This is a genomic window from Cupriavidus sp. Met-2 (assembly GCF_049843575.1).
GTDB lineage: Bacteria > Pseudomonadota > Gammaproteobacteria > Burkholderiales > Burkholderiaceae > Cupriavidus > Cupriavidus metallidurans.
Map to the genome: position 1 here is coordinate 114451 of NZ_JBBHZL010000012.1, position 111550 is coordinate 226000.

General features: G+C 64.0%; 99 protein-coding genes (1 of these 99 cut by a window edge). 49 read left to right on the forward strand and 50 right to left on the reverse strand.

The genetic code is table 11. The features are described 5' to 3' along the window. A protein-coding gene (locus tag WD006_RS23080) for a mannose-1-phosphate guanylyltransferase/mannose-6-phosphate isomerase (RefSeq protein WP_029308693.1) crosses the window boundary here: on the reverse strand, positions 1-837 show its 5' portion. Its footprint begins 660 nt before the window's first position; 837 of the gene's 1497 nt are visible here — the first part of the coding sequence; the start codon lies at positions 835-837; its stop codon lies off the left edge, out of view. Between the two features lie 374 nt (positions 838-1211). Here WD006_RS23080 and WD006_RS23085 point away from each other — a divergent pair, with 374 nt between their 5' ends. Continuing rightward, on the forward strand, positions 1212-2264 hold the full coding sequence (locus WD006_RS23085) for a DUF1839 family protein (RefSeq protein ID WP_029308694.1): 1053 nt from the start codon (positions 1212-1214) through the stop codon (positions 2262-2264). 80 nt (positions 2265-2344) lie between these two features. Here the strand turns inward: WD006_RS23085 and WD006_RS23090 are convergent, their stop codons facing one another. The 11 genes from WD006_RS23090 to WD006_RS23140 all read right to left on the reverse strand — a co-directional run bounded on the left by WD006_RS23090 (position 2345) and on the right by WD006_RS23140 (position 14083). Beyond that, complete coding sequence (locus tag WD006_RS23090) at positions 2345-3073, reverse strand: Crp/Fnr family transcriptional regulator (RefSeq protein ID WP_008650019.1); 729 nt, start codon at positions 3071-3073, stop codon at positions 2345-2347. Positions 3074-3471: 398 nt separating this feature from the next. After that, entirely contained in the window at positions 3472-6042 is a 2571-nt protein-coding gene (locus WD006_RS23095) for a glycosyl hydrolase 2 galactose-binding domain-containing protein (RefSeq protein WP_011518049.1), read from the reverse strand. Then, positions 6039-7022 (reverse strand): DUF1839 family protein, encoded by a 984-nt coding sequence (locus WD006_RS23100; protein ID WP_011518048.1) that lies wholly within the window; start codon positions 7020-7022, stop codon positions 6039-6041. Before WD006_RS23100 ends, WD006_RS23095 begins: the two co-directional genes overlap by 4 nt. Then, the gene (locus tag WD006_RS23105) at positions 7023-7988 is read right to left on the reverse strand and encodes an amino acid--[acyl-carrier-protein] ligase (RefSeq protein ID WP_011518047.1); all 966 of its coding nucleotides are present in this window, start codon (positions 7986-7988) and stop codon (positions 7023-7025) included. An 11-nt stretch (positions 7989-7999) separates the two neighbouring features. After that, the gene (locus WD006_RS23110) at positions 8000-9202 is read right to left on the reverse strand and encodes an acyl-CoA dehydrogenase family protein (RefSeq protein ID WP_011518046.1); all 1203 of its coding nucleotides are present in this window, start codon (positions 9200-9202) and stop codon (positions 8000-8002) included. After that, positions 9199-9450, reverse strand: a complete 252-nt coding sequence (locus WD006_RS23115; RefSeq protein ID WP_008650026.1) for an acyl carrier protein — start codon at positions 9448-9450, stop codon at positions 9199-9201. Before WD006_RS23115 ends, WD006_RS23110 begins: the two co-directional genes overlap by 4 nt. A gap of 125 nt (positions 9451-9575) precedes the next feature. Then, entirely contained in the window at positions 9576-10982 is a 1407-nt protein-coding gene (locus WD006_RS23120; RefSeq protein ID WP_011518045.1) for an undecaprenyl-phosphate glucose phosphotransferase, read from the reverse strand. 112 nt (positions 10983-11094) lie between these two features. Beyond that, positions 11095-11775, reverse strand: a complete 681-nt coding sequence (locus WD006_RS23125; RefSeq protein WP_011518043.1) for a phosphatase PAP2 family protein — start codon at positions 11773-11775, stop codon at positions 11095-11097. 353 nt (positions 11776-12128) lie between these two features. Next, entirely contained in the window at positions 12129-12407 is a 279-nt protein-coding gene (locus tag WD006_RS23130) for a hypothetical protein (RefSeq protein WP_011518042.1), read from the reverse strand. Positions 12408-12502: 95 nt separating this feature from the next. Next, positions 12503-13096, reverse strand: coding sequence for a response regulator transcription factor (locus WD006_RS23135; RefSeq protein WP_063834260.1), 594 nt, complete (start codon positions 13094-13096; stop codon positions 12503-12505). Positions 13097-13252: 156 nt separating this feature from the next. Beyond that, positions 13253-14083, reverse strand: coding sequence for a helix-turn-helix transcriptional regulator (locus WD006_RS23140; RefSeq protein WP_011518040.1), 831 nt, complete (start codon positions 14081-14083; stop codon positions 13253-13255). A 645-nt stretch (positions 14084-14728) separates the two neighbouring features. Between WD006_RS23140 and WD006_RS23145 the strand changes: the two genes are divergently transcribed. Beyond that, a complete protein-coding gene (locus WD006_RS23145) occupies positions 14729-15541 on the forward strand; it encodes a DUF1653 domain-containing protein (protein WP_035820294.1) in 813 nt (270 codons plus the stop codon). Positions 15542-15717: 176 nt separating this feature from the next. Next, positions 15718-16719, forward strand: coding sequence for a phosphate ABC transporter substrate-binding protein PstS (pstS, locus tag WD006_RS23150; protein ID WP_029308697.1), 1002 nt, complete (start codon positions 15718-15720; stop codon positions 16717-16719). 185 nt (positions 16720-16904) lie between these two features. Here the strand turns inward: pstS and WD006_RS23155 are convergent, their stop codons facing one another. Beyond that, positions 16905-17582 carry a hydrolase gene (locus WD006_RS23155; RefSeq protein ID WP_008646397.1) on the reverse strand — a complete coding sequence of 226 codons (678 nt, stop codon included), beginning with the start codon at positions 17580-17582 and terminating at the stop codon, positions 16905-16907. 422 nt (positions 17583-18004) lie between these two features. Between WD006_RS23155 and WD006_RS23160 the strand changes: the two genes are divergently transcribed. The 5 genes from WD006_RS23160 to WD006_RS23180 all read left to right on the forward strand — a co-directional run bounded on the left by WD006_RS23160 (position 18005) and on the right by WD006_RS23180 (position 23646). Further along, entirely contained in the window at positions 18005-19561 is a 1557-nt protein-coding gene (locus WD006_RS23160) for an acyl-CoA synthetase (protein ID WP_029308698.1), read from the forward strand. A gap of 67 nt (positions 19562-19628) precedes the next feature. After that, the gene (locus tag WD006_RS23165; protein WP_011518036.1) at positions 19629-20813 is read left to right on the forward strand and encodes a lipid-transfer protein; all 1185 of its coding nucleotides are present in this window, start codon (positions 19629-19631) and stop codon (positions 20811-20813) included. 63 nt (positions 20814-20876) lie between these two features. Then, positions 20877-21728 (forward strand): SDR family NAD(P)-dependent oxidoreductase, encoded by an 852-nt coding sequence (locus WD006_RS23170; protein WP_029308699.1) that lies wholly within the window; start codon positions 20877-20879, stop codon positions 21726-21728. Next, entirely contained in the window at positions 21721-22713 is a 993-nt protein-coding gene (locus tag WD006_RS23175) for a Bug family tripartite tricarboxylate transporter substrate binding protein (protein ID WP_029308700.1), read from the forward strand. Before WD006_RS23170 ends, WD006_RS23175 begins: the two co-directional genes overlap by 8 nt. A 45-nt stretch (positions 22714-22758) precedes the next feature. Continuing rightward, positions 22759-23646, forward strand: a complete 888-nt coding sequence (locus WD006_RS23180) for a TauD/TfdA dioxygenase family protein (RefSeq protein ID WP_029308701.1) — start codon at positions 22759-22761, stop codon at positions 23644-23646. Between the two features lie 62 nt (positions 23647-23708). Here the strand turns inward: WD006_RS23180 and WD006_RS23185 are convergent, their stop codons facing one another. Further along, positions 23709-26453: a LuxR C-terminal-related transcriptional regulator gene (locus WD006_RS23185; RefSeq protein WP_029308702.1), complete on the reverse strand. Its 2745-nt coding sequence runs from the start codon at positions 26451-26453 to the stop codon at positions 23709-23711. Positions 26454-27622: 1169 nt separating this feature from the next. Here WD006_RS23185 and WD006_RS23190 point away from each other — a divergent pair. After that, a complete protein-coding gene (locus WD006_RS23190; RefSeq protein WP_029308703.1) occupies positions 27623-29203 on the forward strand; it encodes a phage integrase family protein in 1581 nt (526 codons plus the stop codon). Positions 29204-29270: 67 nt separating this feature from the next. On the opposite strand, the gene WD006_RS23195 is transcribed toward WD006_RS23190, so the two are convergent. Beyond that, on the reverse strand, positions 29271-30287 hold the full coding sequence (locus WD006_RS23195) for a ParB/RepB/Spo0J family partition protein (protein WP_017511228.1): 1017 nt from the start codon (positions 30285-30287) through the stop codon (positions 29271-29273). A gap of 5 nt (positions 30288-30292) precedes the next feature. Continuing rightward, positions 30293-30949, reverse strand: coding sequence for an AAA family ATPase (locus WD006_RS23200; RefSeq protein WP_008646379.1), 657 nt, complete (start codon positions 30947-30949; stop codon positions 30293-30295). A 421-nt stretch (positions 30950-31370) separates the two neighbouring features. On the opposite strand from WD006_RS23200, the gene WD006_RS23205 reads away from it, so the two are divergent. Beyond that, a complete protein-coding gene (locus tag WD006_RS23205; RefSeq protein WP_006159056.1) occupies positions 31371-31574 on the forward strand; it encodes a cold-shock protein in 204 nt (67 codons plus the stop codon). Positions 31575-31676: 102 nt separating this feature from the next. On the opposite strand, the gene WD006_RS23210 is transcribed toward WD006_RS23205, so the two are convergent. Both WD006_RS23210 and WD006_RS23215 read right to left on the reverse strand, forming a co-directional pair. Then, a complete protein-coding gene (locus WD006_RS23210) occupies positions 31677-32771 on the reverse strand; it encodes a replication protein RepA (RefSeq protein WP_011518029.1) in 1095 nt (364 codons plus the stop codon). A 1499-nt stretch (positions 32772-34270) separates the two neighbouring features. Then, positions 34271-34474: a cold-shock protein gene (locus WD006_RS23215; protein WP_008646365.1), complete on the reverse strand. Its 204-nt coding sequence runs from the start codon at positions 34472-34474 to the stop codon at positions 34271-34273. Positions 34475-34799: 325 nt separating this feature from the next. On the opposite strand from WD006_RS23215, the gene WD006_RS23220 reads away from it, so the two are divergent. The 3 genes from WD006_RS23220 (at position 34800) to WD006_RS23230 (ending at position 38736) form a co-directional block, all read left to right on the forward strand. Further along, complete coding sequence (locus tag WD006_RS23220) at positions 34800-36161, forward strand: NCS2 family permease (protein WP_011520211.1); 1362 nt, start codon at positions 34800-34802, stop codon at positions 36159-36161. A 614-nt stretch (positions 36162-36775) separates the two neighbouring features. Further along, entirely contained in the window at positions 36776-37237 is a 462-nt protein-coding gene (locus tag WD006_RS23225; RefSeq protein ID WP_029308704.1) for a hypothetical protein, read from the forward strand. A gap of 125 nt (positions 37238-37362) precedes the next feature. Then, complete coding sequence (locus WD006_RS23230) at positions 37363-38736, forward strand: sigma-54-dependent transcriptional regulator (RefSeq protein ID WP_017514649.1); 1374 nt, start codon at positions 37363-37365, stop codon at positions 38734-38736. A 164-nt stretch (positions 38737-38900) separates the two neighbouring features. Here WD006_RS23230 and WD006_RS23235 read toward each other — a convergent pair whose 3' ends face one another. Together WD006_RS23235 and WD006_RS23240 are read right to left on the reverse strand one after the other, a co-directional pair. Beyond that, positions 38901-39221, reverse strand: a complete 321-nt coding sequence (locus tag WD006_RS23235) for a hypothetical protein (protein ID WP_011520208.1) — start codon at positions 39219-39221, stop codon at positions 38901-38903. 865 nt (positions 39222-40086) lie between these two features. After that, positions 40087-40281, reverse strand: coding sequence for a hypothetical protein (locus WD006_RS23240; RefSeq protein WP_029308706.1), 195 nt, complete (start codon positions 40279-40281; stop codon positions 40087-40089). A 221-nt stretch (positions 40282-40502) separates the two neighbouring features. Between WD006_RS23240 and WD006_RS23245 the strand changes: the two genes are divergently transcribed. Continuing rightward, positions 40503-41468 carry a YihY/virulence factor BrkB family protein gene (locus WD006_RS23245; RefSeq protein ID WP_011520204.1) on the forward strand — a complete coding sequence of 322 codons (966 nt, stop codon included), beginning with the start codon at positions 40503-40505 and terminating at the stop codon, positions 41466-41468. Between the two features lie 96 nt (positions 41469-41564). Then, positions 41565-43157: a peptide chain release factor 3 gene (locus tag WD006_RS23250; protein ID WP_011520203.1), complete on the forward strand. Its 1593-nt coding sequence runs from the start codon at positions 41565-41567 to the stop codon at positions 43155-43157. A gap of 74 nt (positions 43158-43231) precedes the next feature. Here the strand turns inward: WD006_RS23250 and WD006_RS23255 are convergent, their stop codons facing one another. Further along, positions 43232-45376, reverse strand: coding sequence for a TonB-dependent receptor family protein (locus tag WD006_RS23255; RefSeq protein ID WP_411500152.1), 2145 nt, complete (start codon positions 45374-45376; stop codon positions 43232-43234). 270 nt (positions 45377-45646) lie between these two features. Next, positions 45647-47800, reverse strand: coding sequence for a TonB-dependent receptor family protein (locus tag WD006_RS23260; protein WP_029308708.1), 2154 nt, complete (start codon positions 47798-47800; stop codon positions 45647-45649). Positions 47801-48117: 317 nt separating this feature from the next. On the opposite strand from WD006_RS23260, the gene WD006_RS23265 reads away from it, so the two are divergent. The 3 genes from WD006_RS23265 (at position 48118) to WD006_RS23275 (ending at position 51351) form a co-directional block, all read left to right on the forward strand. Beyond that, positions 48118-49377 (forward strand): MFS transporter, encoded by a 1260-nt coding sequence (locus WD006_RS23265; protein WP_011520200.1) that lies wholly within the window; start codon positions 48118-48120, stop codon positions 49375-49377. A gap of 71 nt (positions 49378-49448) precedes the next feature. Beyond that, positions 49449-50366 carry a helix-turn-helix domain-containing protein gene (locus WD006_RS23270; protein ID WP_029308709.1) on the forward strand — a complete coding sequence of 306 codons (918 nt, stop codon included), beginning with the start codon at positions 49449-49451 and terminating at the stop codon, positions 50364-50366. Between the two features lie 130 nt (positions 50367-50496). After that, positions 50497-51351 carry a mechanosensitive ion channel family protein gene (locus tag WD006_RS23275; protein WP_011520198.1) on the forward strand — a complete coding sequence of 285 codons (855 nt, stop codon included), beginning with the start codon at positions 50497-50499 and terminating at the stop codon, positions 51349-51351. 113 nt (positions 51352-51464) lie between these two features. On the opposite strand, the gene edd is transcribed toward WD006_RS23275, so the two are convergent. Further along, positions 51465-53291, reverse strand: a complete 1827-nt coding sequence (edd, locus tag WD006_RS23280; protein WP_029308710.1) for a phosphogluconate dehydratase — start codon at positions 53289-53291, stop codon at positions 51465-51467. 308 nt (positions 53292-53599) lie between these two features. On the opposite strand from edd, the gene zwf reads away from it, so the two are divergent. The 5 genes from zwf to WD006_RS23305 all read left to right on the forward strand — a co-directional run bounded on the left by zwf (position 53600) and on the right by WD006_RS23305 (position 58891). Further along, positions 53600-55048: a glucose-6-phosphate dehydrogenase gene (gene zwf / locus WD006_RS23285; RefSeq protein WP_029308711.1), complete on the forward strand. Its 1449-nt coding sequence runs from the start codon at positions 53600-53602 to the stop codon at positions 55046-55048. Between the two features lie 81 nt (positions 55049-55129). Next, positions 55130-55810 (forward strand): 6-phosphogluconolactonase, encoded by a 681-nt coding sequence (pgl, locus tag WD006_RS23290; RefSeq protein ID WP_011520195.1) that lies wholly within the window; start codon positions 55130-55132, stop codon positions 55808-55810. Between the two features lie 4 nt (positions 55811-55814). Continuing rightward, positions 55815-56825 carry a glucokinase gene (locus WD006_RS23295; protein WP_029308712.1) on the forward strand — a complete coding sequence of 337 codons (1011 nt, stop codon included), beginning with the start codon at positions 55815-55817 and terminating at the stop codon, positions 56823-56825. Between the two features lie 6 nt (positions 56826-56831). After that, positions 56832-57560, forward strand: a complete 729-nt coding sequence (locus WD006_RS23300; protein ID WP_029308713.1) for a response regulator transcription factor — start codon at positions 56832-56834, stop codon at positions 57558-57560. Then, a complete protein-coding gene (locus tag WD006_RS23305; RefSeq protein ID WP_011520193.1) occupies positions 57560-58891 on the forward strand; it encodes a HAMP domain-containing histidine kinase in 1332 nt (443 codons plus the stop codon). The genes WD006_RS23300 and WD006_RS23305 overlap by 1 nt, the downstream gene beginning before the upstream one ends. Before the next feature lie 12 nt (positions 58892-58903). Here WD006_RS23305 and WD006_RS23310 read toward each other — a convergent pair whose 3' ends face one another. Next, positions 58904-59839 (reverse strand): 2-hydroxyacid dehydrogenase, encoded by a 936-nt coding sequence (locus WD006_RS23310; protein ID WP_029308714.1) that lies wholly within the window; start codon positions 59837-59839, stop codon positions 58904-58906. A 226-nt stretch (positions 59840-60065) separates the two neighbouring features. Here WD006_RS23310 and WD006_RS23315 point away from each other — a divergent pair, with 226 nt between their 5' ends. Beyond that, a complete protein-coding gene (locus WD006_RS23315; RefSeq protein WP_029308715.1) occupies positions 60066-61826 on the forward strand; it encodes an OPT/YSL family transporter in 1761 nt (586 codons plus the stop codon). 9 nt (positions 61827-61835) lie between these two features. On the opposite strand, the gene WD006_RS23320 is transcribed toward WD006_RS23315, so the two are convergent. After that, positions 61836-63233 (reverse strand): PLP-dependent aminotransferase family protein, encoded by a 1398-nt coding sequence (locus WD006_RS23320; protein WP_011520190.1) that lies wholly within the window; start codon positions 63231-63233, stop codon positions 61836-61838. 111 nt (positions 63234-63344) lie between these two features. Here WD006_RS23320 and cyoA point away from each other — a divergent pair, with 111 nt between their 5' ends. Genes cyoA through cyoD form a run of 4 tightly spaced genes read left to right on the forward strand, consistent with a single transcriptional unit; the run spans position 63345 to position 67329 of the window. Continuing rightward, positions 63345-64304 (forward strand): ubiquinol oxidase subunit II, encoded by a 960-nt coding sequence (cyoA, locus tag WD006_RS23325; RefSeq protein ID WP_011520189.1) that lies wholly within the window; start codon positions 63345-63347, stop codon positions 64302-64304. 3 nt (positions 64305-64307) lie between these two features. Further along, complete coding sequence (gene cyoB, locus WD006_RS23330; protein ID WP_011520188.1) at positions 64308-66284, forward strand: cytochrome o ubiquinol oxidase subunit I; 1977 nt, start codon at positions 64308-64310, stop codon at positions 66282-66284. Between the two features lie 2 nt (positions 66285-66286). Then, positions 66287-66967, forward strand: coding sequence for a cytochrome o ubiquinol oxidase subunit III (cyoC, locus tag WD006_RS23335; RefSeq protein WP_011520187.1), 681 nt, complete (start codon positions 66287-66289; stop codon positions 66965-66967). Then, positions 66964-67329 carry a cytochrome o ubiquinol oxidase subunit IV gene (cyoD, locus tag WD006_RS23340; RefSeq protein WP_011520186.1) on the forward strand — a complete coding sequence of 122 codons (366 nt, stop codon included), beginning with the start codon at positions 66964-66966 and terminating at the stop codon, positions 67327-67329. The genes cyoC and cyoD overlap by 4 nt, the downstream gene beginning before the upstream one ends. Before the next feature lie 81 nt (positions 67330-67410). Here the strand turns inward: cyoD and WD006_RS23345 are convergent, their stop codons facing one another. After that, positions 67411-67605 (reverse strand): DUF1059 domain-containing protein, encoded by a 195-nt coding sequence (locus tag WD006_RS23345; RefSeq protein WP_008648807.1) that lies wholly within the window; start codon positions 67603-67605, stop codon positions 67411-67413. 238 nt (positions 67606-67843) lie between these two features. On the opposite strand from WD006_RS23345, the gene WD006_RS23350 reads away from it, so the two are divergent. Further along, positions 67844-68491, forward strand: coding sequence for a DsbA family oxidoreductase (locus tag WD006_RS23350; RefSeq protein WP_029308716.1), 648 nt, complete (start codon positions 67844-67846; stop codon positions 68489-68491). An 82-nt stretch (positions 68492-68573) separates the two neighbouring features. Here WD006_RS23350 and WD006_RS23355 read toward each other — a convergent pair whose 3' ends face one another. The 3 genes from WD006_RS23355 to WD006_RS23365 all read right to left on the reverse strand — a co-directional run bounded on the left by WD006_RS23355 (position 68574) and on the right by WD006_RS23365 (position 70418). After that, positions 68574-68822: a hypothetical protein gene (locus tag WD006_RS23355; RefSeq protein WP_011520185.1), complete on the reverse strand. Its 249-nt coding sequence runs from the start codon at positions 68820-68822 to the stop codon at positions 68574-68576. A gap of 62 nt (positions 68823-68884) precedes the next feature. Continuing rightward, positions 68885-70147 carry a serine hydrolase domain-containing protein gene (locus WD006_RS23360; RefSeq protein WP_011520184.1) on the reverse strand — a complete coding sequence of 421 codons (1263 nt, stop codon included), beginning with the start codon at positions 70145-70147 and terminating at the stop codon, positions 68885-68887. An 82-nt stretch (positions 70148-70229) separates the two neighbouring features. Next, positions 70230-70418 (reverse strand): hypothetical protein, encoded by a 189-nt coding sequence (locus tag WD006_RS23365; RefSeq protein ID WP_029308717.1) that lies wholly within the window; start codon positions 70416-70418, stop codon positions 70230-70232. 160 nt (positions 70419-70578) lie between these two features. Between WD006_RS23365 and WD006_RS23370 the strand changes: the two genes are divergently transcribed. Then, positions 70579-70857 carry a hypothetical protein gene (locus tag WD006_RS23370; RefSeq protein ID WP_011520182.1) on the forward strand — a complete coding sequence of 93 codons (279 nt, stop codon included), beginning with the start codon at positions 70579-70581 and terminating at the stop codon, positions 70855-70857. Between the two features lie 28 nt (positions 70858-70885). On the opposite strand, the gene WD006_RS23375 is transcribed toward WD006_RS23370, so the two are convergent. The 6 genes from WD006_RS23375 to WD006_RS23400 form a co-directional block, all read right to left on the reverse strand. Next, positions 70886-72547, reverse strand: coding sequence for a cation acetate symporter (locus tag WD006_RS23375; RefSeq protein ID WP_011520181.1), 1662 nt, complete (start codon positions 72545-72547; stop codon positions 70886-70888). Further along, the gene (locus WD006_RS23380; protein WP_011520180.1) at positions 72544-72849 is read right to left on the reverse strand and encodes a DUF485 domain-containing protein; all 306 of its coding nucleotides are present in this window, start codon (positions 72847-72849) and stop codon (positions 72544-72546) included. Before WD006_RS23380 ends, WD006_RS23375 begins: the two co-directional genes overlap by 4 nt. A gap of 228 nt (positions 72850-73077) precedes the next feature. Next, positions 73078-73725: a hypothetical protein gene (locus WD006_RS23385; RefSeq protein WP_029308718.1), complete on the reverse strand. Its 648-nt coding sequence runs from the start codon at positions 73723-73725 to the stop codon at positions 73078-73080. A gap of 1 nt (position 73726) precedes the next feature. Beyond that, positions 73727-74404, reverse strand: coding sequence for a membrane protein (locus tag WD006_RS23390; RefSeq protein WP_029308719.1), 678 nt, complete (start codon positions 74402-74404; stop codon positions 73727-73729). 105 nt (positions 74405-74509) lie between these two features. Next, positions 74510-74875: a hypothetical protein gene (locus tag WD006_RS23395; RefSeq protein WP_008652207.1), complete on the reverse strand. Its 366-nt coding sequence runs from the start codon at positions 74873-74875 to the stop codon at positions 74510-74512. 135 nt (positions 74876-75010) lie between these two features. Beyond that, positions 75011-76087: a porin gene (locus WD006_RS23400; protein ID WP_029308720.1), complete on the reverse strand. Its 1077-nt coding sequence runs from the start codon at positions 76085-76087 to the stop codon at positions 75011-75013. 509 nt (positions 76088-76596) lie between these two features. On the opposite strand from WD006_RS23400, the gene WD006_RS23405 reads away from it, so the two are divergent. After that, positions 76597-76932, forward strand: coding sequence for a cupin domain-containing protein (locus tag WD006_RS23405; protein ID WP_011520175.1), 336 nt, complete (start codon positions 76597-76599; stop codon positions 76930-76932). Positions 76933-76955: 23 nt separating this feature from the next. Continuing rightward, positions 76956-77981: a hypothetical protein gene (locus WD006_RS23410; RefSeq protein WP_011520174.1), complete on the forward strand. Its 1026-nt coding sequence runs from the start codon at positions 76956-76958 to the stop codon at positions 77979-77981. Positions 77982-78020: 39 nt separating this feature from the next. On the opposite strand, the gene WD006_RS23415 is transcribed toward WD006_RS23410, so the two are convergent. Then, the gene (locus tag WD006_RS23415; RefSeq protein WP_029308721.1) at positions 78021-78728 is read right to left on the reverse strand and encodes an HAD-IA family hydrolase; all 708 of its coding nucleotides are present in this window, start codon (positions 78726-78728) and stop codon (positions 78021-78023) included. A gap of 94 nt (positions 78729-78822) precedes the next feature. Beyond that, positions 78823-79659 (reverse strand): hypothetical protein, encoded by an 837-nt coding sequence (locus tag WD006_RS23420; RefSeq protein ID WP_227874014.1) that lies wholly within the window; start codon positions 79657-79659, stop codon positions 78823-78825. A gap of 572 nt (positions 79660-80231) precedes the next feature. On the opposite strand from WD006_RS23420, the gene WD006_RS23425 reads away from it, so the two are divergent. Continuing rightward, positions 80232-80561, forward strand: coding sequence for a calcium-binding EF-hand protein (locus WD006_RS23425; RefSeq protein WP_008652587.1), 330 nt, complete (start codon positions 80232-80234; stop codon positions 80559-80561). 157 nt (positions 80562-80718) lie between these two features. After that, a complete protein-coding gene (locus WD006_RS23430) occupies positions 80719-81147 on the forward strand; it encodes a MarR family winged helix-turn-helix transcriptional regulator (RefSeq protein WP_008652586.1) in 429 nt (142 codons plus the stop codon). Between the two features lie 66 nt (positions 81148-81213). On the opposite strand, the gene WD006_RS23435 is transcribed toward WD006_RS23430, so the two are convergent. Then, on the reverse strand, positions 81214-81990 hold the full coding sequence (locus tag WD006_RS23435) for an enoyl-CoA hydratase (RefSeq protein WP_029308723.1): 777 nt from the start codon (positions 81988-81990) through the stop codon (positions 81214-81216). Between the two features lie 567 nt (positions 81991-82557). Here WD006_RS23435 and panE point away from each other — a divergent pair. Next, positions 82558-83481: a 2-dehydropantoate 2-reductase gene (gene panE, locus WD006_RS23440; RefSeq protein ID WP_029308724.1), complete on the forward strand. Its 924-nt coding sequence runs from the start codon at positions 82558-82560 to the stop codon at positions 83479-83481. 169 nt (positions 83482-83650) lie between these two features. Next, complete coding sequence (locus tag WD006_RS23445) at positions 83651-85234, forward strand: alpha/beta hydrolase family protein (RefSeq protein ID WP_011520168.1); 1584 nt, start codon at positions 83651-83653, stop codon at positions 85232-85234. Between the two features lie 79 nt (positions 85235-85313). Here the strand turns inward: WD006_RS23445 and WD006_RS23450 are convergent, their stop codons facing one another. Then, positions 85314-86948, reverse strand: coding sequence for an acyl-CoA synthetase (locus tag WD006_RS23450; RefSeq protein WP_011520167.1), 1635 nt, complete (start codon positions 86946-86948; stop codon positions 85314-85316). A 155-nt stretch (positions 86949-87103) separates the two neighbouring features. Between WD006_RS23450 and WD006_RS23455 the strand changes: the two genes are divergently transcribed. Next, positions 87104-87799, forward strand: coding sequence for a Crp/Fnr family transcriptional regulator (locus WD006_RS23455; protein ID WP_029308725.1), 696 nt, complete (start codon positions 87104-87106; stop codon positions 87797-87799). A 206-nt stretch (positions 87800-88005) separates the two neighbouring features. Further along, a complete protein-coding gene (locus tag WD006_RS23460) occupies positions 88006-88224 on the forward strand; it encodes a hypothetical protein (RefSeq protein ID WP_011520164.1) in 219 nt (72 codons plus the stop codon). Between the two features lie 50 nt (positions 88225-88274). Here WD006_RS23460 and WD006_RS23465 read toward each other — a convergent pair whose 3' ends face one another. Then, positions 88275-88517, reverse strand: coding sequence for a hypothetical protein (locus WD006_RS23465; protein WP_008643961.1), 243 nt, complete (start codon positions 88515-88517; stop codon positions 88275-88277). Positions 88518-88989: 472 nt separating this feature from the next. On the opposite strand from WD006_RS23465, the gene WD006_RS23470 reads away from it, so the two are divergent. Next, positions 88990-89265, forward strand: a complete 276-nt coding sequence (locus WD006_RS23470) for a hypothetical protein (protein ID WP_224444705.1) — start codon at positions 88990-88992, stop codon at positions 89263-89265. Between the two features lie 31 nt (positions 89266-89296). Here the strand turns inward: WD006_RS23470 and WD006_RS23475 are convergent, their stop codons facing one another. From WD006_RS23475 to WD006_RS23485, 3 genes are all read right to left on the reverse strand, one after another. Continuing rightward, complete coding sequence (locus WD006_RS23475) at positions 89297-89776, reverse strand: hypothetical protein (RefSeq protein WP_231138540.1); 480 nt, start codon at positions 89774-89776, stop codon at positions 89297-89299. A gap of 23 nt (positions 89777-89799) precedes the next feature. Beyond that, positions 89800-90315, reverse strand: coding sequence for a hypothetical protein (locus tag WD006_RS23480; protein ID WP_029308727.1), 516 nt, complete (start codon positions 90313-90315; stop codon positions 89800-89802). A gap of 174 nt (positions 90316-90489) precedes the next feature. Further along, positions 90490-91437 (reverse strand): LysR family transcriptional regulator, encoded by a 948-nt coding sequence (locus WD006_RS23485; protein ID WP_029308728.1) that lies wholly within the window; start codon positions 91435-91437, stop codon positions 90490-90492. Positions 91438-91553: 116 nt separating this feature from the next. Here WD006_RS23485 and WD006_RS23490 point away from each other — a divergent pair, with 116 nt between their 5' ends. The 4 genes from WD006_RS23490 to WD006_RS23505 all read left to right on the forward strand — a co-directional run bounded on the left by WD006_RS23490 (position 91554) and on the right by WD006_RS23505 (position 96250). Further along, positions 91554-92357 carry a gamma-glutamyl-gamma-aminobutyrate hydrolase family protein gene (locus WD006_RS23490; RefSeq protein WP_029308729.1) on the forward strand — a complete coding sequence of 268 codons (804 nt, stop codon included), beginning with the start codon at positions 91554-91556 and terminating at the stop codon, positions 92355-92357. Between the two features lie 12 nt (positions 92358-92369). Continuing rightward, on the forward strand, positions 92370-93479 hold the full coding sequence (locus WD006_RS23495) for a M14 family metallopeptidase (protein ID WP_011520157.1): 1110 nt from the start codon (positions 92370-92372) through the stop codon (positions 93477-93479). Positions 93480-93528: 49 nt separating this feature from the next. After that, positions 93529-94860, forward strand: a complete 1332-nt coding sequence (locus WD006_RS23500) for an MFS transporter (RefSeq protein WP_011520156.1) — start codon at positions 93529-93531, stop codon at positions 94858-94860. Between the two features lie 226 nt (positions 94861-95086). Continuing rightward, positions 95087-96250, forward strand: coding sequence for a porin (locus WD006_RS23505; protein ID WP_011520155.1), 1164 nt, complete (start codon positions 95087-95089; stop codon positions 96248-96250). 115 nt (positions 96251-96365) lie between these two features. On the opposite strand, the gene fumC is transcribed toward WD006_RS23505, so the two are convergent. Together fumC and WD006_RS23515 are read right to left on the reverse strand one after the other, a co-directional pair. Next, positions 96366-97769, reverse strand: a complete 1404-nt coding sequence (gene fumC, locus WD006_RS23510) for a class II fumarate hydratase (RefSeq protein ID WP_029308730.1) — start codon at positions 97767-97769, stop codon at positions 96366-96368. A gap of 165 nt (positions 97770-97934) precedes the next feature. Further along, complete coding sequence (locus WD006_RS23515) at positions 97935-98285, reverse strand: four-helix bundle copper-binding protein (protein ID WP_011520154.1); 351 nt, start codon at positions 98283-98285, stop codon at positions 97935-97937. Between the two features lie 210 nt (positions 98286-98495). Here WD006_RS23515 and WD006_RS23520 point away from each other — a divergent pair, with 210 nt between their 5' ends. Further along, positions 98496-98867 carry a hypothetical protein gene (locus WD006_RS23520; RefSeq protein ID WP_017510601.1) on the forward strand — a complete coding sequence of 124 codons (372 nt, stop codon included), beginning with the start codon at positions 98496-98498 and terminating at the stop codon, positions 98865-98867. Between the two features lie 75 nt (positions 98868-98942). Here the strand turns inward: WD006_RS23520 and WD006_RS23525 are convergent, their stop codons facing one another. Continuing rightward, on the reverse strand, positions 98943-100931 hold the full coding sequence (locus WD006_RS23525) for a sensor domain-containing diguanylate cyclase (protein ID WP_029308731.1): 1989 nt from the start codon (positions 100929-100931) through the stop codon (positions 98943-98945). An 18-nt stretch (positions 100932-100949) separates the two neighbouring features. Here WD006_RS23525 and WD006_RS23530 point away from each other — a divergent pair, with 18 nt between their 5' ends. Then, positions 100950-102695 (forward strand): putative bifunctional diguanylate cyclase/phosphodiesterase, encoded by a 1746-nt coding sequence (locus tag WD006_RS23530; RefSeq protein WP_029308732.1) that lies wholly within the window; start codon positions 100950-100952, stop codon positions 102693-102695. A 180-nt stretch (positions 102696-102875) separates the two neighbouring features. Here WD006_RS23530 and WD006_RS23535 read toward each other — a convergent pair whose 3' ends face one another. Further along, positions 102876-103211, reverse strand: a complete 336-nt coding sequence (locus WD006_RS23535) for a PadR family transcriptional regulator (protein WP_008643977.1) — start codon at positions 103209-103211, stop codon at positions 102876-102878. Between the two features lie 536 nt (positions 103212-103747). Here WD006_RS23535 and WD006_RS23540 point away from each other — a divergent pair. Beyond that, positions 103748-104659, forward strand: a complete 912-nt coding sequence (locus WD006_RS23540; protein ID WP_029308733.1) for a DMT family transporter — start codon at positions 103748-103750, stop codon at positions 104657-104659. A gap of 13 nt (positions 104660-104672) precedes the next feature. Here the strand turns inward: WD006_RS23540 and WD006_RS23545 are convergent, their stop codons facing one another. Together WD006_RS23545 and fur are read right to left on the reverse strand one after the other, a co-directional pair. After that, entirely contained in the window at positions 104673-105029 is a 357-nt protein-coding gene (locus WD006_RS23545; protein ID WP_008643981.1) for a hypothetical protein, read from the reverse strand. Between the two features lie 120 nt (positions 105030-105149). Further along, a complete protein-coding gene (fur, locus tag WD006_RS23550) occupies positions 105150-105623 on the reverse strand; it encodes a ferric iron uptake transcriptional regulator (RefSeq protein WP_051723264.1) in 474 nt (157 codons plus the stop codon). 1204 nt (positions 105624-106827) lie between these two features. Here fur and WD006_RS23555 point away from each other — a divergent pair. Both WD006_RS23555 and WD006_RS23560 read left to right on the forward strand, forming a co-directional pair. Next, positions 106828-108531 (forward strand): AMP-binding protein, encoded by a 1704-nt coding sequence (locus WD006_RS23555; RefSeq protein WP_029308735.1) that lies wholly within the window; start codon positions 106828-106830, stop codon positions 108529-108531. A 189-nt stretch (positions 108532-108720) separates the two neighbouring features. After that, a complete protein-coding gene (locus WD006_RS23560; protein WP_029308736.1) occupies positions 108721-109458 on the forward strand; it encodes an IclR family transcriptional regulator in 738 nt (245 codons plus the stop codon). 28 nt (positions 109459-109486) lie between these two features. Here the strand turns inward: WD006_RS23560 and WD006_RS23565 are convergent, their stop codons facing one another. Continuing rightward, positions 109487-110389: an HpcH/HpaI aldolase/citrate lyase family protein gene (locus WD006_RS23565; protein ID WP_104669937.1), complete on the reverse strand. Its 903-nt coding sequence runs from the start codon at positions 110387-110389 to the stop codon at positions 109487-109489. Between the two features lie 243 nt (positions 110390-110632). On the opposite strand from WD006_RS23565, the gene WD006_RS23570 reads away from it, so the two are divergent. Next, a partial coding sequence (locus tag WD006_RS23570) for an MmgE/PrpD family protein (protein WP_231108942.1) occupies positions 110633-111550 on the forward strand: 918 nt, incomplete at its 3' end.

The following is a 111550-nucleotide window of genomic DNA, read 5'->3' on the forward strand; positions in this document are numbered from 1 at the left end:
CTTTTCCATCACCGCGTAGTCGATCGAATCCGACGGGCAAGTGTCGAACGCCTCTTGTCCGATCCGGAATACATCATCCTTGCCGCTTTCACTGGGCTGGCCCGTCTCGTAGGCCGCGCAGCAACGGGCGTGCATCTCTGGCTGGAGCTGCATCACGGCCTTGAGCCATACCGATGCCAGCACGACAAAGATGCCGCAGTTCCACCAGTACTCGCCCGAGTCGACGTAGTGCTGCGCAAGTTCCAGGTGTGGCTTCTCGACGAACCGCTCGATCAGGAACCCGCCCGGCGGCACCGGCACGGCGGCGCGGATGTAGCCGAAGCCTGTTTCCGGCGCGGTGGGACGCACGCCCAGCGTGACGATCGCGCCGCGCTCCGCGTGCAGTACAGCGGCGGCAATGGCATCACGGAAGGCATCGCTATCGGTCACGCTGTGATCAGCCGGCGTGGCCACCAGCACGGCATCGCCACCTTCGCCAGCCGAAGCCATCGCGTGCAGCGCAGCCATGGTCAGCGCGGGCGCGGTATTGCGGCCGCACGGCTCCGAAACGATACGCGCGCGCTTGCCCTTGCGCTTGAGCATGTCGGCGACCATGAAGCGATGCTCTTCGCCGCATACGACGATCTGCGGCGCCTCGACACCGGCCGGACGGCCAGTGCGCGCGGCAACGCCTTCCAGGCGGGCCGCCGTGGCTTCCAGCAACGTATCGTTGGCCACCAGGTTGAGCAGCTGTTTGGGATACTGCTCACGCGACAGCGGCCAGAGCCGCGTGCCGGCGCCGCCCGCAAGGATGACTGGCTGAATCACTGGCCGCTTCACAGGCTGGATCACAGGCATGGAGGTTGCCCGTCCCGGCGCCAACACCGCTGGCGCCTCTACCTGCGCCTGCACCATGACAGGTGGCAGGATCTTCCTCTCCCGGCTTCGCACTCTCATCATGCCCCCGCCTCTACGCAGAAATAGGTTCGCAAGATAGTTCCGGACCGCTGTCCGGACGGATGCCGCCAGTGTAGAAATTCAGCCCGCGCCATCTCTGTTCGATTCCGCACACGCTCGCCGGCGGGGCCGTGCGGCAAGACCGCGCATCTTGCCGTTCTGTGGCCCAGCGTACCGATGCGCGCGCGCGTTGTCGCTGCAATAGCGCTGATTGCGCCCTTGCCGGCCACGGCGGGCAAAGCACAACAGGCATTCGAACCTTGCGGAGAATCGACATGGAGCGCGGTACTGAAACTGTCCTGGGGACGCTCGCGGGTTGCGGCGGCGGAGCGGACTCTGCGGCAGCTATCGCCCCCGCGAACACGCGGCCGGGCGGCCTGCACGGCGAAGACGCGATCTGGCAGGAAACCAACTGCTACATGGACCTGTGGATCGAACTGCTCTACGGCTGGGGACTGGACCCGCGCGCCGCGCTGGCGTTCACGGTCACCCAGGACTTCGAAGGCGACCACTTCACGTTCTTCAAATATCCGCAGGCCGATATCGAGCAGCTTTACGGCACGGTCGTGCAGGAGATGGCCGTCTACGACACGCTGGAGGCACACGTCGCCGAACAGGTCGGACGCGGCCATACCGTGCTGGTCGAAGTCGACAGCTATTACCTGCCCGATACCCGCGCCACGGCGTACCGTCGCGGGCACGTGAAGACCACGATCGCCGTCGACCGCATCGACACGGCGGCCCAGCGGCTCTCGTACTACCACAGCGTGGGCTACTACACCGCCGAGAGCGAGGACTATCGCGGGTTGCTGCGGCTCGATCCTGCCCTGCGCGACAACGGGGACGTGCTGTTTCCGTACGCCGAATGCGCCAAGCGCGTGCGGACGCCGCTGCAGGGCGCGGCGTTGGCGAATGCCGTGGCCGTGCAGATGCGCCGGCATCTGGGCCGGCGTCCGGCGCACAACCCCGTATCGCGCTGGCGCGAGGCGTTCGGCGATCAGGTCGGCAACGTGCTGGCCCGTGGCGATGCGTACTTTCATCACTATGGATTCAACCTGCCGCGCCAACTCGGCGCGAACTTCGAGATGCTGGGCCACTGCCTGACCTGGCTCGGCGAACACGGCTATCGCGTGCCGGCATCTGCGATCCGTGGCGCGGCGACGATCGCGTCGGAGTGCAAGGTATTGCAGTTCCGGCTCGCGCGCGCCGTGGCGCGTGGCCGCCCAGACCTGTGCGCGGAGACACTGGACACGCTGGAGGCCGCCTACTCGGAGGTCATCGACGGGCTGCTGCAATCGTTCGGCAGCATCGATCCTGCGCATTCCTGAACCCCTTGTCGTGAAAGAGGGCCGACACGCCTGGCGCGCCGGCCCTCTCCCCTGCTCCATCCCCATCCCGAGGCGATGTATCAGGCGTGCACGTCGGCCAGCGCGGGCAGCAGGCGGTCGTACTCGCGCTTGACCAGCTTGTAGCACTCGCATGAGTGCTTCTCCAGGCCGCAGCGGTCCAGCACGGTGATATGGCCGCGGCTATGGTGGATCAGTCCAAGGTCCTCGAGCTTGCCGGCGGCTTCGGTCACACCTTCGCGGCGCACGCCGAGCATGTTGGCGATGACCTGCTGCGTGATCACCAGTTCATTGGTACTCATGCGGTCGATGGCCAGCAGCAACCAGCGGCAAAGCTGCTTGTTGAGCGAGTGGTGGCGGTTGCACGCTGCGGTCTGCGCAATCTGCGTCAACACAGCCTGCACATAGAGCAGCGTCACGCGCTGCAGCGCGGGCAGCTGGCCCAGTTCCGAACGCAGCACACGGGCCGGAATCCGGTACGCGAAACCCGGGCTGCGCACTTCCACGCGACTCGGCATCGTGTCGCCACCGGTCACCACTGGAATGCCCACCAGCCCCTCGTTGCCGACGGCCGCGAATTCGACGGTAGCGCCGTCTTCCAGCAGTGACAGCAGCGAGACCACCGACGTGGTCGGAAAATAGACGTGGACGATTCGCTGACCCGAGTCGGTCAGCAGTTCGCCGGCACGCAGGCGAACCAGCTCGAAGTGCCTCGACAACGCCTCCCATTCATGGCGCGGCAATGCGTTGAGCAAGTGATTGACATGCAAGTCCGACCGATGCGTGATCATTTCTAATTCCTCCTTCTGATCCCGAAGCGGCTTCGGAACGCATCCCGCGCCAATCCAAGCGCCCAGGATACGTGACCCGGTTTCGCCGCTCCACCCGTATTCGATTGATGGCGCAAGCCGGCAGCCCTGGGGCCGCCACCCGTTTTCTCCGCCGGGGTTCGACCCCGACTGGCTGTGTTGTTGCTGGCTCTATTAAGTGCTATGCCGCACAGAACCGACAGTAGGCGAACGGTTGGGTCGGCCAGTCATGCTTTGGTAGGTTGGATGGAGGAAAACGGTGGAGGTGCAAGGTGTACGCATAGGCATCACCCGCGCGGGGCGCAGCCGGTGCCAGATGCGCCCGCCGCGCCAGCGTTGGGCTGGCGGGAAAGGTTGAAGTGGGATGAAGGAGGTTGAGATCAGCCGTCGTAGCTGACCGGGCGGGAAGCATTGAGTGCCGAAACTTCGCCCGAAGGGATGGCGCTGGCGCCGCTGGTGACGCCAGCGTCATGCATCAGGCGGATGCGCCGCGTTTCACCCGGGCCAAGGTGGAACCAGTCGGTCTCAGGCTGCATGGCATGGTCCACGATATGAACCCATCGCGCGAAGCGCCGCGTGCCCACCGTGAGCCACCATTGGTCGCCTTCGCGCGCCACGCTGGCCTGCAGCCCCGGCTCGCGCAGCGCGGCGGCGCGGCGATCGGGGAGGTACACCGACTGACTGAGCGGCGGACCGGGTGGCTGATTGAGCAACCCGTTGTCCTCATCCATTGTGTGTAGCGTGGCAATGACCACGTCGTGCGCAGGCGGGCCAAACCGGTAGGCGTAGGTGAAATCGAAGAAATGATCGAACATCTCCGCCGCGCCCAGCCTGCGTGTCTCGCGTGGTGCCAATGTGAGCGTTTGCTCCGCCCGTGCCGCCACCGCCTCGCCATCGCGCAGGCAGCGCAGTGTCAAACATACGGTGCGAGGCGTGGCGGATTCGTTGATCACGTGCGCGTGCAGACCATTCAACCCTTCATCCGTCAGGATGACCTGCAGCGGCTGCCATACCTGGCGCAACGCATGCCATGCGGACTTCGGCCTCGCGCGCGCATCGACGATGCCCCATCCGGCGCCTGGCACCAGATCCTGCAACTGCCACACCAGTCCGCCCTGGCACGTGGACCCCGCACGGCGCCATTCGCCGAAGACCTCCGTCATGATCTCGGCCACTACCGCGCGCGACAGCGCCAGGTATCGTTCCGGTTGCTCGTAGCGCAGCCGGGGTGGATCGACATCGAACAGATCGCGCAGATAGAAATCGCGGATGTCCTCGAAGTCCCACGCCGCGCCCGCGTCGCGCGGTACACGTGCCTTCCAGCGGGGATCATGCAGCGGTTGGAACAGGCCCGCCTCGGAAAGCGTGCGCCCGCACGGCACGTTCGCAAAGGCCAGGCATTCCGAGGTGAAACGGACGTTGGCCATCCGCGCATCGGACAACGGGCGCTGATAGGCGCCCACGCCGTAGTAGTGACTGACACCCGTATCGGGCTGGAACGGCCACGCGCCCTCGCTCGGCGAATTACGCACGTAGATCACGTCGGGTCGATGCTCGCGTACGAGCGACGGAATCAGTTCGTCGAACAAGGGCTGGCGCCACACGTTGCGCGGCGTTCCCATCATCGCGGCCTGCTGTTCCGCCTCGCTGCCGCCGCACAGCACCGCCAGACTGGCGTGCGCCCGCGTGGACGTCAGCCACTGCGCCACTTCGCCCGCGGCATCGGCCATCAGCGCCGGGCTGGCGCTGGACTCGCTGCCATAGTCGAAGTTGGCGAACATGAAGTCCTGCCAGACCATCAGGCCGAGCGCATCGCACTGGCGATAGAACGCCTCTCCCGGATAGCAGGTGACGCCACTGACGCGAACCATATTGGCCCCGGCATCGCGCGCGAGTTGCAGCCAGCGTGCCACGGACGCGTCCGTATCCGCCAGCCCCGGAAGATCGTGACTCGACACACAGGCGCCACGGCAGAACACGCGCTCGCCATTGACGCGCAGCGCGAACGCGCCGTCGTCGCCGGAGCGGTCCTCGGTAATCGTGCGGAAGCCAGTATGCCCACACGCGATCCCAAGCGCGCCGATACTCGCCTCGACGCGGTACAGGGCGGGTTCACCATGCGTATGCGGCCACCAGCGCTGCGCCTGCGCCACGCGCAGCGTGCCCGCAAGCGTATGCCCGCCGACGCGGCGCAGTTCGCCTTGCCACACTGCGTGGTCGGGGCCGATGGCCGCGAACGTTCCCTGCTCTGGCGCCGGACCCGGAAAGTGCAACTGAAGCACCACGACGCCGTCATCACCATCCAGATGACTCGACAACTCGGCGCGCACGCCGTGTGTGACATCGGCGCCCATCGGGTCGAGCAGTTCGATGTCGCGCCATGGCCCCACCGCATGAACGGGCGGGCACCAGCCGGGCATATGACCAAGCAGCGTGGTGCGTACCGCACGCAGCGTCGGCGGCACGATCATGCGCGGCTTCCAACGCACCGGCCCGCGCTGCGTGCGTAGCCACGGGTGCATCGCGCGGAAGCAAAGGTGCAGCACGTTGTCGCCGGCCAGTTCCACTTCCACCTGGTGGGCGGTGAACATGTGCCGCACGGTCAGCACCTTCGTGCCGTTGAACCAGACCTCGGCCAATGTCGCCAGACCATTGAAGCGCAGCAGCCGGCGTCCGTCGCCCTGGAATCGAAGCTTGTACCAGTAGTCATGCTGATGCAGTGGCGGCGGCGCAGCCTCATCCCAGCGGCCTGCGGCACGCAAGGCGCTCGCGACGGTACCCGGCACCGGTGCCGGCAGCCAGTGACCGCCATCATCGAGCTCGCCCGGATGCGCGACCGCGTTCGCGAAGGTTTCCAGCAGGGTCCAGTCGCCTTCAAGCCGCGCATCGCCCACGGCTACACCCGGGCGCAATACCGGCAGCAGAGCCGGCTCCGGATCGCGCGCAGTCATGAGACGGTCTCCCCGAAGCACGCGGCCAATGCCGGCACGGTGCCCTGGTAAGCTGCCTCGAGCTGTGCCAGGCAATCCTGGCATCCGTCGGGCTTGTGGCTGATCACGGCGCGCATCAGGCGGAACTGCATCACCATAGCTTCCGACGCCATCGTGTAGCAGGCTTCGGCCACCGTATCTGGCACCACCTTTCCGTTCATCACGAGCCAGCGCACGTAGCGGCCCATCAGCTCGAAATTGGCGCCGAGCTGGCGCAGCACGCTCGCGGCGTAGATCTGGAAGTTGGGCTCGCCGCGCGACATCAGTTGCTCGAGGTGTGCCGGAAATGCCTCGCGGAAAGCCTTGATCGGGTTCTGGCGCGGACGGCGGGCCAGATGGCTGCGCAGCAGGTCCATCGACGCCCGCAGCAAGGCATCCTCCGCCTGTGCGGCAAAGCGGCGGCGCACAACCTCCGCCTGCGGAAACGACGCGGCGCCCCAGGAAGACTCACCATCAAGGCTGCGAAAGATCGACACGTAGTCGTCGCCGCTCGCGGTGTGATAGCCGTCGTGATGGTAGTAGCCCACGGCCGTGGCCTCGGGCACCAGCACGTCGATCGCAATGCAGGACCGCGCGTGCTGCCGACGATATGCGCCGGGCGACTGCGGCAGTTGATAGTTATCGACCTCGAGCAGCACCACGTTGCCGCGATTGGTCTGCGCGGCCACATGCGTTTCGAGTCTGCCGTAGGTCGACAATTCGTCCTTGACGATGCCGTAGAGCAGCTCGAGGTCCGCTGACGGAATATTCAGCGATGTGAACTGGTCACCCTCGAAATCGAGGGTGACCGTAAATGGCAATGCGGCGATGGGCTCCAGCTCCCATCCATGCAACAACTCGATCCAGAGATCGATATGGCGGTTGGCATGCGACCACACGGGGTTACCCCCGTGCAGCGCATAGGCTCCGCCGCGCGTGCGCACCTTGCCATCACCGTACATTTAGATGCCTCCCAGCGTTTCCCTTACTGCCTGAGGCCACCTGGCTGGGTCAAGTCCATGGTGCTTCAGGAGCGCCAGCACCAGCCGTTCGATACCGAAACCGACGCAGCCCGTGTGGGCGACGCCACCGTCGTGCAGTCCGATATGCCAGAGCGCACCGAAGTGATCCATGTGGTAGTTGAAGCTCATGCAGGCCGTCGGCGGCGCGCCGTCGTTCACCGGGATCAGCAGTTCGAACTTGAGCTTCAGCTCGCGCTGGCTATCTGCCACGATCTTGCCGCCGCGCCCGAAGAACGGGTCATTGGCCACGTCGACTTCCACCGGAAGCTGCAGGGCCCGACCGAACGCCAGCCCACGCTCCATCCACAACTCGCGGAACGCCACGATCCGCTCGGGGGACCCCAGGCAAACGTACTCGCGCTGCCGGAATAACTGCATCCGGGTAGGCTCCAGCGACGGTTCGTGCCGATAGCAGTACGACATCACGTCGACGATCTTGCCCTCGGCGGGCAGCGGGCCGCGCTTGCCGATGACGGGATAGATCGGGTAGCAGGCGGCGGGCGTCATCACCACGCCCGTGAACTGCTGCTGATCGGTCCAGTCCTGCTTGTCCTCGAGCCGCGCCAGCAGTTGTCGATGCCCGCGATCGTCGCCGCAGAAGCTGTGGATCGTGCCGGCAAGCTGCGGAAAGCTCTTGAGATACTCGCTGGTTTCGAAATCATCCTTGCCGATCGCTGGCGGGAAGCGCAGCACTTCGGCGTTCTGGTCCGCGCCGATCCGCGTGAACGCGGCATTCAGGCCGTCGGCGATGCCTTCGAACACGGCACTGCGGCCGTAGAGGCCACGCACGCCAGTCTGGATCAGCAGCCCCGCTGCCAGCAGCGATTCGAGGAACGTTGGCGGTTGCGCGGCCATTGGGTCCGCGCCACCTGCCGGACGTGCCTCGGTAAGAGTGTGTGCATCCATGGATGCCTCCTTCAGGAACGATCGGCCAGCAGCAGGTTCGCTGTATTGGTCTGAATGCGATCGTTGTTGATCATCAGCGGCGCCGACCACAGATCGCGCAGGTGGCGTCCCAGGCTGAATGGCGTGCCATGCTTGTAGCCCGCCATCCCGCACACCAGCAGCGCCTGCTGCACGACTTCCAGTGCCATCGTCGACATCGCCGTCTTCAGACCGTTCATCTCGGCCGCCAGCGCGAATGCGGCGGATACCGAAGCGCCCGCATGGCGGCTGCGCTGATGCGCCAGCGCCAGATCCACGCGGCCTTCCATCATCTGCAGCAGGCTGACGGCTTCGGACACACGCGATGCGGACGGCGGCAACTGGCCCGGACGCGCGCGTGCCTGTCCCTGGAAGAAGGTCTTGGCGCGCGATACGGCATCGCTGGCGATGCCGAGCCACAGCGAGCTCCAAAGAATGTGGGAGACCGGTGTCATGGTGGCGTCAGCGATCTCGCCGAACGGCACCGGCAGCACCTGATCCACCTGGCCGGTGGCTTCCAGCCGGAAGCCATTGCTGCAGGTGCCGCGCATGCCGAGCGTGTCCCACGCATTCAGGCCTTGCAGCGTGTAGTCGGACTTCAGCGCGCAGACCAGCACCTGATCGGACGGCGAGGCATCCGCATTGCGGCGCGCGGTAATCAGGATGCCGTCGGCGTGGGCGCCATAGGAAATCGTCGGCGCCATCTTCAGCAGGTGGAAGCGGTCGCCATCCACGTTGACGGCGCAGCCGCTGCTACGCAGCGCGCCACCGATCGCCTCTTCGGACGTGGCGGACGCCAGCAGCAATTGCTCGCTGGCGATGCGTGCCAGCAGGTGCTGATGCCACGGACTGCCGGTGCCGTGATCGAGCAGGCACGCCACCTGGATCTGGTGCATCGCATAGATCATGCCGGTGGACGCACAGGTCTCGCCCAGCACCTTGCAGATCGCGGCCACCGTGGCCAGCGATGCGCCGCTGCCGCCGAGCACGGCCGGCACCATCGCGCCGAGCAGACCCTGGTCGCGCAGGACTTCGAACGCTTCGTGCGGAAAACGCGCTTCCTGGTCCACGGCGTCGGCAAAGCGCTGCGCGACCATTGCGGCCTCGCGCGCGGCGGCCAGCAATGCATCGCTGGCCATCGCGCCGCCAGCGTCGGGGTTGGCGTGCGCCAGCGTAACCTTCGCTCCGGTGTTCATGCTGCCTCCTGCTGCTGGCGAATGGCTTCCACCGCGGCCGCCAGCGAGTCAACGCTGCGGAATAGCTGGCGCGTCAGCATCTGATCCGGGATCTCGATATCGAACGCGTTTTCCAGCGCCAACATCACATGCACGGTGGCCAGGGACGAGAGTCCCGCCGCGTAGAGATCGTCGTTGTCAGCCAGGGTGGCCAGCGGTACATCTAGCCGGGCCACTTCGCCCAGAATATTGCGGATGGTTGCTTTCATTCGTAGTCTCCGATTGCGTTGACGGGCTCCATTCCATGGGTTTTGCGTGGTCGTTTCGGTGCGATTTCGCACCAAACCGAGCGCGCGGCGGCGTCTACCCCTCAGTGGGTCTCTTTATTGTTGGTTCAGTAAGCCGTGGTGCCGGTCCAGCCATGCAGCGCGGTGCGCAGGATGATCCGAAGGTCGAGCTGGAACGACCAGTGCTGGATGTAGTAGATGTCGAACTCGATGCGCTTGCGCATCTTCTCGACCGTGTCCGTCTGGCCACGCAGACCGTTGATCTGGGCCCAGCCGGTGATGCCGGGCTTCACGCGGTGGCGCAGCATGTAGCGGTCGATCAGTTCCTTGTAGAGCTCGTTATGCTCCATCGCGTGCGGACGCGGGCCGACCACTGACATCTCGCCGCGCAGCACGTTGATGAACTGCGGCAACTCGTCGAGGCTGGTCCGGCGCAGGAACGCGCCGACGCGGGTCACGCGCGGATCACCGCGCACGGCCTGGGTCACGCCACCGCCGTCCTGGTGCTGGCGCATGGTGCGGAACTTGTACACGTTGAAAGGCTGGCCGTCGATGCCCAGGCGCTGCTGCCGGAACAGCACGGGACCGGGCGACGACAGCTTGACCATCGCGGCTATCAGCAACAGCAACGGGCTCAGGCAGACCAGCACACCGAGCGAGAACACGCGATCGAAGCTGGCCTTGACCACGCCCGTGATGCCCGAGACGGGCGGACTGTTCAGGTCGATGACGGGCAGACCCATGAACTCGCTGAAGCGGTGGCCCAGCAGCTCGACGGACGACACGTCGGGCACCCAGCGGATGTCGATCATCTCATTGCGGAACTGGCGCACCACGCCGGACAGATCGCGGCAAGCGGCCATCGGCAGCGTCAGCCAGATCTCGCGCACGCCATGGTCGCGCACGAAGCCGCTGACTTCCTCGATCTGGCGCAGCGGGGTCACGTCGTACGGAATCGCGTCGGACTCCTCGTCATACACGCCCACGACGCGATAGCCGGCATCGCGGAAGTGCTGCACGCGATCGTACATTTCTCGGCCCAGCGGGCCGTAGCCGAAGATCAGCACGCGCTTGGCGTTGATGCCCTGCTGGCGCACGTTGGCCAGCATCCGGAACATCACGACCCGCGACAGCGCCAGCATCACGCCCGTGCCAATGAACCAGCCCATCGACCAGACGCGTGAGACCGCCCCGATCTGGTGGATCAGGAACGCACCGAGCAGGCCGGAGATGAACACCAAGGTCCATGCGGCGGCAATGCGCAACCCCAGCACGGCGCGACTGCGGCCGCGCCATGATTCGTAGATGCCGAAGGCAGGAAAGATCAGCAGCGCGCCGAGCGCGCACAGCATCGTCAGGAACCCGTTGACGGGTGCCGCGCTCCTGATGCCGTCATGGAAATACAGCGCGCCCATGGCGATGCCGCATACCGCGATCAGTACCGCATCACCGAGTCGATAGAGATAGTGAAGTGCAGAGTGCCGCTCGGCGGCAACATTCCATTCCGACGCCATGACCGCCCCAAAGCCCTCGCGGGAAACCAAGTGCAGTCATGGTTGCGCACGTATGGCGCGTCGTCTGTTGGCAGGCGCACAAACCCCTCGAGCGCCTGCGACCTGGATGGCGTCAGCAGGCGCAACGCCGGGTCGCGCAATCCGGCCGTGCGGCGACGTTGATCTGGCAGACGCGGCAGTCCGCTTGCCAGGCCCACTCGCCACGCTCGTACGGGCGGTCACGGCCAGAAAGAAAGGTGGCGATGCCCTGCACCCAGATGTGCGTCACGCCCGCCACGCCACTCACCGGCAGCACGAGCACTGTGGCCAGCACACCGGATGCCAGCAGCATCGCAACCGGGCCGTGCGGCACCTCGTGACGCATGATGAATGGCAGGCTGACGCAGAAGCCGAGCGCCAGTCCGCTCACCACCTCGGACATCGAATGCGCGTGCAGCGCGAGCCGGGACATGCCGACGGCAAGTGCCAGCAACACGCCGGCCACGGCGGCCAGCAGGCTCAGGGTTCGATAGCGTGACGGCACGGCAAGGCATGCGAACACGGGCAGGATCGACGCAGCCATCATCGCGTGGCCGGAGAAGCCCGTGAAGTTGAGCGCGGCGCTGCCGATGCCCCAGCCCATGAAGGCGAGCTTCGACACCAGCACGAGGCAGGCCGTCAGCGAGAACGCGATCAGCCAGTGCCGCGCGACGGCGTTGGCGCCATGCCACCGCAGCCACGCATACAGGAAGACGGCGCACGGCAGCAGAAAGGCCGATTCACCGAAGAAGGAAACGAGTTGCCAACGACTCATGACACGCGGACCTCGTACGGTTCAACGTACGGATTGCCAATTGCTTGGGATGCCGCAGCGTAGCAGTCCATATCCATCCCCTCTGTGCGCAAGGGCACGCCAGGGTCTCCATCCCGAAGCATGAGATGGGCGACGCTCTCCGCCCCCGAGGATGAGATGCCGCGCAGGCGCGCGCGTCACCCTGAGTCTTCTGGTTGATGGAGTGTCGCCGCGCGATTCGATATGTTCGTAAGTAATGGGCGTTCGCGCACGCGAGCGTCCATTTCAAAGCCCGCATGGTCCCCCGGTCGGCGGGCTTCTTTTTTGGCGCGACGATCGGCGTGACCGTGGGGCGTAGCACCCCGCGACCGGGTTCAGGACATTTCGTGGTGAGCGCCGTCGGTGATGCGCGCCAGCGCGACGATCATGGCGCGTGCGGCATCGATGTGCCGGCCGGCCTCGCGCTCGCCGATCTCGACTGCCGCGATGATCGCAGCCTCCTCGGTGGCAAAGTTCCGTCCGTGCAGCTCTCCCCGATACAACAACGGCCCGCCTACGATGGCGAGCCGTATCTCATAGCAACATGCCCACTTGCCCCGGCCCTCGCGCACGGCGAAACCATGCACGGCCAGGATATCCAGACTGCGATCCATACGACCCCCTTCTTCCCCCGTGCGGCCGGCCTGTCATCTCACCGGCTTCTGATCACGAGCACATCCAGCATAGTCGCATCGACGCGCGCCTGCCTTCATCCGATCGCAGGAGATCCCTCTGGATATACCCTTGTGTGGGGTGGTAGTACCGGCGTGGACGAGATATCCGCCAGGGTTGCTGGCGGCGGCACGGGCCTCACGTGCGGCATCGCCAACGCTTCGCGGGGGAAGCATTGCCCGCCCGCCCATACCAGCGCGGCGGCAGCGCACACAAGGTCCACCGGCGCGGGCACAGCCTGGCAACCGCCGGCGCCGAGCTTCGCGGCGTGGCCGATCAGCGCGGCATCGAGCGCATCGGACAGGACAAGCCAGCGGCGCGGTGCCAGCTGCGCGTGCACGCGGTCGAGCAGTTCGTGGGGGTCATCCTCGGCGCTGCAATCGACCACGACCAGATCCACACCGCCGGGTGGCAAGGGTTCGGCTTCATCGGGATTGTCGATCGTGTGCTGCGACACGCGCGCTGTGGCGCCGTTGGGCAACCATTCCGGGCAATGCCATCGCACCGGCTGCGGTACGTCCTGCAACTCCATGCGCCGCGCGAGGATGCGGCACATCATTTCGTTTCTGGCGATCAGGTAGGTCGTCATCGAAGTACTAATGAGCATCTCGTCGGCATCGTCGCGCAGCATGTTGCGCTGGCGGGATGCCCGGTATGCGGTGGTCGGCTCATTTCAAGGTAGCAACGACCACCTGCGGCCGCCTCATGCTTTTGGATGAGGGCAGGCCGGCGAAAGGCGGAAACTGGACGATCCGAGGGCGCGCGCGCCCGGTGCGGCAACCGGTGCTCAGGCTGCCTCGCAAGCGTGCTGCGCGCTCAGGGATGACATCGGGATATGGGTCGGCCGGGCCGGCGTCGGGCCGGGCCAGTTCAACGATGCGCCGCGCTGGAGCGCGACGTACACGGCCTCGCCCTTGTTGCGCACATGCAGGCGCTGATAGAGCGTGCAGGCGTGGGTCTTCGCCGTGGCCACCGAGATATTGAGCAGGCGGCTGACCGTCTTGATCGGATAGCCACGCGCCAGCAGGGCCAGCACTTCGTACTGGCGCTCGGTGATGTTGAGCAGGTGCGCGCCAACTGCCGGCGTTTCGGTCGGCACCGCGTGGGTGTCCGCGTGCGCGGGCGCTGCGGCGTCGGCGCCGTGCAGCGGCACTACGACTGGCGTGGCAACGAGTCTCGACAACTCCGCGGGCACGGCGTCCGCGAGCGGTTCGTGGACACGATTGGCAGGTGCATGCGACGGGAAACACTCGCCGCCGGCCAGCACGAGCCGGATAGCGGCTTCCAGCGCCTCGGAAGAACAGGTCTTGGCCAGCAGACCGCGCACCTTCTCGGGCAGGCCGCCTTCCGGCATCGGCGCCGGCAGATGATCGGCAAGCACCAGCACGCGCAGCGGCTGCAGACGCAGACACAACTCGGCCAGTATCGGCCAGCCCGCGCCACTGTCGGCGGGCATCCCGATAATCAGCAGATCGGCATGATGCACCCACGGCTCGGGGGCGTGCAGCGTGGTGGGGTCGAGGTCGACGAGATCGCCGGGGACGTGCGCCTGAGACAAAAGGTGGTGCAGTCCGAGACGCAACAAGGGGTGTGGCTCGAACAAGAGGATGGTGGCCATGACTGCTCACTTCTTCTTGGCGCGCCGCACGAAGCGTTCGCTTCTGCAACGCGCTGATTGGAGGCGCTCCACTTGTAGCGTGGCTGCACTTCCATACGATCGGGTATAGCCTCCTGAGCCTACAGCAGCTTCCCGTCCTGGCCCGCCGCCGTCAAACTGGCCCTCCCTTGGAGGATGCCTGACCGCCCCGTTTGCGCATGTAGCGCATTAGATCCTTCTGAATACTGATTCAAACTAAATCTAATTCTGATGTTCAGCATAGGAAGGGCACTGAGTGAATGCAAGGTGATGGTGCGGCGCAGCGGGTTTCTCCGTAGGAGGACGCAGGGAGCCATTGCAGGATCTGTAGCGACGATTTGCGCACATAGCAATGGGCGTGTGAATCTCCGCTGTGCGGCGCACAAGAGCCCGCCTGCGACGACGGCAAGTGACGCTGCGGCAACGCCCGGATTCAAACCGGAGGCCCATAATGGCGGCCTCGATTCACGGACACGGTTCGCAGGCCACGCGCTGCGCTGCTCCGACTCAATAACTACAGGGGGCCCCTTGGCCGCTACCGAAAATACTGGCTCGCAATCACAGCCACAATCGCAATCGCCTGCCGACCTCACGGCTCTGCCCGACAACCCGGACCTGGTACCGGGCATGCCATATCGCCACTACAAGGGTGGCGCCTATCTCGTGACCGGGGTTGGCCGTTTCGAAGCCGACATGACACCGGTCGTGGTGTACGAATCCATGCGTGACCGCTCGCTGCTCTGGGTACGACACGCCGACGTGTTCACCGAGCCCGTCTCGACCGCGACGGGCGACGTCGCCAGATTCGCGCCGCACTGGGCACCGGCCTTGTCGTGTCTGGACTTCCTGCCACGCAAGACGGTCCTTCAGGTACTGGCCTTGTACGATGCGCCGTACCGCAAATACCATGACCGGCGACACGTGCTGGAGATGTTCGAGCAAGCCCACGCACTCGGCATCGCACTCAATCCTGCGCAAGCGCTGGCCGTCCTGTTTCATGACGCCGTGTACGTCCCGGGCTTCGAGCACAACGAAGCGGCCTCGGCGGCCTTGCTCGACACCATGGTCGAGGACGTGAACGCCGACGTGATTCACCTTGCAAGGCAGATCATTCTCGACACCCGCACGCATGAAGCAAGCGTGCCCGACGCCGCAACGGTCCTGGATCTCGATCTCCTCCGTCTGGCCGCCGACGATGATGTCTTCGACGCGCATGGGCTAGCCGTATTCGATGAGAACCGCGGCTTGCTGGCGAGCAGGGTCCAACTTTCCGGCGAGGCGCTGTATCACGCATTCATGGTTCGCCGCGCGGCATTCCTCGGGGCACTGGCGCAACGGCCGAAACTGTTTTTGACGACGGCATTCGCCGAATTCGAAGGTCCGGCTCGTCGCAATATCGCAAGAGTTCTTGCAAGCTTCGGGCAAGCGAAAGCCAACTGATGCAGGGCTGCGAAGACCATCTCCGGACCTGCCCCGGAGATGTGTCTGAAATATGACTGTCATCGAAATCGCACCAAAGTCGCCCCAAATGACAGATGTCATGCAAACGTCCGGCCATCTGCTAACCTGAATCTCCAGAAGCCGGTTTCGTGCAGCCTGAAGAAGGACCAATAATCATGGGCAGACACATCGCGGCGCTGGCGCTGCTATTCGCCGCGGTCAGTGCATTTGCCGGAGATGTCACTGGGGCTGGTTCCACATTCGTCTACCCGCTGATGGCGAAATGGGCGGCCACGTATTACGCCAGGACAGGCCGGCAGATCGATTACCAACCCATCGGCTCAGGCAACGGCATCCGGCAGATCAAGGCGGCCAGCATCACGTTCGGCACCACGGACATGCCGCTCAAACCCGAAGAACTCGAGCGCGCAGGACTGGCCCAGTTTCCCATCGCGGTAGGCGGCGTCGTGCCGGTGATCAACCTGCAGGGCATTGGCGCGGGGCAGATCCACATGACGGGCGCGCTGCTGGCCGATATCTATCGCGGCAAGATCGCCAACTGGAACGATGCGGCCATTGCGTCGGCCAATCCCGGCGTGCAGTTTCCCGACCTGAAGATCACGGTGGTCCATCGCGGCGACGGCTCGGGCACCACGTTCAACTGGACCGACTACCTTTCCAAGGTCAGCCCCGAATGGAAGGCGGCAGTCGGGGCAGGCACCACGGTGCGTTGGCCCATCGGGATGAACGCGAGCGGCAATGAGGGCGTATCGCTCTATATCCACAATATTCGCGGCGCGATCGGCTATGTGGAACTGACCTACGCGCTGCAGAAGAGCCTGCCCTATGCGTTGGTCCAGAACCGCGATGGTCTCTACGTGAAGCCTTCGCGCGAATCGTTCAGCGCCGCGGTGACGGCCGTGGAATGGAACCCGCGGCTCGACTTCTATCAGGTGCTGACCAATGCGCCGGGCCCGAACGCGTGGCCGATCACGGGCACGGTCTTCGTGCTGATGCAGCGTTCCGCCGCGCACCCGTCGAATACGAAGGATGCGCTGGCGTTCTTTCAGTGGGCGCTTGCCGAAGGGCAATCCGATGCGTCGGCCGAGCACTACGTGGCACTGCCGCCGGAACTGGTGAAGCAGGTGATCGCGTACTGGGCGGAGACCTTCAAGTAGCGTCGATCAGAACGCGTACGCGGCGCACAGATTTACGACGTTGGTCTCGTGGCTGCGCACCATGCCGAGCGCCTTTGCCACATCGACGTGCAGCACGCCCGGAACCTGCCTTGAACTTGCTTTGAAGTTACCTTGAGGCGCGATGCCGGCATGACCGCTATGGCCATGCCGTGCCGATCAACCGATCAACGCGAGGAATCGAGCGCCTCGCCGTTCTTCTGCACGTCCTGCGCCTTCAGGTAGCTCTCGATCAGCAGCTGATACGCGGGGAAGATCTTCGTGTAGATCTCGGCCCACTGCTGGGCGTCGTCACGGTTCCAGGTGCGCTGCAGTTCGGACGCCACCGCGGCGGTATCCATCGGCACCACGCCTGCCTGCACCACGCGGGCCAGCGTAATTTCCTGCGCCATCTTCGAGTACGTGCCCGAGGCATCGACCACGGCAAAGACCTTGTAGCCGTCGGCAACCGCGCTGATGGACGGGAACGCCATGCACACGCTGGTGATGGTGCCGGCGATGATCAGTGTCTTCTTGCCCGTGGCCTTCACGGCGGCGACGAACTCAGGGTTGTCCCACGCATTGATCTCGCCCTTGCGCGCAACGTACTTCGCGTGCGGCGCGTTCTCATGGATCTCGGGGATCAGCGGGCCGTTGGGGCCTTGCGGCACCGAAGCCGTGGTAATCACTGGCAGCTTGCTCAGCGTGGCCATTTTCGCCAGCGCGGCGGCACGTTGGCGCAGCTCGGGCATCGGCATGTCACCGACGGTCTGGAACAAACCGCTCTGGTGGTCGATCAGCAGCATGGCCGTATCAGCCGGATCGATCACGGGACGGGCGCCGTTGAAGTTGGCGGGTTGGGTCATGGTGAAGCTCCTTCTTCATAAGGTGGTGGCACGCCACCGTAAGGGGAGAGGGCCCGCCGCCGGGACGATGGCGGGTCGATGACGACAGCTTAGTTTTGGAACACTGATGGCGGTAGATTGCTAAGTTGCACATCAGAGTCCTATCTCATGAACAATGGTGCCCGGGACGCTTGTCCGCCTGCTTCGCCTGGTCCGCCTGATGCCGGGATCGAATATCTGGCCCAGCGCTTCGGCGCAATGCAGGAGGCGTAGACCCGGCATCGCGCCGGATCGCGTGTAGTTCGAACGAACTACACGCACGGGGGGACGAGATTCCTCCCTTCGACGGTCGCCCGTGGGCGACATGCTGTCTACAGTCGGTCTCATCAACAGGCGCGGCCATCGCCGCCCGATATCGAGACCGATTGCAAGCCGGAGACAGCATGTACCTGACCCAGGGCCTACACCGTCGTGTGCAGCAGACGCCCGACCACGTCGCCACAATATTCAGAAGCCGCCGGCGTACCTATCGTGAGTTCTCCGAGCGTGTCTCGCGCCTCGCCGGCGCCTTGCAGCAACTCGGCATGAACCCAGGCGACCGCGTCAGCATGCTGTCCCTGAACTCGGACCGCTATCTCGAATACGCAATGAGCGTGTGGTGGGGCGGTGGCGTCCTCAATCCAGTCAACACGCGCTGGAGCGTGCCGGAAATCGTCTATTCGCTCGATGACTGCGATACCGGCATCCTGATCGTCGACGACCATTTTCTGGCCATGGCCGAGCCGATTCGCGCCACGGCGAAGCGGGCACCGATTTTTATTCATGCGGGCGACGGCGCGCCGCCGGCAGGAATGCTGGGATTCGAGGCCCTGCTAGCAGACGCTGCCCCCGTACCGGATGCCATGCGTGGCGGCGAGGATCTGGCCTCGATCATGTACACGGGCGGCACCACCGGCAAGCCAAAGGGTGTCATGCAGTCGCACATGAACCTGTGGTCGTCGTCGATCTCGCGCCTCGCCCAGTTCCCGCTGGACGAAGCGACGATCACGCTCCACGCGGCACCGCTGTTCCATACGGCGGCGATGGCCAAGGCAGTGGGTGTGTTCGTCATCGGCGGCACGCACACGATGGTCCCGACGTTCGATCCGGCCGAGGTGCTGGAAACGCTCGAACGCGAGCGCGTCAACGACATCATGCTCGTGCCCACGATGCTGCAGGCGATCCTGGCGTGCCCGGACTTCGCCAGACGCGATGTCAGCAGCCTGAAGCGCATCAACTATGGCGCGTCACCGATCAACGGCGCGGTGCTCGATGCGGCGCTGGCCGCCATGCCGAATGTCGAGTTCTCGCACGCCTATGGGCTGACCGAAGCGTCGCCGGTGGTATCGGTCAATCCGCCTGCCAACCACGGCCCGGTGGGCCGCGCCAGCGGGCTGTACCGGTCGGCGGGCCGCCCCGGCTTCGGTGTGTTCGTCAAGGTCGTCGACCCGAACGGCGATGAAGTCCCACGCAACACGGTCGGCGAGATCATCGTGCGCGGCCCCAACATCATGCTGGGATACTGGAACAAGCCGGAGGAAACGCGGCAGGCACTGCGCAACGGCTGGCTGCATACGGGCGACGGCGCATACATGGACGATGCCGGCTATCTGTTCATCGTCGATCGCATCAAGGACATGATCGTCACCGGCGGCGAGAACGTCTATTCGGCCGAGGTCGAGAACGCGCTGGCCCAACATCCGGCAGTCCATTCCTGCGCGGTCATTGGCGTGCCGCACGAGCGCTGGGGCGAAGCGGTTCACGCGGTGGTGGTGCTCAGACCCGGCTTGCCGGCTGGCGAGGACGAATTGTGCACGCATTGCCGCGCGCTCATCGCCAGCTACAAGTGCCCCAAGAGCGTGGAGTTCCGCACCGAGCTGCCGCTCTCCGCAGCGGGCAAGATCCTCAAGCGCGAACTGCGCACGCGCTACTGGCAGGACCAGCCGCGGCAGGTCAGCTGAACCAATCGGGTCGATAGCGAACGACCCCACACCTATCTCCTCGTCACAAAAAAAGAAGGAAAGCGCAATGACCAACAAAGTGGTGGTAGCCGGTGTCGGCATGATTCCCTTTACCAAGCCGGGCGCGAGCGACGACTACGGCGTGATGGGCGCGCGCGCCGCGAAAGCGGCGCTCGCCGACGCTGGCATCGACTACGCGCTGGTGCAGCAGGCCTACGTAGGCTACGTGTTCGGCGATTCGACGTCGGGACAGACGGCGATCTACGGTGTCGGCCTGACCGGCATTCCGGTCATCAACGTCAACAACAACTGCGCCACGGGATCGACGGCGTTGTATCTGGCCCGGCAGGCCGTGGAGAGTGGCGCGGTGGAATGCGCGATCGCGCTCGGCTTCGAACAGATGGTGCCCGGCGCGCTGAAGGGCGCGTACACGGACCGCCCCGGCCCGATGGAGCGCTTCGCCCGTGTGATGAACGACGTCCAGGGCTTCGACGAACAGGCGCCGCGCGCGGCGCAGTTCTTCGGCGGTGCCGGCCGTGCCTACATGAAGGAATTCGGCATTCGGCCCGAGACCTTCGCGCGTATCTCCGTGAAAGCCCGCCAGCACGCGGCGCGTAATCCGTTCGCCGTATTCCGCAACACCGTCACGCTGGAAGATGTGATGACCTCCCCGAAGGTGTTCGATCCGCTGACGCGTCTGCAGTGCTGTCCGCCCACCTGCGGCGCGGCCGCCGCGATCCTGTGCACCGAGGCGTTCGCGCGCAAGCATGGGCTCGACACGCGCGTGGCCATCGCGGCGCAGGCCATGACCACCGACCGCAACAGCACCTTCGATGAAGGCGACATGCGCAAGGTGGTCGGCTACGACATGACGCACGCGGCGGCCACCCAGGTCTACGAACGCGCAGGCATCGGGCCCGGCGACGTCGACGTGGTGGAACTGCACGACTGCTTCACCGCGAACGAACTGATCACCTACGAAGGGCTGGGCCTGACGCCCGAAGGCACCGCCGAGAAGTTCATCCTCGACGGCGACAACACGTACGGTGGCCGCGTGGTGACCAACCCCTCGGGCGGCCTGCTGTCCAAGGGCCACCCGCTCGGCGCCACGGGACTCGCACAGTGCGCGGAACTGGTCTGGCAACTGCGCGGCGAAGCAGGCGACCGGCAGGTAGCCGGCGCGCGCCTGGCACTGCAGCACAACCTGGGTCTGGGCGGCGCGTGCGTGGTCACGTTGTACCAGCGCCAGTGACGGCCCGCCGAGCATCGACGGACAGCACTGAAAAAGACGACTAGAACGAAGGAGACACGAAGCATGAGCAAACTGACCAACAAGGTAGCGATCGTATCGGGCTCCGGCCGGGGCATCGGCCGCGAGATCGCGCTGAAGCTGGCAAGCGAAGGGGCGGCGGTTGTCGTCAACGATCTTGACGCGGAACCGGCCGAGGCCGTGGTCCGCGAGATCACCACGATGGGCGGCCGGGCCGTAGCCTGCGTGGGCAGCGTGACCGAGGCCGACTTCGGCACGCGCTTCGTGGGTACCGCATTGCAGACTTTTGGCGGGCTCGACATCATCGTCAACAACGCCGGCTATACGTGGGACAACGTGATCCAGAAAATGACCGACGACCAGTGGTCGGCCATCATGGATGTGCACGTCACAGCGCCGTTCCGCATTCTGCGCGCTGCGGCGGACTACTTCCGCGAGACCTCGAAGCAGGAAGCCGAGCAAGGCCGCGAAGTATTCCGCAAGGTGGTGAACATCTCCTCGGCCTCGGGCGTGATAGGCAATGCCGGCCAGGCCAACTATTCGGCGGGCAAGGCTGCCATCAACGGCCTGACCAAGGCGCTGGCCAAGGAGTGGGGACGCTACAAGGTCAACGTCAACAGCGTCGCGTTCGGCCTGATCAAGACGCGCCTGACCGAGGCCGTAGCAGGCGAAGGCCATGCCACCATCGACATCGCTGGCAATGAAATCAAGGTGGGCGTGAATCCGCAGCTCATGAAGAACATCGAGGCCACGATTCCGCTGGGCCGTGGCGGCACGCCCGCCGAAGCCGCCGGCTCCGTCTACCTGCTTTGCATTCCGGAATCCAACTACATCACGGGTCAGGTGCTTGTGGTGGGTGGCGGCCGTCCCAGAACGGAAGGAGACCGAGATGGATAACGCAAGACGCCGCGCGCTGCGCCGGCTAGGCTGGGGCATGGCGGGCGTGGCCGGCATGCAGATTGCGCTGCCCAGCCGCGCAACGCCGACATATCCCTCCCGCGCCGTGCGGCTGATCATGCCGTACGCAGCCGGGGGTACCGGCGATGTGGTGGCGCGTCTGATTGCCGAGGGGCTGGCCAAGACCTGGCAGCGCCCCGTGGTGGTGGACAACAAGCCTGGCGCGGGCGGCATGATCGGCGCCGATCTGGTCGCCAAGTCCGAGCCAGACGGCTACACGCTGCTGACGGCGCTGACCGGGCTCGTGCAGGCGCCATCGCTGTATGGCAAGGCCGCCTACAACCCGGTGCGCGATTTTGCGCCGATCTCGGAACTGGCTACGTCCCATCTGGCACTGGTCGTGCAGCAGGATTTCCCGGCACGCACCGCGAAGGAGTTCGCAGAGCACCTGGCGCGCCAGGGACAGCCGCTACCCTATGGCACCTATGGCCTCGGTTCGAGCGGTCATCTGCAGATGGAAATCTTCGCTCGCGCCACTGGCATCTCGCTGGTGCACGTGCCGTACAAGGGCGAGGGTCCGCTGGTCAACGATCTGCTCGGCCGGCAGATCCCCGCTGGCGTGGTTGGCGCGGTCACGGCACGTCAGTACGCGCAGGCTGGCAAGTTGCGCCCGCTTGCCGTGGCCGGCGGGAGCCGTTCGCCACTGCTGCCCGATGTGCCGACGTTCCGGGAGTCCGGCTACGCCGGGCTAGAGCGACAGGGCTGGATCGGCCTTTTCGCGCCGGCAAATACGCCCCGCGATGTGGTCGACAAGATCAGTCGCGATGTGAATCGCGTGATCGTGTCCGATGCGCTGCGCGCGCGGCTGGTGGACATGGGCATCATCGTCAAGGGCAGCACGCCATCGGCATTCGCGGACGTCGTCAAGGCCGAGCAGGAATACTGGGCCGACGCGATCCGCGCGGCCAACATCCGGCTCGAGTAAGCCGGTATCCCCACACGCTCCACTCACTCAACCACCGGAGACAACATGAACGCTCGCGAGCAAACGGCTGCCGAACAGATCGCAGCCCCATTCTCGATCACCCCCGTGACGCCCGTCATCGGCGCGGAGATCGGCGATATCGATCTGCGCGAAACGCTGGACGACTCCACCTATCAGGCACTGCGCCAGGCACTGGTGCGCCACAAGGTCCTGTTCTTCCGCGATCAGGACATTTCGCCCGCGCAGCACGTGGCGCTCGCCCGGCGCTTTGGCGAACTCGAGGTCCATCCGGTCTTTCCGCATCACCCCGACCATCCCGAACTGGTGCTGCTGGGCGGGAACAAGGATGCGAAGGGGCGCGAGAACATCTATCACTCGGACGTCTCATGGCGTGCCGTGCCGTCGATGGGATCGATGTTGCGCTGCGTGGAATGTCCGCCGATGGGCGGCGACACGATCTGGGTCAACATGGCCCAGGCATATGCCGGACTGCCGGACGATGTGAAGGCGCGAATCGAGGGCCTCGAGGCGGTGCATGACCTGATGCCGGGGTTCGGCGCGCGCATGTCGGCCGAGGAGCGCCTTGTCAACCGCGAGAAGTTCCCGCCCGCCACGCATCCGGTGGTGCGCACGCATCCTGAAAGCGGCGAGAAGATCCTCTACGTCAACGAAGGCTTCGTGACGCACCTGGCCAACTATGGCGCGCACATCCAGTATCGCGTGGGGGCGGATTTCCGCCTGGGCGAGCTCGACCTGCTGCAGTACCTCTATCGGCAGGCCACGGTGCCCGAATATCAGGTCCGGATGAAGTGGCGACCCAACACCATCGCGTTCTGGGACAACCGCTCCACCCAGCACTACGCGGTGCAGGACTACTTCCCCGCTGTGCGTCGCATGATGCGTGCGACGATCATCGGCGAGCGTCCAGTCTGAGGCCGCGCTCACTGGCACGGCGCGCCCGTGAGCGCATCATGGTGGCGCAGCGCCGCCGGTGGCTATCGAAGCAGTCCAAGACTACGCCCGATGGCGACGGCTTCCGTGCGGCTCTGCGCGCCGAGCTTGGCGTTGATCTTGCGCAGGTGAGACTTGATCGTCAGCTCCGACACGAACATTTTCTCGGCGATCACGCGATTGCGATGGCCTGCGGCAAGCATCTGCAGGACTTCCTGCTCTCGGGTCGTCAACGGTTCCGCGATGGCAACGCCGCGCGCCTGGTTCACTTCCACGCCGGCTGCGGCCAATGGCGCCGGAATCTGCGCAAGCACTGTGCGGACGAACTGAAGTTCGATGCCGGCGCGGACGCATTCCGCTTCACGCGCGTCGGCCCATCGCCTTAGCAGATCCGCCAGACGGTCCCCTTCGTCCAGGAACGTCCGCGCGAGGCCTTCATGGCTGGCGAGCCGCAGGGCCTCGGTCAACTGCTCGAACGCTTCGGACTGCTTGCCCGCGCCATCGAGCGCCATGGCCAGTAAAAGCCGGAGTTTCAGTGCGCGCCAGTGCCGCTGGCGTTGGGTGGCAACCGCAATGGCATCGGCCAGTTCTGACGCGGTCTGTTCATGCTCGCCATGCGCGATCGCGAGTCTCCAGCGGATCGAGTCTGGGAAGTCGATGTCGTTCGCATGGCCATAGCTGTCACTCGCGGCCCAGTCGGCGTGCAGTTCGGCGCTGCGCAACGCCTGATCGGCGGCATCGAGCCGGCCTTCGATCGTGGCAACGCGCACGCGCTCCAGCCAGGCCGAACAGATGGCGCGCGGCAACTGAATGCCGCGGCCGATCTCCTCAAGCTCCGCCAGCATACGCAGCCAGCGGTCGCGGTCGCCGCCCAGCAGCGCCAACCGCGCCGAGAGAATGAACCCGGCAATCATAGCGTCCGGCGGCGCGTAGCCCTTGCAGTAGGGCATCGCTTCGGCCAGCACGCGTGCGCAATCCTCGAGAGCGTTCGCCTCATAGAGGGCCGTGGCCCATGCCGGAAGGAAGGCGTGTCTGAGACTGCTCACCTCGCTAGGGCTCCAGCCGCGCTCGGCGACGGCGCGGAACCGCGCAAGTGCATTGCTGAGTCGGCCCTGCACCAGATCGATGACGCCTTCGAGAGAATCCGCGATGCCACGCTGGAATCCTGTCCGCACATCGTTCGCACCCGGCATCAGGCGCGACAGCACACGGCGCGCGTCCTCGTACCGATGACTGGCCACCAGCGAAAACGCCTGCGAGTTGACCACGCTGGCGTACCGGAAGGGCGCGTCCGGGGGAATCCGCTCCAGATGCGCCAGGCCGGCGGCCAGACACGCTTCGATCTGGTCGGTCATCGCCAGCAGCACACATCGCAGCGTCTCGACCTCGAAGGCAATCTTCGCCTGCTGGTCGGCGGGAACATCCGCCGCAAGCAACGCCGCCATCGTCTGCATCGCTTCCGAATAGCGGCGATTGAGCAACAGGACCCAGGCATAGGCCAGACCCATGCGATGGGGGTCCGCGAGCAGACGCTTGCGGTCGATGCGGTCGAGCCATCGCGCCAGCAGTCGCACGCGACCCGCCTGGAACAGGGCTGGTGTATGGATGGCAATCAGCGGCAGCGCCTCATCGTCAAGCCCGGCTTGCAGCAGGTGCTCGATCGCCGGGACGGGACGATCCTCCGACAGGTACCAGCGCGATGCCGCCACGTGCAGCGCGCGCGCCTTGTCCGGATAGGTCACTTGCAGCCGATGCTGCAGGAAGCTGGCGAAGAGGCTGTGATAGCGATACCACTGATGCTCGCCATCGAGCGGCGTAATGAACAGGTTGTTCCGCTCCAGGAAGCTCAGCATTTCGCGGCTGTCGTGCCGTCCGGTCACGGCATCGCACAGTGGCGCCGACAGTTGGCCAAGCAGACTGGTCTGTAGCAGGAAGTCGCGGCAGGATTCGCTTTGCCCCATCAGGATGTCTTCCGCCAGATACTCGGCCAGCTCGATATTGGTACCCGAGAACGAGCGGACGAACGCCGCATGATTGGGATGTCCGCGCAGCGAGAGCGTGGCCAGGTAGACGGCTGCCGCCCAGCCCTCGGTGCAGCGCCATAGCGTGGCGATCTCGCCGTCCGGCAGCGGCAGCCCGCACTTGTCCCGGATGAAGCTGGCGGCCTCTTCCGCGCTGAAGCGCAATGCGGCCGGGTTGATATCCAGAAGCTGGCCCCTTGCGCGAAGTCCACCAAGGCCGAGGTCTGGCGTGGCGCGCGTGCCGATGACCAGCACACCCTGCGGCGACAGCACTCTGACCAGTTGCTGCAGATATTCGGTGATCGCGTCATTCTGGATGACTTCGAGATCGTCGAGCAGGATGGCGAATGGGTGCGCATAGGAGGCCGCGATCTCGATGATCTCGTGCGCGATGGCTTCGCCAGCAATGGTGTCGGAGCGTTCGTCGCGCTGATGGCGGGTCAAGCCCGGCAGCCTGAGCAAGCCCGTGTGGAGATGCAGAAGAAAACGCTGCAGGTCATTGTCGGCGGCATCGCATCGCAACCACACGCAGGCTCGCTGGCCGGCCTGGCACCGTTCCAGGTACTGCTGCATCAGCGTGGTCTTGCCGAAGCCGGCTGCGGCGCGGACCAGGATCAGACGGGCCGAGGCGGCGTCCACCATCACGTCGACAAGGCGCGAGCGGACCAGATGATTCGGCAAGGCGCGGGGCAGCACGAGCTTGGAGGCAACCAGGCCCCGCCGCTGCGTGTCACTGTCACCGGGCTTGCGGCTGATGGCTGCGCTCATTGCTCCTTCCCTCACCATGCGTGGCGTGGGGCGTTCGCCATGGGTTATCTCCGTTTGATCTTTTCGGGCGGCACTTGCGGCACGCCTGTGTCCCGCGGCTGTGATCCGCTCGTCGCCATTTGAAAAGCTGTGCGGATTCTGCCATGTCGACGGCACGACCGAGATTCTCCCATCGCGGCACTAGGCTGTCGTGGTTCTTTCGAACTAGCGGGACCGATGACATATGGCTGCCGGCCAGATCATTCGAGACGCTGATAGTGTTTGGGAGGCTGCGGGCGACTATGCGCCGCAATGATTGCGATCTTCTCGTATTGCGCTCTGGAATTTCTTCCAGTGAATATCGCCAATTTTTGCTGTTTTCCCCAAATGCGCGGGCAACGGCCTCTGCGGTATACGCACGGCACGTATACACCATATATGGTGGCCAGGTGGCGCGTAAACCGTACCAATGGGGCGTCCGCGCACGAAGCGTACCCAACGCTGCGTATGTTTTTCTTTAATAATCAATGCCAAATTGAATTACACGATTTCTGGAAATTCCGCCCGTTTGGGTGCCTGAGAAGCCAGATTGCGATGGGGGTGACGACGCGGAATCCGCCCATTGGCCTTCATCAAGGTGCGTGCGACACGACAAGAAGCCGCTTGGGCGCGTGGAGAACGGCATCGGGTGGTTTGATTTGGTGATCTTTCTGGAGAGACCCATCATTCCTTCTATGAATTCTGAAAATGATGCACCTTCGGTGACATGCAGTCGGCGGACGCGACATCAAGGCGTCGATGCTGTGGCCGCAGCAGTTGGCCCTGCGCGGGCGTTGCCGTCTGGGGGTGTGTTGCCCTGCCCTGGCCGCCGTGCAGTCGTCCAGGCTTATGCCAGCGCTTCACCGGGGGGCCTAGACCAGGATGGCGTCACTGTGCTGTGCCCGATCTGCCGACAGGCGGGCCAGAAATCGGTATTCGATCCGCCACTCAGCAAGACCAGGAGTTCACTATGCTTCAGGCAAAAAATAATTTACATTGCACTTTGTGATGCAGAACAGGCCGGATGAAACAGGAGACTGGATAATCCTGTTGTAATTCAGTCACTTATGTGCGGATGGCCAATGTCGGCGTTCGCGCACGCCGGACGAAATCCCAAGCGCACAAAGTGCATTCAGAGGCCATAGACCCCCATGCCTGACGATCGAGATACGCTGGCCGCCACGAAACTGACGCGAACGGAATTTGCCGTCGTGCGGGCGTACGCCCAGGGCATGAAGCCCCTGGAGATCGCCAACCGGTACCTGCAGGACCCCGACGACGACGACGATCTGACCGAGCACCAGGCCATACAACGCATCCTGGCGCTGCGCGATCGGTTGGTCCAGTTCGCTTTGCAGCATGATCGCCCCGATATAGCGGAGATGTTCGAGGCGCTGCGCGGGCGCTCCGACGCCGGCATGACTCGCCGGGTAGATGCGCTGACTTCGATCGAACAGTTGGGCCAGGGGCGCCCACTTCCGGGGCATCAGGTCTCCCTCTGGTTCGGCCCCAGCCTGTCTCGACGACTGATGGCAGCCGGCATCCGGACGATCGCCGACATGACCGACCTGGCCAATCGAAAAGGCAGCGGCTGGTGGCGTCATGTGCCGCGTATCGGGCGACATTCTGCGGAGATCATCGTCCGCTGGCTTGCCACGCAATCCGCCCAGACGGCGCTCAAGGTCAGTCCGCATGTGCTCGCATCGGCACAAATAGTGGATCGTAAAGCACTTTATGCGAGGCCATTGGGACGAGGTATGGCATTCCCTGTTCCGCTTGAACTGATGCGTGCACCGGAAACATTTGCTCCCTGGGCGATGGCGCTGGGGGAAGAACTCAAAGACGTTCAAGGATGGGTGGCAGCACGGGCGAGCTCTCCAAACACCTGGAAGAGCTACCGTCGCGAGGCCGAGCGGTTTCTGCTCTGGGCTGCCGGGCAAGGTAAGTCATTACGTGCCATGGCTGCCGATGACCTGGATGCGTATCGGGCGTTCCTTGCCAATCCGGAGCCTTCATCATTCTGGTGTGGCCCGGCCGGTCCGCGTGACAAGGCGCACTGGCGGCCGTTCGAAGGGCCATTGCGTACCAGTTCCTGCGAGGCGGCGATGCGGGTGATCAGCGCGCTGTTGCGGGCATTGCGCAAGGGAGATCCGGCCAGGTTGGCGCGGAGCGGCGTGGTCGATGATGGGACTGCCACCGTGCAGGCATCCTCCAAACCGGCGACGTTACCCCGCGAGACGATCGAATCATTCCTGGCCTGGCTGAGTGCCAGCCCGTCTTCACCACGGCAGCGTGCCGCGTTGGCGGCAGCGCTACTGCTCGCTCGTCACGGAATTCGGATCGTCGAACTGGCTTCGTTTCGCCTGGTTCATTTTTCCTGCTCACCGTCTGCGGCGCCCCCTACGGGCCGGCTGCTGCTCGAAGCAAAGAGTACGGCGAGGCGTGGCGAGATCGTCCTGGATCAGGATGCGTGGTCCGCCCTGTCGGCCCATTGGACGGACCGACAACTGGCGTGGGATACGTTGAGTGAGGGATGGGATCCTGATGCCGCGTTGCTGGCGCCGATCGAGTACCCGTCGACAGCACGGGGGCGAGCCAAGCAATCGATAGCGACGGCAGGTTACTCGGCCAGTGGCTTGGAGCAGTTGCTCCGGGCAAGCTGGCGACGTTTTGCCGAGACGCACGACGTCGACGTGGAAGCCTTCACGCCGAGGCAGTTGCGGTTGGGGTGATTGCGATCCAATAGAGCAGTTTCGTCACCCGATTGGATCGCAATGGATCCTCATGGTTGGAAGATGCTCAGATCAGCGTCTTGTCCAGGCCGAAGCGGGCCTTGAGGACGTCCAGCAGGTCTTCCCGGGCACTGCGGTCGGTGAGTTGAACATCAAGCATGACACGGCCGGAGTCCCACTCTTTGATCGTCCCGAGTAGCTGGCCCGATTCTGTCCGAATCTTGTACTGGCGGCTGATCTCCTTGACCTTGCGGGACTTCCCTTCCTGGGCCTGCTTGCGAATCGCTTCGACCTCGCGGCTGGACATGCCGTCGTTCATGATTCGCGTGGCCAGATCGCGCGTGCGGTCTTCTCCGGCAACCTTGCAGTACAGCGTCAGCTCGTAGCCGGTAGCAATCCCGATCGCGCTCGGACGTTCGCGCATGACCGCCAGAACGGACTCGGGCAGCTTGAGCAAGGCCAGTGTCTTGTTGACGGTGCCGGCCGACATTCCGGTCAGTTCGCAGATTTCGTCCTCCTTCTGAACCTTGCCCTCATCGAGCAACTGGCGCCAGGCGATCGCGTTGTCGAGTGCGGACTGGTCCGACCGCTGCTCGTTGAGCAGGAAGGAAAGGCGATAGAAATCGAGATCGCTCAGGTCGGTCTCGATGAAGCATTCCATCTCGAGCTTGCCCGCCGACGCCAGTGCGCGCTTGCGGTAGTGACCGTCGATCAGGATGTAGTGGCCAGGACGGGTCGGGTCGGACGCAGCCAGACCCGGCGTCTTTTGACCATGCGTGGCGATCGACGCCGCGCGCTCCTGCACTACCGCCGGATCGTAGATGCGGCGGGCATTGAAGGGGTTGTCATGCAGCTGAGCGATGGGAATCTTTATCAGCGTCCGCCCTTCGATCACGCTCTCATCACTTTCAGCGCTGAAAGTCGATTGCGGCGGCATTGCGCGCGCCGACTGCAACAGCCCATTTGGATGCTGGGAAATGGCCGCCTCCGCACGCGCGAACCGGTCGATCGCGTCGCTGCGGGTCTTTTCTGCGGCCATGCCGGCGAGCATCCCCGCCTTGAGACTCTTCAATTTCGTTGCCATAGGTATTACTCAATCAGGGACAAGATTTCATCCACCATCATGTCGACTTCCTGCACGGCCTCGCGTGCTCCCGGCACACCATGCACCGTGCAGCCAATGGCTTGGCACTCTCGAAAGGCCGAACGCGAACCGACCATTGCGTTCAACAGCGGGACATCGCCGTCATCACCGAGGATCTCGATGGCCTGACGCGCAATAGACACGCGGCGCTGGACCATGTTCGCCATCACACGGATCTGAAGCGTTTCGTTCTGTACTTGGGCGTGCTGCGCCAGTGTTTTGGCGGCAACGGCTGCCCAGAGGTCTGGCGGCGACGGCACGACCGGGATGATTGCCAGATCGGAGATCAGCAAGGCGCTAGATGGGGCTGCAGAATGGACGGCAGGCGGGCAATCGACAAGGATGTAGTCGTAATCGTTGACGAACTTGCGCACTTCCCGGTGCATGGCGCCTCCCGATGGAGCCAATCCGATCACTGAGGCCGGAAATGGGCGTTCGTCGCTAGCTTGCGCAGCCCAGCGCGTAGCAGTGCCTTGCTCATCCATATCCACCAACAGCGACCGGGCACCGCGGAGTCCAAGCGTGCCAGCGATATGCATACTGACTGTGGTCTTGCCGCAGCCGCCCTTTTGGTTGAAAACGGTGATGATCTTTGCTGCCACTACGGCCTCACTTTCAGCGCTGAAAGCGCGAATGATGGTATTCAGTTAAGGCGTCACTTTAGCCAAATAGACATTCCGCTACAACCCGTTTTTCAAAAATTGAAATTTTGAAATCTGATCGAGAGCGTAAAGGCGTTACAGCGCGATCGCAAGCGAGAGATGGCCTGCCAAGCAACGGAAATCCGCCTGAATTGCCTGCGCAGATCGCTTCTTCTTGAAAAGCGGTACGGAATCCGCCTAAAGTAGGGGTAGTGCGCTCTACGGCGCACATGACACCGCAACACATTGTGGTTATGATGCCTGCTACAGTCGAGTCAAGTCGTGTCAACCTCGTCGGCTTCCGTTCGGTTTCTACGAGAATTCAACATGCTTGAGCGGTTGTTTGCGCTGTGTAACGAACTTGCTTCGAAAGGAAATTCTTATGGCAACCGGTACGGTCAAGTGGTTCAACGAGACCAAGGGTTTCGGCTTCATTACTCCGGATGACGGTGGTGCAGATCTGTTTGCTCACTTCTCGGAAATCCAGGGCAGCGGCTTCAAGACGCTGAAGGACGGTCAACGCGTGACGTTCGAAGTGAAGCAAGGCCCGAAGGGTCTGCAGGCATCTGCAATCAAGCCTGCGTAAGCTGGACCACCACCAGCGCCGGCGTATCGCGTCAGTGACTCGTCCGGCAGCAAAAAAGGCAAGCGTTACGCTTGCCTTTTTTGTTTCGCCCTGCCAAGGGGATCAGGAAAGCTTGCGGACGCTCGTTCGGGATGGCTGCAGGATCAGTGCCTTCGAAGAATCGGCATCTACCTTCGCACCAGGATAGACCACGAGCACATCCTTGAGCGCCTTACGGAACAGCGCCCGGAACTTGCGCTCGCTCTCCGTTTCCGTACCGAACTGCATCTGCAAGGCTTCCCAGGGAATCTCGGTGCGCCGCTGAATCGTGAAGAAGCGATACGTCAGCCACGAATACACGTCCAACGCGAAAGGCGACTGCTTGAGTGCCTTGAGCGCACGCATATCCACGGGTACCGGGCGGTTGACCAGCTCGTTGAAAAACGGCTCGGACAACACCACGAAGCTCTCGAACATCGAGCCTTGCCCTGGCTGCATCGGATCCCACCATGTCGACAGCTGATCCGCCAGCAAGTAGCCAACGCGATCGATCGATAGCGGTTCATGATTCGGCGCCTGATTCGGCACAGGCACCGACTTGTTCTGCACGATCGCAATCGTCGCGGAGAACAACCGAATCATCTGCTGGCGTACCAGCGTCATCGTCCCACGCTTGCCCCCCGTGGCCATCGGGATGCCCAGGTTGTACATGAACTCGGACAGCGAGTTGCCAAGGGAAATACGTCGATCCTCGACGGTTCCAGTGAACTCGCCTCGCTTCTTCTTGGCCATGATCTCCTTGCCGATCCAGGCCAGCATCAAGCGCGGATAGGACCCGTAAGGGTAGCCAAGGGATACAGTTTCCGAGACGAGCTTCTGCCGGCCGTTCGTAGCCCGCTCGGAGCGCTGCTGCGTGAAATAGCCAGGCTGGATCATCAACGAGATGTTGCCACTAGTGCGCGTCCACACCGGCGGCGCACCCTTTGGCGCGCGATAGGGCAACGTCACCTGTACGCTGGCACGGCTCAGAAAGCCTACTTCACCGCTTTGCCATGCGTCCTCGCGTTCCATGGCCTGAGCCTCGTCGAACAGGCGTTGGAATTTTTCGGATGGGACAAGGCCGTTCTCGTTTCCGGGAACGATGATACGGGATGGCTCGTTGTCCCCTACCAGGACGGAGCGATCCTCGTCGATGGCCATTGAGCGTTTGATCGGCATATTGACGGGCTTCGAATTACCCGCCTTTGTACGCGATCACGTAAACGTTGTCACGCAGAAACGGGTACGTATACGTATTTCCCATGCCTTCGTGCTGGCTAACGGGTTTCAGGTGCCGGGTATCCGGCTAGTGGCGAGATGGCAGGTCGACGGTGGGCAATCCCGAAGGGTTGTCCACGGTTGCCTGCTCATCCACTACAAGTAAACGATACCGATACGGGTTAACTACTCGTAAACCGTATACGGTGTGACTCGAGCCCTGATTACAAAAGAGAATTTGACCCTAGTTGTACCCGTTTCTGCGAGTAAACGTACCTGATTCTGCGAACGGCCGAACCCGAATCTGCGACAAACCGAACCCGTTTCAGCGCAATCGCCGAACCGGATTCTGCGTGGATAAGTCACTGATCCCACAGGGTTTTCCACAGCAGGAAAGCACCAAAGCGTACCCGTTTCTGCGCCGAAGCCTCGGGGGCCGTCGATATGACACGTATTCTTGCGTCCGAAAGGGTGTTGTCCACGCAGAATCGGGTACGCAAACGGCTTGTCAGCATCGCGAACCTGCCCTAGGCGTACCCGATTCTGCGTCCGTATCGGCCGATAGCGAACCTGTTTCTGCGCTGAGCCCCAATCGGCACGCAAAAACACCAAAGCGTACCTATTTCTGCGGCGTACCCAATTCTGCGAGTGGGGCCGAAATCACCCGCACGAGCGCGTCGCGTACCCATTTCTGCGTACGCGAATGTCATACGTAAGGACGCTGGCGTACCTATTTCTGCGAGCCGAGGTAACGTATACGGTCAGCTTCACGGGCATGCGGTACGTATACGTCGGGCTTATTGAAAAGCTAGTGCACACTTCGCACGTATACGTTCAGAGTGGCTTATTGCGTTGCGTACCTGTTTCTGCGGCGCGCCTCCGTATACATACGAGACTAAAGACAAACAAGGCTGGTGGGAAACAGCGAGGCCGTACCCGTTTCTGCGTACGAATGCCGGAAAACAGCGTACCCGTTTCTGCGAGCACCCTTCGGAATGGGGCATCGGCGCCGTGGTGGCGAGTGCGCTGTACCCGTTTCTGCGTGGATAACCCGATTGCCTCTTTGATAGGCAGGAAAGGTCGATCAGACTCCTTGACCGTGAGCGCTCAGGCTCGTTGGATCGGCGCGACATGAAGATGGACCTACTTACCCACCAGGCGTACCCATTTCTGCGGAGCAACTGGAGGTGTCCGTCGGATCCGCGCGAAAAGCGTACCTATTTCTGCGTGCCCATGCGGATGGGTTGGGACGAGGGGACCGTGCAGGCCAGCGTCGACGGAGGACGAGAGCGTACCCGATTCTGCGAGAGGGTCAGGAGTGGGTAGGGGCTGCCAGGGGGATGCCGGGCGCAGTGCTTGGCTTGGGGCGCTATGAAAGCGTTGGGCGTAAAAAAACCCGCCATAAAGGCGGGTTCTTCGCGATCGAGCGCACCGTCAAGGTGCACTCGGAATCACAACGCTTACAGCGGGGTGATGTTCGCAGCTTGCAGACCCTTCGGGCCGTTCTTGACTTCGAACGACACGCGTTGGTTTTCCTGCAGCGACTTGAAGCCGTCGGCACGGACTTCCGAGAAGTGAGCGAACAGATCGTCACCGCCAGCGTCCGGCTTGATGAAGCCAAAGCCCTTGGCGTCGTTGAACCACTTTACGATACCGGTTTGCATGGTATTGCTTTCCAAAAAAAATATAAAAGAAACCGATGGTGCACACACCACCGTACAGCGAACTCAAGGAAAGGACACCATGGACAACCGAAGTACCAAGACGGTGGCTAACGAATGAACTGTTGCCTCGTCGCTTGAATCTGGCGGAGATTTATACGGGGGATTGAGGCTCCCGTCAAGGCAGGGGATTACCCCAACCTAAGCTGGATCAACAAACCCAGCATATGGGATCATCTCGCCTTTTTGCATATTGTCGATGAAGTGCCCGTTGGCAGACAGCGCTGGCGGCGCAGTGAGCACTTCGTCAACAGTCAGGAGATCAGTGATGTCCACGTCGGACCAGAGGCCACGGCCAGGCAGCGAATCCACCCTCGCACAGCCATCGACCGGTGTGCTCGAGCGTCTCTTCAAGCTCGGTGAACACAAGACCGACGCCCGCACCGAAATTCTCGCGGGCGTGACCACATTTCTTACCATGGCGTACATCATTTTCGTCAACCCGAGCATCCTTGGCGATGCCGGTGTGCCGAAAGATGCAGTGTTCGTGGCCACCTGCCTGGCCGCCGCCATCGGCACGTTGATCATGGGGTTCTACGCGAACTATCCGATCGCGATGGCGCCTGGCATGGGGCTGAACGCCTACTTTGCCTATACGGTCGTCAAGGGCATGGGCTTGCCGTGGGAAGCCGCGCTTGGCGCGGTTTTCATTTCAGGCTGCCTCTTCTTGCTGGTGACGCTGTTCCGTGTGCGCGAGATGATCGTCAACGGGATTCCGCACGCGCTGCGCGTGGCGATCACTGCGGGCATCGGCCTGTTCCTCGCGATCGTCGCGCTTAAGAATGCAGGCATCATCACAGCCAGCCCGGCCACGCTTGTCACCATCGGCGACCTGCATCAGACGTCCGCGATCCTGGCGGTGATTGGCTTCTTCGCCATCGTCGCGCTGGATCATCTTAAGGTGAAAGGCGCCATCCTGATCGGCATTCTCGGCACCACGATCCTGAGTTTCGTTTTCGGTGGGAACACGTTCCACGGCGTATTTTCCGCGCCACCGTCCATCGCCCCCACGCTGTTCAAGCTTGATATTTCCGCTGCGCTGTCGATCGGCATCGTCAACGTCGTGCTGGTGTTCTTCCTGGTGGAGCTGTTCGATGCCACGGGCACGCTGATGGGCGTGGCCAATCGCGCCGGGCTGCTGAAGGCAGGTCGGATGGACCGTCTGAACAAGGCGTTGATGGCGGACAGCACCGCGATCATGGCCGGCTCGTTGCTCGGCACGTCGTCCACCACGGCCTATATCGAAAGCGCTTCGGGCGTGCAGGCCGGCGGCCGCACGGGCCTGACAGCGGTAACCGTGGCGGTATTGTTCCTGGCGTGCCTGTTCATTGCGCCGCTGGCTGGCACCGTTCCCGCCTACGCAACGGCGCCCGCGCTGCTCTATGTCTCCTGCCTGATGCTGCGCGAACTGGTCGATGTGGACTGGAGCGATGCGACCGAGGTCGTGCCCGCGGTGCTGACGGCGCTTGGAATGCCGTTCACCTACTCGGTGGCCAATGGCGTGGCGTTTGGTTTCATCGCCTATGCCGGCCTCAAGCTCCTGACCGGCCGCGCGCGCGAGGTGCCGGTGATGGCGTGGGTCATCGCGGCAGTCTTCCTGTTCAAGTTCTACTACCTGCCAGGGCACTGAGCACGGCGGCTTGGCCATTTGCTGTGAAAACAGGGCGGCCTTGGCCGTCCTTTTTCTTTCCGCGGGCGTTGCCATGCCATCGTCAAAATGAAAACGATGACATTCGGCGGATGGAAATGCTGCAGTGCGTACCTATTTCTGCGTATGAAACGCGGGATCGGGACACCCACCGTACCCGTTTCTGCGGGGAATGTGAGTGCTTATTTACCTTGTAGCCTCCGCATAAAGCCGCGTACACGCCTCATACAAAAGTATGAGAGTAGGAGGAAGGGGACTACGCCGGGCTGGACAAAAGAGGCCAAATGCACTGAACTATAGGCGTGGCAAAAATTTGAGGGCGCAAGAGCGCCCTTTCTTGACTCCGGGAATCGGAGGACGCCGGCGATAACCGGCAAGCGTTTCCGACAAAGCGCCAGATCCGGCAAGTTTCAGCCAATACAAGGATCGGCCGACAATGAGACCGTTCGCTTTCGCGCCAACGGCTTCGCCACCACGAAATAAAGAGCGCGCGAACCAGATACGCGTCATATAAAGACAGATCCAATCCAGAACAGAGATAGTGGTAACAAGCGAACGTGTAGTGCCGGGGGATGTTGTGCAACGGGGAACAGATCATGACCGCAGGAGAAATCCGGCGTCCCGCCATCGGGCCCATCAGCGAATCCGCCAAGCCGTCCGCCCACCGTGCGTGGACTGTCCTGGGTGAAGCGTCAGCAGGCATCGCGCTGTCAGACTGGCATGAGGATTACGCCATTGCCGAAGTCGCCGCCGTGCTTGCCGATGACCAGGAAGTATCGCCGCGCACCCGCGCCGCGGTAGAAGGACTACTGCACCGGCACCGCCTGCTGGCCGAAGAGCTTTCGCGACAGCGCAAGCTGCTCCAGGAATGGATTCTCAGCCAGCAGACCTACAAGACGCTGTACTTCCAGTACTCCGGCCAGTCGCCCGACGCACCGAACATCGAGCTGATGCTCGAAAAGGACATGGTGCGCCGACGAATCCGCGATCAGCTGAGCGCCGGACGCGACCAGGTCAGCGTCGCGGAAGAATCCCCACACAGTTTGTCCAGACCGTGATTCCCACGTTGCGCGCGGCACCGACCGCGCAGCCAGCGGACCCCGAACGGGCCATGCGGCTCGCCGCCACACCTGCGGGCTTGGGTTCCGCCACTAACAAGAAGTTCAACGTCCGGGAGAACGTCATGGACCGACTGTGCAAGGCGCCGACACGGACCGCACAGATCGTGCTCGTGTCGCGCTATGAAGATTTTGGATTTAACGCGAACCAGTTTGGCTCCGGATGGGAAATCCGCCGGGTGCAGCAGGTTCGCGACCTCGAGCGCCTGGTGCGTGCGAGTTCGCCCATGGCTGGCGTGCTCGACCTGCAGACGCCTTACACCGATGCCGAGCTGAGCCAGCTCGAACAGGCGCTACAGCACCTGCATGTGATGTGGGTCGCCATTACATCCACGGCAATGCTGGAGGACGAGCGCATCCGTCGTCTGATCCGGGACTATTGCGTCGACTACGTGCGCACGCCATTCTCGTTCGACGAGTTGCTTTACACGCTCAAGCACGCGCATGGCATGGCATGTCTGCACGGGGCTCGCTCGCCCGAACTGGTGGCGCGCGGGCCGATGATCGGAGAGTGCGCGCCCATGCGCAACATGTTCCGCTCGCTGGCGAAGGTCGCGCACAACGACGCGCCGGTGTTCATCTCCGGCGAATCGGGCACGGGCAAGGAACTCGCAGCCCAGGCCATCCACGAAGCGTCGAGCCGCCGCAAGGGGCCGTTCGTGGCGATCAACTGCGGCGCGATTCCATCGCACCTCGTGCAATCGGAACTGTTCGGCTACGAGAAAGGCGCGTTCACCGGCGCGAACCAGCGCAAGATCGGCTGGATCGAGCAGGCCCAGGGCGGCACGCTGTTCCTCGACGAGATTGGTGACCTGCCGCTGGAAAGCCAGGTTGCCCTGCTGCGATTCCTGCAGCAAGGCATGATCACGCGCCTAGGCGGGCACCAGTCGATTCCGCTCGACCTGCGCATCATCTCCGCCACGCACGTGGACCTGGTGGCGGCACAGAGCGACGGCCGGTTCCGCTCCGATCTGTTCCACCGGCTCTGCGTGCTGACACTGACCATTCCGCCGCTGCGCGAGCGTGGCGAGGACATCCTGCTGCTCGCGAATACGGTGCTGGCCGAACACGGCCACGAGGCGCACCGGCGTATTCGCGGCTTCTCCACCTGCGCGACGCAGGCCATGATGCAGTACATGTGGCCGGGCAATGTGCGCGAACTGATCAACCGCGTGCGTCGCGCCATCGTGATGACCGACAACCGGAAAATCACGGCGGAGGATCTGCAACTGCACGGTGGGGTGGAGGTGCCACGCAAGACGCTGGATGCGATTCGCGAGGAGGCGGAACGCGAGGCGATCCGCTCCGTCATGGCCAGCCATGGTTTTCACGTGGTGCCGGCGGCGCGCGAGCTCAACGTGTCGCGCGTGACGCTATACCGGTTGATGCACAAGCACAACATCCGCATCGACACGCAGCCCGGCGCGTCGGCGGAGTAGCGACTTCGATGCAGAAAGTTCTGAAACAGCACGTGCAGTAAGTGCCAAGGGAGACTTGGCGACGTCCGCTCGCCAGGTCTCCTTTGTCCTGCCGCCCGGACAGCGGTGGCAGGCTAGCGCGGCTTGGCCCGCGCAATGCCGAACGATTCTTCCTCCCGGAGTGATCAGCTCATGCTGATCTTGCCGCGCCGTCCGCGCGGCGGCGTGGTGCCATCGTGGTTGTGATCGGGCAGCGCCTCGTGCGGATCGATCGCGCTATCGCGAGCCTGCCGCTCATCGGATTTTGCCGGCTGGTCCGGCTTGAAGCGCACGTCTCCCCATGCCCAGCCAAAGGTACGGACATAGGTGTCGTTGCTGACGGCCGCATGGCTGTTCAAGTTCACGTCGTCGGGCCGGTCGAAGTATGCGTAGTTGCCTGCCAGGGCCGGCGTCGCAATGCTCGAGAGCAAGGCCAGCGCGAGGGCGGCAAGGACTCTAGCGTGCATGGGTGGCTCCCTCCCTCACTAAAAAAGGTGCCCGCCGGGGGACGGAGCACGTAAACCGGTGTAGATCCGCGCGCGACAAAAAGCAACGACCAATCACCCGCCCGCGTGAGAAAGCGGCCCGTCAGTAACTGGGCGGCCCGCTGCGGGATCGGCTGGCGCAGGCAGCCACGCCACAGCCGGCGGCCGCGCAATAGGACATGGCGGGTCGTCTGGGCGCTCGCGGCGACGGGAGCAGGGGCGGCGACAGCAGATCCTGGACGCTTGGCGCGGGGCCCGCAAGTCGATAGGCGCGTCTGCGCGCCGTCATGCGCGCTGGTGGATGACGCATGGCTGTTTCCTCTCCCGGGGTCACTTTCGTATTGTTGTCACTGGCTCGTGTTCTTCTGGCACTGACTCTCCAGAGCGACAAGCGTGCCAATGTCATGCTTTCTCTTGTGCCGCAAGGCCTGCAGGCCGTTGACGTGCCAAGCGTTCCCGGCGGGATGACATGCTTCGATGCCATTCGGTTTCGCGGCTGTAACCGAAGGCGTGAATGTCGGCTGCAAGCGCGTGCACGCGCGCAACAAGCCGGCAAACCGTGGGCGCTTCAGCGGGCCGGCCTGGCCGGCAGCCCGGGCCGGATTCGGGGGGAAACGGAAGATGAGCGGTGGATTAACGGCCTGCGCATCCACTGGAAGGGCGGCCATGCGAGTCCAGGCCACGAGGTGAGCGGTTCGGCGTCCACATGGCATGTCCGGCGTGGTAGACAGCGATGCCTGTGCACCTTGTTGCAACGCTGAAACAGGCGGTCAGGCGATCCGCTGCCGCAGAAATGGGTACGCTCGGTGCTTGCCGAACCAGACCGCACCGCGCTCGGTGCCGTGTTCTAGCGAGGCGTGCCGGCCGGGGACGACGCGCTGGTGCCTGCGGCTTGCGATCCGTTACTGGAGATGGGTTTGGGGCCCGGCCCCGGCGCCTGATTCCGATCGCATCCTGCCAGCGTGCCCAGGCAGAACGTCAGGCAGAGCGTCAGCCCGATGTCGCGCACAACATGGGACCGGCCAAGCATGGTGCGAATCACGATTGCCTCCTGGTATCCCGGCGAGTGGATGACCCGGCCGGTTATTGTGCCTTGATCTACTCTAGCAGGCGTGTGCGCGCGGTGCTTGACCGCGCGCACTATGATGAACTCACGCCCGGATGCCGATGACGGCGGTCGTATTCATCGTGGCGCGGCCGCACGACTTTGACGGTGCCGATCTCTCCACTTATGCTTGGCGAAGTTACCCAAGGATGAACGCCATGCCCCCTGAACACGCCCCAAACAACCCGGAGCAGGCTTCCTCGCAACGGGCGCCCAGGCGCTGGCTTCCAGACCGGCACACCGGTGGGCGCACCGTGCGCGTGGTGTCGGCCTCAATCAATTCGTGGCTGGACCATCGCGCCGCCAGCAAGGGCGCGGCGTTGTCTTTCTACATGCTGTTCTCGCTGGCGCCTATCCTGGTGCTGGTCATTTCCATCGCCGGACTGTTCTTCGGCGCCGAGGCGGCGCGCGGTGAGATCTTCGCGCAGATTCAGGATCTGGTCGGTGCCAAGGGCGCCGCCGCGATCGAGGGCATTCTGGCCGCCACGCATCGCGCGGGCGGCAGCGGTGTGGCGGCAGTCATTGCCACCGGCATCCTGTTCGTCGGCGCCACCAGCGCGTTCGCAGAGCTCAAGAGCAGCCTGGACGACATTTGGCATGCGCCGCCGCCGGCCGGCGCTGGCTGGCAGAAGCTGCTGCGGGCCCGGCTGCTGTCGTTCAGCATCGTTCTGGTACTGGCTTTCATGCTGCTGGTGTCGCTGATCGTGAACGCCGCGCTGGCCGTGATCGACCGTTTCTGGGGGCAGCTCTGGACGGCCACATGGTTCGCGCCGGTGGCTGAAGGCATCTCGACGCTGTTTTCGTTCGCCGTCGTTACCGCACTGTTCGCGGTGATCTTCAAGATGCTGCCGAATGCGCGCATCGCGTGGCGCGACGTGATGATGGGCTCCGTCATCACGGCCCTGTTGTTTGCCGTGGGCAAGCGCCTGATCGGCCTGTACCTGGGCAACAGTGCGGTGGCATCGTCGTACGGGGCAGCCGGATCGGTCGTGGCGCTGATGCTCTGGATCTATTATTCGGCACAAATCTTCTTCTTCGGTGCCGAACTGACGCGCCAATACGCACTGCAATTCGGTAGTCTGCGCGGTCATGATCCCGCGCAGGAGCGCGAAACGGTAAAATAGCGCCCCTGTCCGCCCTCGGGCCAGCCGCGCCCCGGTGCCGCTGCGCCGTTCGGGCCTTTGCCATCACCAGATATCACCTGCCAGGTTCCCCCAGCCGTGAGTTCGCTCGTTTCCGAAATTGCGCGTCGGCGCACATTTGCCATCATCTCCCACCCGGACGCGGGTAAGACCACACTGACCGAGAAGCTGCTCTGGTTCGGCGGCGCAATTCAGGTGGCCGGCGAGGTGCGCGCGCGCAAGGCCGATCGCCATGCCACCTCGGACTGGATGGAGCTGGAAAAGCAGCGCGGCATCTCGGTGACGTCGTCGGTGATGCAGTTCCCGTATCAGGCGCGTCCGGAGTTGCCCGAGAACATCGTGAACCTGCTCGACACGCCGGGCCACGAGGACTTCTCCGAAGACACCTACCGCACGCTGACCGCCGTGGATTCGGCCGTGATGGTGATCGACTCGGTCAACGGTGTGGAAGCGCAGACGATCAAGCTGCTCAACGTCTGCCGTTTGCGCGCCACGCCGATCCTCACGTTCATCAACAAGCTGGACCGAGAAGGCCGCTCGCCGATCGAACTGCTCGATGAAATCGAGGACGTGCTCCAGATTCAGTGCGCGCCGATGACCTGGCCGATCGGCATGGGCAAGGCGTTCCGTGGCGTGTATCACCTGATCGACGACAAGGTGCAGCTGTTCGACCCGAAGGGCGAGAAGGGCACGGCGGCGATCATCGACGGCATCGACAACCCGGAACTCGACCGTCTCCTGGGCTCGCAGGCCGAGGAGCTCCGCATCGAGGTGGAACTGGTGCGCGGCGCGTCGCACACGTTCGACAAGGAAGCGTTCCTGGCCGGCAAGCAGTCGCCGGTCTACTTCGGCTCGGCCATCAACAACTTCGGTGTGCAGTCGCTGCTCGACGCGCTGTGCGAGCTGTCGCCCCCGCCGCTGGCGCGCCAGACCGAAAGCCGCACCGTGGAGCCCGAGGAGGCCAAGTTCACCGGCTTCGTGTTCAAGATCCAGGCGAACATGGACCCGCGTCACCGCGACCGCATTGCGTTCGTGCGCGTCTGCTCGGGCCGCTTCGATCGCGGCATGAAGCTGCTGCACGTGTCGCAGGGCAAGACTGTCGCGATCAACAACGCCATCACCTTCATGGCGCAGGACCGTAACACGACTGAGGAAGCCTTCGCGGGCGACATCATCGGCGTGCCGAACCACGGCACGATCCGTCTCGGCGACGTGTTCACGGAAGGCGAGCCGCTGCGCTTCACGGGCATCCCGTCGTTCGCGCCCGAGTTCTTCCGCCGCGCGCGACTGAACAACCCGCTCAAGGTCAAGCAGCTGCAGAAGGGTTTGCAGCAGCTTGCCGAAGAAGGCGCGACGCAGATGTTCCGTCCGCTGGCTTCGAACGATCTGGTGTTGGGCGCGGTCGGCATGCTGCAGTTCGATGTGGTGGCGCACCGCCTGGAGCACGAGTACGGTGTGGACGCGATCTTTGAATCGCACGAATGCGCCACGGCCCGCTGGCTGAAGGGCGATCCGGCCGAAATCGAGAAGCTGATCGACAAGGCCGGGCACAACGTGGCGCTCGATGGTGCGGGCGACCATGTCTACCTGGCCCCAAGCATGGTCAACCTGCGTCTGACGCAGGAGCGCTTCCCGAATATCCGGTTCCTGGAAACGCGCGAGATCGTCTGATCCCCAGCGTAGTTCGAGAACGGAAACGGCCCGCAGAAGCGGGCCGTTTCCGTTGGTGCGTGAGGCGTGACCTGTCAGTACGCCAGCGATGCCTGGATATAGAACGTGCGCGGCATGCCGACGTACATGCCACGGTTGTTGTCGACAGAACGCGTGAAGTAGCGGCGATCGAACAGGTTCTTGATGCCGACTGCCAGCTTCAGGTTCTGCGCGGCCTTGCCGAAGTCGTAGCCCATGCGCATGTTCAGCAGCGCATAGCCGGGAATGTCGCCGAGCGTGCCATCCGCCGATTGCTGCGTCTGGTACATGGGGTTGTTTTTGGCCGGGTCGCCTGACGAGTGTTGCTTCGACTGCGCGAAGCCGTCCACATTGAAAGCCCAGCGGTTGCGCACGTATCGCATCCCCAGCGTGGCCACGTGGCGCGAATAGAAGGGCAGGTCGCGGCCAGCGAACGCGCCTTGCTGGTAGGTGGCGTCCGTGAACGTGTACGTGGCGTAGGCGGTCAGGCCGGCCAGCTTTTTCGTCAGCGAGCCGAAGTCGAAGCGCAGGCCCGATTCCATACCGCGGTGCTTCGTCGCGCCAAGGTTCGTCCACGCATCCTGCAAGCCGTTCCGGCCGGCGCGCAGCTGCAGTTCGTCATCGAAGTTGATGTTGAACAGCGTCAACTCACCGCCCCAGCCGTTCACGTCATGAAAGTGCGTGCCGATTTCATAGGTCTTCGCCTTCTCGGGCGTCAGACCGTTAGTGGTGCGGTTGATCTGCGAGTACTGGACGGGCCCGAACGAAACGCCCGCATTGGCGAAGGCGGTCCAGTTGTCGGTGACGTGGTACATCACCGAGACCGACGGCAGCGGCTCGTTCGCCGAGTTGTCGGTTCGCTTGCCGATCATGTTGTCCGTGATGTTCGAGCGGATGAACTCGTAGCGCAGGCCCGGCGTGATCGTCCACTTGCCCCAGTTGATGGTGTCGTCGATGTAGATCGCGTTGGCCGTGGTGCTGCCGTCGCTGGACTGGTACAGGTTGCCAGGCAGGTTGGGCGCGTACACGCTGCCCGGCGTGTAGAAGGCCGTGCGTGTTGTCCGTTCGGAACTGGCCTCGCGCAAATAGCGATAGCCGACGCTAACCTCGTTGCTGACGCTGCCGGTGCGGAACAGCTGCGAGTAGCGCGGCTCGATCGCGAACACGTGATAGCCGCGCGGCGATTTGGTCAGCAGCATCCGGCCGCCGTTTTGCCGCTCGAGTGTGCTGCCGCGAAAGCTGTCGGTGTAGTACGTCAGGACTTCGAACTTGCGGTTGTTGTCGTTGTGCGCGTACTTGAGCGAGAAGTCCGTACGGCGGCCTGTGAAATCGTCATACGGGCGCGTGGACTGGAACGGGTTAGCCGCGAATTGCTCCGGCGTGAGGCCCCCCGGCATTCCGGCGTGCGCTTCGTAGTAGTGGAAGGCGGCCGAGAGCTCGTCGGTCTTGGAGATCCGGTAGGCGCCCTTGAGCATCAGGTCGTCGATATCGACGTTGTCATTGCTCTCGCGGTAGCCATTGCCATGCACGCCCGAGTAGAGCAGGGCGCCACCGAGACCGTTGTCGTTGGTGCCGCCGATGAAGGCCGTGGGGTTGGCCTTGATGTTGCTGCCGTGGCTGTAGATGTCGGTGGAGACCGACGCGTCAGCCGCGAAGGTTCTGGGGATCGGGCGCGTCACGAAGTTGATGATGCCGCCCACGTTCTGCGGGCCGTATCGCACTGAACCCGCGCCACGCACCACGTCGACTGCCGCGAGGTTGCCCAGCGACGTAGGAGCCATTGACAGTTGTGGCTGTCCATAAGGCGCTGCGGCCACAGGCACGCCATCCATCAGGATCGTCGAACGGGGGGAGAGCCGCGAGGTCAGCCCGCGCACGCCCACGTTTAGCGAGATATCACTGCCGCCTGTGCCATTGTTGTCCTGCACTTGCACGCCGGGCACGCGTTTCAGCACGTCGCGCACGTTATTGGCGCCCGTCTCGACAACGGCCTTCCGGTCGACGATGGTCCGTGCGCCGGGATGCTCCAACACCTTTTCCTCGCTGGGGGCCTCGAGCCAGTTGCCTACCACGGTCATGGTGTTGAGCGTGGTCTCATTGGCCGGGGTGGCGGTCGGTGCGGTCTGGGAGCGGGAGGAGAGAGGAAGGGCGAGTAGGGCGACGCCGGTGGCGCAAAGGGTCAGGCGAAAAGCTGGCAGCACAGTGAACATCCGAGGTAGGTAAATGCAAGGGCCTGATGGTGCGCAGCGCAGCGCGTCGCGAAACGCACGAACTGCGTCATAAGGCCTTTAAGTCTTAAATAGGAATGATTTGCAATTACACATCCAGCGGCGAATGTTGTCGAACATGTATCGTGATTGGATCAATGTTGATACATATAAGATTGCAGGCGGCCCGGCTTGCCTCCGTTGTCGCTCGACATGGTTCGCGGCGCCAACCGCATGCGTTGCCAATCCGGTGCTCGGGAATCGTCAGTACGCCAGCGACGCCTGCAAATAGACCGTGCGGGGCATACCCACGTACATACCCAGGTTGTTGTCGTTGGAGCGCGTGTAATAGCGGCGATCGAAGACGTTCTTGAAGCCGAGCACCAGCTTCAGGTTCTGCGCGGTCTTGCCGAAGTCGTATCCCACGCGCACGTTCATCAGCGCATAGCCGGGGATGTCGCCGAGTGCGCCGTCTGACGATTCCTGGGTTTGATACACAGTCGATTGCGCCGGATTGCCTGGCGAGCGTTGTTTCGACTGCGCGAAGCCGTCCACATTGAAAGCCCAGCGGTTGCGCACATATCGCATTCCCAGCGTGGCCACATGGCGCGAATAGAAGGGGAGATCGCGTCCAGCGAATGCGCCTTGCTGGTAGATGGCGTCCGTGAACGTGTAGGTGGCATAGGCGGTCAGGCCGGCCAGCGTATTCGTCAGCGAGCCGAAGTCGAAGCGCAGGCCCGATTCGACACCGCGATGGGTGGTGGCGCCGAGGTTCGTCCACGCATCGAGCGCGCCGCCGCGGCCTCCCTGAAGCTGCAGTTCGTCATCGAAGTCGATATTGAATAGCGTTAGCTCCCCGCCCCAGCCGTTGACGCCATCGAAGTGCGTGCCAATTTCATAGGTCTTCGCCTTCTCGGGCTTCAGACCGTTCGTGGTCGACGCGATCTGGAAGTACTGCAGCGGACCGAACGATACGCCTGCGTTGGCAAATGCCGTCCATTTGTCGCTGAGGTGGTAGAGCATGGACAACGATGGCAGCGGTTCGTCGGCCGATACGTCCCGCCTGACGCCAGTGAAGTGGTCAGTCAGGTTCGTGCGGATGAATTCGTAGCGCAGACCCGGCGTGATGGTCCAGTTGCCGACATTGATCGTATCGTCGACGTAGAACGCATTGGCCGTAGTGCCGCCCGTGCGCCACTGATACACGGGTGCCGGCAAATCGGGCGCATAGACGCTGCCCGGGGCGTAAAAGGCGGTACGCGTGGCTTTTTCCTCGCTGCCCTCGCGCAGGTAACGGTAGCCGACGCTTATCTCGTTGCTGATGCTCCCGGTGCGGAACAATTGCGAGTAGCGCGGCTCGATGGCGAACACATGGTAGTTCCGTGGCGAGGTGGTCAGGCGGAGACGCTGTGGCGTGGTGTTTCTGCGCGGTTGCTCCAGCGCGCTCCCGCGGAAGCTGCTGGTGTAGTACATCAGCACTTCGAAATTGCGGTTGTTGTCGTTGTGCGCGTACTTGAAGGAGTAATCAGAGCGCCGACCCGAGAAACTGTCGTACGGGCGCGTGGACTGAAAGGGATCGTCCGCGAACTGCTGCGGTGTCAGGCCGCCCGGCATACTGGCGTGTGCGTCGTAGTAGTGGAAAGCAGTCGAGAGTTCGTCGGTCTTCGAAATCCGGTAGGCCCCCTTGAGCATCAGGTCATCGATATCGACGTTGTCATTGCTCTCGCGGTAGCCATTGCCATGCACGCCCGAGTAGAGCAGGGCGCCACCGAGACCGTTGTCGTTGGTGCCGCCGATGAAGGCGGTGGGGTTGGCCTTGATGCTGCTGCCGTGGCTGTAGATGTCGGTGGAGACAGACGCGTCGGCCGCGAAGGTCTTGGGGATCGCCCGTGTCACGAAGCTGATGATGCCGCCGACGTTCTGCGGACCGTATCGCACCGAACCCGCGCCACGGACCACGTCCACCGCTTCCAGATTGCCCAGGGACAGCGGCGCCATGGACAGTTGCGGCTGCCCGTAGGGCGCCACGGCCACCGGCACGCCATCCATCAGGATCGTCGAACGGGGGGAGAGCCGCGAGGTCAACCCGCGCACGCCCACGTTCAGCGAGATATCGCTGCCGCCTGTGCCGTTGTTGTCCCGTACCTGGACACCAGGCACCTGGCGCAGCACATCGCGCACATTGTTGGCCCCTGTCTCGGCGATGGCTTCCCGGGCGATGATGGTCCGGGCGCCGGGGTGCTCGAGGACCTTTTCCTCATTTGGGGCCTCAAGCCAGTTGCCCACCACGGTCACGGTCTTGAGCGTGGCTTCGTTGCCCGCGCTCGCGGCTGGTGGGGTTTGGGATTGGGAGGAGAGGGGGAGGGTGAGAAGCGCGACGCTGGTCGCGCAGAAGGCAAGGCGGAATGCTGGCAGCACAATGGATATCCGGGAAGCATTGACATGTGCCCGGTGCGACATTGGCGTGGCAAAAAGCGAGCCATAAGGCACAAGGCTGGGCGAGTATAAATGCGAATGGTTCGCATTTACTTTGTGCTTTCTCAAGTTCCTGCCCGAAGGCACTACATCAATGCATCAACGTTGATACATGAAAGCGTCAGCACTTCCCGACCGCCTCGTTTAGAATCACCACCTTTGTGTCCAAGTGCACGCATTCGTGCGCTTCCCGCCTCGCAGCACACCAAATATGCTGCCGAAACATCTCCGACGTGCTCCTTCGAGCGCCGATACACCCAATGTCCACCGCCCCCGCGCAAGCGGCTGACGAGCCGCAAACCGTTTTTCGTGATCCTGCTTTCCGGCATTTCTGGTTCGCCCGGCTTTGCACCACCATCGCCTATCAAATCTTCACTGTCGCCGTCGGCTGGCAGATGTATGACCTGACGCGCGATCCGTTCATGCTCGGCATGGTCGGGCTGGTGCAGTTTCTGCCGTCGATCGTCCTGCTGCTGATGTCGGGTCATGTGGCGGACCGGTTCGATCGCCGCATCGTGGTGCGTACCTGTCAGGTGCTGGAAGCGCTGATCGCGGCATTGATGGCCGCGGCGAGTTTCTCGGGCTGGGTCACGAGCGAGCACATCTTCCTGTTCGTTGCAGCGATTGGCGGATGCCGCGCCTTTGAAACCCCCACGCTCCAGGCATTGCTGCCCAGCGTGGTGACGTCACGCCAGTTGCCGCGCGCCGTGGCGTTGTCGAGTTCGGCGGGGCAGACCGCGATCATCATCGGGCCGGCGCTGGGTGGCTTTGCCTACGTAGCGGGGCCCGGTGTGGTCTATTCGATCAGCGCCGCGCTGTTCGCGATTGCCGCGATCCTGGTCACAACGCTGAAGCTCCGGCAGGCCGCGCAGCGGATGACCGCGCAGGCCAGCCTCAAGACCCTGTTCGCCGGATTTGCCTATATCCGAAGCCATCAGGTGCTGCTGGGCGCGGTGTCGCTGGACCTGTTCGCGGTGCTGCTCGGCGGCGCCACGGCGCTGCTGCCGATCTACGCGCGCGACATCCTGCATACCGGTCCGTGGGGTCTTGGCCTGCTGCGCTCGGCGCCCGCGATCGGCGCGTTGACCACCGCGCTCTGGCTGGCCCGCAACCCGCTCAACCGTCGCGTTGGGCGCGTGATGTTCACGGCCGTGGCGATCTTTGGTCTGGCGACGATGGTGTTCGGCGTTTCCAAATGGCTGCCGTTGTCGATGGCAGCGCTCGTGGTGCTCGGTGCTTCAGACATGATCAGCGTCGTGGTGCGCCAGACGCTGGTGCAGCTCGACACCCCCGATGACATGCGCGGACGCGTGGGCGCGGTGAATTCGGTGTTCATCGGCGCTTCCAACCAGCTTGGCGAGTTCGAATCCGGGGTGACCGCCGCGCTGCTCGGGCCGGTTGGCGCGGTCCTGCTGGGTGGTGTCGGCACGCTGATCGTGGTGGTGGCGTGGATGCGCCTGTTCCCGAACCTCACCGAGCGTGATCGCCTGCACGACCATCATCCGGCCAAGGCAAGCTGAGCGGCATGGCCGCTCGCCGGCAGAAAAGCGTACCCGTTTCTGCGCGCCGGTGATCGCGCTATAGTCGCCCAATGTCCGCCCCCTCCACACCCCTCCATGACAACGCGGTGTTCTCCGCGCTCACGCAATCGCGTGCGTCGCTGGAGCGTGCCTGCGCGCTGGGTGACGGGTTTGGCCTCGCGCTCTGGCGCAACCGGATGGACGACACCGCGTATGCGCGGCCCGGCCATCACACGATGTCGGTCTACCTCGAAGGCGGCTTCTCGACGTACCGGCGCGACGTACCCGACCGCAAGGGCGCGCCCGACCGCCTGTGCCTGCTGCCTGCCGACCATGAGTCTCGCTGGCACGTCGGCGGCACGCAGCGCTTCATGCATCTCTACTTCCAGCCCGAGCATCTGGCCTGGCACTGCGTGCGTGTGCTGGACATGGAGCCACGCGCGCTGCAGTTGCAGGACCGCCTGTTTGCCGAAGACGATGCGCTGGTGGCGCTGACCCGCCACATGGTTGCGCTCGACTGGGAAGCGCCCGACATGCGCATGGCCGCCAATGCGATGGCGCACGAGGCAGTGACGCGGATGCTGCTGTCACACGGTACGCGCCAGCCTTCGGTCGACTGGCGCGGCGGTCTTTCCGCCGCCGCGCGTCGGCGTGTGACGGAGTGGGTTCACGCCCATCCGGCCGCTAATCCCACGCTCGGAGACCTGGCCGCGCTGGCGGATCTGTCTGAGTACCACTTCGCGCGCATGTTCCGCATTTCATTCGGAATGCCCCCGCATGTCTGGATCATGCGCGCGCGGCTGTCACGGGCGTGCGGGCTGCTGGGCGACCGGCGGCTCTCGTTGCAACAGGTAGCCGACCAGGCTGGCTTTGCCTCCGCCAGCCATTTCAACAACAGGTTCCGCGCCGCCTATGGGGTGACGCCGGGACAAGCGCGTGCGTCTGGAATGGGCGCACTACCGTCTATTTCGGCCTCTCAGGGATCGTAAGGCGCACATTTAGGCCATCTCGCTGCACTGCGTCACGCAGAAATGGGTACGCTTTTGCTGAAGACCGATCCGGAACGTCTCGGTCCGACGGGTGTCTACGAGCTTTGCCCTGAAAGGAAGGAGCCGACGGATGGACCTGAAATTCATTGATGCCGCCAAAGTCGAGGCCACCTGGACCTATCTCGCGCAATTCGCGGTTAGCCAGGGGCTGAACCTGCTGGCTGCGCTGGCGATACTGGTTGGCGGGTGGTGGTTGTCTGGCCGCGTCAGCCGGGCGTTGACGCGGGCGCTGCAGCGCACCTACATCGACGACACCCTGAGGCCGATGCTGACCGCGGTGGCGCAATGGATCATCCGGATCCTGACCATCGTGCTGGTGCTGTCGCAGTTTGGTGTGCAGACCGCCAGCATCATCGCGATGCTGGGTGCCGCCGGCCTGGCGATCGGGCTGGCGTTGCAAGGCACGCTGCAGAACATCGCGGCCGGCATCATGCTGGTGCTGCTGCGGCCGTTCCGCGTCGGGCAGTACATCGACGCGCAGGGCGTGGCGGGCACGGTGCGCGAAACCGGCCTCTTCATGACCGAGTTGACGACGGCCGATGGCGTTTGCATGCGCGTGCCGAACGGCAAGATCTGGGGCAGCGCCATCACCAACTACAGCGAGAACCCGACGCGCCGCCTGGACATCGAGGCCATCGTCACGTTCGACAGCGACATTCAGGCGGGCCTCGATGCGCTCAAGGCCATGATGGCCGAGGAGTCACGCCTGCTGCCCGAGCCGAGGCCCGAAGTCATGGTGACCCGCTACACCGACCGGGGCATCACGCTGAACGCGCGCTACTGGACGAACAGCGGCGACTTCTGGAACGTCCAATATGGCTTCTTCGGCCGGCTGCAACAGCGGCTAGAGGATGCCGGTTGCCGCTTGGCCGTACCCGTGCAGGAAGTACGCAGGCCAGAGAGCGGCGACGCCGCCCGGGCGTAGCCCACACGCACGCGAAACGCGTCTAAAACGCGTACAAAACGCGCGCAAGAATCGTACGCAGAAACGGGTACGCTTTCGCGGCCGCCGCTCCGGCGGCCGTCCCCCCAATTCCATTAATGCTCTTCCGCGAACAGCGAACACGCGCCGGCTTCGGCTGTGCTCACGTGCGCGCGAAACCCGCCGAAGAGGTCGCGGCCCACGCCATGCCGATTGCGCGTCAGGTCAGGTGTGTCCATGGGCCGGGACGCCCACTCCGCCTCGTCGACCCTGACCGTGAGCACGCCTGCCGGGGCATCCACGCGCACGATATCGCCCGTGCGGACCTTGCCGATCTCTCCGCCCGAATGCGCTTCGGGGCAGACGTGGATGGCAGCCGGTACTTTGCCCGATGCGCCCGACATGCGGCCATCCGTCACCAGCGCCACGTGGAAGCCGCGATCCTGCAGCAATGTCAGCGTCGGCGTGAGCTTGTGCAGCTCGGGCATCCCGCACGCGGACGGGCCTTGCCACGGGAGCACGGCCACGAAATCACGCTCCAGCTCGCCACGCTTGAAGGCAGCCAGCAGATCGTCCTGGCGATGGAACACGATGGCGGGTGCTTCCACGACCTGATGCTCGGGTTTGACGGCCGATGTCTTGATGACGCAGCGGCCGAGCTTGCCATCGAGCAGCTTGATACCGCCGTCGGGGGCGAACGGGCTGTCGGCGGTGCGCACGATGGTGTCGTCCAGGGACTTCACCGGGCCGTCGATCCAGCTCAGCTTGCCGTCTCGCAGCACCGGCTCGCGCGTGTAATCGGCCAGACCGGTGCCGGCGATCGTATTGACGTCGTCATGCAGCAGTCCCAGCGACAGCAGCCCACGTATCACCACCGGCAGCCCGCCGGCCGCCTGGAACTGGTTTACGTCGGCCTTGCCGTTCGGGTACACGCGCGCCAGCAAGGGCACGGCGGCGGACAGTTCGTCGAAATCGTCCCAGGTCAGGAGAATGCCGGCCACGCGGGCCATGGCGATCAGGTGCAACGTGTGGTTGGTGGACCCACCAGTGGCCAGCAACCCGACGATACCGTTAACAAAGGCGCGTTCGTCCAGGACTTCGGCAATCGGCATGTAGCGCGTGCCGCCGTGGACGAGCCGCAGCGCCTGGCGCGCGGATTCGCGGGTCAGGGCCTCGCGGAGCGGCGTGTTCGGATTGATGAAGGCCGTGCCCGGCAGATGGAGGCCCATGATCTCCATGAGCATCTGGTTCGAATTGGCGGTGCCGTAGAACGTGCAGGTGCCCGGGCCGTGGTACGACCGTGTCTCGGCTTCCAGCAGTTCCTCGCGCCCGATCTTGCCTTCCGCGTAGAGCTGGCGGATGTGCGCCTTTTCCTCGTTGCCCATGCCGGTCGTCATCGGGCCACCCGGCACGAACACGGCGGGCAGGTGTCCGAACGACAGCGCGCCCATCACCAGGCCTGGCACGATCTTGTCGCACACGCCGAGGCAGAGCACGCCGTCGAACATCTGGTGCGATAGCGCGACCGCGGTGGCCATCGCGATCACGTCACGCGAGAACAGCGACAGGTCCATGCCGTCCTGGCCCTGCGTGACCCCATCGCACATGGCCGGCGTGCCACCGGCGAACTGCGCGGTACCGCCGGATTCCAGCGCGGCTTCCTTGATCCACTGCGGAAAGGCGTTCAGCGGCTGGTGTGCGGACAGCATCTCGTTGTAGGCCGACACGATCGCGAGATTCGGCCGCTCCTGCGCCTTGAGCCGGATCTTCGCGTCATCGGGCATCGCCGCCACACCGTGTGCGAGATTGGTGCACGACAGGTTGGCGCGTTCGACCTTCTGGCCCGCCATGGCGCGGGTGCGCTCCAGGTAGGCCTGGCGGGTAGGGGCACTGCGGGCCACGATGCGGACCGTGACCGCATCCAGTACGGGGTGGCGGGGCATGGAAGTCTCCTGTAGGGCGCTATCAGCGTAGTCGAAATTCATGGGCATCATCGGAATGCCGTCCGGATCGACGACATGTCCGTCTGCATGTGGGATTGAAGCGGCTCACGGTTGTTCCGCCACGGTGATCCGGGCCACGCAGAAACGGGTACGCTTTGGGTCCGATGTGCGGCGCGGGTCATGCTCGTGGCCACTTCCCCCTGCCCAAGCGGCGGCGAGTGACGTACCATGGCCGGAACCAATGCGCCGCGCGGCGGACTCAATAGTTGCCGGGGCGCCCCATCCCCCGCAAGGAGCCTAGGGTGAGCTTGCCCGATTTCGACATGGTGCTGTTCGGCGGCACCGGAGACCTGGCGCGGCGCAAGCTGCTGCCAGCCCTTTTCGACGCGCACCGCACGGGGTGTCTCCACCCGTCCTCGCGCATTCTCGCTACCGGAAGTCATCCGCACACCACCGAGCAATACAAGGCGATGCTCGAGGAAAGCGTGCGTCCTGGCCTCGAACATGCGCCACCCGAAGCGTGGACCTCGTTCATGGATCGTATCGGCTACGTGCAGGCCGACGCGCGCCAGCCGGCGCACTTCGACGCGCTGGCCGAGCAGGTGCTGGCCCGCAAGCCCGAAGTGGTCGTGTGCTATCTGGCCACGGCGCCGCATATCTTCGTGCCGATCTGCGAGCAACTGGGGCGAACCGGCCTCAATACACCCAACGTGCGCGTGGTGCTTGAGAAGCCGCTCGGCCATGATCTCGACTCGTCGGAGGCGATCAACAACGCCGTGTCGCGGTATTTCGGCGAGGAACAGATCTACCGGATCGACCATTACCTGGGCAAGGAATCGGTCCAGAACCTGATGGCGATCCGCTTCGCCAACGCGCTGTTCGAGCCGCTGTGGCGGCGCGAGTGGGTGCAGGACGTGCAGATCACCATCGCCGAGGAACTGGGCGTGGAGACACGCGGTGATTTCTACGATCGCACCGGCGCGCTGCGAGACATGGTGCAGAACCACCTGGTGCAACTGCTGTGCATGGTGGCGATGGAACCGCCGGCCAGCCTGTCCGAAGACGCGATTCGCGACGAGAAGATCAAGATCCTCAAGGCGCTCAAGCCAATCCTGCCGCAGGACGTTGCCGAGAAGACCGTGCGCGGCCAGTATCGCGCCGGCGCCGTCGGCGGCAAGCCCGTGGTCAGCTACGTCGACGAGCAGGGCATCGCCGCCGACAGCACGACCGAGACCTTTGTTGCCATCAAGGCCGAAATCGCCAACTGGCGCTGGGAAGGGGTGCCGTTCTACCTGCGCACGGGCAAGCGGATGCAATCGCGCGTGGCCGAGATCGTGGTCCATTTCCGCGACGTGCCCCATGCGATCTTTCCCCGGCCGCTGACCCTGTCGCCGCAGAACCGGCTCGTGATACGGCTGCAGCCCGAAGAGAGCATCCGCCTGTATTTCCTGGTCAAGCAACCGGGCGATACCGTGGAGCTGACGCCGACCTCGCTCGATCTCGACTTCGCCAACTCGTTCAAGATGCGCCGTGCGGGCGCATACGAGCGGCTGTTGCTCGACGTGATCCGCGGCAAGCTTGGCCTGTTCGTGCGACGCGACGAGCAGGTGCAGGCGTGGCGCTGGGTCGAGCCGATTCTCGATACGTGGGACCAGAGCACCGTGCCGCCCAAACCGTACACGGCCGGCACCTGGGGACCGGCGGCATCGTCGGCCCTGATGTCGCGCGACGGCGCGTTATGGCATGAGGAGGCCTGACGCGCCACCGAAGGATCGGAGACATCGGAAACATCGGATTCACCACGACACGAGAACCATAAGGAGTAGAAGGAGCAGCCCATGCGCCAATTCGAACATGCGACGTTGATGGACCAGGCTGAATCACTGGCCATCTCGATCGGTCACGCGCTTGATCTCGCGATCAAGGCCAAAGGCTGGGCCGTGCTGGCCGTGTCGGGCGGCAAGTCGCCACAAGCCATGTTCGAACGACTGCGCTACCGCCCCGTTCGCTGGGAAGCCGTGACGGTCACGCTGGTCGACGAGCGCGCGGTGCCGCCCGATGACGCCGACAGCAACGGAGCCATGGTGCGCAGCCACTTGCTGCGCGAAGGCGCGGGCGTGGCGGCCTGGGCGCCGTTGATCCGCGATGAGGCCGAGGCCGCGCATCCGCAAAGCGCGGTGGCGCGCCTGAATCAGGCCTTCCTGCAACCGGATGTAGTAGTGCTGGGCATGGGCGAAGATGGTCACACGGCCTCGCTGTTTCCGGATGCGCCTGAGCTTCAGACCGCCCTGTCCGAACCGACTCCGGGCTATATCGTTACCCATCCGTCCGTCGCGCCCCATGCGCGCGTCACGCTGAACCTGGCCGCGTTGCTGGCGGCGGACCGCATGTTCCTGGCAATCAGCGGCGAGAAGAAGGCCGCCGTGCTGGAGCAGGCGCTGAAGACGCCGACGCCCTCGTTGCCGGTCAGTGTCGTGCTGGCACGGCACCGCCACGGCGTCGATGTCTTCCGGGTCTAAGCCGATGACGGATCGCGCGATGTCCTATCCCCGGATCCTGGCCGACGTGGGCGGCACCAACGTGCGCTTTGCCATGGAGACAGCGCCGATGCGGATCGGCGAGATCACCGCATACAAGGTGGCCGAGCACGCCTCGCTCGAAGCAGCGATGCGGCTCTACATGCTGACGCGTAGCGGCGCGGCCCGGCCGCGCCATGCGGCCATCGGCCTGGCCAATCCGGTCACTGGTGACCAGGTCAAGCTGACCAACCACAACTGGGCGTTCTCCGTCGAGGCCATGCGCCGCGCGCTCGATCTCGACACGCTGGTGGCCATCAACGACTTCACCTCGCTGGCGCTGGCGCTGCCGTATCTGCCCGACGCCAGCCTTGTGCAGGTACGCGACGGCACGGCGGTGGCCACGGCGCCCCGGGCCTTGATCGGGCCGGGAACCGGCCTTGGCGTATCCGGCCTGATTCCCGCGCCGGGTGGCGCGGTGGCGCTGGCGGGCGAGGGCGGGCACATCGAGATCATGCCGGTCACCGACGACGAGTGGATCGCCTGGCACGCCGCCCACGATCAGTTTGGGCGCGTGTCGGCGGAGCGGCTGCTGTCGGGTATGGGTCTCTCGCATATTCATGCCGCGCTGTCCGCAGAAATGGGTACGCCTCTGGAGGTGCCGCTGGCACCGGCGCAGGTGACGGACGGCGCGATGCGCGCGGGCGACCCGGTATGCCGCCGCGCTTTCGACGCGTTCTGCGGGATGCTCGGCTCGGTTGCCGCCGATGTCGCGCTGGTGCTCGGCGCACGTGGTGGCGTCTATCTCGGCGGTGGTATCGTTCCACGCTTTGTCGATGCCCTACGGGCGTCGACCTTCGCGGAGCGCTTTGTCGCCAAGGGCCGCATGGGCAGTTTCCTTGCCGATGTGCCGGTGTACGTGATCACGGCCGAGTATCCGGCGCTGCCGGGCCTGGCTCGCGCACTGGCGGATCGGCTTGAAGCCGACGCGCGCCGCGCCGAGACCTCTCAATCCTGAAAGACGATGCGTGTATTGCTGGTAGAAGATGACGCCATGATCGGCGAAAGCGTGAAGGTGGCGCTGCGCCAGGAGGGTTTTACGGTCGACTGGGTGCGCGATGGCGATGCCGGGCTCGATGCCGCATCGGACCAGCACGGTCCCCGGGCCGACGGCGGCTACGACGTGGTGTTGCTAGACCTGGGTTTGCCGCGCCGCCCGGGGCTCGACGTCCTGAAGACGCTACGGGCCCGCAACGTGCGCACGCCGGTGCTGATCCTGACCGCGCGCGACGCGGTGGCCGACCGCGTGGCCGGACTCAACGCTGGCGCCGACGACTACCTGATCAAGCCGTTCGACCTGCAGGAGCTGGCGGCCCGTATGCACGCGCTGGTGCGCCGTGCCGAGGGGCGCGCGGAACCGGTGCTGCGCTACGGCGACATCATGCTCAACCCCGCCACCCGCGAAGCCACCCAGGCCGGCGCGTCCGTCCGGCTGTCGGCGCGTGAATTCGCACTGCTGTCGGCGCTGATGGCCCGACCCGGCAAGGTGTGGTCGGTGCCGCAGCTTCAGGAGCGGTTGTATGGCTGGGATGACGAAGTCGGCAGCAATACGGTGGAGGTCTATATTCATACGCTGCGCCGCAAGTTCGGCGCGGCGCTGATTCGCAATATCCGCGGGGTGGGCTATGTGATCCCCGCCGAAAGCGGCGCGGAACAAGACACCAAGGGTGGTCCCGAGGGAGCCATGCATTGATGCGCTCGATTCAACGTACGCTGCTCTGGTGGCTGGCGGCGGGGCTTGCCGTGGGGATCGCCGTGGCCACCGCGCTGATCTATGGGCAGGCGCGGCAGGAAGCCAACGCGCTGTTCGACTACCAGATGAAGCAACTGGCGGCCGCGTTGCCGAGCCAGTTTTCCGCGCCGGCGCCGCCGCCGTTCGATTCCGGCAGCGCCACCGGCGCCGACCTGCTGCATGCCGACGAGGACGTCGTGATCCATATTTGGGATGGTTCGGGACGCAGCCTCTATCTGTCGCACTCGCATCCGGCGTTGCCCCCGCAGGCGGAGCTAGGTTTCTCGAATGCGCAGACCAACTCTGGCGAGTGGCGCATCTACAGCGTGCAACTCGGGCCGGCGGTCGTGCAGATCGCCCAGCCGATGAGCGCGCGTCGCACGCTGGCCGCGCATATGGCGCTGCGCACGGTGGCGCCGCTGCTGCTGTTGTTGCCGCTGCTTGGCTGGCTGGTGTGGCTGGCGGTGGGGCGTGGCTTGCGGCCGCTGCGCGAGATTGCCAGCGAGGTGAGCGCGCGCGATGCCAACACGCTGGCGCCGCTGTCCGTGCGCAATATGCCCGTGGAGATCGCGCCGTTATCCGATGCCTTGAATCAGTTGCTGGGGCGGCTGGCGCATGCCATCGACACGCAACGCGCGTTCGTGGCCGATGCCGCTCATGCGTTGCGCACGCCGCTGGCCGCGCTGCAGTTGCAGGCTCAACTCGTCGAACGCGCCGAAAATGCCGAGGCCCGGCAGGAGGCCGTGGGCCAGCTACGGCAGGGGCTTGAGCGGTTGACCCACCTCGTGGCGCAGTTGCTCACGCTGGCGCGGCAGGAGCCAGGTGCCGTGCCGCCGCCACATGAACCGATCGACCTGCGCGAACTGGCCGTCGGCGTGGTGGCGGATATGTCCCAGGCCGCCATCAATCGCGATATCGACCTCGGTCTGGATGACAAGGCCGGGAGTCAGGCCACCGTGCGTGGCGATGCCGATGCCTTGCGCATCCTGCTGACCAATCTGGTCGACAACGCGCTGCAATACATTCCGCGTGGCGGTTGCATCGATGTGCGGGTGAGCGAGATCGCGGCGGGTGTGGAACTGGCCGTGATCGACAACGGCCCGGGCATCTCAGCCGCCGAGCGCGAGCGCGTATTCGATCGCTTCTATCGCGTTCCAGATGCGCCCACCGGCGGCAGCGGGCTGGGTCTGGCCATCGTGGCCGAGATCGCACAGTCGCACGGCGCGCGCGTCTTTCTGGAAGATGCGGCGCCGGGGCTGTGTGTGCGGGTGGTGTTTCCTGTGACCGCCTGATCTGTCGGCTGATCAGAGTACCGGCGCCACCAGCGGCTCGCCGGCAAAGTGCCGCCGCGCGTTCTCGACGAACTGGCTGACCGAGGCGAAGATTGCTTCGGGCGACCAGCCGGCCACGTGCGGCGTCAGCACGACGTTGGGGCAATCGAACAGTTCGACGGGCGGTGCCGGCTCGCTTTCATAGACATCGAGCCCAGCGCCGCCTAGTTCGCCTGCCCGAAGCGCGGCCGCCAGCGCCGCCGTGTCTACCACGCTGCCACGCGCGATATTCACCAGATAGCCCGCCGGGCCCAGCGCGCGCAGCACGGGCGTGTCGACCATATGGCGCGTCTCTGCGCCGCCCGGCGTGGCGATGATCAGGTAGTCGGCCCATTCGGCCAGGGACATCACGCTGTCGAAGTAGCGATGCGGCACGTCCGTGCGCGGGCGGCGGTTGTGATAGCCGATTTCCAGATCGAACCCGAGACCACGTTGCGCGATTCGCCGGCCGATCGTGCCCAGCCCGACGATGCCCATCCGCTTGCCTGACAAATTCGGGGCCAGCGGCAGCGCATTGCGCCAGATGCCTTCGCGCGTGGCGCGATCGTACGCGGGTACGCGGCGTACCGACGCCAGCAGCAACGCCATCGCATGGTCTGCCACGCAACTGTCATTGGTGCCGGCGCCGTTGCCGACGGCAATGCCGCGTTCGCGGCATTTGGCGGTGTCAATGTTCTCGTAGCCGGCACCCATCGCGCAGACCAGCTCCAGCGAGGGCATCGCGTCGATTTCTTTCGCGGTCAAGCCAATGCTGCCGATGGTGAGCACCGCGCGGAAGGTCTTGCCATTGGTAGCGACCTCGGTAGCGCGTTCGGCGGCAGTCGGCGCATAGCGAACGTCGTAGTGTTCGGCGATAAGGGCGAGGTGGGCAGGTTCGAGATGGTTGAGGATGAGCAGAGCGGGCTTCATGACTTCAGGACGTAACGGCAAGGCGAGGGAGAGACTGCTTCTGGATGTCGGCTTCAGCGGCCGAAGCGCCATTTTATGCCTGATGCTCGATGGCTGCCGGCCCTCGCCCACGCTCGCAGAAACGGGTACGCTTCGGGCATTTGGCGTGCGCAGAAATAGGTACGCTTTGGCGGTCGAGGATGGTGGAGATGTCCGGCATCCTCCCGCAGCCGCTCGCAATCACCCGATGCCCACTACCCTCACCCGAGAATCCCCAACCTGGCTGCCCGCCCCCGATAGCTGGCAATACCACCTGCTGCTCGGCGCGGCCGGGATGCTGATCCTGGGGCCGCTCGGCGGCATCGCCGCGGCCTACATGAACTTCTCGCTCGGGTTCTTCGTGGGGGGACAGGTACTGGCCGGCATTCTCGGGTCGGCCGTGACGGCGGGCTACGGCGCATCCGGGCGTCACGGCGCGAACTACATCCAGACCGCCGCCGCGTCCGTGGCTGGCATGAGCGGCATAGCCGTCGTGATCCAGGCGATGGGCTGGATGGGCATGACGCCGCCGCCGATGTGGCAGCTGATCGGCTACATGCTCTGCATCGGCATGTATGGGGTGGGCGTGGGAATGCTCTATACCCCGCTGCTGGTGGACCGGATGCAGCTCACGTTCCCGTCCGGGCTCGCGGTGGCCAATATCCTGCGCGCGCTGACCGATCCCGTGCTGCTGCGGCGCTCGGTTGCCCGCCTGGCGGGCGGCACCGGGCTTGGCGTGCTGGCGAGCATCGGTGCCACACGCGTGGTATGGCTTGGCGCGATCGACCTGTCGGCTTCCACGTTTGGCGCGGGCATGATCGTCGGTGCCCGCATTGGCATCGCGGCGCTGGTCGGCGGGCTCGCGAGCTGGGCGTTGACGCCGTACTTTGTTTCCATCGGCTGGCTGGCACCGGGCGACCCCTATCGCAAGATCACGTTCCTGATCGCGCTGGGCATGATCATGGGCGCGGCGGCCGTCGATGTGTCGCTGCTCCTGATGCGCGCGGCGCAACGCACGCGTGCCATTGCCTCGGGCGGCAGGGCGCCGCAGCGCTGGATCGTCGCATGGGTAGCGGTCTGGGGCGCGGCGGTCGTGGCCACCGGCGTGGCCTGGTTCGGCCAACCGGTCGGCTATCAACTGATGGCCGTGGCACTGGTGCTGATATTCGCGCTAGTCAACGGCATCTCGGTCGGCATGGTCGACCAGAATCCGATTTCGTCCGCGTTCGTGCTGACGGTGATCCTGATGGCGGCGGTGGGTTTGCGTCAGCCGCATGTCGGCTTGATTGCCGCAACCGTGCTGCTGGTCTCCACCGCGGAGGCGTGTGACATGCAGCAAGACCGTTCCACCGGCTGGCGCCTTGGCACCAATCGCATGATCCAGTTCGGCTATCAGGTCGCCGGTATCGTCGTGGGCGCGATCCTGGCGGTGCTGCTCGCGCGTCTGTTCATGGATGCTTATCCGGTTCTGCGACTGGATCAGACCACGCTGCCCGCCGATGCGCAGCCCGCGCGCTGGACGTCGGCCATGACCTACAAGATTGTCGGTGCGCTGCGCAGCATGACTGAGGACAAGCCGTATCTGCGTCTGGCGGTATGGATCGGCCTGGGCATTGGGCTCGTCACCGAAGTCCTGCGCAAGCTGATAAGGGCGTCGGCGCGTTATCGCCGGTTCGCGGAGCAGAGCCGTGTTGGCAAGGGCTGCGATTTCCTTCTGGATGCCGTGCTGCTGCCGTCGCCGTATGCGTCGTCCTTCGGCGGCTTCGTCAACTTGCCCGCCGCCGCGTGGATGGCGGCCGGTGGCGTGGTCGCCAGCCTGGTCGACAGCCGGGTGCAATCGTCATCAAAAGATGCGGCGTTGCCCGATGACATGAGCACGACATCGCTGGTCGGTGGCGGACTGATCGCCGGCGATGCGCTGGCCGCGCTGGGGTTCGGCATCGCGGGCCTGCTGGCGGTCGTGCACTGATACGGCGGACTAGATCACCTGCAGCATTGCGTGTGGCGGCTTGCGTGCGAGCAACCCCGACAGTTTCTTGAGCGCCATCGAAAGCTGCGCGCGCTCCGCCACGCCGCCGAGCGATATACGAATGGCGTTGGGCGCATCGGCTCCATCGGAAAACGCATCCGATGCGGTCACCCGCAGGTGCTCGTCGCTGGCCGCGCGGCTGAATCCGCTCGACGTCCAGTAACTTGGCAACGGGTGCCACACATGGATGCCAGATTGCGGCGACTGGTCTGCACCGATCAGCCATTGCCGCGCCATCTGCTGCCGCGCCGCCGCTTCGCTGCGAATGCCGTTCAGCAATGCCTCGGCGGACCCATCGCGAATCCACTGCGTGGCAAGCGCGGTGGCAATCGGCGACGCCATGAGGGTGATCGCGCGTAGCGCGGCCAGAATCAATTCCTGCGTGTCGACATCGGGCGCCACCACGTATGCGGTGCGCAATCCGGGGCTCAGGCATTTCGACAGGGTCGCGATATGAATCGTTTGCGCCGGCGCGAGTGCGGCCACCGGGGGCGGCGCGTCGGGCGTGAGCAGCCAGTACGGGTCGTCCTCGATGATCCGCGCGCCGCACCGGGCGGCCACCCGTGCGATGTCACGCCGACGGTGCTCGGGCATCGTGTGCGTGGTGGGATTCTGCAGCGTCGGGTTCAGGTAGATGAGCCGAATCGCGTGCGCGCGGCAAGCGGCCTCGAGCGCGTCGGGGCGCATTCCGTCGTCATCTGTCGCCACCGTCACCACGCGCCGCCCCGTTTGCGCCGCCGCCGCGCGCAGCCCCGGATAGATCAGCGGCTCCGCCGCGATGACTGACCGGGGGTCGCTGAGGCTGAGGATCACTGCCGACAACGCCGATTGGGCGCCGGGACTGGCGATCACGCGTGAGGACGCTACCGTTCCAAGCATCGGTCCGAGCCACCGCGCACCGGCTTCGCGATCCGGCTGGGTGCCGCCGCCCAACTGGTAGGTCATTAACAGGCTGGCGTCCGCGTGCAGCGTCACCTGCGCCAACCCGCGCCGGAGCATGTCGTCGAAGTCGATGCTCTCCGGCGGTGGTGGCACGTTCATGCTCAGGTCCACAGTCTGGGCCAGTTCGAAGACCGGCGCGGCGACGAAGGTGCCGAGCGAGCCGCGTGGTTCGACCAGCCGGCGGCGCCGCGCCTCGGCCAGCGCCCGCGTCACCGTGGTCAGGTCCACGCCAAGCATTGCTGCCAGTTCTCGCTGAGGCGCCAGCCGGTCCCCGGGAGAGAGCCGCCCGTCCGCCACCGCGTGTTCGAGGAATCCCGCGATCTGCAGATAGCGCGGCCCGCCGGTCGGGCTGAACTCGCCGATCCAGGCCGGCTTGCCTGTAAGCGCGGATGTCTTTGTACGCACCGAAAAATCCGTCTTGTATGGATGTTGTCTTACCTTAGCATCCCGCGCACCTCAGGCCAATCCATACAAATACCCGGAATACGCCTGTGCCCCCATCAATAGGTGTCTGAAATGCGTGAGCGAGTTACCGCCCCGGAGCATGTCCGCCGGCGGATACCCATCCCCCCCAAAGTCCGCGCGTGGCTCTACGTCGCGGCTCCCCTGATCCTCAGCGGTTGTTCCTACGATCTGCTCTCCCCGAGCGGCGCCGTAGGTGTGCAAACGCGCAACCTGATCGTGTTGTCCACCGCGCTGATGCTGTTGGTGGTCATCCCGGTCATCATCCTGACGCTGGTGTTCGCGTGGCGGTATCGCGAGACCAACACCAAGGCCGAGTACGCGCCGCGCTGGTCGCATTCGACCAAGATCGAGGTCGTCGTCTGGGGCATCCCGTGCGTGATCGTGGCGCTGCTCGGCATCATCATCTGGGACACCACGCATAAGCTCGACCCGTTCCGGCCGCTCGAGTCGAAGGTGGCGCCGATAGAGGTGGACGTCGTCGCGCTCGACTGGAAGTGGCTGTTCATCTATCCGCAGTACGGCGTGGCATCGCTGAACGAGCTACCTGTGCCGGTCGGCACGCCCATCAACTTCCGCATCACGGCCGAATCGACGATGAATGCACTGTTCATCCCGAAGCTCGGCAGCATGGTCTATGCGATGAGCGGGATGCAAACCAAGCTGCATCTGATCGCCGATGAAACTGGCGTGTTCGACGGCCGCTCCGCGGCCTACAGCGGCGCCGGCTTCTCGGACATGCATTTCCGGACGGTTGCCACCTCGCGCGAGGATTTCGATGCCTGGATCGCCCGCGCCCGCGCGTCCGGCAACGTGCTCGACGAACAGACCTACCGCGCGCTGAAGCAGCCCAGCAGCAAGGACCCGGTCACCATCTACGCAAACGTTTCGCCACGCCTGTTCCAGGGTGTCGTCGATCAATACATGGCCAGCAATGGCGACATCTGCCGCGCGGACAGCCCCGAGACGCTGCGCGCCGCTCTGCCGCCGCTGCCCGACACCGTGGAGCAATAACCCATGTTCGGAAAACTGACTCTCGATGCCATCCCCATGCACGAACCCATCATCATGGGCACGCTGGTGGTGGTACTGCTGGGCGGCGCCGCCCTGTTCGGCGCGATCACGTATCACCGCAAGTGGACCTACCTCTGGCGCGAGTGGATCTGCTCGGTGGACCACAAGCGCGTTGGCGTGATGTACATCATCATGGCGCTGGTCATGCTGCTGCGCGGCTTTGCCGACGCCATCATGATGCGCACGCAGCAGGCCATTGCCGTCGGCGAGACCGCCGGTTACCTGCCGCCGCACCACTACGACCAGATCTTCACGGCGCACGGCGTGATCATGATCTTCTTCGTGGCCACGCCCTTCATCCTGGGCTTGATGAACGTGATCGTGCCGCTGCAGATCGGCGCGCGCGACGTGGCCTATCCGTTCGTCAACTCGCTGAGCTTCTGGCTCTCGGCCATTGGCGCGGTGCTGGTGATGATCTCGATGTTCGTTGGCGATTTCGCCGCCACCGGATGGGTGGCCTACCCACCGCTCAGTGGTCTTGAGTACAGTCCGACCGTTGGGGTGGATTACTACATCTGGGCGCTACAGATATCAGGGCTTGGCACCACGCTGACAGGCATCAACTTCATCGTCACGATCCTGCGGATGCGCGCGCCGGGCCTGACGCTGATGAAGATGCCGGTGTTCACGTGGACCGCGCTGATCACGAACATCCTGATCGTCGCGATCTTCCCTGTGCTCACCGCCACGCTGGCGCTGCTTACCGCCGACCGCTATCTGGACATGCATTTCTTCACCAGCGAGCTTGGCGGGAACGCGATGATGTACGTGAACCTGATCTGGATCTGGGGCCACCCCGAGGTCTACGTGCTGATCCTGCCGTGCTTCGGCGCGTTCTCGGAGATCATCGCCACGTTCTCGCGCAAGCCGCTGTTCGGCTACAAGTCGATGGTCTACGCGACGTCGTCGATTGGTGTGCTGTCGTTCTTCGTCTGGCTGCACCACTTCTTCACGATGGGCTCGGGCGCCAGCGTCAACGCGTTCTTCGGCATCATGACGTCGATCATCTCGATTCCGACCGGCGTGAAGCTGTTCAACTGGCTGTTCACGATGTATCGCGGCCGCATCCGCTTCCATTCGTCGACGCTGTGGACCATCGGCTTCATGGTGACGTTCGCGGTGGGCGGCATGACCGGCGTGCTGCTGGCCGTGCCGGGCGCGGACTTCGTGCTGCATAACAGCCTGTTCCTGATCGCCCACTTCCACAACGTGATCATCGGTGGCGTGGTCTTCGGTTGTCTGGCGGCCATGTCGTTCTGGTTCCCGAAGGTGTTCGGCTTCACGCTCAACGAGTTCTGGGGCAAGGTCGCGTTCTGGTGCTGGCTGATCGGCTTCTACCTGGCCTTCATGCCGCTGTACGCGCTGGGCCTGATGGGTATGACCCGCCGCATGAACCACTACACCAACCCCGAGTGGCAGCCGTACCTGATCGTCGCGCTGGTTGGCGCGTGCATCATCGGCGCCGGCATCCTGGCAATCCTGTGGCAGCTCTACGTCAGCGTGCGTGACCGCAACCAGAACCGTGACTTGACCGGCGATCCGTGGGATGGCCGCAGCCTGGAGTGGGCCACCGCCTCGCCCGCGCCGTTCTACAACTTCGCGCACGTGCCGAACATCACGTCGCTGGAGCAGCACTGGGAAGACAAGGATACCGGCCGCGCCTACGCGCAGCCCGCCAGGTACGAGGACATCCATATGCCGCGCAATACATCGGCTGGCTTCCTCGTCTCCGTGTTTGGCCTTGTGTTCTGTTTCGGCTTTGTCTGGCACATCTGGTGGATGGTGGGCTTCGGCCTGGCCGCGATGATCTTCACCTTCATCGCCCGCGCGTATGACCGCGACGTGGACTACTACGTCCCCGCCGCCGAAGTGGAACGCATCGAACGCGCGCGCTTCCAGCAACTGCAAGGCTCCAACTGATCATGACGACATCCCTGAAACTCCGGGCCGACGCAGCGCCCGGCATCCATGCGCCGGGCCATGCGTCCGACGCCCACGGCCATGACGCTGCCCACGGTCACGACGGACACGACGATCACGTGGTGCAGTCGCGCACCACGCTGGGCTTCTGGCTCTATCTGATGAGCGACTGCCTGATCTTCGCGGTGCTGTTCGCGACGTTCGGCGTGCTGGTCAACAACACCGCGGGCGGCCCGGGCGGGCGCGAACTGTTCGACCTGCGCTTCGTGCTCGGTGAAACGATGCTGCTGCTGACCAGCAGCCTGACCTTCGGCGTGGCGATGATCAAGTTGGAGGACGGCAAGGCCAATCCGAACCAGGTGATCCGCTGGATAGTGCTGACGTTCGCGCTCGGCGCGGCGTTCGTCGGCATGGAGATCTTCGAGTTCATGGAACTGATTCACGAAGGGGCGGGCCCGGGCCGCAGCGCCTATCTGTCGGCGTTCTTCATGCTGGTGGGCACGCACGGCCTGCACGTCACGGCCGGGCTGCTCTGGATCATCGTGATGGTGCACCAGATCCAGGTGTTCGGCCTCGACGGCATCGTGCGTCGACGCCTGGCCTGCCTGAGCCTGTTCTGGCACTTCCTGGATCTCGTGTGGATCTGCGTTTTCTCCATCGTCTACCTGAGGACCTTCCTGTGAAGCCCACCAGCGCTACCGCTCATGAATCGTCGCACGGCAGCATTCGCAGCCACCTGATCGGCTACGGGCTGTCGGTGGTGCTGACCCTGGTGTCCTTCGGTGCCGTGATGAGTGGGGTACTGCCGCCGGGCTACGGGCTCGCGGTCATCGTCCTGCTCTGCATCGCGCAGTTGCTGGTGCAACTGGTCTTCTTCCTGCATCTGGGCCCGCGCAAGGGGCAGCGTGGCAACACGGCGATCTTCGCCTGCACGGTGTTCCTGATTGCCATCGTGGTGTCTGGCTCGCTGTGGGTCATGCACAACGCCAATCTGAACATGATGCCGATGCAGTCCATGCCGCTGCAGGCCAGCCCGAAGGGCTGAGCGAATCGAACCGATCCGGTTTGGGGAAGGCGTGGCGGCACAATGGGCGTTGTGCCGCCGCGCCCCTTTTTTATCCAGGCTTCAACTCGGCGGCGAGCCGTCCTTGAAGCACGCCTTGAGCTGGCTGCGCAACTCTGGCGTGTCCTGATGCTCGTGCACCTGTACAGCGTGCTGGACCGCGGCTTCCAGCAGTTCCTCTTCGGTATCAGCACTGAGTGCCACCGTGCAATGCATCTGGCTGGGATAGTCGCGGCAATCGATGAATTTGCGTCCCATCGTTGCCTCCTGGCGCGAATGGTTCGTCGGGATGGGAACCTCGGGGGCTCCCAGTGCGGAGGCCGGCTGCGCAGCATCCGCGAGTTCGGCTCCTCCTGCAGGCGTGGTCGTTGACGGGACACCGGCGCGGTTGGCCGATGTCATGTCCAGTATAGAGCGTGGCACGCATCGCCAAGCACGGCCCGGCGATTCACGCTAACCTGTCGCGGTTCCCATATTCCGCAGATCAGGAAAAGTCATGACTCAAGCACTCAGGATCGATTTTGTTTCCGATATCGCATGCCCATGGTGCGCCATTGGCCTGACGTCGCTCACGCAGGCGCTGGAGCGTCTCGGGGACGAAGTGGAAGCCGAGATCGTCGTGCATCCGTTCGAACTGAATCCGGACATGCCGCCGGAAGGCCGCACCATCCTCGACTACGTCAGCACGAAGTACGGCAGCACCGCCGAGCAGCTTGCCGAGCGCCAGGTACAGATCCGCGAGCGCGGCGAGGCGGTCGGATTCGAGTTTGGCCCCCGGACGCATATCTACAACACGTTCGACGCGCATCGCGTGTTGCAGTGGGCCGGCACGCAGGGCAAGAAGCTGCCGCTCAAGCTGGCCTTGCTGAAGGCCTATCACGGCGCGGGCAAGGACCCGAGCAATCACGACGTGATTGTGGAGGCCGCGCAATCGGCGGGTCTCGATGGCGCGGAGGCGCGCCGCATTCTGGAAAGCGATGCCTATGCCGATGAAGTGCGCGCTGAGGTGGCGCAGTTCCAGTCGATGGGTATCAACTCGGTGCCATCGGTCATTTTGGACAACCGCTACCTCCTCACGGGCGGGCAACCGCCGGAAGCCTTCGAGCAGGTGATTCGCGAAGTGCTGGAAAAACGGCAGTCATGAAGTGATCGTGGCCGCGTGCGGGTCTCCACCCGCACGCGGCCACGTTGCCTGCTGGACGTCGGGGCGACTTTACTCGTGCCCCTTACTCATGCCCCGTTACGAACTTCTTCGTCGAGTGATAGCCACGCTTGCTGGCATCGGCGACGGCATGGCCGGCAGCCTTGGCGCCGTCGCCAATCGCAATCGCGGTCTCGTGCACCGCGTGTCCGGTCTTCTTGCCTGCCGCCTTGACGTCGGCCTTGAATTCACGGGCGCCTTCGGCCACGCTGGCGTTGGCCAGCGTACTGAAGGCGATCAGCACGATCGCAACGAGGGAAGTTGCTTTCTTCATCAACGGTATCCCGACTCGGTCTCTGATGCGTGCATTGTAGTACCGTCCGATGCGTGTGACGTTCAGCGCGCACCGGCGCCCGGCTCCGTGATCGCGCTGTAGACCATCGTGCGCAATTGGCGGCGCACGGGATAGGCCGACGACGGCAGGAGCTGGGTCAGGAAGAGGCCGATCAGGTCTTCCTCAGGATCGACCCAGAAGAAGGTGCTGGCCGCGCCGCCCCAGAAGAAGTCTCCGGCGCTGCCGGGAATCAGCGTGGTGGCTGGCGTGAGCGTCGTGGCGAAGCCGAGTCCGAATCCGACGCCTTCGTAGGTGGCCTCGCTGAACATCGAGCGGGACATGCGCGGCAGATCCACACCGCCCGGCAGATGGTTGGCGGTCATCAGCGCCAGGGTCTTCGGACTCAGCAGGCGCGCGCCATCGAGTTCGCCACCCTGCAGCAACATGCGTGCGAAGCACATGTAGTCCGCCGCCGTCGACACCAGACCACCGCCACCCGAGACAAAGCTGGGCGGCTTCAGGTAGGTGCTGGCCAGAGGATCGTCCTGGAGCATCGGCCCACGCGGCGAAATGACCTTCGAACCCAGCGCGCCGATGGCGTAGCACGCGCAGAAGCGCGATACCTTGTCCTCGGGTACGTGGAACGCGGTATCGACCATGCCCAGCGGATCGAAGATGCGTTCCTTCAGGAAGGTCTCGAACGGCATGCCGCTGATCTTGCCGACCAGGTAGCCCAGCACGTCGGTCGATACCGAGTAGTTCCAGGCCTCGCCCGGCGAGAACTCTAGCGGCAGCGTGGCCAGCTTCTCGATCATGTCGTCGAGCGTGCCGTCCGTAGCGATGTCGCCCAGCTTCAGCCTGCGATAGGCGGCATCGACATTGGTGTTCTGCTGGAAGCCGTAGGTCAGTCCAGAGGTGTGGCGCAGCAGGTCGACCACCTGCATCGGTCGTGCTGGCGCGCGCGTCTGGAAGCTCTCCATGAAGCCGCCGGTGAAGACGCCGAGGTTTTCCCATGCGGGAATGTACTTGCTGACCGGATCGTCCAGCGCGATCTTGCATTCCTCGAGCAGCATCATGATCGCCACCGAGGTGATCGGCTTGGTCATCGAGTAGATGCGGAAGATCGAGTCCTCGGCCAGCGGCACCTGCCGCTCGCGGTCGGCCTGGCCCAGCACCGAGTTCAACACCAGCTCGCCACGCCGCCACACCTGGGTCAGCGCGCACGGTAGCTTGCCGTTGGCGATATACGCTTCATTGATGAAACGATCGATCCGCCCCAGCCGCTCCCGGGACATCCCCTGCGTTTCCCTGCCTTGCATATCCATGGCTTCTCCTCGATCCGGCGTTCAGTCCAGTGCTGCATGTGCCGTGAAGGGTCAAGGATACCCCGGGAGACGCGGATCCCGCTCAGTCGCCAGCCTTCTCCGGCGGCACGGCCTTGCCGAGCAGCTTGCCGAGCAGGCCGGTCTTGCCGGTCTCCGCGCGGCGGCTGCCCTTAGGCAGCGAGCCAGCCCGGTTGGCACCGTACTGTTTCATGCTGTTGTTGATCTTCAGACCCTTGTTCTTTTCCAGGTCAGTTTTCTTCACGGACGTCATCCCACGAGTTGAGCCCGGCATTGTACGCAGGTGGGCCGGCAAGCGGCCGGTTCGGGCCGTCAGGTGGCCTTGCGAGGGGGCATAACAATTCATTACAACGCCAGCATCCCGCCCGCATTATGCTCGCCGACCGTGACGATAAGGGATACGGAAGGATCGAATGAAAAGGGATTGCGGCGTTCGTGTGATGACGGCAGCATGGCTGCTTGCGGCAGCCAGTTCCGGTAACGCGCTGGCCCAACATGTGGTGGGCGGCATGGGCGAGCCGGTGCGGATGGGGGCGTTCGACGCGCGCGGCCAGTTCGAAGGCCAGGCCATTCTGGCTGCGCCGGTGTCAGGCAAGGAGAAGGCGCGCGCCAGACCGACCGGCACGCGCCGAGTGCCCGCCGCAGGCACGCGTGGCGTGACACCCACGCTGCCCGGCAAGCAGTTGCCGTAGGCGCCGCGGGAGGGCGGCGCCGGGCGGATCAGTGGCTTGCGGCCCCGACGGCGCCGATGCCGGTCTCGGAACGCAGTTCCTGTGCCTCGAAACCGGCACGGTCGATACGTGCCCGGGGCGACCTGTCGGTAATCGAGAAGAACCAGATGCCGACGAAGCCGATCGTCATTGAGAACAGCGCCGGAGACGTGTACGGGAACGGCGCATTCTTGAAGTGGAACACGTCGACCCACACCGCCTGCGACAGGACCGTCAGAATCACGGCTGACAGCAGGCCGAGGAAGCCGCCAACCATCGCGCCGCGCGTGGTGCAGTTCTTCCACAGCACCGACATGAACAGCACCGGGAAGTTGGCCGATGCCGCCACGGCGAACGCCAGCGACACCATGAACGCGATGTTCTGCTTCTCGAAGACGATGCCGAGCACCACGGCGATGATGCCGAGGATGATCGTGGTGATGCGCGACACGCGCAGTTCCATCGAGCTGGTTGCCTTGCCGTGCATGAAGACCGTGGAGTACAGGTCGTGCGACACCGCCGACGCGCCGGCCAGCGTGAGGCCGGCCACCACGGCCAGGATTGTCGCGAACGCCACCGCCGAGATGAACCCGAGGAACACGTTGCCGCCCACTGCAGTGGCCAGGTGAACGGCCGCCATGTTGAGGCCGCCGAGCAGCTTGCCGCTACCGTCCTGGAACGTCGGGTTGGTGCTCACCAGCACGATGGCGCCGAAGCCGATGATGAACGTCAGGATGTAGAAGTAGCCGATCCACGTGGTGGCCCAGAACACGGACTTGCGCGCTTCCTTGGCGTTGGGCACGGTGAAGAATCGCATCAGGACGTGCGGCAGGCCGGCCGTGCCGAACATCAGCGCGATGCCGAACGAGATCGCAGAAATCGGGTCCTTGATGAATGTGCCCGGGCCCATGATCGCGTCCTTCTTGGCATGGACTTCAACGGCCTTGGCGAACAGTGCCTCGGGGCTGAAGTGGAACTGCGCCATGACCATGAAGGCCATGAACGATGCGCCGCCCAACAGCAGGCCAGCCTTGATGATCTGCACCCAGGTGGTTGCCGTCATGCCGCCGAACAGCACGTACACCATCATCAGCGCGCCAACGATCACCACCGCGATCCAGTACTCGAGCCCGAACAGCAGCTTGATCAGTTGCCCGGCGCCCACCATCTGCGCGATCAGGTAGAACGCCACCACCACCAGCGTGCCCGACGCCGCGAACGCGCGGATCGGGCCCTGCTTGAAGCGGTAGGCGGCCACATCGGCAAACGTGAAGCGGCCGAGGTTGCGCAGGCGCTCCGCCATCAGGAACGTGATGATTGGCCAGCCGACCAGGAAGCCGATCGAGTAGATCAGGCCGTCGTAGCCGTTTGCGAACACGGCGGCGGAAATGCCGAGGAACGATGCTGCCGACATGTAGTCGCCAGCGATGGCCAGGCCGTTCTGGAAGCCGGTGATGCCACCACCGCCCGTATAGAACGCCGCCGCGGACGTGGTTCGCTTGGCCGCCCATTTGGTGATGAACAGCGTGCCGATGACGAACACGACAAACATGCCGATGGCCGTCCAGTTGGTGGGCTGTTTGACGGCCTGTCCAAGATCACCACCCGCGGCCAGCGCGGCCGTCGACAACAGCAATGCGCCGCCTGCGGCGATAACGTGATGCGTTTTCATGCGACCTCCCGCTTGATCTGCTCGGTGAGCTCGTCATAGGTGTTGTTGGCATGACGCACGTAGAGCCCCGTGATGACGACGGTGAAGACGATCACGAACAGCCCGATCGGCATGCCCCAAGTGGTCACGCCGTCTCCGACCTTCTTGGCCATCAGGTCCTTGTCGAAGGCAATCAGCAGCACGTAGCCGTAATACACCACGAGCATGACGAGCGTGAGTATCCAGCCAAGCCGCGAGCGCTTGTGGACGAGTCGTTGATACCGTGGGTTGGTCTTCAGTCTTTCGACCAGATCGTCATTCATCTCTGTCTCCTGCGTACTTGTGCGCTTTGCATGGCCGAGTGCCGCCCGCGCGCCACGCCAGCGGGGTGCGCAATATGAGCGTCATCAGGGAACCATGCCGACAAGGTACGGTGCTCGGCTTACCTGCTTCTTACACGGGTCAGAGAATTTCCCGGGGGTAAACGCGGAGTGGTGCGTCGGGATGGGCTTGGGGCGTCACGACATTGCGTGCTGCCGCGCGCGGGAGAACTAGAACGAGACGGTGAGGTTCGTCATGACCACCTGTTCGGACGAGCCGGGATTGAACCAGTAGCAGCCGACCGTCACGCTCTTGAACGTGAGTTGCACCAGGCCGCCACGCTGGAACTCACGATCGCCGCCGTAGATCCGCGTTCGTTGCATCACGAAGCCAAGCCGCAGCCAATCGACCGGACGATACCCAAGCTCGCTCCAGGCATAGAGATAACTTGGCGTTTGCGTGCCGGAGCCGGTCAGGTACTCGGCTTCGATGTAGTAGTCGAACTTGTACGCGGCGAGACTCGCCTCCAGCCCCGGAATCACGCCGTGGATGCTTCCCATGGCGAAGCCGATGATCGGCGTCACCTTGTAGGTGAATGTTTCGCCGCCGGCGAAGGACCAGCCAACGAAGGCCGATTGCGCGTGCATGGCCTCGTAGTTGGCACGCGCTTCGAGATGCAGCTTGTCGCGCTCCGCGATCGCGATGGCGGAAAGGTAACTCTGTTCCTGACGCGGCATGTTCCAGTAGCCGGCGAGCGAGAAATTCCAGGCGGGTGGCTGCGCTTCCTGCGATGCGTTGGCCGCAGGCGCGGCAGCCTCCTGCGCGTGCGCGCTGGATACGGCCAGCGCGATACCCAATGCGGCGACCGGGTGGCGCATCTCATCCCCCCAGGGCGATGACGGCCATCGTCAGGACGACACCGAGCGCGGTCATGCCAAGGCCGGTGGCCCAGCCATTGAATCCCGCGTGGCGACCGAGCGCCATGCCGCCGACGAACAGCATGATGAGGGTCAGGATGCGGGAAACGATCAGGGCCGTCGGCACATCGCTCAGCAACACGAATGGCAGCGCGACGGGAAACGTGGACAGCACGACGATGAAGAAGATGCGGATGGACCCCAGCAAGTCGCGGGCATTGAGCTTCGCCCGCTCAGGGAGTTCTACGGCATTGGCCATCCGCTGACGCAACATGTCGATCTCGGCGTCACTCAGCAGCAACTGCGCGCTGGGTGACAGCGCGGTGCGGATGGCACGCACGGCCTCGGTTGCGGTTGGCGCCTCCCGGGCGGCCGTTGCGACCTTGAATCGCATCCCGCGATCCGCCAGGGTACGTACCAGGAACATGATCGCGTCGACGAGCCCCCAGGCCAGATTGCAGCCAAGCGCCGTGACGAGCATCGTGTGGCCCGCGTCGGCCCCGGAAGTCGGGGAGGCTGCAGAAGTTGCCGAAGATACCGCGCCGACGAACGTCAGGGCCATGAACAGCCCAAAGCACATCTCCGCGACACGATCGACGACATTAAGGGCTGGATCGCGCCCTTCGTCCGCCTGCTCCATCGCATCGGACTCCGATTGGCTTCCTGGCATGGCTGTTCACCTGGCGAGTAAGTTGGAGTGGTTCGAGTTGGTTCCGGGCGGACGGCTGTGTTCAGGACTGCGGCGCTACTGGCCGTCGCACGCCAGGCTCGATGCGCCCGTGTCCTTGAAGGTCACCACTACCTTGCTGTCCTTGGCGATGGTGATGGTCTGGCCATAGCTCACGGTCGGCATGAAGGCGATATCCGGCGCGACGGCCACGGGCGGATTCCGCGCGCCGTCGACACTCAGCGCCAGCTCGACGCGATAGGTATCCACCGCCACGCCCTGGCCCTGTGCCTTCTGCGCGAACTTCTGCTTGAACGCGCACAGGTCGGTGGTGATCTTTTCCAGCGCGGTGGAGATATCGACGGGTTTGCCGGGCGGGATTGGCGCGGTATTGCAGGCCGCCAGCCAGCAGGGGCCCAGCACGGCAATCAAGGCGGTACGCATCAATGGCTTCAAGATCTTCTCCTGCGAGGCGGCTGTCCGTTGTGCTCGATCCACTTTATCCCTGCCGCTGTATGGTCTCCATTGGTCCAAAGCCCTAGGGACCCCCCAAGGGACCAATGGAAACCAGCCGGATGCTCAGAACTGATGGCGCATGCCGACCATGACGCCCACGCGTGTGGTGCTGTCGATGTCGGTCACCGGCGTGCCAGCCCAATACTCGGTCTCGCGGCCGACGGTGCCGCCGCGCGCGTAGACGACATCGGCCTCTACGTACAGGCTGGTGCGCTTGGAGAGCGCGTAGTCGCCGACCAGGGCGACGCTGTCGGCGTTGCCGCTGCCCAGCAGGATGGGTGTCTCCTGGAACTGCGTGGTCACGGCCCCGCGTTGCTGGTAGCGGTAATAGGCGCCAGACAGATGCAGCGCAGGGGTGAGCTGATAGCCGAGGCCGATGAACGAGGTGGCGAATGAGGCATCGCTGGCTGTTTCGCGACGTCCCATGTGGCCCAGGTAGGCCGTGGCCTTGCCGAACGCGTAGGACCCGCCCACCGAGTAATTGCGGATCGTGTTCGTGCCATCGGTGCTGCTGCGCTGGTCGTAGGCCACGCCCAGCGCCAGCGGTCCCTGCTGGTATTTCACGCCGCCGCCGAGCGTGGTGCCGCGGCTCTGGTTGCCGGGTTGCTCGCCCGCGCCGTAGTCGAGCTGGACGGAGAACGGGCCGACCGTGTTTTGATAGACCACGCTGTTGTTGATGCGGTAGTCCTGGAAGAAGATGTCGCCGCCGACGTACAGCGGGTCGGACCAGAAGTTGCCCCAGCCCCGATCGAGCGGATTGAACGCCCAGCCGATGTTGTTGAGCGCGTTGTACTGGCGCCCGAAGGTCAGACTGCCCCAGTTGCCGGAGAGACCGGCCCAGGCCTGGCGGCCGAAAAATGCGTTGTAGGCCGCGCGGCCATCGTCGCTGCCGATGCCGGCCTCGAGCTGGAAGATGGCCCTGTTGCCGCCCCCAAGGTCCTCGGAGCCCCGCAGGCCGAAGCGGCTGCCTACCATGCCGCCCGATACGAGCGCGACCTGGTCATGATGCCGGCCATCGAGGTTCGAGGTATAGCGCACCGCCGAACTGACGATGCCGTACAGGTTCACACCGGATTCGGCGTAAGTGGTGCCGGGCACGACGGTAGCGGCAAGCAGCCAGAGGCTGGCTGACTTCTTCATGGATTGTCCTCCGGAATTCGGTCCCGCCCGGCGCATGAGCGCGTCCAGGGGCAGACCGGTCAGGCAGTTGCCTGGGGGGTTCCAGTCCCGTGCGGCGGTCCCGTCAGGGCGCGCGGGGCGTTATCCAGACCGTGCGCGGCAAACGGCGCGTAGGCCCGGATCGAGGGTCGAAGCGGCAGGCAAAGCCTGGAGGGGGCGCAAGCCGGACCGCTCGTTGGCAGGTTCGGGCAGGCTGGTGGGGCGGGCGCGAGGGCCCAGGGATGTGTTCGCCGGATACCCACTTCGACGTTCGTGACGGCGGCTCGTGTGCGGATAAAGACATGCACGATGGGCCGCGTCCGGCGTGGCGAACGATGCGTAGTTTACTGCATTCGCCCCAACGCCCCGAAATGCGCGTCTTTTGACGCACGTCCCTTTCTGACCGGCCGGTTCTGGCAATAGACTGAAAGCGGCCACATGCGGCGTGCGTCGCGCCGCCCGGCGTTCATCCAATCAGCGAGCCCCTATCCATGTCACTGCCCCATCTTTCGTCTGGCCAGACCGCGAGCGTCCTGCCGCTCGGCACGGACCTGGCGCAAACACCGAGTAGCGCGCTGTTCAAGGCCCCCCACCTCGAAGTTGCCCGGCTCGTCATGCTGGCCGGCAAGCGGCTGCCACAGCACGCGGTACCCGGCCCGGTCACGATTCAATGTCTCGAAGGCGAAATCGAGGTAACGCTCGGCAGCGTTGCCCAACGGCTTCGACACGGCGATCTGCTCTACCTCGCTGGCGGGGAGCCGCACGACGTGGCGGCGCTCAGCGATGCGTCGCTGCTGTTGACGATCGTGCTGCTGAATCACGGCTGACACACGACTGACAAGAGGATCCGATGGGTATCAGCAGATGGTTCAGGCGTCGCGGGACCGAGGCATCCGGTGGGGGCGCCAGAGGCGGACGTGACGTCGAAGACACAATCGAGCGCATGACGGCGTTGAATCCGCGCCTGCGGTTGGCCACGCGCTACCAGCAGAGGCTGGCGCCCGATACCGCCGCGGCGCTCGAATACGTCAGGGGGCTGGTGGCCCAACTGCCCGCCGTTCATGAGGCATGCGCGGCCGACTGGTCGACGGATGCCTGCATCCATGCCTGCTTTGCGACGGCGGACGACGTATCCCGCGCGCTGAATGGGGCCGCGACACTGCGCAAGTTCTTCGACAACAACCTGGCGGCCGATGAGGCGTACGCGGTGCTCGGCATGACCATGGTGGAGCGCCACACGCTCGGCGTGGCCACGGAAGGCGATACCGTGCGCTCCGATGTGCCGCAGACGACATTCAGCTTCAGCGATCACCAACTCACGATGTGCGAGCCGACCGAGGCAGCGCTGCGCGAGGAGATCGTGCGCCGAATGCTCGACCAACTGGCGATCCAGGGGATGGCGCGCATTGCCAGCAGGCTGACGAAGCGCGATGCGCTCAAGCAGGAGATCGCACTGCTCAAGACGCGGCAGCGCCTGCTCGAGTCGCAAGGCAAGGGGATGGGCGCGGTAGTGGGCGGCGCGGTGGAACCGGCAATCGGTGAGGTGGCGAAACTGGACGCCGAAATCGCGCGCAACGATGCCGAACTGGCCAAGCTGTCCGAGGCCACCGGCACGCTCGATCGCCAACTGGACATCCTGATCAAGGTGATCGGGGATGTCAGGCAATTGCTCCGGGTGGATTACCGGCACGTGCGGCTGAGCCGCATGAATGTCCTGCTGACGAATGACGACGTGGGTGGCGATGACGTCGAGCTGTCGTCGGCGACCATCCCCGGTGACCCGCCGCTGGTCCGGGCGTTCATGCTGGTGCGGGTGAAGCGCAGTGCGATAGTCCCGGTGCGCAATATGCTGGACGAAGCGGAGCGCTTCCTCTAAGAGACGTTTCGTTTTCTTTCGATAACGTCTCTACGCGCTTCAGGCGTCCAGTGCCTGACACAGCGCCCGCAGATCGCGAACGATCAGGTGCGGAGGCGGGCTGCTGCGTGACCATTGCGCGGCGGACGCCTCTTCGGAGCGCACCACCCATGCGGCCTGTGCGCCTGCGGCGATCGCGCCGGCTACGTCGAGGTCGGGATCGTCACCGACGTGAAGCATTCGGCCGGGCGCGCATCCGGCTGCATCGGCTGCCGCGTGGAAAATCGCGGCGCCGGGTTTGCCGCTGCCGAAGCTCTGCGGGTTCAGCGAAGCCCGGAAGAACTGGTGCCCGCCAGTCAGCTTGAGATTCGCATTGCCATTCGATACCGCGACGAGTGGAAACCGCTGGCTCAGCCATTCCAGCGCGGGCAGCGCATCGTCGAAGAAATCGACCTGCTGGCGCGCAGCGTAGAAAGCGTCGTAGGCGGCCTCGGCAAGGCCGGGGTCTTCGTTCGACATGTCGAGCACCAGCCGGATCGAGCCCAGCCGCAGCGCGCGCATGTCGCCAGCCAGTTCGGGGCGCATGGCCTCGAACTGGACGCGGAGGTCACGCAGCACCTGGGGCGATGAAAGGATCGGTGCGGATTTGGGCGCTTGCTGCAGCAACCAGTCATGCAGGACCTGTTCCGCGCGCACGACGGCAGGTTCGAAAGCCCAAAGGGTGTCGTCGAGATCGAGAGATATTGCGGAGATACCGGCCAGACGCATGGTGGGGAACGTGAAAAAGCGGAGTTGCGGGGGGACTCCGCCGAATTTACCATCTTCGTTCGCATCGCCCCCGCAGGCCGGGTCGACCGCAAGGTCACTTCAGGCTGAGCGTGAATGGCAATAGCAACACGTTGACCAGCAGCAGCGCATACACGATCACGATGGCCGCAGGGATGACCACGGGCGGCCGATAAGGCGGGTAGGCGTGTCGACGGCGCCAGAGGACTCCAGCCGTGGTTCCTGTGATGACCAGTGCCAGCAAGGCGCTGGCCCACGCCAGTGATGCAGGTCCGGACTCGTCGGCATTCGTCGCCGTGTCCGAATCGGTCAGCGAGATGTCGACAGCGGTTGTCGAAGTGATGGGGGCGCGGGCGACAGACATGGCAACGGGTGTTTCAAACGATGTCGTGCGAACCGGCTGCGCGATGGCAGCGGTGGCTGTCGCGCGGACAGGTGCCGTTATGGTTGTCATGCGTTGCGCTGGCGCGGCGGGTGTCGGCGGCGCGTCATGACGTCCGGTCGATGGCGCGCTCGCTGCGACGTGCGGTGCGGCGGCCGTCGTGCTGTGCATCGAACTGCGGTCCCGCCAGAACAGGTGGAACAGGCCATCGAGGCAGCGTGCCGAATCACAGGCATCCCGCCGGGCGCGCCAGGCGACGATATCGGCGTTCTGGATCGTGCCCTTGTGCAGCATCCTTTGCTGCTCGGCATAGATGCGTTCGTAACGCTCGGACAGTCCCGGTGAATCGCACACCAGGCGATTGCGCGTGCCACTTGCGCGTGAGCTGCTGGTGTTCAGCGAGCAGCGCATCCCGTTGCCGCTGGGGTCATCGCAAATCACAGGGGCGTTGGTTCCGCGCGAATGGCAGATGATGTCCGATGCGCTCACGTTGCCTGCCGCGAGCAGGCCGGTTGCGAGGCAGATGGCCATACGAATGGCCCAGCGCACAGTGACCCTCTTCATCATGCCCCCCCATTGAAGCGGCCTGGTTTTATAACGTAGACGAAAGCCCGGGCGATGCCCAAGCACGCAATGCGATGGGCGGGTCATGATGCACTTGCCGCCAGATCGGGTTTCCCATACGCGCGACGTTCCGATCATTCGTCCGCCGTCGTAATTCCTGAGACGGAAAGCCTCCATCGTGGCGGCGCCGTTACTGGGTGATTGCGTGTGCATCCTCAGAACGCTCGTGACGCAGCGTGCCGTGATCAATGGGACGCCGCGCCCGGTATGTGGCGAACGGGCGTTTGAAGCCTGGGGCTGGCTCCTTGCACCCTATTGCGCCACGAGGGGCGGCCGCAGCCGCGTCGAGTCGTGGCTGTCACGAGATGAAGACAACCTGATGTGAAGCCTTTGCGCTGCGGAATTGAATTCTTTCGATGCGTCGGCCGAACGCAAGCGGTGCCCATAGAATGCGTCTGGATTGGGTCCATTGCAGTACCGCTGCTGTGGGGAGGCCCGCGGTGGCATCACAATAACCTGAGTTACCCGAGGAGACTGATATGAGCCATCGTTTCGCCGCTGCCGGCGCAGTGTTCGCGTTGTTGTTGCTGTCCGCCACCGCTGGCGCACAGACACAACCGCAGCCGCAACCACCCGCGAACGCGCAGGAAGCCAAGGCGAAGTTCACGGAGAAGTTCAACGAGGCGGATGCCAACCACGATGGCAAGCTGACGCGCGAGGAAGCCGAGGCAGGAATGCCGCACGTGGCGAAGGACTTCGACAAGATCGATGCCAAGAAGAAGGGCTACGTCACGCAGAAGCAGGTTGGCGCGTACTACGCCGCCAAGGCGAAGCAGCGCCGCGCTCAGGACCCGGGCAACCTGAACTGATCCGAGCCGCATCCGCCAGGGCGGTCGCCACCGGCGCCGCCTTGTGCGCGTCTGAGCGTATCTCCAGACCGGTCCCCCCGGTTGTCGAAAGACCCGTGTGACGTGCGTGATAACATTTAAAAAATTCGCGCGCGAACTAAATTACCCGGGTGCCGTCTTGAATCCTCGACTTGTCTACCTCCTGAATGTCGGTCAGCGTCGGCTGCATCGATGGACACAGGCGCGCACCGCCGCCGGTGGCGTCACCGCATCGCAGGCCGGAATGCTGTTCTTCCTCGGCAAGAACGATGGCGCGTTGATGAGCGAGGCAGGCGCGGCGCTCGACCTTGGCGCGCCGGGCGTGAGCGGGCTGGTGGATCGCATGGAGCGGGCGGGGCTGGTCGAACGCGGCCTGGACGAGCACGATCGCCGGGCCTTCCGCATCTGGCTGACCGATGCCGGACGCACCGCGCTCAAGCGCTCCCGGTCGAATCTCACCGAACTGAATGCCCGATTGACCGAGGGGTTCACGGCCGCCGAGATCGATGTGGTGGCGCGCTGGCTGACGAGCCTGCAGGACAAGTTCCCGGCCAGCGACGACGAGTGATGCCGGGGATGAACGAAGGCGCCGAAGCAGACGACGCGGACGACGCGGACGACGCCTTCTGACGCATCACTGCTTGGCGATCCTGCTGAAGTCCGGCTGGCGCTTCTGGGCAAACGCCGTGAAGGCTTCCTTCGCTTCCGCGCTGCGCAGCCGCTCCACGAACGTCGAACTCTCGGCGTCCATCTGCGCGACCAGTTTCTCGGCCTCCCGCATCAGACGCTTCATTGCCGTCAGAGAGCCGGACGGCTTGGTGGCGATCTTTTCCGCGATGCGTCGGCCTTCCGCGCGCAGCTGGTCGCCCGGAACCGTCCGGTTCGCGATGCCCCATGCCACGGCGGTGTCCGCCGGCAACGGATCGCCCAGCGAGAACATTTCAAACGCGCGCGCGTGGCCGATGCGCAACGGCAGCAGGTAGCTCGACGCTGCCTCGGGCACAAGCGCGAGGTTCACGAACGGCGTGATCAACTGCGCATCGTCGGCCAGAACCACATAGTCACAATGCAGCAGCATGGTCGTGCCGACGCCGACGGCCTTGCCCTGGACTGCCGCGACGATCGGCACTGTGGCATTCGCCAGGCTATGCAGGAATCGCACGACATGGCGCTCCTTGGGTGCGTTCCCGGTGGCCTGGGCCGCGAACTCCCCGATGTCGTTGCCGGCCGTGAAGGAATCACCGTCAGCCTGAATCAGCACGACCCGGACCGATGCGTCGGTCGATGCATTCTCGATGGCGTCCGCCAGGGCGCCGTACATGTCGTTGGTCAGCGCGTTCTTCTTGTCCGCTCGCGAAATCGTGAGGGTCAGCACGCCACGTTCAAGTCCTGCTTGGATTTCCGGAATCACGGCTTTGTCTCCTGCAATGGAAGGGGTAGGGGCAATGAAGATGTTCGTATACGAAGTAGATGCAAAGTATAGTTTATTCGCGTGCGAAGTAAACCGGCGCGAGCATCACCCTTTCCTCCAGAGCCGCGGCAGGCGCGTGACCTGTATGCCATCAGCAATCACCCCATGAGGGTTTGTGCCGACTTTTCCGCTTGGCGGCGTTGCAGTCTACTGAACCCAGGTTGTGCAGTGTGGCCGGGGGGCGCGCGGCGTCTCCCCGGGGTTTGGAAACCTTTCTGGAGACAACACCATGGTGACCAAGCAGGACGATGCCTTCATTCTGAGAAACCTGATCGCGCTGGCTGCCGTGGAGACACTAGGCGGCGCCATTGCACTCGGGCTGGTGTTCAATCTACTGACATGACCTGATGCTCGTGGCGCTGCGTGCGGCTGACCCGCGCGCAACGCCACGAGTCCCGGATTCCGCGCCATCCGGCGACCGGCATTTCGCTTCCAGCAGACTTTCCAGGCCATCACTACAATGGCGCATTGCCCGGCTCGTTGCCGGGCCAGATCTGGGAGTGGAGGATGCGAATTCTGGTTGTCGGAGTGGGAGCCACGGGTGGCTACTTTGGCGCGCGGCTGCTGCAGGCCGGGCGTGATGTGACGTTCCTGGTGCGCCCCCGCCGCGCCGCGCAACTGGCCGAACACGGCCTGCGAGTTAAGAGCCCGCACGGCGACCTGCATTTCCCGAATCCCCCTGTGGTGTTGTCCGAGCAGATCACGCAGCCTTATGACGTGGTGTTGCTGAGCTGCAAGGCGTACGACCTCGAAAGCGCCATGGATGGCTTCGCGCCCGCCATGGGGCCGAACACGGTCATCATCCCGTTGCTCAACGGCATGCAGCATCTGGATCGCCTCGATGCGCGTTTCGGCGCCGGGCGTGTCATGGGGGGCCGCTGCTTGATCTCCAGCACGCTCGATGACCAGGGCACCATTCTTCATCTGTCGAGCTTCCACGTTCTGTCGTTTGGCGAGCGCCCTTCGGGCAGCAGTGAGCGCGCGCTGGCCTTGGCCGCCGCTTTCAGCGATGCCGGCTTCGACGTCCAACGCAGCGACGCCATGCTGCAGGACATGTGGGAGAAATGGCTGTTCCTTGCCACGCTGGCATCGGCTACCTGCCTGATGCGAGCGACCATCGGCGATATTCTCGCCGCGCCACGCGGGCGCGAGACCATCGCGGCGTTGCTTGGCGAATGCGCCGGCGTTGCGGCCGCCAATGGCTATCCGGCCCGGGGCCCCGCACTGGAGCAGGCGAAGACCACGCTGTTTGCCGAAGGATCGCCGCTGACGGCCTCGATGCTGCGCGACCTAGAGCGCGGCGGGGCGATCGAATCGGACCAGATCGTGGGTGACATGCTGGCCCGCCGTGGCCAGACCGCAGCGCCCACGCTGGAGATGGCGCTGACCAGCCTGAAAGCCTACGAAGCGCGCCGCGCGCGCGGAGGCTGAAGCCGCTGGCGTCCGATTCGCCCGCATCGCAGAATTTGTCAGGACAGAATCAAGCCTGATACACGCGATTTCGATTGGGCGAACGACGCCGTTTACCTACACTCCGCACATTACAAGCAGCGCCCGGCACGAGCCATGCCGGGTAAAACAAGAGCGGAGGAGGTCGTAAATGCGGGAAATCCTGTTCAAGGTGGGCCTTGCCTCGCTGGCGGCCTGCACCACGCTGGGCGCCAGCGCTCAGAGCACCACGGCATGCAACGGCGCAGGTTGCGGCTTTGGCGGAGGTGGCCTGCTGAACCAGCAGACCACCTTGCGCCTGAGCGCGGCTCAACTGGCGGCACTGCTCGGATCCACTGACGATGGGCGCCAGCTCATGCAGGTTGCGGGCGTGCCACGGTGCGACATCGAGATCGTGACGCTGCGCTACCGCACGGTGGGCGGCGCCGGGGAACCGGCGAACGCCAGCGCCGCGCTGATGATTCCCGGTGGCGCGGCCTGCAGTGGTCCGCGCCCGACGCTGCTGTACGCGCACGGCACCACGACATACAAGAAGTACAACCTCGCCGATATCACGCAGACCGACCCACGTAACGGCGACGGCGCGTCGGAGGGCATCAGCGTGGCTGCGATGTACGCGGCGCAGGGCTATATCGTCGTGGCCAGCAACTATGCCGGCTATGCGGGCTCGGATCTCGACTATCACCCGTACCTGAATGGGGCGCAGCAATCGGCCGACATGGTGGGCGCGCTTGCCGCCGCGCGTGTCGTCATGCGGGCGCCGGGTGGCGGGCGCAACGTGCAGGAGAGCGGCAAGCTCTTCGTCACCGGATATTCGCAGGGTGGCTACGTGGCGATGGCCACGCACCGGCTGCTGCAGGCTGCCGGGATTCCGGTGACCGCGTCGGCGCCGGGGTCGGGGCCGTATGCACTGGCGGCAATGGGCGACGCACTGGTGGCCGGACAGGTGGGTATCGGTTCCACGGTGTTCGCCGTGCTCGTCACCACGAGCTACCAGCGGTCCTACCAGAATCTCTACCGCAAGCCGTCCGACTTCTACGAGTCGGCCTATGCGCCAGGCATCGCCAGCCTGCTGCCGAGCATGAATTCGCTCGACAAGATCTTCACGCAGGGCAAGTTGCCGCCTACTCAGCTCTTCAACAGTACGCCGCCGGCCTCGCAGTTCGCATCGCTGACGCCGCCGAAGGCGCCGCCGCTGGCATCGCCAGACCTGACGCCGGTGTTCGCGCTCGGTTTCGGCAACGCTGACCTCGTGCGCAACGACTACCGGCTGGCCATGCTTGAAGATGCGCTGGTCAATCCGGACGGCGCGTTCCCGAGTTCGACCGTGTCGATGGCGCCGGCAACGCGGCCCGTGCAACCGCTGCGCGTGGACTTCAAGATCAACGATCTACGCAACTGGCAGCCACGCGCGCCGGTCCAGCTATGCGGCGGGCATGACGACCCCACCGTGTTCTTCTTCAACGCCACGGTGCAGCAGGCGTACTGGAGCAGCGCGAAGGTGCCGGCGGGCCTGACCAGCGTGCTGGATGTGGATGCGCCCATCGCCGGCCCAAGCGACCCCTATGCGGCGCTCAAACAAGGCTTCTCGTTGGCGAAGATGAATGTTGCCGCACAGGCGGTGGCGGCGGGTGCGCAGGATGGCGGCGCGTCGGCGGTCATCCAGGCGTATCACGGCACGCTGGTGGCACCGTTCTGCATGGTCGCCGCGCGAGCGTTCTTCGGACAGTTTTGAGCGGGAATGTCGATAAAAAACGCGCGGCGGGGCGACCCGCCGCGCGTTTTTTCCATCAAGCGATTGGTCGATCGGTCGATCAGACGTCGATGGCAGCGTTTGACTGCATCTTCTTGCGCAGCTCGAATTTCTGGATCTTGCCGGTAGAGGTCTTGGGCAGCGGCCCGAAGTAGACCGCCTTCGGCACCTTGAAGCCGGCCAGCAGCGTGCGGCAATGTGCGATCAGTTCTTCGGCGGTGACGCTTGCGCCATCCTTCAGCTCGACGAACGCGCACGGCGTCTCGCCCCACTTGGCGTCCGGCTGCGCCACTACGGCGGCGGCCAGCACCGCGGGGTGGCGGTAGAGCGCGTCTTCCACCTCGACGCTGGAGATGTTCTCCCCGCCGGAGATGATGATGTCCTTGCTGCGGTCCTTGATCTTGATGTAGCCGTCAGGCATGCACACACCGAGGTCGCCCGTATGGAACCAGCCGCCCGCGAACGCCTCGCGCGTGGCCTTGTCGTTCTTGAGGTAACCCTTCATGCAGATGTTGCCGCGGAACATGATTTCGCCGATGGTCTCGCCGTCCCGCGGTACGGGCTGCATCGTATCCGGGTCCAGCACGGTGACGCCGGACTGCAGGTGATAGCGCACGCCCTGGCGCGCCTTCAGCACCGCGCGTTCTTCCTGCGACACCGTGTGCCAGGCGTCCTGCTCCGCGCAGACCGCGGCCGGGCCGTAGACCTCGGTCAGGCCGTAGACATGCGACAGGTCGAAACCCATCGCTTCCATCTGCGCCAGCACCGCCGCCGGGGGCGGGGCGCCCGCCACCATGCCGCGCACCGGCCCGCGCAGCCCTTCGCGCCACGACGGCGGCGCGTTGACCAGCGCGGTGTGGACGATCGGCGCGGCGCAGTAGTGCGTCACACCTTCGTCGCGCATCAGGTCGAAGACGAGCTTCGGCTCGAACTTGCGCAGGCAGACGTTCACGCCGGCGCGGGCCGCGACTGTCCACGGGAAGCACCAGCCGTTGCAGTGGAACATCGGCAGCGTCCACAGGTAGACCGGATGCTTGGCCATGTCCCACTCCAGGATGTTGGAGATGGCGTTCATGGCCGCGCCGCGATGGTGATAGACCACGCCCTTCGGGTCGCCGGTAGTGCCCGACGTGTAGTTCAGGGCAATGGCGTCCCACTCGTCGCCGGGCATCTTCCAGTCGAATTCCGGATCGCCGCTGGCCAGGAAGGACTCGTAATCGGTGTCACCGAACCGCTCGGCGTCGGGCCCGAGCACGTCTTCCACCGCGATCACCTTGAGTCCACGCACCTCGCGCGCCATCTGACGGGCGGCATCGGCGAACTCGGTGTCCGCCAGCAGCACCTTGGCTTCGCCGTGGCGCAGCATGAAGACCAGGTTGGCGGCGTCCAGGCGGATGTTGAGTGCATTCAGCACCGCACCGGCCATCGGCACGCCGAAGTGCGCCTCGACCATCGCCGGGGTGTTGGGCAGCAGCGCCGCCACGGTATCGCCCTTGCCCACGCCCGCGCGGGTCAGCGCGCTGGCCAGGCGCCGGCAGCGCGCGTAGGTGTCGCGCCAGTTCTGGCGCACCGTGCCATGCACGATGGCCAGGCGATCGCCGTAGACCTCGGCCGCGCGGGCGATGAAGTCGAGCGGGGTGATCGGAACGTAGTTGGCGGGGTTGCGGGCCAGTCCGGTGTCGTAGTCGGTCGGCATGGCGTGTCTCCTATGGTGATCCTTGGGGATTCGTCGAATGAAATCCGGCGCAAGCTATCATCTCGCCTCCGGCGGACTCTGTCGTCCGGATGACAGATCTGGCGTTTTCGATGCGTTGCAGCATTGTGAATGCCCAGAAAATTGATTCTTATCAAATGTCTTCGTCCCTTGATCAGGTTAACGCCCTGCTGGCCCAGCATGACTGGTTTTGTGCGCTGTCCCCGGCGCATCAGGCGCTGGCGGCGTCCGAAACCGTTGTCCGCGAATACCCCGCAGGCGGCTATATCGCCCGGCGCGGCGAGTTCTCGCGCTACTGGATCGGGGTGGATACGGGGCTGATCAAGCTCGCGGTCTATACGCCGGACGGGCGCGGTTGCACGTTTTCCGGCGTGCCCGCCGGAGGCTGGTGCGGCGAAGGCAGCGTGATCAAGCGCGAGGATCGCCGCTACGACGTGATCGCGATCCGCGACTCGCGCGTGCTGCTGGTGCCGGAGGCGGTTTTCAACATGCTGCTGTCGGACAGCCTGCCGTTCGCGGGTTTCGTGGTGCGGCAGCTCAACGAGCGCATGGGCCAGTTCATTGCCACGGTGCAGAACGATCGGCTGCTTGGCGCCGATGCGCGCGTCGCACAGGCCGTCGCGCAATTGTTCCATCCGGCGCTGTACCCGAAAACCACGGAAGTGCTGGAACTCTCACAGGAAGAGATTGGCCTGCTGACCGGTCTGTCGCGCCAGCGTGTGAATCAGGCGTTGCGCCGGCTGGAGGCTGGCGGCATGGTCAGCCTCGCCTACCAGACCATCAGGGTGACCGATCTCGAGGGATTGCGACGCTTCGGCTTGTCGGAGTTGTAAGGGCGAGAGGCTGACGGCGTCGAAATTGCGGCGCAGTGTGCGCAATCTGGTGCCGCGAGTCACGTGTCGGACACTTGCGGCTAGCGCTTTCCCTTAATGCCTTTCCCTTAATGCCTTTCCCCAAGTGCTACTGGTTGCGGATGTTCCCATACTGAGGGCTCGCCACGTTCGCGCGGCGATCACTTTGACTCATGGGATCTGCCACCATGCTCGCGATTTCTGTCTGGTTTCTCGCTTCCCTCGGTGTCGGCATGTTTGCCACTGCATTGGGACGCTCCAGCCCTGCCTGGATTCTCTTCTCGCTGATCCTGAGCCCGTCTCTTGGGCTGATCGTTGTTGCCGTGCTCGACAAGAAGCGCGTGCGGTCCGCTCGCGTGCTGGCCACTTCCTCCTCGCCCGCGGCGGCGATCTCCGTGCCCGCATAACGCTGCGGGTAGCGCAGGTGGGCCAGGGCCCACCTGATTGCTGTCGTGGCTTAGCTGTGCGCACCGTCGGTGTACGGGTCGCGCCGGTCCGTGACATTCGCGGTGTCTGCATAGACATCGAACCTGCTTGCCTTGCCGCCATCGGTGTACGGATCACGTGGTCCGATGGCATGTGCGTGACCTTCCGGCATCGCCGTCGTAGTAGGGGTGAGTCCGGCGGCGGACGTCACCGTGGCGAAAGATGCAAGCGAGGCAATGGCGGCAACGGCTGCCGCCGCGATACGGGCTTTCATGATCATCTCCTGAGGCAGTAGAAAGGGTGCCCAGCGCCTGTGGCCACAACGGGCCGCAACGGGCCGCAGCGGGTCGCAATGGATCGCATGGCCACCAACGGTCGCGCATGGGCTTGCATGCCGACCACGCGCCCGAGAATCGTTCGATCCTGTCGTTCCGGCTCTACGCGCCGCGGTGCCATGCACCTGTAGAACTGCCCGGCCCGGCGCCTTATTCCCGAAAGAAGACGAAAATATTCCTGGGAATAAATGCCGGATTCCGGCGGTAAATGCCGCTTTGAAGTGACCAGGGCGCTGCTACGCTGTGTTGATATGGCTGTCAGGCAGCCATGCTCGAGCCGGTTGCAGCGGTGCAGTTCGCCCCTGGTGGTCACCGGCATTCCCATATCAAGACGGAACGCTCATGTTCACAGGGTCGATTCATTGGTTGAGAGGCGTCGCGATCGTTGTGCTGCTTGGCGCAGCGTCTGACATGGCATTCGCCGCATCGCAGACGAAGTCGCTCGATACGCAACGCGGTATCCGTGATGGCAGCAGCGGCGGCACCGAGCTGAGCACCGCGCCGCTTTCGCAGCGGGGCGTGACCGGCACCCAGTCGATGGGGTCAACCGACGGATCGGGGCAGTACCCGTACATCGTCGCCCCGTATATCCAGGTGGGGCCCGGCGGCGGGCCGATTCCCTATCCGCCGAATCCACCTCACCCGCCGCAGCCGCCTCGCCCCAGGCCCACGCCGCACGCACCGTAAGCCACGAGCGTCAAGGGGGAGTGGCAGGTGGCTATTGCAGGTTGCCCCAGCGTGCAACCGCTGGCTCGGCATTGGCCCATTTCCACTGGCCATGCTGCTGGCAGGCCGTGACGAAGAACCATTGGGAAGTCTTGGAGGGCTGCCCGTTCGTCCCCGACTCGACAGTGGAGAACAAGGCTTCCTTGCAGAGAGCGAGCGGACTGTCGATGACGCGGATTACCTGTAGCACGCCGCGTTGATTGCCATAGGCGACGGCATGCCGGACCTCCCACGGCTGCTCGAAGCCGATGGGCGTATCACCGATGACCGCTGCGATGCTGTCCTGCTCCTCGCGTTGCCAGTACCGGTAGACGTACTTGCCAGCCGCATCGGCCGCCGCGCTGACGCCGACCGCAACACCGTATCCCACAACAGGATTTGCCGTGACGGCACCGGTGGTAATTCCGGCCACGGCCCCCGAAATTTCGCCGACGGAACTGCACGCGCAGAGACTCGCGATCGCCGCCGACAAGACCAACCTCGCGCAGAGCGGCCTCACTGAAGCGAACCCCACCGCTCGGTAGCGGGCTCGGCGGAAGCCCACTTCCATACCGACCCGTCGCGGCAAACCGCGGCGATATAGAAGCCGTTGCCCTTGTTCGCATCGTCGACGGAGAAAATGATCTCCTTGCAGGCAAGGTAGGTATTGCCCAGCAATCGGGTCACGGTCACCCATCCCTTCTCATCGGGCTCGAGCGGCACGGTGTGAGCCACTTCCCAGGTCGCCACCGCGCCGACATCGAGGTTGCCGGCCACCTGCGCGATCTGATGCTGCGTTTCGGCGTGTACCTTGCGCTGACTGGCCTGCAGGGCGGCCTTGGCGCCAGCCTGCACACCGAGGCCAATGCCCGTGGCAATGGCCGCGTTGTCCGTGACCGCGCCGGCAATGGCGGCGCCGCCCATGCCAGCGACAGCCGTCGTGCCCTCATTCATCAGTGAACTGCAGCCGGTCAGCATCCCCGCCGACATCGCCGTCAGCAGGAGGGTGGTGACACAGACAAGCTTATGCATGGGGCACATCCAGGCAGGCATTGAAACAACCTGCGGAAACTATCACGTTGCCGCAACGCCCGCAGCCATGGCCCTTTGCCATGGGTCATGAATCAGACCGTTCTGGGCATCGTCGCGGAAGTCGTCCTGGAGGCGGCCCACTGATCGAACTGCCCATACGCGGATCGAGTGCGATCACCGATCCGCCGCAAGTCCTTTGATGGTGGCAATCTCGCTTGCCGCCATGGCGAAGCGCTGGCGGATGATCTCGAAGGCCATCATGGTCGCGGGCGCCATGGTGCGGTTGCCATGCCGGACGATACCGAGCGTCAAGTCCAGTTCCAGTGCGGGCCGTACGGCAAGTTCGACAATGAGCTGTGATTTGAGCGCGGAGATCGCGGCAAGGTCCGTCAGCGGGACAACTGCATCGGTGGATGCCACGATCTCCAGTACGGTGCCGATGTCGTCCGAGATCAGCGCGAACTGGTCCTGCACGGGCGCGGGCAGTTCGTAGAGTTGCGCAAGCCGCTGTCCCAGCGATGGTTCGAAGTAGCCGGGCGCGATCAGAGGGTACTCGCGGATCTGCGCGGCGCTGACATTTTCGTTGTTTGCGAACGGGTGATCGCGCCGCGCATACCAGCCAAATGTGCAAGGAAAGATGGATTCGATCGCCAGCCCATCGTGCAGCTTTGCCACGCGGGTGTCGCCGACGAAGAAGTCGATGCGTTCGGCATGCAGGGCATCGAGGAGTCGCTCGGACGTGTCGATCAGGCTGCGCAGCCGCAGTCCAGGCGATGTGCGCAGCAGTTCGGCCAGCATTGGGCGCAGGATTGGCGTGGCAAGCGAAGAGCCCATGCCTACCGAGAACGTGCCGAGATCACCGGACTGCATCAGGCCGAGTGTCCGCAGGCCTTCTTTTTCGTCGGAAAGCATGCTGCGCGCGCGGGGCGCATAGGCGATGGCATAGGTGGTCGGGCGCAGCCGCCGGTCATTCCTGTCGAACAGCGGCACGCCAAGCATGTCTTCAAGCGCGCGGATGCTGCGAGATAGCGCTGGCTGGCTCAGATGAACCGATTCGGCCGCCGCGGCCAATGAGCCAGTATCGAGAAGGGCCAGAAAGTGGCGTAGTTGACGCGTATTCATGACGATGACAGTCCACTTGCATAAATTGCATTCTAACCAGAATTTAGTTGCAATTTACACAAGTAGTGGATGTCTCCAAACTGCGGCCAGATCCATTCCGACTGCCGCATCGTTCCATGTCATCCGCCTCAATTCAAAAGTCACTTCTTCCGGTCGTGGCGATCATCACGGATCGCATCGACCTCCACAGGCATCCGGCTTACTCGGTTCTCGGTGGCTATGTGCGGGCTGTTAGCGAGATTGCCGGTGCGCAGCCGCTGCTGCTCCCGGCGTGCGCCGACGCCATCGATGCCGACACGTTGATCGACACGCTGGACGGCATCGTCCTGACCGGCAGTCCGTCCAACATCGCGGCGGAAAGGTATGGAGCCACGCCCCTGCCGGCAACGACATGCCAGGACCCCCACCGTGACGCCGCGGTGTTTGGTCTGCTGCCAGCCCTGATCGATGCCGGGGTCCCAATACTGGGGATTTGCCGTGGCTTTCAGGAGTTGAACGTCTTGCATGGCGGCACGCTCGAGCGCACGGTGCACGCTCAGCCTGGCCGACTGGATCATCGGGAGGGCGACCACGACCGACCGATCCAGCAGTGGTACGACGATAGCCACGATATTCACATCGTGCCTGGCGGCTGGCTGGCAGGGATCGCCGGGCGTTCGGCCGCGGTCAATTCGCTGCATCACCAGGGCGTCGAGCGGCTCGGTGCCGGACTGCGTATCGAAGCGACGGCGCCCGATGGACTCGTGGAGGCGTTCTCGCTTGCCAACGCAGCGCAATTCACGCTTGCCGTCCAGTGGCATCCGGAGATGCGTATCGACGATTGCGGCCTGGCCAAAGCGATCTTTTCCGAGTTTGGACGCGCATGTGGCGAACGTCGCGCCACTCGGACGCGCGCATCCAGACCGACATTCCCTGCCTGAGGTCATCGACATATGGAATCAGCGCTGCATCATCGAGGAGTCAAGGTGCAACCAGAAGTTCGTAACCTGTTCAGTCGAACCTACGCGGAGGCCCGGCAGAAGTTCCTGCAGGCCGCCGCATCGCGCGGGCTCGACGTCGAGTCCCATGAACTGCCGCTCGATGGCGCACATGGCGAGACGCTGGCCACGGACGTCGTGCGCGACGGGCCGCTGCATGCTTCGAAGCTGGTCATCATCATCAGCGGCGTGCACGGCGTGGAAGGTTATTGTGGCTCCGCCATTCAGACCGGGTTGCTTGGCCTTGGCCCGGTAGCTGCGCCGGACACGGCGGTGCTGTATATCCATGCGGTCAATCCCCACGGGTTTTCGTACTCGCGCCGGGAGACGCAGGAGAACGTCGACCTGAACCGCAACTTCGTCGACTTCTCGGCTCCGCTGCCGGACAACAAGCCCTATGCGGAGATCCACGAGCTCTTGCTCCCCAGGGAGTGGCCGCCCGGCGATGACAACGAGCTGGCGCTGTTCATGTTGCGCAAGGAGTGGGGCGTGAAGGGGTTTCAGCGTGCCGTCTCGCTGGGTCAATACCGCTTCGAGGATGGCATGCATTTCGGCGGGCGCGAGCCAGCCTGGAGCAACACCACATTTCGTCGGATCCTCCAACGCCATGCGCGCAACTGCCAGCATCTGGGCTCCATTGACGTTCACACCGGGCTTGGACCTTATGGCGTGGGGGAGCGCATCTTCGCTTGCCTCGACGAAGGGCGTTCGCTGGAGCGAGCGCGTCGTTGGTGGGGGGATGTGACGTCCGTTCATGCCGGGACTTCGAACAGCATCCCCATGACCGGGCCGATCCAGTTCGCACTCTTCGACGAGTGCGCGCAGGCCGAGCAGACCAACCTCTGCCTGGAGTTCGGCACGTATCCGATGCCACAAGTCATTGGCGCCAGCCGTGCCGAACACTGGCTGCACCGCCACGGTTCGTCTGACCCGCTGCAGGCGGCGGCCATCCGCCAGACCCTCAAGGATGCGTTCTATCCCCAGGCGGACGACTGGCAACAGGCTGTCTGGCAACAGGGCCGCGACGTGTTCCTGCAGACCCTGAATGGACTGCGGGAAGACTGATCGTCTGAGCAGGCCCTCAGCCCATTCATAACGATTCCAAGGAGACAAAATGCGCGCCACCAGTCCGGCGTCTGCCCAGACGCTTGCGGTTCACACGGCGAGGGATGTCGGCGAGCCCGACGTTCGGCCAGTTATTGGTCGGGCCGCGGTTGCCGCCGCCGTTGCAGGCAACGCCCTCGAGTTCTACGACTTCGTCATCTACGCTTACTTTGCCGTCTACATCGGTCGCGCATTTTTTCCGGTCGGTGGCGAGTTCGGCAGCCTGCTGCTCGCGGCCGCCACCTTCGGAGTGGGATTCTTCACTCGCCCACTCGGCGCCGTACTGATCGGCGCGCTGGCTGACAGGGCCGGTCGCAAGCCTGCAATGATCCTGACCGTGGCGTTGATCACCTTTGGCACGCTTGGCATGGCCGCCACGCCAAGCTATGCGTCTATCGGTATCGCCGCTCCCATCATCGTGGTGGCTTGCCGTCTGCTACAGGGCCTTGCGCTCGGCGGAGAGGTGGGGCCAGCAACCGCGCTACTCGTCGAGGCCGCACCGCCGCATCGCCGTGCACTTTACGCGAGTTGGCAATTGGCCAGCCAGGGTATTGCCGTGGCGGTTGGTGGACTGCTGGGCGTTGCGGTGTCGATGTTGCTTCCGGCGGAAGACCTGGCCGCCTGGGGGTGGCGTATCCCCTTCGTGATCAGCATCGCGCTCGTGCCGGTCGCCCTGAAGATTCGCCGCAGCCTGCCCGAAACCTTCGAAGCCCGGACCGAGCGCAGCACCGCCGAGGTGGTCGGTGGCCTGATGAAGTCGCACCGGCGCTATGTTGTTCTGGGTGTGCTGATGGTGCTGTCTGCCTCCGTCGCGTCTCAGATTGGCAACTACATGACCACTTACGCGATCCAGACGTTGCACCTGCCCGCAACACTTGCGCAGACCAGTGCGCTGGTTGGTGGCGTGATGACGTTCGCGTTCGGCCTGGTGGGAGGCTGGCTATGCGATTGGCGCGGCCGGAAGATTGTCCTGATTGCGCCGCGCGTCGCGCTGATGCTGTTGATCGTGCCAATGTTCTGGTGGCTGGGCGCAATGCCCGGTGCCATCAGCTTCCTGACCGTGACAGCGGTACTCGCAGCGCTCACCGCCATGAGTGCCGCGGCATCGATCGTCGTGATTCCCGAGTTGTTGCCGGCTGGCTTTCGCAGTATCGGCGTCTCTCTGGTCTACGCGATCGGTACCACGCTATTCGGAGGGACCACGCAGTTCGTGGTGACAGGCTTGCTGGCCTGGACGCACAACCCTAATGCGCCGGCCTGGTATCTCGCCGCCACCAGCATCGTCAGCCTTGTGGCGATCTGGCTCCTGCCGGAAACGCGCGGCACCGACATCTCCGAATAGCACACGCCTGTTCGCCAGTGGGACGCAGTGCCGTCCCAGTGTTCCCAATCTGCAGTGCGAGCCAAAGCCGGGGTAATTCGCTGGCGGGGGGCAATTGCGCCCATTTTCCTGACCAGCAACCTGTCTGGGCCATGTCGGCTTGAAGTTTTGTGGGAGCGGTCGTGTTTTCGCGCCGTTCCGGCAGGAGTGGAAGGTCTTTCAGACCGATGAGAGGAGAAACATAACGATGAAGAAGATTTTGTTTGCGACGGCGGTGCTTGGCGCCATGGGTACTGCACACGCTCAGTCGAGCGTGACACTCTATGGTGTCGCGGATGCCAACATCGAGTACGTGAGTCATCTTGGCTCTCAGCCGCCAACACCTGCTAATGGCTTCAATGCCGGGCAGGGTGGGAACACATGGCGACTGACTTCGGGTGGCCTGTCCAGTTCACGCTGGGGTTTGCGCGGCGTGGAGGACCTCGGCAGCGGCACCAAGGCCGTGTACGTGCTGGAAAGCGGGTTCAGCATTGACAATGGTGTGCAGTCGCAAGGCCGGTTGTTCGGTCGCCAGGCATACGTTGGGGTCGACAGCCGCTATGGCCAGTTCCTGTTCGGGCGCCAGTACACGTCGCTGTTCCACATCATGGCGAACTACTCGCCCACGGCTTATGCGGTGCAGTACGAACCCGTCGTGGCATTCGCAGGTGCGAACCTTCGCGAAGACAACACGGCCAAATACATCGGCACCTTCGGCCCGGTGACGGCCATCGCGCACTGGTCGTTCGGCACGGGAGTCGCGCTGCCGGGCACGAGCCAGGGTGCGCCAAGCGTGGGCGGCAATGGCGAAGTGCCGGGCCAGTTCCGTCGCGACTCCGCCTATGGCCTCGGTGCGGAATATGCAGCCGGCCCCTTCGGTGTGGCCGTGGCCTATGACCAGTACAACCCGAGTCTTAGCTCAGCCGCGGGCGCTTTCGTCGGTACCGGCTCATTCAAGAAAGCGACGATCGGTGCCAGCTATACGCTGGGTGCCACCGCCAAGATCATGGGCGGCTATCGCTGGGGTCAGAACAAGGCGCAAGACGGCTCCACGCTGATTCTGCGGGACGACTTCTTCTGGATTGGCGGCAACTACCAGGTCACCCCGGCCCTGGGTCTGACGCTGGAGTACAACTACGACAACGTGAAGAACCTGCTGGGCCAGACGCATTTGGCCAACCCATGGCAGGTGTCCTTCATCGCTGACTACACGCTGTCCAAACGCACCGATCTGTACCTGACAACGGCGTTCTCGAAGAACGCGGGCCTCAACTTCGATACGTCGGCCATCAGCTTCGCGAACGGATACTTCCTCGCCAGCGGCCAGAGCACGATGCTCGGCGTTGCGCTCGGCGTACGTCACAAGTTCTGAGCGTCTGGGCCCCGGCCTGCCGGTGGCTAAAAAGGCCAGGCAAGTGAATCCCTTCACTTGCCTGGCCTTGTCGTTTCAACCAGATCAATAGCGCGTTCGCTTTCCTGATCGCCTCTCAGACTTCCTTCGTCATTGCCTTGAAGTCGATCCACTGATCGAACTGTTCGTTGGTGACGTGGCCCGATGCGATGGCGGCCTCGCGCAACGAGAGGTTCTTCTTCACCGCGAGCTTCGCGATCTCGGCAGCCTTGTCGTAGCCGATATGCGGGTTGAGCGCGGTCACAGACATCAGGGAGCGCTCAAGCAGTTCCTGAATGCGCACGCGATCGGGTTCCACGCCTTCAACCATGTGTTCGGCGAAGCTCGATGCGGCGTCGGCCAGCAGTGTGACGGACTGCATCAGGCTGTAGATGATCACTGGCTTGTACGCATTGAGTTCCAGCGTGCCGAGGCTGTTTGCCAGCGTCACGGTCGTGTGATTGCCGATGACGCGGCAACAGACCATCGCCAAGGCCTCAGCCTGCGTCGGATTGACCTTGCCGGGCATGATCGACGAGCCGGGCTCGTTGGCGGGCAATTGCAGTTCGGCAAAGCCGGCACGGGGCCCCGAGCCCAGCAGCATGAAATCTCGGGCGATCTTCAGGAATGACGAAGCCGTGGTGTTCAGCGCGCCGGACAGGTCGGCCAGCGCGTCGTGGGCGGCTTGCAGTGCGTAGCGGTTTGGCGCGGGCTCGAACGGCAGGCTGGTGTAGGTGGCCAGCGCGCGGGCAAAGGCGACGGCGAATCCCGGCGGCGCGTTGAGTCCGGTGCCGACTGCCGTGCCACCCTGAGGCACCGGCATCGCGCGCAGCATGGCCTGTTGCAGGCGCGACTGGGCATCGGCCACCTGTGTCATGTAGCCGGAGAATTCCTGGCCCAGGGTCAGCGGCACGGCGTCCTGCAGATGAGTGCGGCCGACTTTGACGATATCGTCGAATGCCTCGACCTTCTTCGCGAAAGTCTGCTGGAGTTTCTCCAGCGAAGGCAGCAGCGTCTGCTGGATCGCGCGTGTGGCCGCGATGTGCATCGCCGTCGGAAAGCTGTCGTTGGAAGACTGGCTGCAGTTGACGTGGTCGTTCGGATGCACCGGCTTCTTGCTGCCGACCTCGCCGCCCAGGAGCTGGATGGCCCGGTTGGAGATGACCTCGTTCAGGTTCATGTTGGTCTGCGTGCCGGAGCCCGTCTGCCAGACGGAGAGCGGAAACTCGCCTGGCCATTTGCCGGCGATCACTTCCTCGGCTGCGCGTTCGATGGCATCGGCCAGATCGGGCTTGAGCACGCCGAGTTCCCGGTTGGCGCGGGCCGCGCACAGTTTCAGTATCGCGAACGCCTCGATCAACGCAGGCGGCATCTTTTCGCTGCCGATTCGGAAATTCTGACGCGATCGCTCGGTCTGGGCACCCCAGAGATGATCCGCCGGGACGGCGACGTCTCCAAGGCTGTCTTTCTCGATACGGGTGGCGGACGACTTCTCGGACATGGACGGACTCCTTCAGGAAAGGGATCGCAGCGAGTGCTGAGTACGATCTGCAAGGATAGCCGCCTGATGTGATATCCGCCGTGTACGGGAACAAAGTCCCTGCCGCCGGTGCGTGCATAGATGCACGCCGGCGGCGGTTGCCTGGTCAGGTTGGGACGGGGGGCTTCAGGCAGTCATCTTCAGGCACATCTCCATGCAGGCGGCGCAGGCCTTGGCGCATTCCTGGCAATGCCAATGGTCATAGCGCTCGCATTCCTCCTTGCACCACTTGCACACTTCGGCACAGTCTTCGCAGACCAGCGGCGCGAACTCGCTGTTGCGCAGCATGTAGGACGCGGCCAGGTTGGCGATGCCTGCGCAATCCATGTCGAGCGCAATGCAGCGCGTCATCTTCCTCGTGTCGGGCTCCTCCAGGCAAGCGGCCGCGCACTTGAGGCATGCGGCGGCGGCGGCATTGCAGGCTGCGATACAGTCGGCGTAACGGGAGAAATTCTCCTGCACGGTGGGTCGAATCATCGGTGTCCTCCTTGGGGGGTAGGTGGTAGGCAACCGTTATCCACAATAGCAGGCGTATCGTGGTCGTGCCGGACACGCGTACTGGTCTACAATGGCACGCCCGTGCCATGCGCCGGCGGAGTCTGGATGAATCCTTTGAGTGGGGTTTGGCCGACGAAGCGCGCAGAAGGCCGTGGTAGACGAAAACAGGCAGTCAGAAAGGACAGCATCATGGGTGAGGCAAAACGGCGGGGAACGCCCGAGGAACGGGCACAACAGGCGCGTGCGCGCGTCGATGCACTGCGGCCGGCACAACTGGTCTGCGGGGCCTGCAAGACGGCGTTCACCAATTTCGATGCCATCCCGGCGCCGGGATTGCACGGCATCGACGCGGTATTCGGCGGTCAATGCCCGAACTGCGGCAACGACGTGGTCGTGTTCAAGGGCGAGTCCAAGGCCGTGGCCGAGGCCATGCTGGCCTACGAGAGGATGATGGGCGAGAGCGCGAAGCTCGGTTACCAGTCGGCGGACGGCCGCCATGTGCCGTTTGACGCGGATGCGCCCCAGGCGTCGGACGCTTCCGACGAGTCCACGAAGCACTGAGCAGCAGCTCCAGCTCTGGCGCCACCGGCCAGCCGATTCTGACACTGTCAGGCGGCTTTCAGCGCCGAAAGTGGGTCAGGCCCCAGCGTCTGCCAGCAGTTCCGCGGGGCCGATTTCGTAGCGACCCCGGCCCAGGGCCTTGGCGCGATACAGCAGTACATCGGCCTGCCGCATCAGCGTTTCCTCGCTGATCGGCGTGCCCTTGTAGAGAGCCACGCCGATGCTCACGTCGACGTCGGCCAGTATTCCATCGAAATAGAAGTGCCGACCGACCGATTCCAGGATCGCGCCGGCAATTCGCTGCGCCGTGGCTGGCGTGCCGATGTCCTCGAGAATTACCGCGAATTCGTCCCCGCCGATGCGCGCGACATGATCGCTCTCGCGCACACAGCGCCGCAGACGCAGCGCGAATGCCTGCAGCAGCAGATCGCCGGTGGCATGGCCGTGTATGTCGTTGACGGCCTTGAAGCGATCCATGTCCAGATAAAGCAGGGCCATCAGTTGCTGCTCGGCGCGGCTCAGCATCATCGCGTCCCGCAACTGGCTTTCGAAGGCGTTGCGGTTCTGGAGTTGGGTCAGGTGGTCCGTTCGCGAGATGTGCGACAGCCGCAGATTCTCCACCTTGCGCCGCGTGATGTCCTCCACGTGGATGTGTACGCCCACCACCTGCCGGCCATCCTCGCCCCATTCCGGGCGATAGTTCATTTCCATCCAGTGATGATGCGGGAAGTGATACTCGGCCTCGAAGCTGACCTCCTCGCCCCGCAGCGCGCGTTGCAGGAAGGGCTGGGCGCGTGCGTATCGTTCCTCGCCCAGCACTTCGCGCACGGTCTTGCCCTGGATTTCATCCAGCGACATACCGAACACACGCTCGTAGGCGATGTTGTTGAAGACGTAGCGTTCGTCGCTGTCGATGAAGGCCAGCAGTGCCGGGAGCGTGTCGGTGACCGCGCGCAGCCGCCGTTCGCTGCGTGCCAGTTGCAGTCCGCGCTGGCGCATGTCACGCATCAGGCGGATGAAGGCGCCGGTGACATCGCCGATCTCGTCGCGGTGCGGACGCTTTGGCAAGCGCTGAAATGCATCCAGGTCGTTCGCGCTCGCCTGCACCACCTGATGCAGGCGAGAAAGCGGCGTCAGCAACTGGCGTACCGCCAGCCAGATCAGCAGCGCCACCACCGACAGGGCGATGGCCGACATCATCAGGAATCGACGCTGCATCTGGCGCAGTGGCGCATAGGCTTCCTGTGCCGGCATCACGGCCACGAGTTCCCAGCCCGTGCTTGCCATCAGCCGGCGGGCGATCACGGGCCGGGTCGGGGTGAGAAATTCCAGCGGCGCGCTGTGATCGTCCACGCCGCAGGTCTCGCCAACGGCGTGGGCGGGCTTGCGCGCCATGGTGGGGTCCGGATGCTGGACATAGACGGGTTCGCTGCCGGCCGACACCAGGCAGTAGAAGCCCGTGGTGCCCAGCCGGTTATTGGCGATTTCCACCAGGAAGTTCGAGTTGGCAAGGTTGAGCCAGCCCCCCGCGACGCCCAGGAACTCGCCGGACAACGAGAGCACCGGTACCGCCACCAGGACGCCCACATAGCCGCCGACGCGGGAGCGGATCGGCGCGGCAACCACGACATTGCGCGTGCGAATGGCCTCGAGGAAGTAGGCGCGGTCACCCACCTCGACGGGCTTGCCGTCCATGGTCAGGACTGTGCCAGCCGCGTCGACGACCATCACGGCATTGAACGCCTCGGGCATTGGTATCGTGCGGTCGATTGCCTGCTGTAGCGCCGCCCGTACGGCATCGTGTGGCTGCTCATGCGCGGAAGCGAGCGTGTCGCGCAGTTGCGGTGCCAGGTGGGAGAGCAGCTCGATACGGTCATCCATCGCCGTGTCGAGCTGGTCCACCGATAGCTTGACGATGGAGTCCTGCTGATTCTGCAGCGCGTCTTCGAGATCGAGATGGGCGAAGTAGAGCGAGCCGATGACGATGCCTCCGCCGAGAATGCCGGCAAGCACCGTGGTGATCAGCGCAATGCGTACCTTGAGCGACGGCAGTAACCGGGGCATGTGAGTGTCACGGAGTCGATGTGGCATCGAAAGCCTGTGAATTCGCTGGAGCCAGCGCTTTGCGCAGATCTGGTTGCTGGCGAACGTAAGTTATCACGTTCGCCTGATGATGAAAGTCCGGAGAAACCGGGTTTGACAGCCTGCGTTCCATGCGTCTCTTGTCATCGAAAACGAATCGACCGCTACTGTGCGGGCGCAAGCACACAAGGTATAGTGCGCCAGACACGGTGTTCTTCGGGTGTCCATCGCCAGAGAAAGGGCCCACAACGCCTCCACTGCTGTTTCATTCTTTCGTTCATGCAACCGCTCTTGTCACCGCTCGTCTGGCTTCCGCTGCTACTCGCGACGGCTGCGGTCATGCTGGCGGGATGGCTCGCAGGCCGTCTTCGGCGTGAGCGCCAGGAAGCGCGCAAGCAAGCGACGCTTGCGGATGCCTATATCAGCCACATGGCAAAGCACGATGCGCTGACGGGGCTGCCAAACCGGTCGGAACTGCATGAGCGATGCGAAGTACTGCTCGCGGAAGCGCGCCGTCGTGGCACTGGTGTGGCGCTGCTGTTGCTCGATCTCGACCATTTCAAACACATCAATGAAACGCTCGGCCATCCCGTGGGGGACGACCTGCTGCGGACCATCGCCGACCGCATTCGCGGGGCGGTGCGGCCCCGCGATGTGGTGGCGCGCATGGGCGGCGACGAATTTGCCGTGGCGCTTGGAGACTTGCGCTTCGATGGCGAGGCCGAGCTGGTGGCTGCCAAGATTCTTGCGCGCGTGTCCGAGGACCTGCCGCTGGCGGGCGAACATGTTCGCGTCACGCCCTCGCTCGGCATGGCGATCTTTCCCCAGGATGGCAATTCGCTGACGGACCTGATGAAATCGGCCGACGCGGCGATGTATGCCGCCAAGCATGGCGGGCGCGCCCAACTGCGGCGTTTTGCCAGCGAGATGGCGGAGGCATCGCGGACGCGCTTCACGATCGAGGGGTTGCTCCGTCGCGCGCTGGCCAAGGGGGAGTTCCGGTTGCGCTACCAGCCGATCGTCGACGTTTCCAGGCTGGCGTTGCTCGGGGTCGAGGCCCTGATCGCCTGGGAGACCCCCGAGCGCGGCGTGATGCAGCCGTCTGAGTTCATCCCGATCGCCGAGCAGTGCGGTCTCGTCAGCGAGCTTGGCGAGTGGGTGCTGGGCAAGGCTTGCCAGGATATCCAGTCGGTGCGTCAGGAGCTGGGGTGCGATATCGATGTCGCGGTCAATATTTCGCCGCTGCAATTGCGTCAGGCAAGTTTCCCGGCGGCCGTTGCGCAGGCGTTGCGCGCTTCCGGGCTGCCGGCCGCCAGTCTGACCATCGAGGTGACCGAGGGCATTCTCGTCGACGGCAGCGAGACCACCGTCGAGACGCTCCGGCAGGTGCGCCAGCTGGGCGTGGGGATTTCGATCGACGACTTCGGTACGGGCTACTCGGGGCTCGGGTATCTGACCCGCCTGCCAATCAGCAAGCTCAAGATCGACAAGTCGTTCGTCGATGATCTCGCCGTGCCGGGACACGACCGGGCGGTGGCCGCGGCCATCGTCGCGCTCGGGCGCCAGTTGCATCTGCAGGTGGTGGCCGAGGGCGTGGAGACAAAAGCGCAGTTCGATTTCCTGCGCGCCGAAGGATGCGATGCCGTGCAGGGTTACCTGTTCAGCCAGCCGGTTGGACTGGATACGCTGCGTCAGATCCTGCGTGGCGATAGCAGTCTGGCCAATGCGGACGTGCTTGCGGCCTGACATGGCGGCATGACGTCTGGCACGCCGCGGGCGTCCGCAGAAACGGGTACGCAACGTCACGCACGCATCGGGTGGATACGCGGTGGCTGAGACGTTTGATCCCACCCAAACAAACAAACCGGCAGGCCGCTGGCGCGGCGTGCCGGTTTCGTCATTCAAGCGTGGCTTGGGAATCAGGAATCAGGTGTGGGAAACGGTCGCCGGTGCCATGGCGACGGTCTCGGCGACGGGATTGTGGAGTCGGCGATACAACTCGTCGATCCGTGTGCGGCTGGTGGCCAACTCTTCACGCCCCAGTTCGGTGAGCAGGTAGACCCGCCCGATACCGTCGCGCAGGACGCTTTCGAGATAACCCTCCATCTGCAGCGCACGCAGCAGAGGTCGTACGGAGCCGATGTCTACCTGGAATCCGTAATCCATGAGCATTTCCGCAAGCATCGCAACGGTGGCGGGCACCTCCATGGCGAATTGCATGACGTAGACGCGGGCGAGCAAGCCGAGGAACTGTCGTTTCATGTCGCTGGCAACGCTGTAAGGGGGAGGATGGTTGACGCGGGAACACAACGTGCACCATACGCCAGTTGCTGTATGTGGCCCTGCTGTGACATACGATACAACTTTTCGTCACGACAAAAAAAGAAGCCGCCAGGATTGCCTGGCGGCTTGTCGGGAATGCGTCGGAGGGGTCAATTAACTCTGGCGCAGTACAGATTTTAAAGGAATCGAATACGCGATGTCACGCCCTGTGGTAGTGCCCCCTACATTTGAGGGGTGATTACGAAAGGCAATCGAAAGCAATATGCGGCGGAAGCGCAACAATCGCTGTACTTCTACGCTTTAAGATGCGATTTCGATGATTTTGCGGCGCAGCAAAGGCGTCTCCTGGTGGAGCAGGGGAATGTCCGAATCCAGCGTGCTGCTTGCCGGTTTCAGCGCTTTAATACCTTCCCGTGGCGCCGTTGCTGCGCGTGGCATCGACCAATGTGCCGATTCTGTCGCATATCGACAACGGTCTGATGTTTTTCGGTTTGATCATTGCATTTCATAACCCAATGAGACCCGCTGACCTGTTTCGTCTTCTACTGCTGTCGGCCATCTGGGGCGCCAGCTTCTTATTCATCCGTATCGGTGCCCCGGTGCTCGGGCCGCTGCCGACGGCATTCTTCCGGGTGCTGATCGGTGCCGTGACGCTTGCCGCCTGCCTTCCGATGCTCGGGCTCAAATGGGACATGCAGGGCAAGTGGCGTGCCGTGATCATCCTCGGCATCATCAACTCGGGCATTCCTTTCGTGATGTATGCCATCGCCGCGCTCTGGCTGCCAGCTGGGTACTCGGCGATCTTTAACGCGATGACACCGCTGATGGGAGTGCTGATCGGCTCGCTGTTCTTTGCCGAAAAGCTGACGCGTGCCAAGGCTGCCGGTGTCCTGATGGGGCTGGCGGGTGTCGGCGTGCTGACGCGGACGGGGCCGGTGGTGTTCTCGCACGAGGTGTTGCTCGGCGCGCTGGCTTGCCTGGTGGCAACGTCGTGCTACGGACTGGCGGGCTTCCTGACGCGCCGGTGGATCACCGCTCGTGGCGGTCTGGACAGTCGCCTGGTCGCTGCTGGCAGCCTGGTGGGCGCAACGTTGTTCCTGCTGCCTTTCAGCGCGGTCGCGCTGTGGCGAGAGAACACGCTGCCGGCTGCGGGGCCCGGCGTCTGGGCGGCGATGCTCGCGGTCGGGATGTTCTGCACCGCGATCGCCTACGTGCTGTACTTCCGGCTGATTGCCGACCTGGGTCCGGTCAGATCGCTGACCGTGACCTTCCTGATCCCGCCGTTCGGCATCGTTTGGGGCTGGATGTTCCTTGGGGAATCGCTGTCGTGGGCCCACGCCGCAGGGATGGCGCTGATTGGCGTGGCGGTCTGGCTGGTGTTGCGACCGGCCGCGCCGGCTGTGGCGCCGGCGCCGGCCCGGTCGTGATCGTCACGCTGGATCAGCGGCGGTAGTAGTCGTCGTGATGGTGCCACGCGTGGTACTCGCGACGGTCATACCAGCGGCGGCCGTCCCAATAACGATCCCCGTGCCAGCCGACGACGACTGCCGGCGCCACATAGACCGGCGGGCCCGGGCGGTAGACCACCGGAGGCGGCGGCGCTATGTAGGCGGGTGGTGGGGGCGCCACCACCACGGGCGCGGGAGCCACAACGACGGGTGCGGGAGCGACTACCACCGGCGCAGGCACGCCGAGACTGACGCCGATATCGACGCGAGCCATTGCGGAGGCGGAGGCAGCGAGCGCGGCTGCGCCAGCGAGGAAAATCGAAAAGTAGAGAGGGCGCTTGTTGTTCACGGTCTTCAGCCTTCACCAGAAGGGGTGAGTTGCTACGCCTCCACTCTACCCATGTGGCGTATTACCATTCGCGCGCGTTTGTAACGGAAGCTGGCTATTCTGTAAGCAACATCCGGGGTGTCAGCGCGCCGCGTCGACGCCTGCTTCCACCGCCCCAATGCGTGACCGCTGGCAATCGGGGCAGAGCCCATACAGCACCAGCATGTGCTCGCGCAGCACGAAATCATTGCGCGCCGCCACCTGCTTCTGGCGCTGCTCGATCGCCTCGTCACGAAACTCCTCGACGCGCCCGCATTCCAGACAGATCAGATGGTCGTGATGACCGCCCTCGTTGAGTTCGAAAACAGAATGATCGGATTCAAAGCTGTGGCGTAACAGGATGTCCGCCTGCACGAGCTGGTTGAGCACCCGATAGACCGTCGACAGCCCGGCATCGATGCCCAGTTCAAGCATGGTCCGATAGACGTCTTCCGCGCTCAGGTGGCGGCGTTCGCTTGCGCGAAGTACCTCAAGCACGTGCATGCGCGGAGACGTGGCCCTCAGGCCAGCGCGCTTGAGTGGGACTACATCGGCATTCACGTTGGAGGTCATCATGCGGATCTCACCCGCGGGCGGGCGGTGCAATGGAACCAGGCGAGGGCCTGGAATGGAACGGGAAAGAAGAAGTCAGGCGGAAGACGCCCGGTCCGGCGCGTGTTGCATCGTCCCGGGCGGCGCGCCGTGCCTGGACGGCGCGCGGAATAAAAAGGTGGCCTGGCTTGTTGCTGGATGACGCGATCGGGAAAACGGGGTCTGGTTGTTTTCCCGATCTTCCTGCAACTGGCTACTACCAAACGCTCCGTGTTTCGGAGCGGTCCCCACAAAAGTCGGTATAAGGCGTCGCGAGCCCGGTTTCGGCCGGAGACGACGCTCTGAAAACTTGTACCGTCCGGTTCCGGCGACTTGCCGCGCGTCAGACAGTGATCGAATAGTAAATAGGAATCGATCTCATTACAAGAGATTTTTTCGATCGTGGCTTGTGGTCTGATATGTAGGGCAGGTATCGAGCAGCGGGTTCGTCGATACTCGCGCCACTGCGGCATTTCCGCTAGCCATGCCGCTCCTGACTGCCCGAAGAAGTTCGGACCGAACATGCTCCAGTCTTCTGGCTGCTAGCGCACAGATCTTGCCCTTCTAGCGAGCGTAGTAATGGCAATACTTGCCGGGCCTCTGGGCAAGTGCCAGCTCTGCATGCTTGCCATGCCACCATCGAATCCGCGTTGACGGTGGGGCGGCAAAGTGCAGTGCGCCGTCGTCCCGACATTCGTAGGATGCGCTGTGGGTGACAATCTCAAATCGGCTTTCGCCGCTCTCATATCCGCCAGTGTCATTATCTTTGCCTATGCAAAGGTCTCGAACACCGAGGTAACTTCCGTGCTCGCGCAGTTGTTCCACGTGGTCGTCGAGCCGTTGCGCTGGCTCCTCTAGAGCCGCCGACGTCCCTTGGCGGACGCACAGCACTGCACGGAACGTATCCCTGGGCTGGATCCCGGGCCAAGTGCATCGACGCGATCGCAGTGGGAAGCCAAAGCCAGCCCTGGAACGTTCATTCCCGCCTGACACGCTGGTATTCCCCGGCTGCCGGCGCCAACCCCCGAAACCTATACTTCAACGTTGTTGCAGCGCGACTTCTTGCCAGTCGCCCACGCCTGACGGCGGGGTACGGTTGGGTGTTGGCTCGAATGCCGCGCACCGTTCGGGGTATTGGTAATTCGCTGTTCATTCGAGAGCGCTCTACCGCGCCAACCAGGAGACAAGGATGAAAGACGGGGCATCAGGAGCCGCAGCATTCGTCGCCGCACGGGACTTTCTGCTGCGACATCGCGCGGACTACGATCGCGCATATGGGGAATTTGCCTGGCCACAGCTCGGCGAGTTCAACTGGGCGCTCGATTACTTCGACGTCATGGCGCAGGGAAACGACAATCCCGCACTCTGGATTGTGGACAGCCCCAATGATGCAGGCGCGCCATTGTCTTTCAGGGAGATGTCGGAGCGCTCTTCTCGCATGGCCAACTACTTACGCGGCTTGGGTGTCTCGCGCGGCGACCGGCTCCTCCTGATGCTGCCCAATCGGGTCGAGTTGTGGGATGTCATGCTGGCGGCGATGAAGCTCGGTGCCGTTGTGCTGCCTGCCACGACCCAGTTATCTCCCGACGATGTTCGCGATCGCGTGCAACTCGGCGAGGCGCGGTTCGTCGTGGTCGACGGTGCGGAGCTGGGAAAATTCGAAGATGTTGACGCGAGTGTCACCCGTATCGCGGTGGGCGAGCGCGTCGCAGGGTGGCATCACATTGGTGACGCGTATCAGGCGTCGCCAACCTTCGTCCCGGACGGGGTAACCCGCGCGACGGATCTGCTGCTCCTGTATTTCACGTCGGGCACGACATCGAAACCAAAGCTGGTCGAACACACGCATCAGAGCTATCCCGTTGGCCACTTGTCGACGATGTACTGGATTGGGCTCCAGCCCGGGGACATTCACTGGAACATCAGTTCCCCGGGATGGGCCAAGCACGCATGGAGTTGCTTCTACGCGCCGTGGAATGCCCAGGCGTGCGTCTTCATCTACAACTTCGCCCGCTTCGCTCCGAGGGATGCGCTGGACGTGCTCGTGCAACGCAACGTCACTACGCTCTGCGCCCCGCCAACGGTATGGCGAATGCTCGTGCAGGAGCCGTTGGCTTCGTATGCGGTAAAGCTGCGCGAGATCGTCGGGGCAGGAGAACCGCTCAACCCGGAAATCATCGAGCGGGTGCAGAGCGCGTGGGGCATCACCATTCGCGACGGATTCGGGCAGACCGAGACAACCTGCCAAATCGGCAATCCGCCGGGTCAGCCCGTCGTGCCAGGCTCGATGGGCAGGCCGCTTCCTGGGTACCGTGTCGATCTGGTGGATCCGGATGATCATCCCGCAAACGAGGGCGAGATTGTCCTCTCGCTGGCCAGCCGCCCGCTTGGATTGATGGCGGGCTACTCGAACAACGAGAAGGCGACTGCGGAAGCCATGCGCAATGGCTTCTATCACACGTCCGATATCGCGATGCGCCGGGAAGACGGGTACCTTGTCTACGTGGGTCGCGCGGACGATGTCTTCAAGGCATCGGACTACCGGCTGAGTCCATTCGAGCTGGAGAGCGTCCTGATCGAACACGAGGCCATTGGCGAGGCCGCCGTTGTGCCGAGCCCGGACCCGGTAAAGCTGTATGTGCCGAAGGCCTATGTCACGGTTCGCCAGGGCTACGAGGCTGGCCCCGAACTGGCCAGGGCGGTATTCCGCTTTTCGAGAGAGAAGCTCGCTCCGTACAAGCGGATTCGCAGGCTGCAGTTCAGCGAGCTACCCAAGACGATCTCCGGAAAGATCCGGCGCGTTGACCTCCGCCGCCGCGAGATGGAGCGCGAGGATCAGTCGTCGAGGATGCCCGGTGAATACTGGGAGGAAGATTTCCCCGACCTACGTTGACTGATGTTGCTTGATGCCGACGGATGGCGTGGCAAGACCCGCGGAGGGTGGATCAGGAACCGCGCTCCGCTAGCCGCGCTCCCCATTCCGCACTGGCGGCCGGCACCCGACGCGGTCTGGTTTTCCCGGTTCCATCACCCCTGATCCAGGCTTAAACTTGATGCCTCGCTGATATCAGGGGGCGCTCAGATGGATAACAGGACGGTCAAATCCGCAGATCGTGTGTTCGACCTGCTGGAGTTGTTCGAACGCGTGCGCCGGCCGCTGCGCGTTGGCGAGATTGCCGAGCGCCTTGGCGTCCCGCAGTCCAGTGTTTCCATGCTGCTGCGAACGATGGTGGCGCGCGGCTATATGGAGTTCGACGCGCAGATGCGCAGCTACTGCCCGTCCGTCCGGGTGGCATTCATGTGCGGCTGGACCACGCGAAAGCAGGGCGCCGGCGCCTCCGTCCACGACGCGATGCGGCGGCTGTCGAGCGAGACCGGCGAGACGGTGCTGCTGGGGCGCCAGAGCGGCAACATGCTGCAGTACTTGTCCGTCATCGAATCCAGCCAGGGGCTGCGCCTGTCGGTATCGTCCGGCACCCTCCGGCCGATGCATCGCACCGCCATCGGCATCATGCTGATGAGCCGGATGGAAGACGATCAGATCGGACGGATGCTGCGCCGATTCAATGCCGAGGTTCCTGCTGGCGAGTCAGCCGTGCGGCCCGCCGAGATCATGCGTGCCATCGAGCAGGCGCGTCGGCAGGGGTACTACGAATCGGCCAGTCTTGCCTCACCGGGGGCCGGCGTAATCGCCACGCTTGTGGCGACGCCGATACGTGGACAGTGGCTCGGCATCGGCACCGGCGGCCCGGTGGCGCGGCTGCACGCACGGCGCAAGAAGCTGCTGGCCGCCGTGCTCGCGGTGGCGCAGGACTGCTGAGCGCCGCTGTCCCGGAAGAATCAACCAGTTAGCCGGGCAACTGCTGACTGCGTGTCTGAATCGCATCCAGCTTGGTTAGTAGTCGCGTCGCCTGCTCCAGGTGCAGGCGCTCGACCATGCGTCCATCCAGATTGATGACACCCGCCGCTTCGTGTTCGCGACGCGCGAAGGCGGCCACGATCGCGCGCGCATCGGCAATCGCGGCGTCTGACGGCGTGAACGCCCGGTTGGCGGGCTCGACTTGCGAAGGGTGGATCAGCGTCTTGCCGTCGAAACCCATCCGCACTGACTGCAGCGCCTCGCTGTCGAAGCCCGCGCGGTCGCCGAAGTCGTTCCACACACCATCCAGCACCTCGATGCCATATCGCTTGGCGGCGAGCACGATGGACATCAGCCAGGGCACCAGATATATGCGATTGTCGCCAGGATAAACGCCGGTTTCCTTCGCGATGTCGTTGGTGCCGACGACCAGGCACGCGAGCGAGACCCGGCTGTCCTTGCCGGCACGCAAAATGTCGTCGACATGATGGATGGCGCAGGCGGTCTCCATCATGGCCCACAGCCGGGGCGCGGGGCCGTCCACAAGCTTGCCGACCGCGGCGGCGAATGCCTCCAGATCGGCACCGGTATCCACCTTTGGCAACAAGACGGCATCCGCGCGGCACGTGGCGGCCGCGCGAAGATCCGCGTCGAATTCGGCCGTTCCCAATGCATTCACCCGTATCACGGTTTCGTGCGCTGCAAATGGCTGCGTCGCGAACGCGGCGATCAGGTTCTCGCGGGCCTGGGCCTTCATGGCGGGCGCCACGGCGTCCTCCAGATCGAACACGATGACATCGCAGGGCAGGCTGCGGACTTTCTCTATGGCGCGTGGATTGCTCGCGGGCACGTAGAGCACGGAGCGGCGAGGCGTGGTGGTGTTCATGGTCATGGGGTAGTGGGTGATGAGAGACGACGCAGGCATCAAGGATGACACGGATGCCGGGACCGGGATTGCGATCGCAACCGAACGCTGATGAAAGTTTCCGCTGTGAGATCGTCGTAGCTCATCACGTATGTGATGGATCGGCGCAATCCGGAACCATCACATATGTGATACAACGCCTGCGGCCATTTGCCAATACTCAAGCCCATCGACAACAACCCAGCGCCCGTCACCACGGGTCGCCTCCGAGTGGAAACTGATAACACCATCGATGAAGCCACTGCTGGCAGCGGCACTGGCACGGGCTTTACCCAGGCAATGGGCACCTGGATCAGCACGGTCGACGATGCGGAGATCGGCGAGCCAGCTTTCGAGTGGGCACGACATGCCATGCTCGACTGGGTCGCGGTCACCATCGCCGCTGCCAGTGAGCCGCTCGTGGAAATGCTCACAGCAGAATACGCCAGCCAGGCAGCACTGCCTTGCGCCCTGCTGGGCAGTTCGCGCCGCGCGGACGTGGCGCAGGCCGCGCTGATCAATGGCTCCGCCGGCCACGCCCTCGACTTCGATGACGTTGCTTCGGCGATGCATGGCCACCCGACCGTACCCGTGGCGCCCGCGGCGCTGGCGGTGGCGCAGGCCACCCGCGCCAGTGGCAAGGACCTGCTGCGCGCGCTGGTGGTGGGGCACGAAGTGGAAAGCAGGATTGGTGAGATCGTAGGCACGGAACAGTATGAGCTCGGCCTGCATCCCACCGGCACAACGGGCACGCTAGGTGCGGCCGCAGCGTGTGCCAGGCTGAGTGGACTGGACCCGACCACCACGGCGCACGCGCTGGGATTGGCCGCGACGCAGGCCGCCGGGCTCAAGTGCATGTTCGGCACGATGGCCAAGCCACTGCACGCGGGCAAGGCGGCCATGAACGGCGTGATGGCCGCCCGGCTGGCCGCACGCGGCTTTACCGCCAATCCGAACGGCATCGAATGTCCGCAGGGCTTCGGCAGCACGCAGTCGCATGCCGCACCGGCGTTTCCGGATACGTTCGAACGGCGGACGATCATGGCCATCGAACGCACGCTGTTCAAGTTCCACGCATCCTGCTACCTCACGCACTCGACCATCGAGGCCGTGCGTGCCGCGTGCCGTGAGCACCAGATCGATCTGGAC

Coding starts and splice junctions, on each gene's coding strand:
- WD006_RS23140 (WP_011518040.1), bottom strand. CDS start 14,083: ATGGCCACCATCCTCTTGTTCGAGCCACACCCCTTGTTGCGTCTCGGA.
- WD006_RS23565 (WP_104669937.1), bottom strand. CDS start 110,389: ATGACCATGAACACCACCACGCCTCGCCGCTCCGTGCTCTACGTGCCC.
- WD006_RS23540 (WP_029308733.1), top strand. CDS start 103,748: ATGAGACCCGCTGACCTGTTTCGTCTTCTACTGCTGTCGGCCATCTGG.
- WD006_RS23515 (WP_011520154.1), bottom strand. CDS start 98,285: ATGATTCGACCCACCGTGCAGGAGAATTTCTCCCGTTACGCCGACTGT.
- WD006_RS23480 (WP_029308727.1), bottom strand. CDS start 90,315: ATGCATAAGCTTGTCTGTGTCACCACCCTCCTGCTGACGGCGATGTCG.
- WD006_RS23195 (WP_017511228.1), bottom strand. CDS start 30,287: ATGGCAACGAAATTGAAGAGTCTCAAGGCGGGGATGCTCGCCGGCATG.
- WD006_RS23110 (WP_011518046.1), bottom strand. CDS start 9,202: ATGAACACCGGAGCGAAGGTTACGCTGGCGCACGCCAACCCCGACGCT.
- WD006_RS23130 (WP_011518042.1), bottom strand. CDS start 12,407: ATGGATCGCAGTCTGGATATCCTGGCCGTGCATGGTTTCGCCGTGCGC.
- WD006_RS23405 (WP_011520175.1), top strand. CDS start 76,597: ATGTCACTGCCCCATCTTTCGTCTGGCCAGACCGCGAGCGTCCTGCCG.
- WD006_RS23525 (WP_029308731.1), bottom strand. CDS start 100,931: ATGCCCCGGTTACTGCCGTCGCTCAAGGTACGCATTGCGCTGATCACC.
- WD006_RS23450 (WP_011520167.1), bottom strand. CDS start 86,948: ATGCCGACCGACTACGACACCGGACTGGCCCGCAACCCCGCCAACTAC.
- WD006_RS23400 (WP_029308720.1), bottom strand. CDS start 76,087: ATGAAGAAGTCAGCCAGCCTCTGGCTGCTTGCCGCTACCGTCGTGCCC.
- WD006_RS23125 (WP_011518043.1), bottom strand. CDS start 11,775: ATGAGTCGTTGGCAACTCGTTTCCTTCTTCGGTGAATCGGCCTTTCTG.
- WD006_RS23215 (WP_008646365.1), bottom strand. CDS start 34,474: ATGCAAACCGGTATCGTAAAGTGGTTCAACGACGCCAAGGGCTTTGGC.
- WD006_RS23115 (WP_008650026.1), bottom strand. CDS start 9,450: ATGAAAGCAACCATCCGCAATATTCTGGGCGAAGTGGCCCGGCTAGAT.
- fur (WP_051723264.1), bottom strand. CDS start 105,623: ATGATGACCTCCAACGTGAATGCCGATGTAGTCCCACTCAAGCGCGCT.
- WD006_RS23205 (WP_006159056.1), top strand. CDS start 31,371: ATGGCAACCGGTACGGTCAAGTGGTTCAACGAGACCAAGGGTTTCGGC.
- WD006_RS23350 (WP_029308716.1), top strand. CDS start 67,844: ATGACTCAAGCACTCAGGATCGATTTTGTTTCCGATATCGCATGCCCA.
- WD006_RS23460 (WP_011520164.1), top strand. CDS start 88,006: ATGCTCGCGATTTCTGTCTGGTTTCTCGCTTCCCTCGGTGTCGGCATG.
- WD006_RS23535 (WP_008643977.1), bottom strand. CDS start 103,211: ATGAAACGACAGTTCCTCGGCTTGCTCGCCCGCGTCTACGTCATGCAA.
- WD006_RS23085 (WP_029308694.1), top strand. CDS start 1,212: ATGGAGCGCGGTACTGAAACTGTCCTGGGGACGCTCGCGGGTTGCGGC.
- cyoA (WP_011520189.1), top strand. CDS start 63,345: ATGCGTGAGCGAGTTACCGCCCCGGAGCATGTCCGCCGGCGGATACCC.
- WD006_RS23180 (WP_029308701.1), top strand. CDS start 22,759: ATGAACGCTCGCGAGCAAACGGCTGCCGAACAGATCGCAGCCCCATTC.
- WD006_RS23345 (WP_008648807.1), bottom strand. CDS start 67,605: ATGGGACGCAAATTCATCGATTGCCGCGACTATCCCAGCCAGATGCAT.
- WD006_RS23425 (WP_008652587.1), top strand. CDS start 80,232: ATGAGCCATCGTTTCGCCGCTGCCGGCGCAGTGTTCGCGTTGTTGTTG.
- WD006_RS23375 (WP_011520181.1), bottom strand. CDS start 72,547: ATGAAAACGCATCACGTTATCGCCGCAGGCGGCGCATTGCTGTTGTCG.
- WD006_RS23395 (WP_008652207.1), bottom strand. CDS start 74,875: ATGCGTACCGCCTTGATTGCCGTGCTGGGCCCCTGCTGGCTGGCGGCC.
- WD006_RS23245 (WP_011520204.1), top strand. CDS start 40,503: ATGCCCCCTGAACACGCCCCAAACAACCCGGAGCAGGCTTCCTCGCAA.
- WD006_RS23155 (WP_008646397.1), bottom strand. CDS start 17,582: ATGACCCAACCCGCCAACTTCAACGGCGCCCGTCCCGTGATCGATCCG.
- WD006_RS23135 (WP_063834260.1), bottom strand. CDS start 13,096: ATGCTGCGCGACGATGCCGACGAGATGCTCATTAGTACTTCGATGACG.
- WD006_RS23505 (WP_011520155.1), top strand. CDS start 95,087: ATGAAGAAGATTTTGTTTGCGACGGCGGTGCTTGGCGCCATGGGTACT.
- WD006_RS23105 (WP_011518047.1), bottom strand. CDS start 7,988: ATGGATGCACACACTCTTACCGAGGCACGTCCGGCAGGTGGCGCGGAC.
- WD006_RS23220 (WP_011520211.1), top strand. CDS start 34,800: ATGTCCACGTCGGACCAGAGGCCACGGCCAGGCAGCGAATCCACCCTC.
- WD006_RS23355 (WP_011520185.1), bottom strand. CDS start 68,822: ATGAAGAAAGCAACTTCCCTCGTTGCGATCGTGCTGATCGCCTTCAGT.
- WD006_RS23490 (WP_029308729.1), top strand. CDS start 91,554: ATGTCATCCGCCTCAATTCAAAAGTCACTTCTTCCGGTCGTGGCGATC.
- WD006_RS23360 (WP_011520184.1), bottom strand. CDS start 70,147: ATGGATATGCAAGGCAGGGAAACGCAGGGGATGTCCCGGGAGCGGCTG.
- WD006_RS23555 (WP_029308735.1), top strand. CDS start 106,828: ATGAAAGACGGGGCATCAGGAGCCGCAGCATTCGTCGCCGCACGGGAC.
- WD006_RS23465 (WP_008643961.1), bottom strand. CDS start 88,517: ATGAAAGCCCGTATCGCGGCGGCAGCCGTTGCCGCCATTGCCTCGCTT.
- WD006_RS23310 (WP_029308714.1), bottom strand. CDS start 59,839: ATGAAGCCCGCTCTGCTCATCCTCAACCATCTCGAACCTGCCCACCTC.
- WD006_RS23500 (WP_011520156.1), top strand. CDS start 93,529: ATGCGCGCCACCAGTCCGGCGTCTGCCCAGACGCTTGCGGTTCACACG.
- WD006_RS23175 (WP_029308700.1), top strand. CDS start 21,721: ATGGATAACGCAAGACGCCGCGCGCTGCGCCGGCTAGGCTGGGGCATG.
- WD006_RS23445 (WP_011520168.1), top strand. CDS start 83,651: ATGCGGGAAATCCTGTTCAAGGTGGGCCTTGCCTCGCTGGCGGCCTGC.
- WD006_RS23265 (WP_011520200.1), top strand. CDS start 48,118: ATGTCCACCGCCCCCGCGCAAGCGGCTGACGAGCCGCAAACCGTTTTT.
- WD006_RS23165 (WP_011518036.1), top strand. CDS start 19,629: ATGACCAACAAAGTGGTGGTAGCCGGTGTCGGCATGATTCCCTTTACC.
- WD006_RS23145 (WP_035820294.1), top strand. CDS start 14,729: ATGCCATATCGCCACTACAAGGGTGGCGCCTATCTCGTGACCGGGGTT.
- WD006_RS23455 (WP_029308725.1), top strand. CDS start 87,104: ATGTCTTCGTCCCTTGATCAGGTTAACGCCCTGCTGGCCCAGCATGAC.
- WD006_RS23190 (WP_029308703.1), top strand. CDS start 27,623: ATGCCTGACGATCGAGATACGCTGGCCGCCACGAAACTGACGCGAACG.
- pgl (WP_011520195.1), top strand. CDS start 55,130: ATGCGCCAATTCGAACATGCGACGTTGATGGACCAGGCTGAATCACTG.
- WD006_RS23235 (WP_011520208.1), bottom strand. CDS start 39,221: ATGCACGCTAGAGTCCTTGCCGCCCTCGCGCTGGCCTTGCTCTCGAGC.
- WD006_RS23100 (WP_011518048.1), bottom strand. CDS start 7,022: ATGTACGGTGATGGCAAGGTGCGCACGCGCGGCGGAGCCTATGCGCTG.
- WD006_RS23275 (WP_011520198.1), top strand. CDS start 50,497: ATGGACCTGAAATTCATTGATGCCGCCAAAGTCGAGGCCACCTGGACC.
- WD006_RS23230 (WP_017514649.1), top strand. CDS start 37,363: ATGGACCGACTGTGCAAGGCGCCGACACGGACCGCACAGATCGTGCTC.
- WD006_RS23315 (WP_029308715.1), top strand. CDS start 60,066: ATGCCCACTACCCTCACCCGAGAATCCCCAACCTGGCTGCCCGCCCCC.
- pstS (WP_029308697.1), top strand. CDS start 15,718: ATGGGCAGACACATCGCGGCGCTGGCGCTGCTATTCGCCGCGGTCAGT.
- WD006_RS23160 (WP_029308698.1), top strand. CDS start 18,005: ATGTACCTGACCCAGGGCCTACACCGTCGTGTGCAGCAGACGCCCGAC.
- WD006_RS23520 (WP_017510601.1), top strand. CDS start 98,496: ATGGGTGAGGCAAAACGGCGGGGAACGCCCGAGGAACGGGCACAACAG.
- fumC (WP_029308730.1), bottom strand. CDS start 97,769: ATGTCCGAGAAGTCGTCCGCCACCCGTATCGAGAAAGACAGCCTTGGA.
- WD006_RS23390 (WP_029308719.1), bottom strand. CDS start 74,404: ATGGAGCAGGCGGACGAAGGGCGCGATCCAGCCCTTAATGTCGTCGAT.
- WD006_RS23170 (WP_029308699.1), top strand. CDS start 20,877: ATGAGCAAACTGACCAACAAGGTAGCGATCGTATCGGGCTCCGGCCGG.
- WD006_RS23470 (WP_224444705.1), top strand. CDS start 88,990: ATGGCATTCGCCGCATCGCAGACGAAGTCGCTCGATACGCAACGCGGT.
- cyoB (WP_011520188.1), top strand. CDS start 64,308: ATGTTCGGAAAACTGACTCTCGATGCCATCCCCATGCACGAACCCATC.
- WD006_RS23225 (WP_029308704.1), top strand. CDS start 36,776: ATGACCGCAGGAGAAATCCGGCGTCCCGCCATCGGGCCCATCAGCGAA.
- WD006_RS23120 (WP_011518045.1), bottom strand. CDS start 10,982: ATGGCGTCGGAATGGAATGTTGCCGCCGAGCGGCACTCTGCACTTCAC.
- panE (WP_029308724.1), top strand. CDS start 82,558: ATGCGAATTCTGGTTGTCGGAGTGGGAGCCACGGGTGGCTACTTTGGC.
- WD006_RS23095 (WP_011518049.1), bottom strand. CDS start 6,042: ATGACTGCGCGCGATCCGGAGCCGGCTCTGCTGCCGGTATTGCGCCCG.
- WD006_RS23370 (WP_011520182.1), top strand. CDS start 70,579: ATGAAAAGGGATTGCGGCGTTCGTGTGATGACGGCAGCATGGCTGCTT.
- WD006_RS23300 (WP_029308713.1), top strand. CDS start 56,832: ATGCGTGTATTGCTGGTAGAAGATGACGCCATGATCGGCGAAAGCGTG.
- WD006_RS23495 (WP_011520157.1), top strand. CDS start 92,370: ATGGAATCAGCGCTGCATCATCGAGGAGTCAAGGTGCAACCAGAAGTT.
- WD006_RS23415 (WP_029308721.1), bottom strand. CDS start 78,728: ATGCGTCTGGCCGGTATCTCCGCAATATCTCTCGATCTCGACGACACC.
- WD006_RS23295 (WP_029308712.1), top strand. CDS start 55,815: ATGACGGATCGCGCGATGTCCTATCCCCGGATCCTGGCCGACGTGGGC.
- WD006_RS23420 (WP_227874014.1), bottom strand. CDS start 79,659: ATGGCCATCTGCCTCGCAACCGGCCTGCTCGCGGCAGGCAACGTGAGC.
- WD006_RS23185 (WP_029308702.1), bottom strand. CDS start 26,453: ATGAGCGCAGCCATCAGCCGCAAGCCCGGTGACAGTGACACGCAGCGG.
- WD006_RS23530 (WP_029308732.1), top strand. CDS start 100,950: ATGTGGCATCGAAAGCCTGTGAATTCGCTGGAGCCAGCGCTTTGCGCA.
- WD006_RS23385 (WP_029308718.1), bottom strand. CDS start 73,725: ATGCGCCACCCGGTCGCCGCATTGGGTATCGCGCTGGCCGTATCCAGC.
- WD006_RS23270 (WP_029308709.1), top strand. CDS start 49,449: ATGTCCGCCCCCTCCACACCCCTCCATGACAACGCGGTGTTCTCCGCG.
- edd (WP_029308710.1), bottom strand. CDS start 53,291: ATGCCCCGCCACCCCGTACTGGATGCGGTCACGGTCCGCATCGTGGCC.
- WD006_RS23365 (WP_029308717.1), bottom strand. CDS start 70,418: ATGACGTCCGTGAAGAAAACTGACCTGGAAAAGAACAAGGGTCTGAAG.
- WD006_RS23485 (WP_029308728.1), bottom strand. CDS start 91,437: ATGAATACGCGTCAACTACGCCACTTTCTGGCCCTTCTCGATACTGGC.
- WD006_RS23090 (WP_008650019.1), bottom strand. CDS start 3,073: ATGATCACGCATCGGTCGGACTTGCATGTCAATCACTTGCTCAACGCA.
- WD006_RS23410 (WP_011520174.1), top strand. CDS start 76,956: ATGGGTATCAGCAGATGGTTCAGGCGTCGCGGGACCGAGGCATCCGGT.
- WD006_RS23305 (WP_011520193.1), top strand. CDS start 57,560: ATGCGCTCGATTCAACGTACGCTGCTCTGGTGGCTGGCGGCGGGGCTT.
- WD006_RS23210 (WP_011518029.1), bottom strand. CDS start 32,771: ATGCCGATCAAACGCTCAATGGCCATCGACGAGGATCGCTCCGTCCTG.
- WD006_RS23380 (WP_011520180.1), bottom strand. CDS start 72,849: ATGAATGACGATCTGGTCGAAAGACTGAAGACCAACCCACGGTATCAA.
- WD006_RS23560 (WP_029308736.1), top strand. CDS start 108,721: ATGGATAACAGGACGGTCAAATCCGCAGATCGTGTGTTCGACCTGCTG.
- cyoC (WP_011520187.1), top strand. CDS start 66,287: ATGACGACATCCCTGAAACTCCGGGCCGACGCAGCGCCCGGCATCCAT.